We start from the raw sequence: 111738 nt of genomic DNA, 5'->3' as shown, positions 1-111738 counted from the left end.
TTCGAAAATGAGCGGGGTCACCCGGATCCCGCCGTCAGGCGCCACACTTTCCCGCTTGACTGACCAGCCGGACCGAATACCTTAAGGCCAAATACCGGCTCTGATCGCCGGGCGGCAAGTATGCCTCGTATGCCTCGCCCTTGCGGCGCTGGCTGCGGGGCATTTTCATTTCTGGGGTCCTGTTTGAAACGGCGCATCGAGATCGGCATCCTCTATTCCCGTTCGGGGAGCTATCAGCTCGTCTCCGATGCGTGCCGTATCGGCGCCATGCGGGCGATCGCCGACATCAATGCCGACCGTGGTTCAGGCATTGAACTGGTGCCGGTCGAGCGCGATCCGCAGAGCAATGCCGACCGCTACGCGACGCTGTGCGAGGACATTTTCAAGACCAGCAGCGCGCGCCATGTCGTCGGCTGCGTCACCTCCTGGAGCCGCAAGGAGACCATCCCTGTACTGGAGAAGGCCGGCGGCATGCTCTGGTACGCCTGCCCCTATGAAGGGTTCGAGGCCAACGAGCATGTCGTTTACATGCACGCCTGCCCCAACCAGCATCTGGTGCCGCTGATGGCGCATGTCGTGCCGCGCTTCGGCGCCAACGGCTTCCTGCTCGGCTCGAACTACATCTGGGGCTGGGAAATGAACCGCGTCGCGCGCGACCTGATCGCCGACGCCGGCGGCAAGGTGCTGGGCGAACGTTATCTGCGCATCGGCGAGACCGACGTGTCGCGCCTGATCGGGGAAATCCGGGCGACGCGGCCAAACTTCATCCTCAACAATCTGATCGGCACCTCGTCCTACGCCTTCCTGGCCGCCTACCGCGATCTGGGCCGTGAAGATTCCGCCTTCAGCCCGGAAAGCTGTCCGGTCATTTCCTGCAATCTCACCGAGGGCGAGTTGCCGGCGATCGGCGAGACGGGAAGAGGGCATCTGTCCGTCGGCCCGTATTTCGCGCCGCGGCCGGCCGCCTTCGCGTCTTCCTTCGAGGCCTCCGCCTATGCCTCGGTGCAGGTGATGGCTGACGTGCTTGCGCGCGATCCGGAGGCTGGTCCGGTGGAATTCTCGAAGATTTTCGCCGAACGGCGCTTTTCCACCCGGCTCGGACCGATCGCCATTGACGCTCATACCCAGCATGCGACGCTGCCGGTGATCATCGGCCGGATCGCCGACGGCTTCTTCGAAGTGGTGAGCCGCGAGGATGAGGTCGCTCCGGATCCCTATCTGTCGCGCTACGACCCCGCAAAAACATTTGGCCGTCCGCGCCTGCGGGTGGTGTCGTGACCAGAACGCCACGCATCCCCAATCTCGGCGGCGCCAGGGCTTTTATCCTGCATCGCCCGCATCCGACGGTGCAGGCGATCACAAGGCAATTGTCGGCGATCGGCCTGGTCACGTTGGATTGCTGGCCGGAACTGCCGCCCGAGGCGCTCGCCGCTGATTTCGTCTTCTTCGATGCCGATCTCGGCTTTGACGAGCAATTTCCGTGGAAAGCCGGCGAGGCGCCGATGCCGCTGGTGGCGCTGATCGGCTCGGAGGCGCCGGGCCGCATCGAATGGGCGCTGTCGCACAAGGCCGACGCACAACTCCTGAAGCCGGTCGGCACTGCCGGCGTCTACAGCGCGCTGCTGATCGCCAGGCAAAGTTTCGAGGCTCGAAAACATTTAGCCGGCGAAATTGCCGCGCTGCGCCAACGCGTCGCCGAGCGCCAGACCATCGTGCGCGCGGTGGCGGCGCTGTCGAAAGGCACGGACGACGAACGCGCCTATGCGCAGCTGCGCTCGCTGGCGATGAGCTGGCAGATCAGCGTCGAGGATGCCGCGCGCCGCATCGTGGCGATGACAAGCGAAGACGCAACGGAAGGCGGCGATGACCAGTCCCATCGCGCCTGATCTCGCGGCGCCCGCGCGCATGCCGGTCAAGCCGCGCGCAGGCGTCTGGCGCCGGCTGCTCAGGCGCCGTCTCGCAATGCTTGGACTGGTGATCGTTGCCATCGTCGTCACCGGCGCCGTGCTGGCGCCCTGGCTGACCGGCTACGATCCCAATGAGCAGATGTTCGACGGCCTGACCATAGAGGGTTCGCCGCTGCCGCCGGATGCCAAATTCCGGCTCGGCACCGACCTGCTCGGCCGCGACCTTCTGACCCGCATCCTCTATGGCGCCCGCACCTCGCTGATCATCGGCATCGTCGCCAATGGCGTGGCGCTGTTCATCGGCACCCTGGTCGGCGTCACCGCCGGCTACTTCCGTGGCTGGATCGGCGGCGCGCTGATGCGTTTCACCGATCTGATGATGGCGTTTCCGGCGCTGCTGCTGGCCATCTGCCTGGCGGCGGTGTTCCAGCCGAGCCTTTGGATCGTCGCCATGGTCATCGCGCTGGTCAACTGGGTGCAGACCGCGCGCGTCATCTACACCGAGACCTCTTCGCTCGCCGAGCGCGAGTTCATCGATGCCGAACGCACCATCGGCGCCGGCGCGCCGCGCATCCTGTTTCGCCACATCCTGCCGCATCTGCTGCCGACCATCATCGTCTGGGGTACGCTCGGCATCTCGACGACGGTGCTGCTCGAAGCGACGCTCTCCTTCCTCGGCATCGGCGTGCAGCCGCCGACGGCCTCTTGGGGCAACATCATCTTCGAGAACCAGACCTATTTCCAGGCCGCACCCTGGCTGGTGTTCTTCCCCGGTGCCGCGATCCTGGCGCTGGCGCTGGCCTTCAACCTGATCGGCGACGCGCTGCGCGACATCCTCGATCCGACGCAAAGGGGCCGGGCATGATCGCCTATCTCGGCCGCCGCCTCATCCAGTCGCTGCTCATCCTGCTCGGCGTCTCGCTGATCACCTTCGCGCTGCTTTATCTCCTGCCGGCCGATCCGGTGCGCCAGATCGCCGGCCGCAGCGCCACGCCGCAGACGGTCGAGAATATCCGCCAGCAGCTCGGCCTCGACCAGCCCTTCGTCGTCCAGTATTGGCGCTACCTGACGAAGCTCGTCAGCGGCGATCTCGGCCGCTCCTATATCCAGCGCTCCGAAGTCACCGAACTGATCGTCTCGCGGCTGCCGGCCAGTCTGCTGCTGATGGTCGGCGCCATCCTGTGCGAGCTGCTGATCGGCCTCTCCATGGGCCTGATCGCCGCCGTCAAGCGTGGTACGGCCACTGACCAGACGCTGATGGTCGCCTCCTTCGTCGGCGTCTCGGCGCCGCAATTCGTCGTCGGGCTTTTGCTGCTCTACGTCTTTGCGGTCAGGCTCAGCTGGTTTCCGATCGGCGGCTACGGCACCTGGCGCCATCTCGTGCTGCCGTCGCTCACCATGGGCATACTCGGCGCCGGCTGGTACGCCCGCATGATGCGCTCGTCGATGATCGACGTGCTGCGCCAGGATTATGTCCGCACGGCGCGTGCGAAAGGTCTGGCGCGGGGCGCCATCATTTTCCGCCATGCGCTGCCCAACGCCATTCTGCCGGTCATCGCCATGATCGGCATCGACATCGGCATCTTCATGGGCGGCATCGTCGTCGTCGAAAGCGTGTTCGGCTGGCCTGGCATTGGCCAGCTCGCCTGGCAAGCCATCCAGCGCGTCGACATCCCGATCATCATGGGCGTCACGCTGGTCTCGGCCTTCGCCATCGTGCTTGGCAATCTCTTGGCCGACATCATCGCGCCCTTCATCGACCCCCGCATCAAACTCAGATGAGCATCAAGCTCGGATGAAACCAAGAAAACAAACAGAGAAAGGGAACTCGAAATGAAGAAATTTCTGGCCTCCACCGTGGCGGCATCGGCGCTGGCGCTGATGCTCGGCATGGCAAGCGCCCGCGCCGAGGACACCATCGATCCCAACGCCAAGCAGGGCGGAGAGATCATCGCCACCTACAAGGACGACGTCACCACGCTCGACCCTGCCATCGGCTATGACTGGCAGAACTGGTCGATGATCAAGAGCCTGTTCGACGGGTTGATGGATTACGAGCCGGGTACGACCAAGCTGAAGCCGGACCTTGCCGAAAGCTACGAGATTTCGCCCGACGGCAAGACCTTCACCTTCAAGCTGCGCCACGGCGTCAAATTCCACAATGGCCGTGAGATGACGGCCGACGACGTGAAATATTCGCTCGACCGCGTCACCAACCCGAAGACGCAGAGCCCGGGCGCCGGCTTCTTCGGCTCGATCAAGGGCTATGACGATGTCGCGGCCGGCAAGGCGGACAGCCTCGCGGGTGTCACCGTCGTCGATCCCTACACCGTCAAGTTCGAACTAAGCCGGCCCGACGCCACCTTCCTGCATGTCATGGCCATCAACTTCTCGCATGTCGTGCCGAAGGAAGAGGTCGAGAAGTATGGCGCCGATTTCGGCAAGCACCCCATCGGCACCGGCGCCTTCAAGCTCGCCGAATGGACGCTCGGCCAGCGCATCGTCTTCGTGCGCAATCCGGACTATTGGCACAAGGGCCTGCCGCATTTGGACAAGATCACCTTCGAGGTCGGCCAGGAGCCGATCGTGGCGCTGCTGCGCCTGCAGAAGGGCGAGATCGACCTGCCCCTCGACGGCATTCCGCCGGCAAAATTCCAGGAGGTGATGTCCGATCCCGAACAAAAGGCGCGCGTCGTCGAGGGCGGCCAGCTGCACACCGGCTACATCACCATGAACACCACCATGGCGCCTTTCGACAATGTGAAGGTGCGCCAGGCCGTCAACATGGCGATCAACAAGGCGCGCATCATCCAGATCATCAATGGCCGTGCCGTGCCGGCCAACCAGCCGCTGCCACCGTCGATGCCGGCCTACGACAAGGAATACAAGGGCTATCCCTATGATGTCGCCAAGGCCAAGGCACTGCTTGCCGAGGCCGGCCATCCCGATGGCTTCGACACGCAATTGTTCGCCATGAACACCGACCCCAACCCGCGCATTGCCCAGGCGATCCAGCAGGACCTGGCGGCGATCGGCATCAAGGCCAGCATCCAGGCCCTGGCACAGGCCAACGTCATCGCCGCCGGCGGCGACAAGGCCGGCGCACCGATGATCTGGTCCGGCGGCATGGGCTGGATCGCGGATTTCCCCGATCCCTCGAACTTCTACGGTCCGATCCTTGGCTGCGCCGGCGCGGTGCCGGGCGGCTGGAACTGGTCGTGGTATTGCAACAAGGATCTCGATGCCAAGGCCGCCGAAGCCGACTCGATCGTTGATCCGGCGAAGTCCGATGAGCGCTATAAAATGTGGAGCGACATCTACGCCAAGATCATGGCGGACGCGCCCTGGGCGCCGGTCTTCAACGAGCAGCGCTTCACCATGAAATCCGCGCGCATGGGCGGCGCCGACAATCTCTATGTCGACCCGGTCCACGTTCCGATCAACTATGACAATGTGTACGTAAAAGATGTGCAATAACTGCGACTACACCATCCACGGGCGCCATCACCATTTCGGCTGGGACAATTCCTTTGCCCCGGTCGAGCGGGTGGCGCCCGGCTCGACCATCGAGTTCCAGTGCCTCGATTCCTCCGGCGGTCAGCTGAAAGCCGACAGCACGGTCGCCGACATCGCCAAGCTCGACTTCGCCGGGATCAATCCGGTGACCGGGCCGATCTTCGTCGAGGGCGCCGAGCCCGGTGACGCGCTGAAGGTGACGATCGAGCTGTTCAAACCGTCCGGCTTCGGCTGGACGGGGAACATCCCGGGGTTCGGCCTGCTCGCCGACGACTTCAAGGAGCCGGCGCTGAACGTCTGGAAGTATGACGCCGCCTCGCTCGAACCGGCGCTGTTCGGCAAAAACGCGCGTGTGCCGTTGAAACCCTTCGCCGGCACCATTGGCAATGCGCCGGCTGAGATGGGTCTTCACTCGGTCGTGCCGCCCCGGCGTGTCGGCGGCAATCTCGACATCCGCGATCTCGCCGCCGGCACCACGCTGTATCTGCCGGTGGAAGTTGCGGGCGCGCTGTTTTCTGTCGGCGACACCCATGCCGCGCAAGGCGACGGCGAGGTCTGCGGCACGGCGATCGAAAGCCCGATGGATGTCGTGCTCAAGCTCGACCTGGTCAAGGATGCCAGGCTGAAGACGCCACGCTTCAACACGCCGGGCCCGGTGACGCGCCATCTCGACGCCAAGGGCTATGAGGTGACAACCGGTATCGGGCCGGACCTGATGACGGGTGCGAAGGAAGCAGTTGCGCAGATGGTCGACCTGCTCGCCGGACGCTACCAGATAGACCCGGTCGAGGCCTATATGCTCGCCTCGGTCTGCGGTGATCTCAGGATCAGCGAGATCGTCGACATGCCGAACTGGGTGGTGTCGTTCTACTTCCCGCGCTGCGTGTTTGAATGAACGCAAGCGTCGACAAAAACTGGTCCGGGGCAACCGCCCCGGTGGCGGCCGGAGTGGTGCTCGACATCGCCAACCTATCCGTCAGCGTGCGCGGCGAGGATGGCGAGCGCGAGGTCGTGTCCAACCTGTCGCTGGCGCTGGCGCGCGGCGAGACGCTTTGCATTGCCGGCGAATCCGGCTCCGGCAAGTCGATGACGGCGCTGGCGATCATGCAATTGCTGCCGCAGCCTGCCGCCCGTATATCGTCAGGCACGATCCATCTGGGCAATACCGATCTGACCACTCTCGACGAGCGCCGGATGCGCCGTATTCGCGGGGACCGCGTCGCCATGATCTTCCAGGAGCCGATGACTTCGCTCAACCCGGTGCTGTCGATCGGCCGCCAGCTCACCGAATCCATCGAGGCGCATACCAGCCTGTCGCAAGCCGAGGCGCGCCAGCGTGCCATCGAGGCGCTGAAGGCGGTGCGTATTTCCGAAGCCGAAAGCCGGCTAAAGCAGTTTCCGCATGAATTGTCCGGCGGCATGCGCCAGCGGGTCATGATCGCCATGGCGCTGGCGCTCGAGCCCGACGTGCTGATCGCCGACGAGCCGACGACGGCGCTCGACGTCACCGTCCAGGGCGAGGTGCTGGAGCTGTTGCGCGACCTGCAGCGCCAGCACGGCACCAGCGTCATCCTCATCACCCACGACATGGGCGTGGTCGCAGAAATGGCCGATCGCGTTATCATCATGCGGCACGGCCGCATGGTCGAGGAAGGCAAAACGTCGGACATTTTTGCGCGGCCGCAGGCCGGCTACACACGCGAACTGCTGGCCGCCGTGCCACGCATCGGCAGTGGTGCCGGCCGGCAGAAATCCAGGGACGTCGAGACGGCGGCGCCGGTTCATGTCGCCGACGTCAAAGACCTGCATGTTCGCTTCGACCTGCGTGGGGGCGTTTTCGGCCGGGTCAACCGTCATGTCCATGCGGTCGAAGGCGTCAGCTTCTCGATCGCCCCCAACGAGACGCTGGCGCTGGTCGGCGAATCCGGCTGCGGCAAGTCAACCACCGCCAAGGCGCTGGCCGGGCTGGTGCCGTACAGTGGTGACATCGTCATTGGCGGGCGCAATCTGTCGGGCCTCGGCCGCGACGAACGCAAGGCGGTGCGCCGCGACGTGCAGATGATTTTCCAGGATCCCTTCGCCTCGCTCGACCCGCGCATGCGTGTCGGCGACCTTGTCGCCGAGCCGCTGGTCATCCACGGCATTGCCTCAAGGGAAGAGCGCAGGGAGCACGTGGCGGCGCTGTTCGAGCGCGTCGGCCTGTCGGCCGATCAGATGGAGCTCTATCCGCACGAATTCTCCGGTGGCCAGCGCCAGCGCGTCTGCATCGCCCGTGCGCTGGCACTGCGGCCGAAGCTGATCATCGCCGACGAAAGCGTGTCGGCGCTCGACGTTTCTGTGCAGGCGCGCGTGCTCGACCTGTTGAAGGAATTGCAGCGCGAATTCGGCGTCGCCTATCTCTTCATCTCGCATGACATGGCGGTGGTGGAGAATATCTCCGACCGCGTTGCCGTCATGTATCTCGGCCAGATCGTCGAGATGGGCACGCGCGACCAGGTGTTTTCCAACCCGCGCCATCCCTACACCAGGCGGCTGATCGAAGCCGTGCCGGTGCCGGACCCGGCGCAGCGCAGAAGCCGCTTCGCCCGCCTCGACCAGGAAATCCCGAGCGCCACCCGCAGGATCGGCGAGGCACCGCTGAAGCTGGCCCTTCAGGATGTCGGCAACGGCCACCTCGTCGCGGCCGGCAGCTGAGCGCGGAGCACCTCGCCAGCTCACACCGCCGGCGAACGGCTCTCCGGCAGCCTCGCAGGGAATTCGCCCAATTTGCTGAGCGAGTACAGGCTCTCCATCTCTTCGGCCGGGCGGCCGGGAAAGAGCTGGTCCCAGAGCTGTACGATGTGTTCGGCCATTCTCAGCTTGATCGCCGAATCCGTTGCGTATGTATCCAACACATGCTGATGGATCATCTGCCGTGTGCGCAGCAGCGCCTCCGAATGGGAGGTCGTGATGACTCTGGTCACGCTGTCCTCGTGCCGGCGGTGATGATTGAGCAATGCGGCCTCATAGGCGACGGAGCCGTTACGGATAGCCTCGAGGATAAAGTACCAGTCGCCGCCGGCCGGCAGCGACAAGACGCGCTCGACGAAATCCGGCGTGATGTCGAATTTCCGGAAGACCGCCGCACTCATGTTGATGACGGTGTTCTTGACGCCCAGCCCCTCGTTGACCTCCTGTTCCGCCGAAACCTGATAGCTGCGCTTCCATTTGAAACTGGAGAGATCGGCGAGGTACGGGCTGGACAGATAGTCGCCGACGGCCTCGCTTCGATCATTGATGATCTTCGAGGCGCAAAAGGCAAACTTCACGCTTGGGTCGCGAAACAAGGGCACGAGGGTTTCGAGGAAACCCGGGTCGGATATGTCGTCGGCTTCGGCGATCCAGATCAAATCGGCCCTTGCGAGCTCTATGCCCTTGAACCATTGGGGATAGGGCGCCCCGGAATTGCTTTCATTGACGATGACGCGGGTGCCATGGACGCCGGCGTAATAATCCAGGATCGACTGGCTATCGTCTGTCGAGGCGTCATCCAGGATGATGAGCTCGAAGTCCTGGAAGGACTGCCCCAGGATACTGTCCATACGCTCGTGTAGAAAGCGGGCGTAATTGTAGTTGGGCACGATGATCGAGACCGCGGGCGGCTTGCCTGCGACCTTCCGCATGGTCGACAGCAGCCGCGGAAAGACCCGATCGGTGGAAAAATGCCGCTGTGCCTTGGCGCTCGCTTGCCTGCCGAGCTTCGACCGCAACGGTTGGTCCCGGATCAGTTTCAGCGTGGCATCGGCCATAGCGACGGGATCAGCCCATTCGACGACGATGCCGGCATCGTCTTCGACGAAAGCCGGTGCCCCGCCGCTCCCTGCGAAGCAGATCACCGGCAACTCGGCGAATGCCGCCTCCAGCATGACACGGCCGAACGGCTCTTCGCGGGATGTCAGAAGAAACAGATCGGCACCACGCAGATGACCGCGCACATCCTCGACATCGCCCAGAAATGTGACCTTTTCGTTCAATCCGTCCGCCCGCAACCTGGCGAGTTGCTGAGACCACGTACCAAGAGCCTCATCCCGTTCCTGCTCGGGAAACGAGCCGAGCCAGTAGAAATGATAGTCTTCGACCCCGCGGGCTCGAAGAAGTCGGGCCACCTCGATAAAAAGGTCGGCGCCCTTGCGGAAGGGCATTCCGAGGCCGGATCCCACGATAATGATCTTGTCCGTTGGCCAGCCGGCCAGCCGGTGACGTTCAAGGCGCTGGATTTCCGTCCGACCGTGATCGGGGGGTTGCGGAACCGCGCTTGGAATGACGTCTATGGCGTTCGCTTCGACATTGTGGTCGGTCACCAGATAGTCCCGGACACTTGGGGAACACGCTATGAATCTCTGCGTGTGGGAAACGACGTCCCCCATGTCGTCCTTGGCGTATCGGGCGACGCTCGTTGCCAATTCCCTGGCGTGCGTCAGGATAGGACTGCCCAGTTCACCAAGCATCGCGTGCACGCGGCCGGTGGCCAGACTGTTGCAATAGATGAGGTCCGGCCTGCCGCCGAACCAGGCGGTTATGCGTGCCAGCCTTGCAGCGGTGGTCCCGGTCCTCGAAACCAGATCATCCAGAAGAACGGTATCGGCGATGCGTCGAAACTCTTCGAGCCGTTCACCGCCCGCCAGGCACAGCACCTTGATCTCCAGGTCTGTGTGCGCCTGGAGCCATTTGACGATGTCGAGCAACGACGCCTGCGCGCCACCGAGAACCGCATCGTGCGACACGAACAAGACGCTCCAGGACGGATCCCTGGGCAGTTTGCCGGCCGCTGCCGGAGCCGACAGGACGTGCCGCGTCTCCTGCAGATAGGCATAGCCGTAGCGGGCATCGGGCTCGAGATAGGCTCCCTCCGCCCACTCGTTCCAGGCATTGACGAAGATCAGCCGGCTGTCGAAATCGGCAAAACGATTGCATGTATCGACGACCGCGTTGGTGAGCCATTCTTTGTAGCGGGACGGCGATGCGTTCACCAGAATGTAGGCTGCCTCCATTCTCCGTGCGGTGTTATCCCAGGAGGGGCAAAGTCCGCGAAACAGCGTGTAAGGAACCCGCGGGTAGGCGCGGCTGCGATTGAGGAGCTCTGCCCAGTCGTAGATCTTTCCCCTGAAGTCGCTCTTGAGCGTTGGGATGCTGTCGTTGACCTCGGGGAATCTTCCAAGATTCGGTGGAAACTCGACGGCCGCGTCGAATCCGAATTCGGCGGGATCGCTCGTGTCGAACGACTGCGGATAGGCAAGAAAAATCTCACCGATGCCGGCTTCCCGGCAATAAGCTCTCCAGCGCTGCGCCGTTTCCATCGCTGACGGAAACAATCCGGGCCGGTAAATCATGAGGAGTGGCTTGCCGCCGACACGGATGTAGCGCCGGTCACGGAAATAGCCGGATACATGTTCGATGAAGGCCAGGTCGTCCTCGGGCGAGTGCGATTGCGCGATCAGCACCTCCTGGTCGCGCCCATCCCAACGGCGGCTCCAAGGCTCGTTTGCCCAATTGATACAGAAGCCCATCTCGTGCGCATCGTTTTCGACAAACTGGGCGATCGGCATCTCAAGGACGCGCTTGCCGTTGAACCAGTAGAAGTGGAAACAGAACCCCGAAATGCCATATTGCATGGCGATCTCGATCTGCTCCTTCTGGATGTCCTTCACCCGCAGGTCATAAAAGCCGAGGTCTCCCGGCAGCCGGGGCTGATAATGACCGTCGAACTGCGGCACCGCACGTGTCACATTTGCCCACTCCGTGAAGCCCTTGCCCCAAAAAGCATCATTTTCGGGGATCGGGTGGAACTGCGGCAGATAGAATGCAATCAGGCGCGCCCTCAAAGCGGCCGGCCGTTCCTCGCTGGATCGCGGCACATAGGTGGCGGGTCTCTCGATGTCGCCGGCATTTGTGCCTGGAGCACGTCGGGTGCTGCGCCCCTCAATCTTGCCGAAACGAATGTAGTGATCCAACGGATTCATCGACGCGACAGCCACGTCGGGATATTTCGCCAAGTAGTACTCGTTGTCGAAGTTCGGACTTGGATTCCGGGACTCGGCGACACCGTGCCTGATGTAGTGCAGGATCGGGTCTTTCCCGCTCCTGACTACATCCGGATTTTGAACCAGATACCACGACACATCGAACAGCCCGCTGGCTCGAATTCGTTGCCGGAGCCGAAATCTCTTCCATCGCCTTCTGCTGGTCAACGATCCTACGAAGATCAAAAATTCGGATCTATCCAATCGGGTCTGCCTCGCGGGAATCCGGCGTCGTGTCATCATCCCAGGCAACGCCGGAGATCTCTGTGCAGATCATTCCAAGCACACGCTCGAGGGCATGTTGCAATGTGCCGTCCTGTTGGCTTGCCTCTTCGGGGAAGACTGCCAAAGGCAGATCAAGCCGCATGAGGGGCTCCAGCGCGCTGCGGCGAACCCAGAACATCGTCCCGGCAAAGAAGTCGAGGCGAGAACTGGAGGGTTTACCCATTGTCTCCAGCAAATTGAGGACCATCGCCCTGTTCTCGCCCCACGCAGCCTTCTCCCCCTTCCATTCATTGGGCAACCGAAAGCGTCTGGATCCAATCATCTCGGTGTCGGGCGAACGCTCGAACTCGGCGATGATGCGGTCAACCACGTCACGGGATCCGATCAGGTCGAAGGCACTCGCCTGGCGCCAGATCTCACCGAGGACCATACGCGGCCCGCTCGGCCCCGACTTCTTGCCATGCAGCTTGCAGATGAGATCGAAGGGATCGAGCTTACCTTCGCGGAGCAGTTGGATGAACGGACCGACGTCGCGACCGCGATTGTCATAGACAAAGATCTCGGCATCCTGAAATTTCGCCTGAACGCGTTCCGCGAGTGCCGCGTCAGGCCGGGTCAGCGTGAGGACGAGGTGGAACGGACGATCGATCGCTTCCAGCAGCGCCTCGAATTCGGGCCAGAGATCTGCGTAGTGCAGGTGAAGCGCGACGGCGATCTTCGGCTCGGCGGTGGGCCGGCGTTCGGGAGCCTCGGCTGGTGGACCGTCGAAGTGCCTCGACAGGGACTTCTGCAGATTGTCGCTCGCGGTGCCAAAGCCCCAACCGTGAAGGCTCCCGAGAGCGCGAGCCAATTCGCGCCCTTCCGTTCCTGCAATGTGCAAGAGGGGCTGCAAGACGACACCTCGGCCAAGCGGGAGTTGAAATCGCTTGTGACGATGGCGCCGAGTCAACAGCGCGCCAATATCCCTGATTCTTAACGGTCGAACGCTCGCCGCAAGAATGTCACTTCTTTCAAATTGCAACACCAGACCGCCTTCGGTGCTTTCAAGCAGGTATGGAGTCCGTTGGATAGCCGGCACAAAGACGACCTTGTCCGGATGTCGTGCGAGCCGAACATTGAGCCGAAGAAACGGCATGCGCCTGTCCGTTGGCGAAAGCTCCACGATATAGCGCCCCGGCGCGTGGATGTGGATTTCGCTCCAGGCACTGCTTCGGTCGACGCCGCATGCCTCGCCTTTTCGCGGCTCGCGGGGCAGGACATCAGGCAGGGCAACTCGCGTGTCGGCAGCGTCAGGCGACATAGCCGCCGTTCCGATTCGCGCGCGATCGGTCAAGGATGCTGTCAAATATACCTATCAGTCGGCCCAAGGAATTGATCAGTCTGTTTCGATTAAGCGTCAGGCAATAGAAGCCTATTTTCGTCGAATAACGGAGTATGTCCACGGATGGGCTATAGGCGATGCCGTACTTTTTGCGCAAGTGGATCTCCGATCGCATCTTCGACCGATACCGGAAGATTCGCGACCGGGTTGATTGCGCAACCGAAGTGCCAATGTCGTGGACGGCATGCGCGCCACTGACAAGGATCATCGGCTCGTCACGCTGCAGCAGACGGTGTGAGAGGTCGTCATCTTCGAAATACAGAAAGATATCCTCATCAAACCCGCCCGTATCCAGGAAGAGCGTCCGTTTGATCATGAACACGCCGCCATTGACGAAGCGGACGCAACAATCTCCCCAGACCTGCCGAATACGTGTCGGCAGCGACACACCGGAAAGGCGATCGATTTCGCTCTGCTCGCGAAACCACAACCGCCCATCCACCGTGTTGGTGCGCGGCACGAAGACGCCGCAATTTGGGTAGCGTTCCGCCGCCTGCATAAGCGCATCGACGGCGTCTGTCTCAAGACGCACGTCAGGGTTGATGAACAGCAGATACTCCCCCGATGCCGCCGCCGCCCCGATGTTGCAGGCGTGCCCAAAGCCGAGATTTACAGCATTATCAATACGATGAACGGCAAAGCCGGATAGCGCGGCGGAAAGATCGTCGGTGCTTGCATTATCGACGCATACGATCTCCACCCCTGCGGGCAGGCGAGCAAGCGCACCACGCACGGTATGCGCGCTGTTATGCGTTACAGTAATAGCGGTTATCGACGTATTCATTGCCTAAGCCATCCTGATATCTCAGTTGGCTTCCCCGTGGAAGGCTAGCGGTCCATACGCAATCTAAGCGGTGCCACTCAGACGGTCGAGTCCATACTGTTGACTAATATAGGGGCAAACGGACACGGCGGCACAATAAGCCACTGATCGGCTCCAGACCGACCGGACGCGGTTGATCGTTCCGCGCAGGCGGCGGACCGACCTCATCCCCGCTGGTGCTCCGTCATCCTCGTGCTGCCCGGCGAGAACCACGCCTCCAGCAAGGGCAAGGCTCCTCGAGGGTCGCAACGGCCGCACATGAAGAGGTCGAGGGCTGCGTAGCCGGTCTCGGGCCAGGTGTGGATGCTGATATGCGATTCGGCGAGCAAGGCGACGCCGGTGATGCCGCCGCTCTCGCCGAAATTGTGCAGCATGACGCTCAGCACCGTGGCGCCGCAGGCCGCCGCCGCCTCGCGCAGCACGCGCTCGATCCCCTCGGCATCCCGCAGCCCGCGGCACTCCCAGAAATCGACGAGCAGATGCAGGCCGGGGGCAAAGGGCTGGGCCTGCTCGGTTTGGGCCTGATCGGTCACGCGGGTATCCATCAGGACCGCCCCGTCTCTTGCGCGAACAGCACCCGCTTCCAATTGGTGTCCTTGGTCTGCATGCGCCAGATGAAGGCATCGAGGATGTAGTGGGTGGCCTGGGGCAAGGCGAGCAGCGGCGCCAGCCAGATCAATGCGTCGGAAGAGCTGAGCGACGGCAGGGTCCCGAAGGCGCCGAAGAGGCTGCCATGCTCGCGCCAGACGAAGCCATCCCACAACCCCTCCTCCAGATAGGCGAGGCCGAAGAGGGCGGCCATGTAGACAGGCACGGCCCGCCAGGTGAAAAGATGGGCGATCCATGGCGCCAGGAAGGAACTGCGCCCGCCCTGCAGCCGCGCCTGGTTGCGGCCATAGCCCCAGATCAGCGCGATATAGGGGATGCCGTGGGCGATGATGTTGGTGCCGGTGAAGACGAGGTCGTTGTCAAACAGCACGATGCCGATGAACCAGGACGTCGCGGTGCCGACGAGCAGCAGATTGCGCGGCAGGTTGAAGCCGATGCCGCGGCGAAGCAGGGCGAACTCCTTGACGATGTAGGCGGCCAGGATGGCGCCATAGAAGAGGCCGGCGATGGTGGCGAGCAGCGGCAGGTCGAGGCGGATGAAATCGCCTTCGACGAACCAGGAGAATTGCCGCTGGTGGCAATGCCAATAGATCAGCGGATAGAGCGTGGCGCCGTAGATCGCCGCCTTGTCGATGCGGCGGAAAAGCGATGGCAAGCCGTGCTCCCGGCGGGCATAGATCATCATGAACCCGTATTGCTGGCGCACGAAGTGGAACACGGCGGCATAGGCAAGCACGCGCCAGAACACCAGGCTGCCGCACCAATAGAGCAGGCAGCCGCCCAGCCAGGCCAGCAGCGGCGTCAAGCCATAGAGCCAAGGGCGCGCGCGAAGCTCGGCGCGGTCGAGATAGGTGCGGAACAGGGTCGAATAGACATGCGCCACGTCGACCCCGACCACGAGCACCAGCCAGACCAAGGGCGACATATCGCTTGCCACGCCGCCGAACTGGGACCAGGCCAGGGCGGCCAGCGTCACCGCCAGCGCCGGCGCCAGGATGAAGCCGAGGTCGAAGCGGGCGGAGAATATCCAGGGTTGGGTCTTGAGGAGGGAATGCGCCATCACAGCACCGTCTCGAAGGGATGGCTGAGATAGGCCATGGCATTCTCGGCCGCACGCACCCCATGCGTATAGGCCTCCTCGAATATGGAGACGCCGCTCATGTCCGAATGGGCGGTGAAGACAGGCGGTTTCTGCGCGAGACTGGCGCGCCGCTGCGCGCCCCAGATGAAGCCCGGCACCGGCCGGATCATCGCATGGCCCCAAACCCAGACATCGACCCGCCGGACATGGCCTTCGAGCTCGGGGTGGACTGCGAGAAGCTCCTTGAGGAAGATGTCTTGCCAGGTTTGCAGGGGCCGCGCCAGGGCCTCCCGGCGGGCCTCCTCGGGCGGCAGGTGACTGAGCGGCCAGTAATAGGTCAGCACCGTCTTGGTGGGGCGCATCTGTGTGATCTGGTGGGTGGCCACGACATAGCCGAGCAGGGGGCTGTCGAAGACGACATTGTCCCAACTCAGGCCGGCGCCCGTGCCGCCCGGCAGGCTGTCGAGCGTGATGTTGGCCACCGCCCAGGGCGCATAGGAAAAGCCGGCGGCAAGGGCCGCATCCTTGATCAGCCGCGCCGTGACGAAATGCGGCGTCGCCAGCACCACGGCCTTCGCCTCGACGCGGAAGGTCTTGTCCTGCGCCGCGTCCCAGACATCGACCGCCACGCCCGTGCCTCCTGTTTCGACGGCAAAGGCCAGCGCCCTTGGCCGCACGCGCGGGCCGAGAACCGCGGCGAGGCGGCGCGCGAGATAGCCGTTGCCTTCGGGCCAGGTGACCAGCCCCTGCTCGTCGACATCGGCCGCCCTGCCGTTTCGGGAGGCGAAATAGTGGATGCCGGCCCAGGCCGAGACATCCCTCGACCGCGTGCCGTAGTCGTCGCGGCAGCAATAGTCGACATACCAGGCGAGCCCCGGCGAGCGATAGTTTTCGCGCTCCATCCACGCCGTCATGGCGATGGCGTCGAGTGCCATCAGGTCGGCGTCCTGCGAACTGAGGTCGAGCGGAATGGCAAAGGCGCGCTTGCCATCGCTGCCGACGCGCCGGCGAAAGTGGCGCATCGTGGCGAAGAAGCGGCTGGTCTCTGTCTCCTCTTGCGCGGTGAGGCCTATCGCCGGCACCAGGCCATCCTGCCAGCGCCCGTAGCGGTAGAGGCGTTCGGAAGGGTCGGCGCACAGCGCATATTCGTCGTAGACCGGCGCGCCGGTAGGGCCGTAGCCGGTGATGATGCCGAAATCCTCGAACAGTGCCCGCACCGCCTTGGCTTCCTGGGTCAGCAACGGCACGTAATGGGCGCCCCAGGGAAAGGCTGAGACGTCGTTCTTCCCGCTGGCAGCATTGCCGCCGGGAGCGGCTTCGAGATCGAGCAGCAGGAAATCATCATAACCGGCTCTGGCGAGACGATAGCCGGCGCCCAGGCCCGCGATGCCGCCGCCGACGATGACGACATCGGTCCGCAGGATCTGGCCCGGCGCGGCAAAGGTGCCGCCTCGCAGCCTGTGGCCGATGGCGGAGGAGGCGCCGACGAGTTCACCGGGCACCGCACCGCCCTCAACGCCGCTGGACAGCATACTTCCGGCCAGCAGCTCTCTGCCGGCCAACCCTGAACCGGCGAGGCCGAGCGAGGCGGCTGCAAGCGCCAGGAACTGCTTGCGGGTGATCCGGCTCATGGCGAGGCCACCCCCGCGCTCCGGCTTTCAATAGATGAGGTAATCGCCCCACTCCTCGTCGAAATAGCGCACCAGCGGCTGGTCATCGAGCCGCTGGATGGCGGTGGCGACATGCGCCATGTCGGGCGGAAACTGGAACATCGCCTTCATGGTCGGCAGGTCGAGGAAGCGCAGCCCCTCGGGCAGGTGCTCCGGCACCCGATAGGGCGAGAAGGAGCCGATGATGAAGCCCCATTCGCCGAAGGACGGCACGAAGAGATGATAGGCGGCGGTCTCGTAACCGGCCGCGGCAAGCGTGTTGTCGACGCACCAGAAGGATTTGCGCGCGATGAGCGGCGAGGTGCTCTGGATGACCACGATGCCGTCATCGTTCAGCGCCGATTTCAGCTGGCGGTAGAAGGTCAGCGAGTACAGCTTGCCGATCGAGAAATTGGAAGGGTCGGGCAGATCGATGATCACCGCATCGAAGCGCTGATCGGCCGGCTTCCGTTCCCGCAGCCAGAGAAAGGCGTCGGCATTGATCAGTGTCAATTTGGGCGAGGACAGGGCGCCGCCATTCAGCGCCGTCATCAACTCGTTGCTGGAGAACAGGCGCGTCATCGCGGGGTCAAGATCGACCATGGTCACGGCCTCGGCTGCCGGATATTTCAACACCTCCCGCAGCGCCAGGCCGTCGCCGCCGCCGATGATCAGCACCTTGCGTGGCGCCTTCAGCGCGCTCATCGCCGGATGCACCAGCGCCTCATGGTAGCGATATTCGTCCAGCGACGAGAATTGCAGGTTCGAATTGAGGAAGAGGCGGATGTCGCGCTGCTGGCGGGTGACCACAATGCGCTGGTACGGCGTGGATTGGGCGAAGATCACCGTGCCCGGATAGATGCTCGCCTCCGAGATAGACTGGATGCGTTCCGACCAGACGAAGCCTGCGATGAGCAGTGTCAGCACGGTGAAGGCCGCGGTCTTGTGCGCCCCTCGCCTGGGTATGATATCGGCCTTGATGGCATAGAGCATCCAGATCGCCACCATGGTGTTGAGGATGCCGAACAGGAAGGCCGAGCGGATCAGGCCGAGATGCGGCACCAGCACCAGCGGGAAGAGCAGCGAGGCGAAAAGCGCGCCGATATAGTCGAAGGTAAAGACCTTGGAGACCAGGTCCTTGAAGGCGAGCCGCCCCTCCAGGATGCGCAGCAGCAGGGGAATTTCGACGCCGACCAGGATGCCGATCACGCCGACCAGGACATAGAGCCAGAGGCGAAAGGAGGCGACCTGGTCGAACAGGATGAACAGCGCCGCGGCCGAGGAACCGCCTATCGCTCCGATCAAGAGCTCGATGCGGACGAAATAGGCGAGCAGGTTTCGGTCGATATAGCGCGAGAGCCAAGACCCAACGCCCATGGCGAAGAGATAGGCGCCAATGATGGTGGAGAACTGCGTGACGGAATCGCCGAGCAGGTAGCTCGCCAGCGTGCCGGCGATCAATTCGTAGACCAGCCCGCAGGTCGCGATGACGAAGGCCGAAAAGAGCAGCAGGATTTCCACGAAAGCGCCTTACGCCAACTCGCCCGGGAATCGCCTGTCAGCCATGAATGGCCGAGGCGATGATGAGGGCGATGCCGATCACCACCGACCCCAGGAAAATCGCCAGCGCCATGTTCTGCTTCTCGCAGATTTCTTTCCAGACCTGCACCTTCGGGGTCAAGAGGTCAAGCAAGACGAAGGCGATGACGAAGACGACGAGGCCCAGGCTCGAATAGACCAAAGAGGCAATGACGAGTTTCAAATCGATCAGGCCGGTCACATCCATTGAAAGCCCCCTATTTGTGATATTCGTTGACGCCGCGGTTGGCGGCCTGCTTGCCGTTGAACATCGCGGTCACGGCATAACCGTTGAAGTTGGCCGCCGACATGCCGAGCACGACCAGCATGGCATAGATCATCTGCAGCTTGCTCATCTCTTCCTCTCTCGCATCAATCGGCAACGCCGCCCTTTTCCCAGCGCGACTTCTCGAACATCGACCGCTTGACGAGGCCGAACGCCGGCACGACCAGCAGCAGCACCATGGCGATCAGGTAGTTCGACCAGACCGGCACGCCGTGCCGGACTGATATGACGACACGCTGCGCCGGTGACGGCGCCCTGGAGAACACGCCGGCATCGGGCTCGACCAGCAATTGATAGGTGCCCGGTGGAACCGGCGGCAGCAGCGAAGTCGTGTCATAGCCGCCCTCCTCCCAGCTGCCGTCGGAATCTTGTCCGCTGTAATGCTCCAGTGCCTGGAACACCGGATAGCCCTGGTTGGTGTCGGTGTTGACCAGCGCCATGTTGAGCTCAAGCCAGTCGTTGCTGAGGTACGAGGTGGTCTCGATCTCGACATTACCCTCCTTTTCCAATCGGAACGGCCTGGAGGACAGGGTCTTGCCCTTGTCGGCGGCGCTCAGATCGTAGGTTTGGAAACTGACGATCGCGTTTTCCGACATTGCCAGCGAGACGACTTGCAGCAGCGTGGCACCAACCACCGCCGCCATGATGACGTTGAAGGAAGCCTTGTAGGGATTGACCTGACTGACGCCCGCCGAGAAGGACGAGGGCACGCGCAGCGGCAGCTTGAAGGCGGCTGCGACGAGGCTTGCGTCGAGATATTCGCCCTCGGAGACGACGATCTCCTCGTCGTTTTTCTCCACCATCAGCCTGTAGGGCGGCGCGATATAGTCGGTTACGGCGGTGACGTCCGAGGTCGATGCCCGCCAGAAGAATTCGCCGGCAACGTAGGTTGTGCGGGCAAAGCCCTTGCCGAAGAACTGGTAGCTGCGCCCATTCGCATCGATCCAGCCCTGGTCGCCCGCGCCGGGGACGTCGCGGTTCAGCATCTTCACCAGGGTCCAGTGATCGTATTCCTCGGCGAGGAATCGATAGCCGTGATAGGGGTTGAACAGCAGGTATTCGGTCCACCGGAAGTCGCCGGGCCCATCGCTGCGCCGCATATAGCCGACGACTTCCCATTCTATATCCCCAAGCCGGGCACGCGCGCCGATCGGGATCTCGGCGTCCTGCATCGCCGATTGCGCCGTCTCGATGATGTCCAGATTTTCGTCGGCGACATCGATCACGGACGAACACTGGCTGCAGGTGGCTGATATCGACTGGCCGGCCGCGCGGAGCGTGACCGATCCGCCGCAATTCGGGCAGGCGAAGGTGCGCGGCTTGCCCGGCGCGCGCGGCGGCGGCGCCGGCGCGGCGGACGGCAGGATCGAAGGCTCGCCCATCACCACCCCTCCAGTGGTCGCAGATTGGTGAAGCGAAAGTCATCCCATTCCACATAACGGCCGACATAGGCATGGGCCTCGCGGCCATCATGATCGAGCGTCGCGAACTCGCCCTTCCTGCCGATGCAGTCGATCGCGACCGTCCGGCGGCCCTTGGGCGCGGCGAAGGGCAGTTCGCCCTCCGATCCCAGGCAGGTCGCCAGCTTGATGTCGACCGCGCGCAGCGTGACGCCGCCGAGCTCGACCACAAAGCCGGGTCTTGCCTCGGCGGCCTTGCCGCTTGTCAGCAGCGCCCGACAGTGGGCGAGGGTCGCCTCGACGTCGCGGGGCAGGGCGCCGTCCAGTTCGAAGCTGATGGAGAAGGACCCTTGCGCCTCACCGATCCAGCCACGCCGGCCGTCCGCCATCAGAAGGTGCCATTCGTTCCACAGCCCGTCGCGCCAGCCGATCTTCAGCCGCCCGATCAGCGTGAAGGACTGCTCCTCGAAATAGCCGCCGCTGCCCAGCTGCAACGGGCTCATGTCGTCCGGCAGGGCGGCCATCACGCCGATCGACTTCACGTCGACATCCGTGCGCACCACCATGGACTGGCAATAGGCGCAAACGGCATAGACCGACTGCGCCGATTGGAAAGTGACGTCCGCGCCGCAGGACGGACAGGCGAACTTGCGCATGAAAACCCTGAGTTGGCGGTTGGCTGCGCCGGCCCCCCGGCACCGCAAGGTTTGGAAAGCTGGGCTCGCTTCGGAGCCTATTTGATTCGCGACAGAAGTTCGGCCTTCTTGGCGTCGAATTCCTGCTGCGTCAGGATTCCCTTGGCGAGCAGGCCGCCGAGCTTTTCGAGCAGCTGGATCGGATCTTCGGCCGGTTGGGACGGCGCCGCCTGGGCCGGCGCTGCCGGAGCGGGGGCGTGGCCGAAACCCTGCGCCATGGTCTGGCCGATCGCCAGCCCTGCCCCGAGACCGGCTCCCGCCCCCGCCAAGCCGCCCGGATTCTCGGCGGCGATCGGGATCGATTCCGCGGTCTGGAACTGGACGTAGCGATTGAGGTCGCCCAGCATGTTCATCGAGCTCACCTTGTCGAGGACGCGTTGCAGCTCGTCGGGCAGCGACAGGCTCTGCACGTAGAAGCTCTTGACGTCGATGCCGTAGGCTCGCAGCGCCGGACCGATCGCCTCCGCCAGCTTCTGCGAGAATGCTTCCTGATTGGCCGCCATGTCGATGAAGGCGACGCTGCTCTGGCCAAGCGTGGTGGCGATGGCCATGAGGATGACACCGCGCAGCTGCCCTTCGATCATCTCGGAGGTGGATCGCTCGGCCGTGCCGACCAGGCGCGACCAGAACATCTCGACATCGCCGATGGCATAGGAATAGTTGCCGAAGGCGCGCAGGCGGATCGGGCCATATTCCTTGTCGCGGACTGTCAGCGGCTGTGTGGTACCCCATTTGCGGTCGATCTGGTCCTTGGTGTCGAAGAAATACACGTCCGACTTGTGCCAGACATTGGGAAACGAGAGGCCAGCACGCCCGGTTCGTCGGCAGTCCACTGGATGACGTCGATAAATTGTTTGGAAATAAAGTCCAGAATGCCCATGCCCGTTTGCTCCATTTCAACGGATCGAAACCCTGAGACAACCTCATCCAGCCCAGCACGGCTGGCAAACGGGGAAGACTAACTCAGGATCTCGAAGTGCCGCGACATCGGCCCTTTAGTAACCGGTCGCCCGGGTCGAACACAACCACTTTGTGAGATCGGCCCGTCCCGTGTTTGTTCAAGTCAAGCGGCCGATTTGGAGGCTTGAGGCGCAAACGCGAGGAGCAATCCACGATTGCGCCGATGATCCCGGTTGAGTGACTACGGATTCTGCTCGACACGCTTTTCGAGTTCGGCGGTGCGTGCGCTCAAATCGTCCAGTTCAAACCCTTGAGATGAAAGGAAGGCCGCCGATCCGTTGTCGGGATCGGCGGCAAGACGGTGCGTTTCCCGCAGATGATGTTTCAGCCAGGCGCGCTGCTCGCGCTGCAGCCGGGTGCGTTCGGCGCCATGCTCGCGATGCATCAGGGTGTTGTAAGCCGCGTTCAACCTGGCATCGAACTTGTCAATCTCGGCCTTCCCGCAATCCAGCATTTCCGAGGTGGCGCCGCCGGACCGGTCGATGCACGCTTTCATTTCGGCGTCGCTCTGTGCCATCGCGGGATGAGCCGCTGTCATGGCTGAAATTCCGAGAAGGCAGGCATATCGGTGCATGGGGGATTCCTTGATGAATGCGAATTAGGACATGTCGGTTTCGCCACGCCTTCTCGGATTGGGAGTGAGGGCGGGCCCACGATATGTTGGGCAGGGCGTGAGCGCGTCAAGGCTCGGGCCGGCCGCGCTCCAGCGAGTGCAAGAACCGGGCGTCACCGGCCGGCAATCGAGCGATTGCACTGTAAGGTGCTGAAATCCTTAACGTGATTTTCACCCGACTAGCCTAGCTACTTGCCCCTATGACGCACTCCATGCAGCCTGTTCAAGGGTCCGCCCCTCAGGGGCAGGGCGAATCCGTGGACGCTGGGATTCTCCGGGATCAGTTCGCCGATCTGCGGGCTTGTGTCTTCATTTCGATGCCTATCGGCACGGTGCTTTCGGCCCTGATCCTGGCCGTGCAGCTGCTTGCGGGCGGCGGGTTTGCGGCGGTGCTGTGGTTTGCGGCGGTCGCCACGATAAATGGCGCACGCATAGCGCTCGCTCTCTCCCAATCGGGCACAGAAGGCAACTGGCTGAAGCCGATCGGCGCGCGGCTTTCTTCCTATGGCATGCTGGCCCTGGCGTCGGGCGTCGCCTGGTCTTTCCTGGCGGTGCTGACCGACGGCTACACCACCCCCCAGGCGCCGATCTACCTGATCGTTCTGGCAGGCGCGACGGCCGGTTCGGTCACCTACGGCACATCATACGCCCCGGCCTCGATCAACTTCATGACGCTGCCGCTTTTGATCGCCATCGGCTGCCTCTTGGCGAAAGGCGGTATCGAAAATTACGTCCTGGCTTTCACGGTCCTGCTGTTTCTCGTAGGCATGATCAGAAGCGCACTTCTTGGACAGGCCCGCTTCCGGGAAACAAGCCGCCTCAAATACGAGGCGAAGGACTTCGCCACCCAGATGGAGCGAAACTCCAGGCGCGATCCGCTGACGAATTTGCTCAACAGGTACGGGCTCGAGCAGGCCATCCGCGAGCTCGGACTTGCCGACGGTCCGTTCGTGGCCATGCTGATCGACCTGGACGGCTTCAAATCCGTCAACGACACCTATGGTCACAATATCGGTGACGGCCTGCTGGTCAGGGTTGCGCGCAGAATAGAGGACCATGCGCCGCCAGGGGCGACCATTTCGCGCATCGGCGGCGACGAGTTCGTGTTGCTCTTTCCCGCCGGCAAATCCGTGCTTTCGACCGACCAACTGGCCTCCTCGATCATCGCGGCAATCGCAAATCCGGATCCGGCGTTGAATTCGGTGCGTGTCGGCGCTTCGGTCGGCATCTATGTGTCGGACAGACCGCAATTGACGCAGATGCTGCTGCGTGCGGACTTCGCGCTTTACGCGGCCAAGCGCAGTGGCAGGAATGAATACCGCCTCTTCGATGCCGGGCTCGACCGCGGGCTCGAACGCAAGCACTGCATCGAGCGCGATCTGCGCGGGGCGATCGAAACCGGCACGCTTTGCTCATGGTTCCAGCCTCTGGTGCGGCTGGACACCAATGCCGTCGTCGGCTTCGAGGCTCTGCTGCGCTGGCGACATCCGGTTCATGGCGCCATCTCCCCGCCCGAAATCGTCACCGCGGCGCGTGAAACCGGGCTGCTTTCCCTGCTGACGGAAACGGTGTTTCTCAACTGTTGCGCCATGATCGAAGAGCTGGTGAAAAACGGCCGTCAGCATGTCCGAGTCGCGATGAACCTGTCGCCGCGCGAGCTCGAGGCGGGCAATGTCGATGACATGATCCTCGACAGCCTCAAGACGAAGAATGTCCCGGTGGCGATGCTCGAGATCGAGATCACCGAAGAAGCGCCCGTCGATCGCGACAGGATCGACGAAAAGCTGGAGCACCTGGCGGATGCCGGCATATCCATTGTGCTGGATGATTTTGGCACCGGCTTTTCGACGCTGGTTTCGCTGAAGGACAGCCGGATCCGCAAGATCAAGATCGACAAGGACTTCGTTCGCGATCTCGCCAGCTCCGTGGAAGACCAGGCCCTGGTCAAGGCCGTCATCGATCTCGGACGAACGCTGGGAATAGAGGTGGTCGCCGAGGGCGTCGAAACCGACGCGGACCGCATGATCCTGCGGTCGCTCGACTGCATGATCGCGCAAGGCTTTCTCTTCTCGCCAGCCCTTCCCATGCATGATGCACTGGCCTTCGACGCAGCCCGCGTCAACAGCCCCGTCGCCGCCAAGGCCTTGTTCGATCCGGCGGCGGGCTTGCTGCGCAAATCTCAGACCGGCAACGCCGCTTAGCGAAGGCGGCGCCGGCCGGCTGCGGTCGACGTCTCCATCCAGGCACAGATTCTCAACCTGTTGAAGGACCGGCAGCAGGCGACATGCTGTTCATCGGCCACGATCTGCCGGTGGTAGGCCGCGACCGCATCGCCGTCATGAGGCAAGGCGAAATCTGCGCCGATGTGCAGATGTCTTGAGGTGGGCCGGAAGCGGACGGTCCGGTTCTGGGACGAACCAGCCAGAAAAGGTGCCATTCCGCTGGCGCCCCAACTTGGCCGCTAAATCGCGACTGCTCTAGCCAAGTGGCGAGGCAGCCACAGGGTGGACATTTCAGCCCACATGGAAAATGATCATGTTGCCATGCACAACACTGCAGTGCTCTGATCTCGACGAAAAGCCTGAGCGTAGAAGCGGATCAACCGACCTCCGGGTCCAGTGAGCGGGGACGCAAATGGACACCCCAGAGAATAGGCAATTGCATCGCGACGCGGGCGGTCGACCCCGTCGATCGGCCGGCTGGCTTGCCCGTGCCGCCGTGTCGGGGGCATTCCTGCTCGGCATGGCTTTCAGCAGCACTGCGTTTGCGCAGGACCAGCAGCTGCCCGTGGTGACGGCGGCCAAGCCGGTGGTCCGTGAAATCGTCGAAGACGACGAGTTCGTCGGGCGCTTCGAAGCGGTCGACCAGGTCGCCATCCGTTCGCGCGTCAGCGGCTATTTGGACAAGGTCAGCTTCCAGGACGGCGCACTGGTCAACAAGGGCGACCTGCTCTTCACCATCGACCAGCGTCCGTACCAGGCGGCTTTTGATGCCGCCAAATCGCAAGTGGACGTTGCCAAGAGTCTGCTCGAATTCTCCAAGATGCAGCTGGATCGCGCCGACGAACTCGCCAAGACCGGCAATATCTCAACCGCCACGGTCGACGACCGCCGGCGGGAATACCTTTCGGCGCAGGCGCAGATGCAGGGCGCGACGGCTGCGCTGACGGCAGCGAGCCTCAATCTGGAATTCACCGAGATCAAGGCACCCTTGTCCGGCCGCATCGACCGCCGGCTGGTGTCGGTCGGCAACCTCGTGCAGCCGGATTCCACCTTGCTGACGACCATCGTTACGCGCGACCCGATCGACTTCTATTTCGACGTCGATGAGCGCCTGTATTTCAGCTACGCCCGCGACGCGAAGGCGCGTGGGGGCACCATGCAGGAAGGCGCCGGCGGGCTCGATGTGGAGGTTCGTGTCGCCGACCGCGCGGAGGCGGTATTCAAGGGCAAGCTCGATTTTGCCGAGAACCGAATCGACAACGCGACCGGCACCATGCGGGTGCGTGCGAGGTTTCCCAACGCCGACGGCATTCTCCAGCCAGGCATGTTCGGGCGCATCAACGTGCCGGGGTCGCTGCCGCATAGCGGCGTGCTGGTGCCCGACGAGGCGATCGGCGCCGATCAGGATCGCCGCATCGTGTTCCTGGTGGATGAGGCGGGGATGGTGTCGGCGAAGCCCGTGCGCACCGGCCCGCTTCTCGACGGCTACCGGGTAATCCGCTCGGGCCTGACCGGCGGCGAGACGATCATCGTCAACGGGCTGATGCACGCCAGGCCCGGCACCAAGGTGAAGGTCGAGATGGTGGCGTTGCCGCCCAAGGTCGAGACCGCCGGGTTGCAGCAATGAGGTTCGCACATTTCTTCGTCGACCGCCCAATCTTCGCATCGGTCGTTTCGATCGTCCTGCTGATCCTCGGCGGGATTGCCTATACCCAGCTGCCGGTCGCGCAATATCCCGAGATTGCGCCGCCGACCATCGTCGTTCGCGCGCAGTATCCGGGCGCCGACGCCGAGACGGTCGCAGCGACGGTGGCGACGCCGATCGAGCAGGAGATCAATGGCGTCGAGGGTATGCTCTACATGTCGTCCTATTCGTCGGGCGACGGGGCGATGGCGCTGACCATCAGCTTCAAGCTGGGCACCGATCTCGACAAGGCGCAGGTGCTGGTGCAGAACCGCGTGTCGGTCGCCGAGCCGCGCCTGCCGGAAGAAGTCCGCCGCCTGGGCATCACCACGACCAAGAGCTCGCCCGACCTGATGATGGTCGTGCACATGCTGTCGCCCGACAATACCTACGACCAGCTCTACGTCTCGAACTACGCCCGCTCGCGGGTGCGCGACATACTGCTCAGACTTGACGGCGTCGGCGACCTCATCATCTTCGGCGAGCGCGAATATTCGCTGCGCATCTGGCTCGATCCGGAAAAACTGTCCGCCCTGGGGATGACCTCGGGCGATGTGGTGCAGGCGCTGCGCGACCAGAACGTCCAGGTGTCGGGCGGCTCGATCGGCGCGCCGCCGACCAATACTGGCACGGCGTTCCAGTACACGGTCACCACTCAAGGCCGCTTCAACGACGCACGCGACTTCCGATACGTGATCGTCAAATCGACTGACGACGGCCGCCTGATCTCGCTGCAGGACGTAGCGCGCATCGAGCTCGGCGCCAAGGATTACGTCACCAACTCCTATCTCAACGGCAAACCGGCAGTGGCGCTCGCCATCTTCCAGCGGCCGGGCACCAATGCGCTCGCCGCAGCCGCGGAGATCCAGGACAAGATGAAGGAGCTTTCCCGCGACTTCCCGAAGGGGTTGAGCTACGACATCGTCTACAATCCGACCGAGTTCGTCGCCGAGTCGATCCAGGAGGTCTACAAGACGATCCTCGAGGCGATGTTGCTGGTCATCATCGTCATCATCGTCTTCCTGCAATCGTGGCGCATGGCGATCGTGCCGATCGTGGCGATCCCGGTGTCGCTGATTGGCACGCTGGCGGTGCTGTACGCCGCCGGCTTCTCGCTCAACATGCTGACGCTGTTCGGCCTCGTTCTGGCGATCGGCATCGTCGTCGACGATGCGATCGTCGTGGTCGAGAACGTCGAGCGCAATATCGCCAGTGGGCTGGCGCCCAATCCGGCGTCGCACCTGACTATGAACGAAGTCGGAACGGCCATCATCGCGATCTCGCTGGTGCTGATAGCCGTGTTCGTACCGACAGCCTTCATCCCCGGCATTTCTGGGCAGTTCTATCTGCAGTTTGCGATCACCATCGCGGTGTCGACGGCGATCTCGGCATTCAATTCGCTGACGCTTTCGCCGGCGCTGGCCGCACTGCTGTTCAAGCCGCACCACTCCGCGGCGGCGCCGTCGCGCTTTTTCCTGGCGCGGTTCGGACGGGCGCTCGCCGACGGCTTCAATCGCGGCTTCGACAGGGTCGCGCACTGGTATTCGAGCATCATCCGCGTGCTGGTCGGCTCGCGGATAGCGATCACCGCCATGTTGGCCGTTTTCGCAGCCCTCATCTACGCCACGGTCTACATGGTGCAGACGGTGCCGCGCGGTTTCATTCCGTCGCTCGACCAGGGATATGCGATCGTCGTCGTCCAGTTGCCGGACGGCGCCTCGCTGTCGAGGACCGATGCGGTCATCCAGCAGGCGTCGCAGATCATCCAGAAAACGCCAGGCGTCGACTACGCAGTCGCCTTCGCCGGCTTCTCCGGCGCGACCTTCACCAACGCCAGCAACGCGGGCGTGATCTTCGCCAGGTTCAAGCCGTTTGACGAGCGGCTGAAGGCCGGCCAGTCGGCAACTAAGGTCATCGGCAATCTGTTCGGCAGCCTGCAAAGCATCAAGGAAGCCTTCATTATCGCACTGCCGCCGCCGCCGGTGCGTGGCGTCGGCAATGCCGGCGGTTTCAAACTGCAGATCCAGGAGCGCAACAGCGCCGACATGCGGCAGATCCTGGCGCTTGCCTATGAAATCGCCGGCAAGGCCAACAAGACGCCGGGGCTAACGGGCGTGTTCACCACGTTCTCCGCGTCGAGCCCGCAATTCTTCCTGGCGATCGATCGCGACAAGGCGCGCATCCTGAACGTGCCGATCCCCAACATCTTCGAGACGCTGTCGATCAATCTGGGCACCGCCTACGTCAACGACTTCAACGCTTTCGGGCGCGTCTACCAGGTGCGGGCGCAGGCCGACCAGGCGTTCCGCCTCGATCGCGCCGACATCTTGAAGCTGAAGGTGCGCTCGGCGACCGGCGCGCTGGTTCCGCTCGGCACGTTGATCGAGATCCGCGACGTCACCGGCCCGGCGCTGGTCCAGCGCTACAACATGTACGTCTCGGTGCCGCTGCAGGGCAACGCCGCCCCCGGCGTTTCCACGGGCGAGGCGCTGGCATTGATGGAAGGGATCACGGCAAAGACGCTGCCGGCCGGTACCTCCTATGAATGGACCGAGCTCGCCTATCAGGAGCGCAACACCGGCAATGCCGCTGTTTATATCTTCGGACTGTCGGTGCTGTTCGTGTTCCTGGCGCTGGCGGCGCAATATGAAAGCTGGGTGCTGCCGTTCGCCATTGTGCTGGTGGTACCGCTCGGCGTGCTCGCGGCGTTGCTCGGCGTGTCTTTCCGAGGGCTGGACAACAACATCCTCGTGCAGATCGGCCTCATCGTCCTGATCGGGCTTGCCGCCAAGAACGCGATCCTGATCGTCGAATTCGCGCGGCAGGCGCAGGAACGCGGCCTGTCGGCCGCCGAGGCTGCCGTCGAAGCCTGCCGGCTGAGGCTGCGGCCGATCCTGATGACCGCCTTCGCGTTCATCCTCGGCGTCGTGCCGCTGATGATCGCAACGGGCCCGGGCGCAGAAATGCGCCAGTCGCTCGGCACCGCGGTGTTCTCAGGCATGCTCGGCGTCACCTTCGTCGGCCTGTTCCTAACGCCGGTGTTCTACGTCACGCTCAGGTCGCTATTTTCGCGGCGCAAGCCCCGTTCCGAGGCCGAGCCTTCGGGGCCGGCAGAGGCGCCATCCGAGACGGCCGCCGAGTAGAGTTACGAATTCGCCGCGTCGGGCGCGGCCGGGCGGCGAGGCCAATACGATCTTCTATCTGGTCGACAAGGCGGGGCTTGAGGGTGGCTGAACGCGTCGTTCCAAGGATTGTTTTCGAGGCGTTCGAGCACTGCCTGCCGGTCAATGATCTTGTGCAGGCAGCCCCCACATGGCTCAGTCTGCCCCCTCACCCATAGCACCCGCGCTCCACAGCCAGCCGCCGCACCAGCGCCAGCACCGCGTCGATGCGAGCGGCTGGCCGCCATTCCCGACCGCACGACAAAGGAAAAATTCCAGGAGCTCGAGGTCGGCATCGACCTGCACCGCGTCATCGCCGAGATCAGCGGCAACGCCATGCTGCACGGCATGCTGTGCGGCATCCTCGACAAGTGCCAGCACTATGTCTGGACGGAACTCTTGTGGCTCGACGAATGGAAGATCGCCCGCGAAGAGCATGCCGAGATCGTCGAAGCGATCTGCGCCGGCGACGCCGCCCGCGCCGGCACCCTGGCCCGCGCCCATGTGCGCGGCTCGCGCGAAAACGTGCTGAGGCTGTTGCAGGCGAAGTCGGACTACCAGAGTTTTCTGGCGAAGGCGTCGTGAGGACCACCTGATGCTACTAATGCGGGCCGCGGGCCCGAGCATTTGCCTCAGCCAACACCGCGAGCGCCTGTTCGACATTCCGCGCCTGAGCATCGGTGCGCTCGATATACTTCACCATCAGCTTTCGCAGCACAGCGAGCTTTGCGGCGCGATATGCCGCACTCTTTTCGGGAGATGCGAAGGACATAGCCATGGCACGATCAGTGTGTTGTGGGATCGATGTGGCGGAGGCGAGAGCGCGCGTCAGCCACACGTCTTTGCTCGGATCTGATCCTGCAGCACAAGGCAATGCTGATGCCGACGCCCCGCTCCTCGTCCAGCATTTCATTCGCTCGCGTGAGAAAGAGTTCCGCACGCTTGACGCGCAGCCTGGCTCTCGCCAGTTCAAATTCCAGATGGTCGTACATTGTTCCGCACCTTTGAGGTCTGCGTCCCTTCAAGAGGAAAACCGCCGCCGGGCGGTTTGGTTCCCATTGATTGGCGCAGGCACCAAGCCGACAGAGCCTCAGCCCTTGAGCTCCTGGAGGCTGTTGCCGCCATCGACCACCAGAAGCGCGCCGTTGACATAGCTGGCGCCTGCCGAGGCGAGGAACACCACCACTTCGGCCACTTCATCGGGCCGGCCGGCCCGCCCCGGTGGCGTATGCAGGGCCGCTTTCAGCTCCATCTCGCTCGACGAGCCCGTTTCGATCCAGCCGGGCGCCACGGCGTTGACGGTTATGCCGCTCCTGGCCACTTCGAGCGCCAGCGTGCGCGTCAGGCCGACCATGCCGGCCTTGGCGGCGGAATAGGCTGATGTGCCCACGAAAGACACCAGCGGCCCGGTGACCGACGCCACATTGACGATGCGCCCATAGCCCGCTTCGATCATTGCCGGCAGGAACGCATGGGTAGCCAGAAACGCCGTCTTCAGGCTGACGTCTATGCCTTGATCCCAATCGGCTTCGGTCATGGCGACAAACGCCTTGTCGGCCGAGGGTGATGCCAACGAGCCCATGCCGGCATTGTTGACCAGGATGTCGACGGCGCCGATCTCAGCCCGCAGCCGCGCGACATCGGCGGCCTTGGTGAGATCGGCGACCACGGCCCTGGCATCGATGCCTTCAGCACGAAGCGCGGCGGCGCGGTCAAGTACGCGTGCACTGGCGCCGGTGAGGAACACGGCATGGCCGGCTTGGCTAAGCTGGCGGGCAATGGCGAAGCCGATGCCGTCGGCGGCTCCGGCACCGGTGATCAGGGCACGTTTGATGCCGGGAAGGGTCATGGTCGGATCTACTCCAAGGCTGTGCCTGCCGCACGCAAACGGACAGTATCGGCTGTATCAGCAGAACCATACAATCCATCAGGAGGTTGGCGCCGTACCGCGTGATGAACGCTACCGCTTGCACGTGCTGCTTTGTGCGGGCCCTCGCCCGGCTGCGAGGCTTATTCTTCCTTGTCGACGCGGTGGAACGGCACGGGCCACATCGCACGATCAGGCAGGAACATACGTCAGCCGGATCACGTCCTCGCCAATCCGATCGTGAGTCAGGAGGCGGAGCCGCGGCCGAGGTCCGGCGAAATATGGCTTGCCGTGACCAAGCACGACGGGGTGCAGGTAGATTCGATATTCATCGATCAGGCCAAGCTCTGTAAGGCTTTGCGCCAAGGTCGGACCAGCAACCTCGATCTCCCCGTCGCTCCTGGCCTTCAGATCCCGGATCGCGCCTTCGAGATTATCCTCAATCAGCCTGGCTTTGGGGCCAACCGACTTCAGCGAGCGCGAAACGACCCATTTCGACTGGTTCCGCCACGCCGCCGCGAAGGCCTGTTCCTCCGCACCCCATTCAGGATGGTCGTGGTCCCAATAACGCATGATCTCATACATTTGGCGACCGTACACGCTGCCCGCCTGCTTCTGAGCCTCCTCGATGAAGTGGCGGAAGAGCGTGGGGGGTGGCGCAAATGCCATATGGTCGACGTAGCCGTCCAGGGACTGGTTCATTCCGAACACGAGCTTGGCCACAACTTCCCCCTTTCCTCACACGGCACATCCGCGCGCTTCTGATTGCGTTATGCAATCAGTTTAGATGGACTGAACCTATCTCGCAATTGGTTTTTGGAGTGCGCATGAACGTCTCGCGATCAAGCTTCCTGACCGATCTGACTCTCCCGGCGATGAGGGATCGCTGGGCCGCGTTGCCGACGGAAACGTCCCAGACGCCGCAGCTACGAACGGTTCGACGATCGAATAGAATGAGCGGTTTCAAGAATTGGCGCGCCCGAAGAGATTCGAACGTGTGGCCTTCGCCTTCAGAAGGCTGAAGGCGCGGAAGATCGTGGGAGCAACGGGCAGGAGCGCTTGGCAGCGTAGGCGCGACCTATCTCCGATATTGCGAGCTACCTTCTGCGCCCGGCGGGACGGGCAACCTAACGTTCGCGAAACGGCTGCGGCGTCAAAGGAGGGTCGCGCTATGCCTGGGTCGAAGCCAGCCACGCCAGCGAAACACATTTTTTCTAGCCACGAACTGCGTGCGTTGGGCTGCCACAATAGCCCATCGTAGATCTCGAAGCTCGACACTCACAACTCAGTTCCCTGTCTCGGGTAGACACATCAGATCGCCTCAGTGGCGCACGATCGATGTGAGCTTCCAGGGATACGCCAGCGGCCGAGTCAATGTTCGAGCGCAGCGGCGCTAGCGTCGTGAGCATCGACCGCCGCCGGATCCCGGCTTTTGCGCAGTTCCTCCTTGAGTCGTCCTACCTCCCTTTCCAAGCATTCGATGCGATCGAGAGTATAGTCTAAGCTGGTATAATCCAGCGCCTGCAGGAAAGCGCCGGCGGCGGCGAGGACGCGGCGAAATGCACCCTGCTCCGGGAGCCTATGGTTCGCTGCGTCTGTCATCGAAAGCTCCTCATTGGCAAAAATGTACCCGGGGCCGTCGCCGCAACGCCTAGAATCGTTCGGTCCACGGCCGAAGGTCGATTTCGTGTGACCAAGCGTTTCTCGGCTGTGCAAGGATGTCGACATAGGTCTGGGCGATCGCGTCAGGATCTAGCGTGCTGTCGGGCGATCCACTCGGATCCGGTCGGCGCGATGAGCGGACACCGCCGTCGATGTTGAAGTGCGCGACATGTATTTCCTTCGGGCCCAGCTCTCTCGCCGCGCTCTGAGCGAGACCGCGCAATCCGAACTTGCCCATTGCGAAGGCCGCCGACTGCGCGAAACCTTTAACGCCCGCGCTCGCGCCGGTGAACAAGATCGCGCCGTGCCCTTTCGTCTCCATCCGCTTGGCAGCCTGCTGGGCAGCCAGAAATGCGCCGAACGCGGTAATGGACATTGCCTTCTCGACCGCGGCGGGATCGACGCTCGCGAGCGGACCTGCGACGCGCGAGCTGGCATTATAAATCACGATATCGGGCTCCCCGACCTGGCGCTCCATGTCTAGGAACAGCTGAACCATTGCGTCCGGTTGGGATGCGTCGACGGCGAAAACGGCAGCGGCAATCTCCTCCACAAGCGGCTGGAGCTTTTGAACGTCGCGAGCGGCGAGGCCGACCCGTACGCCGATCTTTGACAAGCGCCTCGCCAGGGAGGCGCTGATACCCGGCCCGGCGCCGATGATTAAGGCGCAGCGATAGGGAAAGTTTGCCATTCAGTACTCCCGGTTGATCGAATCCGTGGCGGCGCGCGCTCCTCAGAGTTGCGACTGCCCCCCGTCCACCGTTAGTTCGGCACCGGTCGTGAAGGTCGCATCGAACGCGAGGAAGAGGACGGCTTTGGCGACCTCCTCAGCTGTCCCCAGGCGCTTCATCGGATTGGCTTCGCTCATCTGTCCGACTATCTGGGCTGCCATATCCTTGTCGGGAAATGCGTTGTCCCATGTCGGCGTGTCGATCGGGCCAGGCGATACGGCGTTCACGCGAATTCCCCGGGAAAGCAGCTCAGCGGCGAACGTCCGAGCCAGAGATCGCAGTGCCGCCTTGGTCGCGCCAGCCGCGGCGAGCATCGGCATTCCCTTGGCATTGGAGATTGCGGTTGTGAAGACGACAGAGCCGCCACGAGAGATCAGCGGCGCGAACTTCTGCACCGTGAAAAAGGGACCTTTGGTGTTCACGCTAAAAACCTGGTCGTACATGTCCCCGGTTGTGTGTTCGAAGGGAGCGAAGAGGCCCGCGCCGGCGTTGACGAACAGGAAATCGACTGTGTCGAACTCGGCTCTCACTCGACCGGCGAGAGCGTCGATATCCGTCAGTGAGCTCGCGTCGCTCGAAACCACGAAAACACTCTCGCCAAGCGCCTTTTGCGCCGCGTCCAACCCGGCTTGGGAGCGACCGGTGATCAGCACGCGTGCGCCCCCATCGACGAGCAACTTCGCCGTCGCGAGCCCTATGCCGCTCGTGCCCCCAATGATGATGACCTTTTTGTCTCTGTACCGCTGCATGCGCGCTCTCCAGGCGACGCTGGCGGCGTCGCGTAATTTCTGAACTATTATGTACGGTATTGAGGCAGTGAGTTGCGGTCAAGAGATTTTAGAACAATTTGGTTCGTAATAATCTGACGCTGTAGGCGCAGGGCGCCTCCGTGCTTGCTTTCTGATCCTGGCCACTGGGATCGGCGCCCCGGCATGGCGCCGCGCTCAACAATTTTGGGGGAAGCTAGGCGGCACCAGTTCTGCCACTAGTATTTCTGTGACAGCTGTGTTGACGGTTCGGATGTCGATACCCCAAACCAAGTTACCGCAAGCGGACGCCGTCATCGGAAAACATGATCTCGACGCTCGGCTTGTCCTCGCGGGCTGTGGCGCGAGTGTGCGGATTCGAACCTGAGACGACTACCGTGGCCCCTCAGCCTTAAACAGCGGCTCACCGCGCCTTGTAATAAGTTGCCAAATACTGAGCCCAACGGCCACCTGCACAACCGGCAGGTAGAAGGCAACGATCAGCCATGATGTTCCGTTGACGTCACCTATTGTGCCGGCCCGGATCAGCGCAATAGTACCTGACCCCATATCCACGACAGTTTCGATGGCGAGCAGCCATATCAGGACGATTGAAAGCCGCAGACGCCAAGCCAGACAGAAAAGGATGATCAGCGCCAACGCCCACCCTAGAAGGTCACCGACGACAATCTGATCGCGTATATTATTGGCCATCTTCATGCCGGCGTCTTGCGAGGAATAGATCTCCAGGCACAGGGTCCGCCCCAGATGAACGCTGGTCAAAGCCATGAGGGCTTTGGCGCGGCCGACACTTCTTAATTTCGGCACAACAAACCATATCGCTAACGCAATAAACGCAACCATGTTTAGTGCTTGGGCGAGGTAAATGGCTATTTCTGCATTCATTTGCATGAATCTCCAATTGCGCTTTGGCGTAGAAGGCGCCGTTTAGGCTATGAGTTAGGTAAGTCAGCGCCCGAGATTCTGACGAGGGCCTGCCACGTGGCCTCTTGGTTGGCGCGATCGTGAAAGTGCGGCTGTCGCATCGCCACTAGTGGCCCGGTCATTTTCCCGGGCGCCGAGGCGAAGAATTGACCGGAGACGTCGGCTCCAAACTCCGACGCCTGGAGGTACCGACGGACAGCGGTCTCAGGGGTCTGAGACATGCTGGGAATAAGCTTAACCAGTGGAAGCATCAGCCACTTCAAAGCAGGGCCGGCGTTTCGCAGCCCCTTGGTGTCAGGTGTACTACCGGGTGAGACGGCGTAAACGGCCATGCCGTGGGGAAGTCGGCGCGACATCGCCGCAGCCCACCATGCGACGAACAGCTTCACGTCGGTGTGTGCTCGGTTCGGTTTGTACTTTAAGGTACGGCCCCGAAGAACGGCTTCGACTGCGGCACTTCGGTCGCCCTTGTACTGCTTGGTCGCAAGCGCCATTACGTCGGTGTAGCTGAACATGGGTACGTCCCCTCTGGCGGCTTCCGAGCCGGCGATAATGATCCGCGCGTTGGGACTCAGCAGGTTGGCGCGGAGCAAGCCGACAGCCAGTTGGTGGTGGCCGACCAGGGGGGCTTGAGTAACCTCGATGCCCGCTGCGGTGAGGACGCGCTTGCTGCCCCCGATCCACCCCGCATTGAGCAGCAGGAGGTCAATACTTTGCCCGCGACTGACGAGCCCTGCGAGCGCGAACTGAATGCTGGCCGGAGTATCCAGATCCAGCTCCAGGGGCGTAAAGACCTGCGTCTTAGTCTCCGCCGTGAGCCTAGCGGCTGCTTCCTCCGCCCGAGCGGGATTGCGCCCCGTGACAATGATCTCGCGCCAGCCCGCTTTGGCAAGCGCGCCAGCGGCCGCATAGCCCAGCCCGGAGGTGGCGCCGGTGACGAGCACGATCGAACTTTCCATGGGCCCCGACTTGGTGATGGGGAAACTCGCGCGACTACGGCTGCCCTAAGGCTGGCGCCGTCTTGCTAATTTCGTACCACGCAGTTATATATTCGAGGGATGGTCGCGGTCAATGGTTTTTGAACTGAATGATACAGAATGATGCTCGGTCGCGCGGTCGACCTCGCAGCTTCGATGAGAGGCAGGCGTTGGAGAAGGCGACCTTGGTGTTCCGGTCGAAGGGCTACGACGGCGTGACAATCGACGATCTTGTCACGGGAATGGGCGTGGGACGGCCAAGCCTCTATTCAATCTTCGGCGACAAGCGGACGATATTCATGCGCGCCCTTAGAGCTTACGCGGAAGAGAAGGGCGCTCTTGCCGCGAAGGCGCTCTTCTCGCCGCCCGCCCTTCGTGACTCGCTCACCGGCTTCCTGAGGCATGCCGTAGAAGTTGCTACCGAGGAAGAGTCGGCACCGGGGTGCCTGATGGTGTGCGTCGCGCCGCTTGTGAATGATGCCGAGGTCCGACAGTTCGCGCAGGACGTCGCTGCCGCCGCAGCGGCGCAAGTAGAGCGCCGCTTTCGCGATGCGATCAGCGCGGGCGAGCTCCCGTCTGATTTTCCTGCATCTATACGCGCAAGCCAGGTCATGGACCTTGGCCGCGGCCTCACGATGCGTGCGCAGATGGGTGCGCCGCGCAAGGTGCTGCTCAAAGACGCCGAGGAAGCGGCCGATTTGGTGCTCCTGTCGCGAGATGGAACCGCGGCGCCAGGACGCTAACTACGCTCGGGCGGACCTCGTAGACGGGTTGGTCGCCATGGAGTTCATCGCGGGAGGCCTTGCAGGCGGTGTTCTTGGAATGCTGCTCTCGACAAAGCTGTCCGCGCACAAGAACCTGCTCAACGGCGTCTTCAGCGTTCTGGTTCTTTTGGTCGCGGTCTATGTGATCTACCGTAACCGGACCTTCTGATGCATCGCGCACCCTAGCAGCGGCCCGACGACCCGCGCCGCCACTAGTATGCACGACATCCCGGGCAAGCCGCGCCTCTTCAGGGGAGACGCACCACCATTTCAATCTCGACCAGGATTTCTGGCTTGTAAAGTGCCTGGACGCCAATCGTCGTGACGCTGGGCATCGCGTCTCCGACCAGTTCACGTAGAGGGGCGACGGCCTGTCCGAACGCTTCGCTGGTGGCATTCACGACGTAGACGCGTAGCATGACAATGTCTTGCGCAGACGCCTCCAGTTCCTCGAGTGCGGCAGCGAGGCTGGCAACCGCAAGCTTTGCCTGGCCCGCGAGGTCTTCGGGCACGCCTTCACTGCCAGGTGTGGCTGCGATCTGGCCGGATAGGAAGGCGAGGCGGCCTGGTTCCGCGACACTGATGTGCGACCACCCGAGCGACGCCATATCCCACATCGTTTTCGGGTTGCGACGGCTCACCGACGCTGATCCGCGAGATGGAATGCGCGCGGTGACCTTGATCTCGAAGTCGAAACCCGCGAGCCAGTTTACACCGACAGCAGTCCAGTTCGGAAAGGGGGCTTCCGGAAACTTCTCCTTTTTCACCGCCATGACGGTGGCCATTTGCCTTTCCGGATCCGTATGGAACGACGTCACGTCGACTATGTCGTCAAATTCGCATCCTCCTGCTGCGAGCGTGGCTTCTAGATTGGCGAAGGCTAGGCGAACCTGAACTTCAAAATCGGGTTCCGGCGAACCATCGGGGCGGCTGCCTACCTGACCCGACACAAACAAAAGGTCGTCCGATCGCATGGCAGCGGAATATCCGTGCTGCTCGTAGAGAGCCTGTCGATTGGCTGGAAACACAGCTTCGCGCCTGGCCATATCATCGTCCTTTTCATGTAGGGGCGAACACGCCAGACCAGCTTCGCTGGACATTTCCGCCAAGCCAGCGTAGCCACATACGTGGCGTATGTGAAAGCACGGATGCGGACTGCCCGTCAACCCCATATACGCATCGTATGCGAAACAGGAGGCTTTTGCTTTGGCTGCAAAGCGTCGCGCCGAAACGATGGAGGAAAATCGCCTGAGGCTGATCGGGGCCGCGCGAAAGGCGTTTGCCGCATCGGGTTTTGCCGCGGCGTCGATGGACGATCTCACCGCGCAGGTCGGCCTCACCCGCGGCGCCCTCTACCATGGCTTCGGCGACAAGAAGGGACTGTTGGCTGCAGTCGTCGCCCAAGTCGATGGCGAGATGGCCGCGCGCGCGCATCAGGCGGGGGCAACCGCGGCAAATCCGTGGGAAAGGCTGCTGGCGGAAGGCGAGGCTTATATCGAGATGGCGCTCGACCATGAGGTCCAAAGGATCGTCCTGTTGGACGGGCCTGCCTTCTTGGGCGACCCTTCGAGGTGGCCCAGCCAGAATGCCTGCCTGACCGTCACGAAGCAGGCGCTCGCCGATTTGATCGCCGAGGGTATCATGAAGCCCGTCGACATCGAGGCGGCGTCACGTCTTCTAAGCGGCACGGCATTCAATGCCGCGCTATGGGTCGCCGCCAGCGACGAGCCGCACATCATCCTACCGAAGGCAATCGAGGCGTTCCGGTTGATGGCCGAAGGATTTCTGGCGAGTCGTGCCTGATCGTAATCAAACGGCTTATCTCTGACCTACCGTTCCGCGCGATAACGGTGCTTTCAGCAGAAATCAACGCAGTGAAGTCGGGTCTCCAGAGCTCTCGACTTCAGCCGTAGGCGCCAAGCGCCGATTCCGCCGCCCGATCTCGCAGCGAGTGAATTCATTTCGAGCATGCCGCAGGCGGCTCCGAGGAAATCCCCGCAATCTTGAATCGATCCGCCTCGAATCGTCGCCATTGGCGGCGCGACCAGATCTTTTGCGAGGTTATCTCTGAGGTTGTCTAGATCGGTGAGATGGCGCGCCCGAAGAGATTCGAACTCCTGACCCCCAGATTCGTAGTCTGGTGCTCTATCCAGCTGAGCTACGGGCGCGCATCAGGCCATGTTGTCAACGGCCCCACGATCCGATCCCAAGGACCGGCCGCGAATGTGTGCAGTTCCCTAACGACTGAATTTGCGAAAAGCAAGTCGATCCGGCAAAAGTTTTGTCGCGAGTGTGTCATCGCGTGATGATGGCCCCGATCCCAAGGCTTTGAAGCTGCCGGGGAGCCGGTCCGATTTCAGGCCGAGCGGGGGAAAATCCCGGCGAAGGTCATCGAACGCGTCAGGCCGGAAGGGTTAGTACCCGGAGGAAAACAGCGCCGAGGCCGTCACGCCGGGCGGCGCAGGCTGCCACGGGCCTGGTCGAGCCGCACCGGCTGGTCGGGAATGGTGACGGCGAAAGTGGTGCGCCCGCCAATCGACTCGACCAGTTCCACCGAGCCGCCATGCGCCCGGATCAGTTCATGCGCGATGGCCAGGCCAAGGCCGGTGCCGCCGCTGCGCGCCGAGCCGCGGAATGCCGCGAACAGGTTTTCGCGCGCCTTCGGCGGCAGGCCTGGGCCGGTGTCGGTGACGGCGATGCGGCTGACGCTGCCCATGCGCTCGGCCGAGACCGCCAGCCGCCGCACCACGGCGCTCTCGGTGTCGGCGGCCATTGCCTGCACCGAGTTGCGGCAAAGATTGGTGAGCACCCGGAACAATTGGTCGGAATCGGCGTCCACCTCGAAAGCCGCCTCGACGGCGTTGATGAACTCGATGCCCTCCTCGATGTCGAGCAGGCCGTGCACGTCCTCGACCAGCTGGCGCAGCCGCACCCGGCGGCGCGAAGGCGGCGGCTCCTGCGTGCGGCCATAGTGAAGCACGCCTTCGGAATAGGACACCGCACGATCGAGCGCGCGCAAAAGCTTCGGCGCGAAGGCCTGCACGGTCGGATCCTTGACCAGGCGCAGGCGGTCCGAAATCAGCTGCGCCGAGGCCAGGATGTTGCGCATGTCGTGGTTGATCTTCGAGACCGCCAGGCCGAGATCGGCAAGGTGCTTCTGCTCGGAGAGCATCTTTTGCAGCCGCTCCTGCATCTGCGACAGCTCGCGTTCGGCAACGCCGATCTCGTCGGAGCGGGCGGCGGGATGGATGATGCGCCCGGGGTCGTCGGGGGCTTCGGAGAAGGACAGCATCGAGCGCGTCATGGTGCGGATCGGCCCGATCATGATCAGGTCGATCGCGGCATAGACCAGCATGGCGGTGAACAGCGAGATCAGCAGCGAGACGAAGGCGACGTTGCGCGAATAGATGAGCATCGCCTTGCGCAGCGAGTAATCCGGCATGATCAGCTCGAATTCCTTGTCGCTGTCACCGACTGGCCCGAAAACGCGCAGCATCCGGTCGCCGCCGAAGAACAGCGTGTCGAGCGCGCCGGTCATGCCCTTGATCATGCCGACGCTGGCGAGGTCGATATGCTCGTCGACCTGCGGCGGCATGTCGGCCACCACCAGAAGCCGCGAGACGCCGCCATCGCGCACCGCGATCGCCTTGGCGCCGATCGCCATCAGCACGTCATTCTGGGCCGTGCGCGAAAGCGAGGTCGACTCGCCTTGCACCAGCACGATCGACACGGCCGCGGCCGTGCTCAGCCGCTCCTTGAGCCAGCTCAGCCGGTAGCTGGCGATCCAGGGCAGGAAGATGAGCACTTCGGCCAACAGCACGAAAACGATGGTGAGCAGCAGCAATTTCGTCGACAGGCCGCGCGACAAGGGTACGCTGCGGACGGCGGCTGGCGCCGTTCCGATCCCTTCCCCCGCTTGGCTGGCTTCGCTCATGCGACTCTGTTCTTCACAATCACTTGATCGGCCAAGATTAGGCGATTATGCCTTTTTTGCCAATTTCATCCTTTGGTCCGAACATTAAATTACCGTCATAAACCTGCGTCCGCGGCGCGACGACCCCGGATTGACTTCCAAAACCCTTCTTTCTATAAGCCCGCTCACGCTCGGGCCATTCGTCCCGGCGCGGTTTCGATCGCGCCAAAGCCGGCCCGGCAAAGCTCCTGTTACAAAGTGACAGAATCAAGAAGGGCCGCACCCCGCGGTATTAAAACAAATGAAGCGTACCTACCAACCGTCCAAACTCGTCCGCAAACGCCGGCACGGTTTCCGTGCCCGCATGGCCACCAAGGGTGGTCGTGGCGTCGTCGCAGCTCGCCGCAACCGCGGCCGCAAGCGGCTCAGCGCCTAAGCGAGACGAGATCGTTGCCCGCAACCGGCAAGCCAGTGGGGCAAAATCCCAAGCGGCTTCTGAAACGCGCGGAATTCCTGGCCGTCCGTCGTGGTGAAAAGCGACGCGGACGGTTTTTCCTCGTCGAGGTCCTTGACCGCGGCGATGGCGGCGTGCCGCGCGTCGGCTACACCGTCACCAAGAAGGTCGGCAACGCTGTTGTGCGCAACCGCGTCAGGCGGCGGCTTAAAGAAGCCGTCCGCGTCCATGCCGCAGATGACATGGTGCCCGGCAATGACTATGTCATCGTCGGGCGCGATGATGCGCTGCGCGCCCCGTTCGGCCAGTTGAAGGCCGAACTCTCCCGCCGACTTCGCGGAACACGATAGGCCAAGGGCTCTCGATGGAAAACAACCGGAACTTCTTCATCACCATCGCGCTGTCGGTGCTGATCCTGACCTTGTGGCAGGTTTTCTACATGAACCCGCGCGTCGAGCAGCAGCGCGAGGCGGCCAAGATCGAGCAGCAGCGTGTCGAAGAGCAGAAGAAGGCGGCCGAGGCGGCCAATCCGGGTGCTGGAACACCGGCCCCGGCGCCGGGCACCATCCCCAACGCGCCTGGCGGCGACACCGTCACCGCGGCCGGCCGCGACCAGGCGCTGGCGGCTTCGAAGCGCGTCAAGATCGACACGCCGAGCCTCGAGGGCTCGATCAACCTGACCGGCGCGCGTCTCGACGACCTCAAGCTCAAGCACTACACCGAGACCGTCGACAAGAATTCGCCCGAGATCGAACTGCTCAACCCGCAGGCCCTGCCGACCGGCTATTTCGCCGAGATCGGCTTCGTCGGCAACGACAAGACCGGCACGGTGCCGGGTGCCGAAACGCAGTGGAGCGTGGACGGCAATCCGACGCTGACCCCGTCGACGCCGGTGACGCTCACCTACACCAACGACAAGGGCCTGACCTTCAAGCGCATCTTCTCCGTCGACGCCAACTACATGTTCACGGTGTCGGACACGGTGCAGAATTCCGGCTCGAGCGCGGTTTCGCTGTTCAACTACGGCCGCGTCACGCGCTACGACAAGCCGGCCGTGGCCAGCACCTATGTGCTGCATGAGGGTCTGATCGGCGTTACCGGCACAGAGGGACTGGCCGAGTACAAATACGCCAAGATCGAATCCGAGAAGCAGGTCACGCCGGGCAAGTCGACCGATGGCTGGCTTGGCATCACCGACAAATACTGGGCCGTCACGCTCGTGCCGACCGAGAAGCAGCCTTTCCAGCCGCGCTACGCCTTCTTCGAGGATGGCCGTCACCGCTACCAGTCCGACTTTCTCACCGATGCGATCAATGTCGAGGCCGGCCAGTCCGCGACGGTCGAGACAGAGATCTTCGCCGGCGCCAAGGAAGTCGCCAAGATCAACGCCTATGAGACCGACCGTCACATTCGCCAGTTCAATCTGGTGATCGACTGGGGGTATTTCTATTTCATCACCAAGCCGATGTTCTGGCTGATCGACACGCTCTACAAATTCTTCGGCAATTTCGGCCTGGCGATCCTCGCCACCACCGTCATCGTCAAGGCCCTCTTCTTCCCGCTCGCCAACAAGTCCTATGCGTCGATGGCGAACATGAAGAAGGTGCAGCCCAAGATGCTCGAAATCCGCGAGAAATACGCGGACGACAAGATGAAGCAGCAGCAGGCGATGATGGAGCTGTACAAGACCGAGAAGATCAATCCGCTCGCCGGCTGCTGGCCGGTGGCGCTGCAGATCCCGGTCTTCTTCTCGCTCTACAAGGTGCTCTACATCACCATCGAGATGCGGCACGCGCCGTTCTTCGGCTGGATCCAGGATCTGGCCGCGCCCGATCCGACGTCGATCTTCAACCTGTTCGGCCTGGTTCCGATCACGCTGCCGCACATGCTGATGATTGGCGTGTGGCCCCTGATCATGGGCGTCACCATGTTCCTGCAGATGCGCATGAACCCGACGCCGCCGGATCCGACGCAGGCCGCGATCTTCACCTGGATGCCTGTTATCTTCACCTTCATGATGGCGGGCTTCCCGGCCGGCCTGGTCATCTACTGGGCCTGGAACAACACGCTGTCGATCCTGCAGCAGGGCGTGATCATGAAGCGCCAGGGCGCCAAGATCGAGCTGTGGGACAATCTGGTGGCCCTGTTCAAAAAGAAACCGTCACCGGCGGAATAGAACTCTCTCTTCGCGAAAAGCCCGGCTCGTCCGGGCTTTTTCTTTGGGCGGAATGTCGTTCACGTTCCCGTGATCAGCGAAACTAGCGCGCCGTCGGCGGCGTGACTGCTTGTGCATTTCCAAAGGCTATCAATTCCGATCAGCCCTCACCCGGAGGAAGACCACATGCGCTTGCCGTCATTCAGGACCATCGCCATTTCCGCCCTCGTCGCCGGCGTGGCGATTGCCGCCCCTGCCTATGCCAAGAACCCCAATGTCGGCGGCGCGCCGATGTACACCACCAAGAACATCGTCGAGAACGCCGTCAATTCGAAGGATCACACGACGCTTGTCGCCGCCGTCAAGGCCGCCGGCCTGGTCGACACGCTGCAGGGCGCCGGTCCGTTCACCGTTTTCGCGCCGACAAACGAGGCCTTCGCGGCACTGCCGGCCGGCACGGTCGACACGCTGCTCAAGCCCGAGAACAAGGACAAGCTCACCAAGGTGCTGACCGCGCATGTCGTGGCCGGCAAGATTTCAGGCGCCGAGATGATGAAGAAGGCCAAGGCTATGGGCGGCAAATACGAGATGAAGACCGTCTCTGGCGACACGCTCACCGCCGAGGTCAAGAAGGGCAAGCTCTACGTCATGGACGAGGCCGGCGGCGAGGCGAAGGTGACCATCGCCGACGTCAACCAGTCGAACGGCGTCATCCATGTCGTCAACAAGGTGCTGTTGCCGAAGTAACGACTTCCGGCGAAAGGGGGCAGTGGCAGCCGGTTGGGGCTTTCTCGGTCTGCCATCCCCGCCTCATGACGAGGTGCCATATTTCTTGGGGAAGTCGTTTTCGGCGAGGCCGGGGTCCTGTAAGTCCCTCACAGGGCCCCGGTTTCATTTTGCGTATCGTGAAGGCGGCTGGGGTTCAGCAGTCCAACCTCGACCGCTTCCGGCCTTCATTCCATCACGGCGCTGTGGTCGACCTTGGCCGGCGTGCCTGGCTTGCGCAGCAGAAGCACCAGCGGGATGGCGGCCAGCGACAGGATCATCATCAGCTTGAAATCGTCCATGTAGCTGATGACAGTCGCCTGCAGCGTCACCACGCCATCAAGTGCTGCGCGGCCGGCCGCGGTGTAGGGGCTCATCGCCTGCGCGATCGCCGGATTGCCGAACGCCTGGTTGAACGGCGTCACATAGGTGGCGATGTTGGCATGGTTGATCTGCACATTTTGCGTTAAGAGCGCGGTGACCACCGAGATGCCGACGCTGGAGCCGATGTTGCGCGACAGATTGTAGAGGCCGGTGCCTTCCGCGCGCCGCTCCGGCGCCAGCGTGGCGAAGGTGATGGTGGTCAGCGGCACGAACAGGAAGCCGAGCCCCGCGCCCTGGATGAAACCGGTGCTGATGATCGTCCATTGCGAGACGTCAGGGGTCCAGCCGGTCATGTCGTACATCGCCCAGGCGGTGATCGCGAGGCCGATGAACAGCAGCCATCGTGTATCCACCTTGCCGATCAGCCTGCCGACCAGGAACATGCACGCCATCGTGCCAAGGCCGCGCGGGCCCATGACGATGCCGGCCGTCACCACCGGATAGCCCATCAGCGTCTGCAGATAGGGTGTCATCAGCGCGAGCGAGGCGAGATAGGTGATGCCGATGATGAAGATGAAGATCATGCCGACGGCGAAATTCCGGTCCAGGAAGAGCCGCGGATTCACGAAGGTGTTCTTGGCGGTGAAGGTGTGGACGAGGAAGATGTAGAAGGCCGACGCGCAAATCAGCGCCTCGACGATGATCTCGGAGGACGAGAACCAGTTGAGCTGCTCGCCGCGATCGAGAAACATCTGCAGCGCCGCGATGGTGATGCTGAGCATGCCGAAACCCAGCCAGTCCAGCCTTGCCTTGATGTCCAGCTTGGTTTCCAGGACGAACAGGGACACGCCGGCGAAGGCCAGCGCGCCGATCGGCACGTTGATGTAGAACACCCAGCGCCAGGAGACATTCTCGGTCAGCCAGCCGCCGATGACCGGTCCCAGCACCGGGCCGACCATCACCGAAACGCCAAACAGGGCCATCGCCGAGCCGCGCTCTTCGACGCTGTAGATGTCGAGCAGGATGCTCTGCGACAGCGGCACCAGCGCTGCGCCGAACAGGCCTTGCAGCAGGCGGAAGCCGACGATCTGCGGCAGCGACTGCGCGAAGCCGCACAGCACCGAGGCGACCACGAAACCAGTGATCGAGGTCAACAGGATGCGTTTGCGGCCAAAACGGTTGGCAAGATAGCCCGAAGGCGGCGTCATCACCGCCGCCGCGACGATGTAGGAGGTCAGCACCCAGTTGATCTGGTCGGCACTGGCCGAAACACTGCCCTGGATGTAGGGCAGCGCCACATTGGCGATGGTCGTGTCCAGCGCCTGCATGATGACGGCCAGGATCACGCAGGCCGTGATGGCGCCGCGATTGGCGACCACCGGTGTGGCACCTGCCGCGGTCGCGCTGCTCATGATTTCTGTCCGAACCGGTTCAGGAGGTTGGTGACGAAGTCCGGCAGGCCGCGCGCATGGCCGGTCTCGACGTCGACCACCACGCTCATGCCGCCGCGCAGTGGCGGTTTGCCCTTGATATCATCGACCGTCACGCGCATCGGGATGCGCTGCACGACCTTGACCCAGTTGCCGGTGGTGTTCTGCGCCGGCAGCAGCGAGAAGCTCGACGACGAGGCCGGGCTGATCGAGGCAACCGTGCCGTGCCAGACGGCGCCCGGATAGGTGTCGACGCTGATCGTCGCCGTCTGTCCCGGCCGCACATAGGTCAGTTCGGTTTCCTTCGGCTCCGCCTCGATCCACAGATCGGTCGACGACACCAGGCTGAAGGCCGGCTGCGAAGCCGGCAGATACTTGCCCACCTGAAGCGCGTCGACATTGGTGACGACGCCGTCGAACGGCGCCTTGACGACGGAATCGCCGAGGTTGCGCTGCGCATCGTCGACGCCCGACTGGGCCTGCAGATAGAACGGGTTCTTCTCCACCGGCTGGTCGGCGTCGCCGCCCAACTGGGCAAGCGTGGCCTGCGCCTGCGACTTGGCGACGGCCACTTTCTGGCGCGCGGCGATGAGGTCGTGCTGGGCGCTGTCGAAAGACGCCTTGGAGGCGGTGGAGGTCTTGAGCAGGTCCTGCTGCCGCTGGAAGGCGGCTTCGTAATAGGGAATGTCGGCCTCAGCCTGTTCGATCTGCGCCAGCGACTGCTGGTAGCTCGCCTGCAGCGTCAGCACCTGATTGCGCACGGTCCCGAGCTGGGCCTGGGCGGCGGCAAGCGCGGTTTCGAAAGAGTCCGGCCGCAGGCGGAAGAGCACGTCGCCCTTCTTCACCGCCTGGTTCTCGTGCACGTCGATCTCCTGCACGGTGCCGGAGACGTCGGTGGACACGCCGAGCGACTGCGCCTGGATATAGGCATTGTCCGATGTCATCACCTGGCCGCCGGTGACGTAATAATAGCCGCCGACGACCAGCGCGACGGGAAGCAGGGCGAAAAGCACCGGCCGCGTCAGGCTGCGCTTCGGCTTGGCCGGGGCAGGAGGGGCAACGGTGACAGGGGCCGGCTGTGCACGCGGCTCCTTGGCCGGAGCTTCGAGCGCCGCCGGGGCTTCCAGTCCGTCATTGTCGATGACGACATTGCCACGCCGCTGTTCGCGTTCGCTGTCCAGCCGGATGACCTGGTCGCCGGTGCGACCCGTTGAAGGGTCGTCTTCGGCAGGCTTCTTGGGGGATGCTGATTCAGCCATGGACTTTCTCCCGGTCGACGGCCGGCTGGATGCAAGCCGCGAGCAGATTGGTTTTGATCAAGCTTAGGGTTTGCAGCAGATGCTGCTGTGTTTCAGGTGAGAGACCGGAAAAGGCCCCGTCTCGTGTTTTCCGGCCGTTGCCGCGCATGATCTCGAGCAGCGGGTGGGCCTGCGGGGTCAGGTAAAGCAGCCAGGCCCTGCGATCGGCGGGCTGGGGTCGGCGCAGCCCTGATGGCAGCGAACGCTGCTCAAATCTCTGTCGAAGCAGGCGCGCGACGTCGTGCAGCATGAAGCTGATATTGGGCGAGGAGGACATGGCAGGAGATCAGGATCTAGGGAACAAACTTTCGTGAGCATGCTTATTATCATCATGCACATAATCCTGCTGGACGGCGCGTGCAAGACGGATTAAGCCGCCTGGAACAAAAATCGCATGGGCCACGGCGCGGAAAAGCCGCCCTGGTGGCGAGCGTTTTCCGGCAAGGATTTCGACGATGAACTGGATCAGGATCGCAGCCGTGACGGCTCTCGTCGGATGCCCCGGCATCGCTGTTGCAAAGGAAGCGGTGAGCTGCGGCGGCGCCGCCATGCTGGGTGGCGCGCAGCTGAACTGCAGCCACGTCCAACCCGCGGCACCGGCGCAATTCTGCACGTTTAGCTGGGCTCTGCACACGATGGCGGGCGATCAGAAAATTGTCGAAGGCACCTTCCTGCTGCCGCCCGGAGCCTCGAATGTCACGATCTACCAGGGCAGCGGTTTCGACAGCGCTCTGTCCAATCCGATCGTGATCTGCCGCGGCAACAAATGAGCTTGTGCGCCAAGGAAGGCTCGCTCCTCAGCCGATTGGTGCTATAGGGCGGATCACGTTATTTTGACCAGGCGCTCCGGTTGCGGATGCGCCCGCTTGCCAATCCCGGACGAACCGACATGGACGGACCCAACCCCGACATCAAGCACCCGATCCCGATGCACACCCGCGTCGGCTTCCTGAAGCCGCTGGTGACGGAGCCGAACATCGAGATTGGCGACTTCACCTATTATGACGACCCGGAGGGGCCGGACAAATTCGCTGAAAAATGCGTTCTGCACCACTATCCCTTCATCGGCGACAAGCTCATCATCGGCAAGTTCTGCGCCATCGCCGAAGGCGCGCGCTTCATCATGAACGGCGCCAACCACGCAATGTCCGGCTTTTCGACCTATCCGTTCAACATTTTCGGCCATGGCTGGGAAAAGGGCTTTGACCCGGCGACATGGTCGAAGGAGGTGCGCGGCGACACGGTGGTCGGCAGCGATGTCTGGATCGGCATGGAGGCCGGTGATCCTGCCCGGTGTGGAAATCGGCCATGGCGCCATCATCGCCGCCAAATCGGTGGTGACGCATGATGTGCCGCCCTATGCCATTGTCGCCGGCAACGCGGCCAAGGTGGTGAAGATGCGTTTCGACGACAGGACGATCAGGCGGCTGCTGGCATTGGCATGGTGGCATTGGCCGGTGGACAAGATCGGCCGCAATCTCGACGCCATCAGGGGCGCCAATATCTCTCTTCTGGAGGCAGCAGCTTGAACGCTCTGAACAGTACTGTGATCAGCACCGACCTGTTCACGCGCGGGTGGATCTTCATCCGCGGCGTGCCGGCCATGAAATTCCTGCCGCCGGAAGGGCCGCCGGAAATCGCCTTTGCCGGCCGCTCCAATGTCGGCAAGTCGTCGCTGATCAACGCTCTGGTCAACCAGAAGGGGCTGGCGCGCACCTCCAACACGCCGGGGCGCACACAGGAACTCAACTATTTCGTGCCGGACGGTTTTTCGGGCGAGGGCGCCGACCTGCCGCCCATGGCGCTGGTCGACATGCCGGGCTACGGCTACGCCACCGCGCCCAAGGAGAAGGTCGACGAGTGGACCAAGCTGGTCTTCGACTATCTCAAGGGCCGGGTGACGCTGAAGCGGGTCTATGTGCTGATCGACGCCCGCCACGGCATCAAGGCCAAGGACGACGAGGTGCTGTCGCTGCTCGACAAGGCGGCGGTGTCCTACCAGATCGTGCTGACCAAGACCGACAAGATCAAGGTCGCCGGCGTGCCGCGGCTGATCGAGGAGACACTGGCCAAGATCAAGAAGCGCCCGGCGGCGTTTCCGTTCGTCCTGGCGACATCGTCGGAAAAGGGCGAGGGCATGGAGGAATTGCAGGCAGCGATCGTGCTTGCTGCCAATGGAGGCTAGGCCTTTGCCTCCAGGGCAATCATCTGGTGGCTTTCATCCTCGGCAAGCCTTTCGGTGCCGTAGTTTTTCAGGAACATGCCGACGCCCGATCTGACGATGTGATCGATTTCTTCCTGGCTCGGAGCCTTGGTGCGGTAGGCGAAGATGCACTGGCGGAAAAGGCCGGCCAGGCACAGTTCGGTGAATTGATAGGCGGCAAGATCGACATCGTCGATCTTGAGCAGGCCGCGTTCGATGGCGGCATTGAGGAATTCCACCATCTTGTCATGGCCGCGTTTGGGGCCGCGTTCGTAAAACCGCGCACCCATGTCGGGGATCCGGTCGGAGGCGCCGATCACCGTGCGCTGCGCCTGGATGACCCTGGCCGAAGTGATCTTCATCGACAGCACCTTGCCGAACTTCACCAGCGTCTGGCGCAGATCGTCGGCGCGGTCGAGCATGTCGTACATGTTCTTGAAGATGGTGCCGCGCTCTTCCTCGATCAGCGCTTCGAACAGCTCTTCCTTGTTGGCGAAATAGACGTAGATCGTGCCCTTCGACACGCCGGCCTCACGCGTGATGTCGTTCATCGAGGCGGCTTCAAAGCCCTTCTCGATGAAGACACGACGGGCGCCATCGATGATCTGGCTGCGCTTGACCGGATCCTGTCCGGCCGCCGGGCGTCCGCGCCGCAAACTGTCTAGCAAGTCATTGCATTTATCGGTTTCGACGTCAGGCGTTGTCTCGGCCATAAAAGTCACACCTCGAAAATAATTCGAACCAACCGGTTCGATTGCCCCTTGATATGGTCCTCTTTTCACGCTATGTCAACGGCCAGATCGAACCGAACGGTTCAGTATTATTACTTTAGAGAGATGTCATGTCCTCGAACGCACCCAACACCGCCGAAGTCCGCCCCTTCCCCAACGCCAAAGTCGCTCCGGCGACGGAAGTGCCAGAAATTCCCGTCCTGCCGGTCGCCCCGCCGCCGGCAGCCGAAGCTCCGGCCAAGAAGAAGCGCTCGGTGCGCTCTTTCCTGCTGCCGATCATCGGCCTTGCCCTGCTGAGCGGCGGCGCCTGGTACGGCTACGACTACTGGACCACCGGTCGTTTTATGATCTCGACCGACGACGCCTATGTCCAGGCCGACATGGCGTTCGTCTCGCCCAAGATTTCCGGCTATGTCGACCAGGTCAAGGTGAGCGAGAACCAACTGGTCAAGGCCGGCGACCCGCTGCTGACGATCGATGACGGCGACTACAAGATCGCCGTCGCCCAGGCCGAGGCGCAGATCGCTACGCTGGCCAAGACGCTCGACCGCATCGACGCGCAGACCAAGGCCGCGCAGGCCTCCCTGCAGCAGGCCCAGGCGCAGAAGGTTGCCGACCAGGCCGCGGCCGACAATGCCGGCCGTGCCCAGCAGCGCGCCGCGCAACTGCTCAAGACGCATGTCGGCACGCAGGCGCAGTTGGACGACGCCCAGACCGCGCTCGACCAGGCCAATGCCGCGTTGGTCGGCGCCGACGCCCAGATCGCCGCCGCGCAGGCCAATATCGGTGTGTTCGAGGCGCAGCGCGCCGAGTCGGCGAGCACGCTCGCCTCCTTGCAACTGAGCCGCGACAAGGCCGCGCGCGACCTGTCCTTCACCGTGCTGAAGGCGCCTTATGACGGCGTCGTCGGCAACCGTTCGGTCGAACAGGGCGACCTCGTCAGCCCCGGCCAGAAGCTCGCCGTCGTCGTGCCGATGGACAAGCTCTACATCGTCGCCAACTTCAAGGAGACCCAGCTTGCCCGGTTGGTTCCCGGCGAGAAGGTCAACATCTCGGTCGACGCCATTGACGGCCATCCCATCCAGGGCACCGTCTCGTCGCTCGCTCCGGCCTCAGGCGCGGTCTTCTCGCTGTTGCCGCCGGAGAATGCCACCGGCAACTTCACCAAGGTGGTGCAGCGCGTCCCGGTCCGCATCGACGTCCCGGCCGATGCCCTGAAGACCGGCAAGCTGCGCGCTGGCCTGAGCGTTGTCGTCAATGTTGACAGCCGCACCGCGCCTGCCGCCACGACCAACTAAGCGCTTTTCGGAGGGCGGCTCGGTGGCTGATTAAAGCACCAGGCCGCCCGGCCTGCCTCAAGGAGGCCCATGCAATGGCAACCGCAACCATCACCGCAGGAGCGCCGCCGGCAAGACCGGCAGTTCCCGACACCATTTCCACACGCCGCGTCATCGCCTTTCTGGCGATGGTCTTCGGCATGTTCATGGCGATCCTGGACATCCAGATCGTCTCGGCCTCGCTGGCCGAGATCCAGGCGGGCCTCAGCGCCAGCTCCGATGAAATTCCGTGGGTGCAGACAGCCTATCTGATCGCCGAAGTGGTGATGATCCCGCTGTCGGGCTTCCTCAGCCGCATGCTATCGACGCGCGTGCTGTTCACCATCGCCGCCGCCGGCTTCACCGCCGCCAGCGCGCTCGCCGCGACCGCCACCAACATCGACCAGATGATCGTCTACCGCGCCGTGCAAGGCTTCATCGGCGGCGGCATGATCCCGAGCGTCTTTGCCGCGGCCTTCACCATCTTCCCACCCTCGAAGCGCGCCATCGTCTCGCCGATGATCGGCCTGGTGGCGACGCTGGCGCCGACCATCGGCCCGACCGTCGGCGGCTATATCAGTCACGCCTTCTCATGGCATTGGCTGTTCCTGGTCAATGTCGTGCCCGGCATACTGGTGGCGACCGCGGCCTGGTCGCTGATCGATTTCGACAAGCCCAACCTCAAGCTGTTCAACAAGTTCGACTGGTGGGGCCTCGCCGGCATGGCGGCCTTCCTCGGCTGCATGGAATATGTGCTGGAGGAAGGCCCGAACAATGACTGGCTGCAGGACCAGGGCGTGTTCATCTGCGCCATCGTCATGACCATCGGCGCGGTGATCTTCTTCTGGCGCGTCTTCACCGCCGAGGAGCCGATCGTCGACCTGCGGGCCTTCAGCAACATCAACTTCGCCTTCGGCTCGCTGTTTTCCTTCGTCATCGGCATCGGCCTCTACGGCCTGACCTATCTCTATCCAGTCTTCCTCGGCCGCATCCGCGGTTACGATTCGATGATGATCGGCGAGGCGCTGTTCGTCAGCGGCCTGGCGATGTTCGTCACCGCGCCGATCTCCGGCATCCTGTCGAGCAAGATAGACTTGCGGCTGATGATGATGATCGGCTTCTTCGGCTTCGCCACCGGCACCTGGTGGATGACGCATCTGACCGCCGACTGGGATTTCTATGAGCTGCTCATCCCGCAGATCCTGCGCGGCTGTTCGATGATGCTGTGCATGGTGCCGATCAACAACATCGCGCTCGGCACCTTGCCGCCAGACCGGTTGAAGAATGCGTCCGGCCTGTTCAACCTTACCCGCAACCTCGGCGGCGCCGTCGGCCTTGCGCTCATCAACACCGTGCTGATCGACCGCAACGCCTTCCACTATGCGAGGCTCGCCGAGCATGTGCAGTGGGGCAGTGCCGCCGCGCAGACCAAGCTGCAGAACATGACGCTCAACTTCGAGCAGACCACGGGCCTCGACGCGGCCAGTGCGGCAATCTCCAAGCTGTCGGGCATGGTCCAGCAGCAGGCGGCGCTGCTGTCCTTCATGGACGTGTTCTACATGCTGACGGTGCTGTTCGCGACACTCGGCCTGTTCACTATGCTGATCAACAAGCCGGCCGCGCCCGGTGGTGGCGGGGGTGGCGGACACTGATACCAGACGTGGCAGCGGTTTCGGGAAGCTCCTCCAGTCCACGCCCGAAAAGCTCTGACCGCGCAAAAAAACTCCGGGCCGCAAGACCCGGAGTTTTTTGCATTTATAGCTGGTTCAGGCGCTCGCGGGCTTGAAGGTCAGCGCCACGCCGTTGATGCAATGGCGCAGGCCGGTCGGCGCCGGGCCGTCGTCGAAGACATGGCCGAGATGCCCGCCGCAACGGCGGCAATGCACCTCGGTGCGGGTCATGCCGAGCGAGCGGTCCTCGGTCTTGCCGATGCCGTTGGCGATCTCCTGCCAGAAGCTCGGCCAGCCGGTGCCGGAATCGAACTTCGTCTCCGAAGGATAGACCGGCAGATCGCAGCCCGCACAGGCGAAAATGCCCTTGCGGTGCTCGTTGAGCAGCGGGCTGGTGCCGGGATACTCCGTGCCTTGCTTGCGCAGCACGTCGAACGCGGCGGGCGACAGGATGGCTTTCCATTCGTCGTCCGTCTTGGTGATCTCGAATTTCTCGGCGGCCTGAGCCGCCTGCGGACTACCCATGCGTAGCATGGTTGCCGCGGCACCGACGACGCCGATGGCGGCGGCACCGCTCAAAAGAAAGTCGCGACGGTTCATGACCAGTTCCTCCGGTTGTTCTTTTTGCCAAACTATACTGCCACGCAGACGTCAAAAGCCAGTGACGGTGGCCCTCAACGACACTCCGCGCCGGTCCACGCTTGACCGTGGGCGGCGCGGAGCACGCGTGTCGTTTGCAGGTCGCGGGAGCGAGATCATGCAACCGACGGAGGGCTCTTGCTGCAGGTTCGTCGCGGCAAGCCCTTTGTTACATTCCAGGGCCGATCACATCTTCGGGAGCAAAACCTTGTCGATGACGTGGATGACGCCGTTGGACTGCTCGACATCGGCGATCGTCACATTGGCGACGTTGCCGTTCTCGTCGGTGACGGTGACCTTGCCGCCTTCGGCCTTTAGCGACAACTCGCAGCCGCCGACCGTCTTGACCTTATGCGTGCCGCCGTCAGCCTTGGCCATCGAGGCGACATCTGCCGCCATCGCCTTGGCGCCGATGACATGGCACGCCAGGATCTTGGTGAGCTTGTCCTTGTTCTCGGGCTTGAGCAGCGTGTCGACCGTGCCGGCCGGCAGTGCGGCGAAGGCCTCGTTGGTCGGCGCGAATACGGTGAACGGACCGGCGCCCTGCAGCGTCTCGACAAGGCCGGCCGCCTTGACGGCGGCGACCAGCGTCGTGTGGTCCTTCGAATTGACGGCGTTCTCGACGATGTTCTTCTGGGCATACATGGCGGCGCCGCCGACCATCGGGTTTTCGGCATAGGCAGCGGTGGCGAGTGCGGAAACGGCGATCGTACCGGCAAGCAAAAGGGTGACGTATCTACGCATGATGTTCAAACTCCTCGGGTTTCTCTTCCCATCTTTGGGAACGTGAGGAGATACGGAACACAAACGCGGGAGTTTCAGACTATTTTTGAATTTTTATTTTATTCGTCCGGGCGAAGAGATTTATCCGGCGTAACGGTCTGCCGGCTGACGTGGTTATTTAGACATGCGTGCCACAAGATAGATTTGGATTATTCTGGCGACGGCTTCGCCGTGAGGAGAATCCGGTCAGATGCCCTTCAGATCGCCCGCGGCAACCACCGGCCCGGTCGGCTGTCCGGTCGGCGAACCGCCTGAAGGCTCCAGACTGACAGCCAGCACCGCACCCTGCGCCAGCTTCTGCTGCGTGGCGGGTGAGACCCCGATATGCGCGGTCACGCCGGCCGGGATGACGCCCATCGAGACCGGGGCGTTCTTGCCCTCGATCATCCAAAGTTCAAAATCCTTGCCGGAAGCGAGCGTGCCGGAAACATGCGAAAGGCTGACCTCATGCCGCTCGGAATCATAGACGGCGAGATATTTTACATCGCTGCCGTCGGCGGCCAGCGAGGCGACAAGCCGCTCCTGCGGCTGTTCAGCCGGCCGGTTGACATAGGGCACGGCGACATAGAGAGCCAGAGCGGCAACAGCCGCGACGGCAAGGCCGCGCCAGAAGGCGAGGCTGGACCAAATTCCGGCGCTTGGTGCGGCAGAGGTTTGAGCGGTGCTCGAGAACAGGCGGCGGTCGATCGCCGGCTTCACCGAAGGCGGCGGCTCGATTTCCGCATAGGCAACGGCCAGCGGCGAGAAGTGCACTTCCCAGCCGTCAACGAGCCGCGCGAAATCGGCCTCGGTGTCGATGCGCCTGGATGCGATCTGCCGCTCTTCCACCGGCAGAACGCCGAGAACGTATTCGGCGGCGAGCAGGTCGTCGCCTCCACGTTCCGGTCCATTGTCCTCTGCCAGTGTCATCTTTCCAGACATTCTCTGAGTTTCATCAGGCTGCGGCGCAGCCAGGTACGCATCGTGTTCAGCGGCACGCCGTGGCGTTCCGCCAGTTCGGCATAACTTTCGCCCTTGAGATAAGCGCCCCGGACGGCCGCCGCCCGGTCCTTCTCCAGCTCTTCGAGACAATGATGGATGCGCTCGGATTCGTCGCCCGCCACCACCATCGCTTCAGGTCCCGGTGCCGGATCGGCCACGTCGAGCGCGGCATCGATATCGGCGGCAGGCTTGCGTCGCGCCCTGACGCGATCGATCGCGTGGTTGCGTGCGATTGCCACCAGCCAGGAGATCGGGCTCAGATCGGAGACAGCAAAACGATCCGCCTTCGTCCATATCTTGACGAAGACTTCCTGCAGCGCTTCTTCAGCATCTCCCCGGTCGTTCAATACACGAAGGCATACGCCGAAAAGTTTCGCGCTGGTCTGCCGGTAGAGCAGATCGAACGCTGCCCGATCCTTCATCGAAGTCCGGACGATCAGCTTGGTGATGTCCTGCGGCGTCATGCGGGTCAAATTAGGCGATTACGTTGTATTTGCAACGCCGGAAATATTCTGTGCACCTAAAGCCCCGGTGTCCAGGCGCAGGCTTGGATTGCCAAGGGAATCGCCGCTGGCTAGCTTGGCTGGAGTGGGGGAGCGCGCCATGTCGGTCGAACGGATCCTGTGGGAAGAAGACGCGACCGGCCTCGCCAGTCTGGTGCGCAAGGGCGAACTGTCGGCGATCGAGCTGACCGAAGCCGCGATCGCCCGCGCCGAGGCCACGCGGCCAGAAATCAATGCTACGGCCGAGCCGCTCTATGAAAGTGCGCGGGCGAGGGCCAAGACGATCGACCGCGCGCTGCCGCTGGCCGGCGTGCCCTTTGCCATCAAGGACCTCGGCATCGCCATCAAGGGTGTTCCGTCGCATGGCGGCAGCCGCATTCCGGCCTCGGTGCCCGACGTCAATTCGGTGATGACCGACCGCTACCTCGCCGCCGGACTGATTCCCATCGTCACCTCGACGTCGCCGGAACACGGGCTGCGGCTGATGACCGAATCAAAAGCCTTCGGCATCACCCGCAATCCCTGGAACACCGGCCACACCAGCGGCGGCTCCTCGGGTGGTTCGGCGGCACTGGTCGCCGCCGGCGTCGTGCCGGTGGCGCATGCCTCGGATGGCGGCGGCTCGATCCGCGTGCCTTCCGCCTGCACGGGCCTGGTCGGCCTCAAGACCTCGCGCGGCCGTATCCCGCTGACGCCGCTGGTCAGCGAGAGCTGGTACGGCATGGTGGTCGACCATGCCGTCACCCGCTCGGTGCGCGATTGCGCGCTGCTGCTCGACCTCACCCACGGTCCCGATCCTCTGTCGCCCTATGCAGCGCTGCCGCCAAAAGGCACGTTCGTCGCCGCCGCGGCGCGCGATCCGGGCAAGCTCAGCCTGGCCGTCTACCGCAAGTCGCCGCTTGGCCTGCCGATCTCGGCCGAGACGTTGAAAGCACTCGACACGGCTGTGGCGCTTGCGAGCGAGGGCGGCCACACCGTCGAGGAGATCGACCTGCCCTTCATCGGCCGCGATTTCCTGGCCGATTTCTGCAGGACGGTTGCATCAGCCGTCGCCGGCATGCTGCGGGCCGAAGCGCTGCGCGTCGGTCGTCCCGTTACCGGCGATGTCGAGCGCGCCACCCGGGTGCTCTGCCGGTTGGGCGAAATGCTCTCGGCGGGCGAGATCTATGCCGCCCTGCAGCGGCTGCATGCCGCCTCGCGGCGGATGATCGAGGAAACGGCGCAGTATGACGCCGTGCTGATGCCTGTCATCGCGCACCCGCCGCTCGCCTGCGGCGCCATGGATCCGAAAGGCGCCGACGAACTGATCGAAAACCTGCTAGACAAGCTTCACCTCACGCCCTTGCTCAAGCTGAAACCCTTGTTCGGCCAGCTGATGGACAAGAGCCTTTTGTTCACCCACTGGCCGGCGATCCACAATGTCAGCGGCCAGCCGTCGATCGCGCTGCCCGTCCACGTCACCGACGCCGGCCTGCCGCTCGGCATCCAGGCCGCCGGCCGCCCGGGCGATGAGGAGACGCTTTTGTCCTTCGCCGCGCAGATGGAGAAGCTCTCGGGCTGGCTCGGCCATAGGGCGCCCTTGATGGTTCCTTCGCGATGACGACGTCGTGAGAGGTTCGAATATGACAGCAATGCCATTTGCCCCCCGCGCCAATTCCCGCTAAGACGCCGCCGTCTTTACCTGATGCATGTCGCCCAAAAGTGCCCAGCGGTTTTGGGGCAACGACATGCATAAACTAAAAAGCCAGGGAACCGCCCGATGACGGACATCGCCGCCACCGCCGAAATGCAGGCCGCCCTGCTGTCGCGCGCTCTGCCCTACATGCAGCGCTACGAACACAAGACGGTCGTGGTGAAATATGGCGGCCATGCCATGGGTGATATCGAGCTCGGCAAGGCTTTCGCCCGCGACATCGCGCTGTTGAAACAATCCGGCGTCAACCCGATCGTCGTTCATGGCGGCGGGCCGCAGATCGGCGCCATGCTGACCAAGATGGGCATCGAATCCAAGTTCGAGGGCGGCTTGCGCGTCACCGACCAGAAGACGGTCGAGATCGTCGAGATGGTGCTCGCCGGTTCGATCAACAAGGAGATCGTCGCGCTGATCAACGCCGAGGGCGAATGGGCGATCGGCCTGTGCGGCAAGGACGGCAACATGGTCTTCGCCGAAAAGGCGCGCAAGACGATGATCGATCCCGATTCCAACATCGAGCGCGTGCTCGATCTCGGCTTCGTCGGCGAGCCGGTCGAGGTCGACCGCACGCTGCTCGACCTCCTGGCGCGCTCCGAGATGATCCCGGTGCTGGCGCCGGTGGCGCCCGGCCGCGACGGCCACACCTACAACATCAACGCCGACACGTTTGCAGGTGCCATTGCTGGCGCTTGCAAGGCCTCGCGCCTGCTGTTCCTCACAGATGTGCCCGGCGTGCTCGACAAGAACAAGAAGCTGATCGATGAGCTGACCGTCGCCGAGGCCAGGGCGCTGATCAAGGACGGCACGGTCTCGGGCGGCATGATACCCAAGGTCGAGACCTGCATCGAGGCGATCGAACGTGGCGTCGAAGGCGTCGTCATCCTCAATGGCAAGACGCCGCATGCGGTGCTGCTCGAGCTCTTCACCGAACACGGCGCCGGCACGCTGATCGTGCCCTGAGGGGAGCCTTCTCCGCTCTCGGCTCAGTCGGAAGGCGATGGCGCCTCAGCAGAAGGCCCTGAATTTGCGGAACCAGAGGTGGCGGTCTATCTGCGCTACCTCGCATCGAGTGCCGCTGCCCGGAATCCTATGAACAGGACGCGCGTGATCTCGACTGCGCCACCGTCAGGTCGATCAGCTTGACGATCGCCACGGGAACATTCTCGGCGACAAATGCACCGCGAAAAGGGTGCCAGATCTTCTTTGAACCATTGGGTTTCGTCGGCAACGTCGATCAGATCGACGTTGTTGAATGGCCATGTCAGCGAGAATATGTCCATACATCTTGGGGCTAGACTATTTGATAAAAAAGGAGAAAACTCGAAGTTTATCTGATGGGGGAGTCAGATGACAGAATCTGAAAAATCCAAATCTCGCGAAACCCAAGGGAAAACCCATGTCGCGCCAGCAGGTTTACTAGGCATTGTCTTGGGCGGCGGCCTCGCAGGAGCTGTCGCCGGCGCGCTTGCCTCAGTCTTTGTTGCAATAACGAACTACGCAAATCGAGACAGGGAACTTGACATAAAGATGGTGGAGATATCTCTGTCTATATTGAAGGGAGATCAAGACGATAGAAGTGTAAATGCGAGAACATTTGCTATAAAGGCTCTAAGTAAATACTCTGGAGTCCCAATTGATCAGAAGACAATCGAAGATTGGGCGCTGAACGGTACGTTGCCTTTCAATAAAGTTTCAATTTCTTCAGAGCAAATTCCAGCTCCCTATGTCAGCGGCTGGACCGATGAGGACACAAAGATACTCCAGGAGATAATAAAAAAACGCGCGGAGGCCCCTGTTGCGCCGGCGGGAAAGTGAAGCCAATCGCATGGCGTTCACGAGATACTCGAACGCGGCGTCGAAGGCGTCGTCATCCTCAACGGCAAGACGCCGCATGCGGTGCTGCTCGAACTCTTCACCGAACACGGCGCCGGCACGCTGATCGTGCCCTGAGGCGACGCGTGCGTCGCCCACAGCCGGCAGATCAGGCGGGCTGGGGGGATGCGCGCGATGACCTTTATCTCGAAGTCGAAGCCGGCCAGCCAGTTGACGCCCACCGCGGTCCAATTCGTATAGGGCGGTTTCCCGAACACTTTCAGCCGGACGGCGTCGATCGCCTGCCACTGCGCGGCGGGATCGGTGTGGAATGTGGTGACGTCGACAATGTCGTCGAACGTGCAGCCGGCGGCCTTCAGCACGGCCGCGAGATTGTCGAAGGCAAGCTGGACCTGCTTTTCGAAGACAGGCTCGGGTGAGCCGTCCTCGCGGCTGCCGACCTGGCCGGAAACGAACAAAAGGTCTCCCGAGCGGATCGCCGCCGAATAGCGGTTGATGTCATAGAGAGCCTGCCGGCCGGCGGGGAAGATCGCGTCGCGTTTGGTCATTTTCACTCCGTTCAAACAAAAGCAGGCCCGATCTCCCGGCGATCGCGACCCGCGCTCTACTGTCGGGGCAATTTACATACGCCCCGTATGTCGGATGTGGGTACATACGCTGCGTATGTCAATATGCATACGCCGCGTATTTTGTGAGATGGCCGAGAGCCGGTCAGGCGCCCGGCGAAATCGCGACGGCGGCTTCGGCCGGCTTGCGCGGCGGACGTGCGGCGATCATCGATTCCTCTTCCGCGTCCTGCGGCGCGCCCCAGAATTCGGCGAGCGTGGGCCCATCCTGCACCCTGATGTCGCGGGCGAGAAAGCCCCAAACCTCACGGAACCAGACCCGGCGGCCCATCTTCGTGTACCGGCGCATCGAATGCCGCTGCTCGGGGTCGGGGTGGAACAGGATGCGCGCCAGCGCCTTTGGCCGCGACTGCACGGCGAGTTCAATCAGCTTGACGCTGAAGAACAGCATCCACGGCTTCAGCCGCGTCATGTGCAATACCTGGTGCTTGTAGTCCCACAGCCGGGCATCCTTCTGGATGACCTTGCGGTCGCGCGCGATGCGGAAGAACGGCGTCCAGCGATGCGGCGTCACGTAAAGCGCCTGGATCTGGTCGGGATCATAGGCGATCAGCTGACGAAAGCCGCGCCACAGGTCGCGAAACCCTTCATCCTCGAAGCCGGCCACCCAGGTCGCCATCGACAATATGCCGTGCTTTCGCAACAGCCTGATCGCCTCGCGGTCGGATGACGTGCTGCCGCCCTTGCGGATCAGTTGCAGCGTCTGCTCATCAGTGTTTTCCATGCCGAGCAGCCAGCGGATCACACCGGCCTTGCGGTAGAGATGCAGGATGTCGGCATCGCGCACGATGTCGTCGGCGCGGGTCGAGCCGACGATCAGCACCGGCACGTTCTCGGCGATCAGCGCGTCGAGAAAGGCGCGCCACGCCTTCTTCGAAACCGTCGGGTTCTCGTCGGCGAGATTGATCAGCTCGACGCCGTGTTCGCGGTGCAGCCAGGCGATCTCCTGTGCGAATTTCCTGGGATCGCGATGCCGCCACCGGGTCCAGAAACCGCGCTGGCCGCAATAATTGCACAGATGGGGACAGCCGCGCGAAAACTGCATCACCACGGCGCGCTTGCCGCCCCAATAGCTGTAACGGCGGTGGTCGATCAGCTCCCAGCCGACGCGGTAGGCGTCGAGATCGGCTATCGTCATGGCTGGCTGCGTGGCGAAGGGGCGGCGCAGATCGTCGCGAAAGGCGATGCCGGCGACGCTTGCCGGCGGCTGATGCATTTCCAGCGCCTCGACCAGCGCCACCACGGTCGCCTCGCCCTCGCCGCGCACGATGAAGTCGAAGACGTCGGTCGCCGCCAATAGGTCGCGCCAGTGATAGGTCGGAAAAACGCCGCCATAGATGATGATGGTCGCCGGCTCACGCTCCTTGATCATTCTGGCGATGAGCAAGGCGGTCGGGTGCGCCGAGGTCGAGCCGGAATGGCCGATCAGGACGAAGTCCGGGACGTCATGCAGAGCGTCGCGCACCACATTGTCGAGCGGCATCGGCCCGAATTCGGCATCGACCAGCCGCACCTGATGACCGGCATCGATCAGCGGGCCGCCGATCGCCAGCAGGCCAAGCGGCGGCAGGTGGTCATCCGGCACCCGGCTGCCGATGGCGGTGTGCGGCGGATTGATCAGGACGATTTTCATGGCGGACCTCTTAGGCAGTTGGTCCGCGTATGCTGGTCGGCGATGTGGACGCCCGATTGGCCCGTTTCAGCAGTTTGCGTGCAGCTTTTCCGCAGGTACCGACGCCCGTTTCCACAGAGCTAGGGCTTTTGCGCAGCCCACTTTCGGAAGTTTTCAAGAAGCGAACGAAGGTGGAGTGGGCCGCCAGCGCCATGAAACACGTTTTCCTCCGTCCAGCAGGCCCACCAGTCGGTTTCGTGCTCGTAGTTGTGCGAGATCAGATCAAGGGTCCGCCCGTCGCAGTCTGTCCCTGCAAGGTCGATCTTTAAGGACCAGCCCGGGTTATCGATGGTGTTGATTGAAAGACCAAACTCGTGCTCCCAATCGCCATCGCATTGAGCTTCATACCAGCGGCCGAGCCAATCCAGAACATCCATCCAGCTAAGCTACCGGACCGGCTACAGCATAGGAAGAAGGCTTTCGAGCTGGCCGGGTCTGTCAAATACGTCGTCGCCTTCCTATGGTACCGAAGTGAAGCGATGTCACCGCCTGAGATGCGCGAGCGGCACGTGGCCGGGGCCCTTGATGTTCTGCAGCACCAGCTGCGTGTGGACGTCGCGCACGCCGTCGAGCCGCATCAGCCGGTGCATGACGAAGGCATTGAGCTCGTCGACCGACGGCACCATCACATGCAGCAGGAAGTCGTGGTCGCCGGTCATCGTCCAGCACGACGACACCTCGTCCATGCGCTGTACCGCGGCAATGAAGCTTTCCGGCGAGCCGTCGCTGTGGCTGACCAGGCGCACCTGGATGAACACCTCGACCATCAGCCCGACCGCGCGGCGGCTGATCACCGCGGCAAAGCCCTTGATGATGCCGGCATCCTGCAGCGCTTCGAAGCGTCGCGCGCATGGGGTCGTTGACAGGCCGATCTCTTGCGCCAGTTCGGAGACGGGCTTGCGCCCGTCGCGCTGCAGCACATCGAGCATCTTGATCTCGAAATCGTCGAATTGAGGCATTTTCACTCCTCCGATGCGGATTGTGAGTGAATATTATCCCGAATATCGCTGATGAACCATCATCAAAACCGAATTGCCTCGGCAGATCCGGTTACCCTCCGGGCATATCAGCCATTTCTGATTTGCGAGGAGAAAGACCATGACGACGATGAGTGTTGCCGAATATGCCCGCGACTGCGCGGCGCAGGGGTTGCGCGGCGACTATTCGGTCTGCCGTGCCGATTTCACCGTGGCGCAGGGCTATGACTACAGCGCCGAGGAACAGGCGGTGTGGCGCACTCTGTGCGACCGCCAGACCAAACTGACGCGCAAGCTCGCCCATCATTCCTATCTCGATGGTGTCGAAAAACTCGGCCTCATCGACCGCATTCCCGACTTCGACGAGGTCAGCGCCAAGCTGCGCAAGCTGACCGGTTGGGAGATCGTCGCCGTGCCGGGCCTCATTCCCGCCGCCCCCTTCTTCGACCATCTCGCCAACCGCCGCTTCCCGGTCACCAACTGGCTGCGCACCAGGCAGGAGCTCGACTACATCGTCGAGCCGGACATGTTCCACGATTTCTTCGGCCATGTGCCGGTGCTGTCGCAGCCGGTCTTCGCCGACTTCATGCAGATGTATGGCAAGAAGGCGGGCGACATCATCGCACTGGGTGGCGACGAGATGATCACCCGGCTCTACTGGTACACGGCAGAGTACGGCCTGATGCAGGAGGCCGGCCAGCCGTTGAAGGCCTTTGGCGCCGGCCTGATGTCGTCCTTCACCGAACTGCAGTTCGCCGTCGAGGGCAAGGACGCCCACCATGTGCCCTTCGACCTCGAAACGGTGATGCGCACCGGCTACGAGATCGACAAGTTCCAGCGCGCCTATTTCGTGCTGCCGTCCTTCGACGCCTTGCGCGATGCTTTCCAGACCGCTGATTTCGAGGCCATCGTCGCGCGCCGCAAGGGCCAGCCGGCACTCGACCCGGCGACGGTCTAAACAATTCCAGGAGAATTGTTTCCGCCCGGAACGACATGCATGAAACCCAAAGCGCGCCGCATAAATCCGTTTCGACGCGACGCGCTTTGGATGCTTGATCCCGCCGGGCTACTGCATGGCGGCTGGGTTCATCCACAGGAACTCCCAGACGTTGCCGTCGGGATCCTCGATGTGGCGGTTGAACATGAAGCCGAGGTCCTGCGCCGGGTTGGGATCGGCGCGGCCGCCGGCCGCCACGCCCTTCTCGATTGTGGCATTGACCTCGTCCTTGCTGCCGGCGGTGAGTGCGATCAGCATCTGGCTGTCGCGCCTGGCGTCGCCGATTTGGCGCGTTGTGAATTGGCCGTAATGCTGGTGCGTCAGCAGCATCACCCCGATCGAGTCGGAGAACATGATCGAGCTGGCCTGGTCGTTCGAGAACTGCGGATTGAGCGTGCCCCCGATCGCGAGATAGAAGTTGGTCGCCGCCTGCAGATCGCGCACCGGCAGATTTATGAAGATCATCCTGGTCATCGGTCTAAGCCTTGCCTTCGTTGACAGGTACTAGTCAGTCCAGTACCGTTTTCATGGCTAGCATGCGAGAACGGTACCGTCTAGTACTGGTTGGGAGGGCGCCATGAAAATCGACGGTGAGACCAGGTCGGCACGCAAGGATCGTGAGATCATCCAGGCGGCCACGGCGGCGTTCATCAGCAAGGGTTATGACGGGACCAGCATGGAGGAAATCGCCACCAAGGCGGGGGCTTCCAAGCAGACCGTCTACAAGCATTTCACCGACAAGGAGACGCTGTTCGGCGAAGTCGTTCTGTCAACCGCCGGCCAGGTCAACGACATCATCGAGTCCGTGACGACGCTGCTTTCCGAGGCGAAATTCATGGAAGGCGGCCTGCAGCAGCTTGCCCGGCGTCTGATAGCGGTTCTCATGGATGAAGAGTTGTTGAAGCTGCGGCGCTTGATCATCGCCAATGCGGATCGAATGCCGCAGCTTGGCCGCGGTTGGTACGAAAAAGGTTTTGAGCGCATGCTTGCCTCGACCGCGTCCTGCTTTCAAAAGCTCACCAGTCGAGGACTGATACAAACCAGCGATCCCTATCTGGCAGCCAGCCATCTTTTTGGAATGCTTCTTTGGATCCCCATGAACGAGGCCATGTTCACGGGAAGCAACCGGCGCTCCAAGGCCGAACTGGAACGGCACGCGGACGCCTCGGTGGAGGCGTTTCTTGTCATCTATGGGGTCAAGCCGAAATAGTCTCGGTCCCGCCGACATTCGCGGTAACGCCGCGAACATAACGGCGCCCTATCGCACTGGGGTGTCCGCCCCCTCGGCCTTCAGCCGCGCAAGCTGGGCGCGCTGCAGGTCGAGCGCGGCGTTGACGAAGCGTGATATGGTCGCGAGTTCGGCGTCGCTGAAGGTGGCGATCACCTTCTCGCCCTCCTTGGCGATGGCGCCGTAATAGCGCGCCGACAGTTCCCGCGTCGCTTCGGTCGCCTCGATCACCACCTTGCGCCGGTCCTCGAGACTGCGCGTGCGCGTCAGGTAGCCGCGCGCCTCCAGCCGGTCGATCAGCGCCGTCACCGCCGCCGGCGTCAGCCCGGTCGCGGTCGCAACCGCGCCCGCCGATTGCGGGCCGCCATAGAGCAGCCCGAGACAATGACGCTCGGCCATGTTCAGCCCGAGCCGCATCCCTACCGCTTCGTCATAGGCCTGCGTGGCGTCCTGCCATTGCATGATGGCAAGGCCGATCGCTGCCGTCATTTCGTCGCGGAGCCCGCTTGACGAATTTATTTCGATCATCTAACTATCAATCTGTCTAACATTTAGACCATTGCAGAAATATGCGACCACCGCCTGGACAAGGCAAGAGCCGGCCGCCGACAAGGAGTGAAAAATGAGCTTGATTCAACAACGCACCCCTCTCTCGCACGAGGATGAATTCAAATACGCCAAGCTGGCGATGGAATGGTATGGCTGGGGCTCTCCCATCGGCCTCGGCATCCTGCTCGTGGCGCTTGCCGCCGCGGCCGTGCTGGTGCGCATCGCCATCTACGGCTTTTAACGATGGCCGTCACCACCAACGAGGCCTTGCCGGTTGCCATCATTGGCGCCGGCGTTGCCGGGCTGGCCCTTGCCGTCATGCTTCGCCGGCAAGGGCTTGACGTCTGCCTGTTCGAGGCACGATCGCGCGAGACCTTGAGCGAAGGCGCCTTCCTCACCTTGGCGCCCAACGGCATCAATGCCTTGCGCGCGCTTGGGCTTGCCGAGCGCGTGAGCGCGCTGGGCATTCGCACGCTTGGCTTCGAGATCATGAACGCCGCCGGGCGCCGTCTCATCCATCTCGACGAGCGGCAGTCGATGCGCGAGGCCGGCGCCGAAAGCGTCACACTGCGGCGCGCGGACCTGCTCGGCGCGTTGCTGGATGAAGCGCTGGCACTTGGCGCCGACATCCGTTTTGGCTATGCGCTCGCCGACATCGAGGACCAGGCCGATTGTGTACGCCTTGCCTTCGGCAACGGTGCCACGGTCGATGCCGCGTGGCTGGCCGGTTGCGATGGTGTCTGGTCGCGCGTCCGCCGCGTCTGTTTCCCGGCCTCCCCGGATCCTGTCTATACCGGACTGACCGGCGTCGGCGGCGTGGCGGAACTGCCCTTTGTCGCGCCGACCGACGGCCTGATGCATATGGTGTTCGGCAAGAAAGCCTTCTTCGGTTACATGAAGCCGGATGACGGGCCGGTGTTGTGGTTCTCGTCCTTCCCGCTGGACGAGGATGCCGCCCTAGCGAGACCCGATCCCCTGCGTCTGGCGGCAACCGTTCGCCAGCTGCATGCCGGCGACCCCAGAACGATCCGCCAGATCGTCGACACCGTCACGCAAATTCCGCGCGCCTATCCCGTGTTCGACATGCTGCATCTGCCGCAATGGCACACCGGCCGAGTGATTCTACTGGGCGATGCCGCGCACGCCGTCTCGCCGCATTCCGGGCAGGGCGCGTCGATGGCCATCGAGGATGCCGTGGTGCTCACCGCGTGCCTGGATACGACACCGCTGCCGACGCAGGCTTTCGCCGCCTTTCAGGCGCTGCGCCAGGACCGCGTCGAGCACATCGTCAAGGTCAGCCGGCGCATCGGTTCGCAAAAACAGGTAAAAGGCCGCGTCGCCCTGTTCCTGCGCGACCTGATGCTACCCTTCTTCATCCGCTTCGGCTCGCGCACGACCCGCGCCATGACGCGTTACCGTGCCGACCTGGCGCCGCTCGAAAAACCATCGATCTGACCGGCAACCGCACCCGTCGCGGATATTCCCGGCCGCTCAGACAGCGACCACCTTACTCAGATGCTCTCCCAGCCGGCAGGCCAGCGCGGTGATCGTCGTCGTCGGGTTGGCTTGACCGGATGTGCAGAACACCGAGGAGCCGCCGACATAGAGATTATCCATGCCGTGCACCTTGCAGTTGGCGTCCACCACGCTCCTGGTGACGTCGGTGCCCATGCGCGTACCGCCCATGTGATGGTGGCCGGCGGTCTCCTCGTCGGTCGGATAATCCTCGCCATTGGCGATCCAATCCATCAGACGAACCCGGCCGAGATCCTTCTCGATCAGTGTCTTGCCGAACAGTTTTAGACCTTCGACAAGCGTGCGGCGTTCGAGTTCCGATTTCTTCCAGTGCAGCTCGATGCGTGGCACGCCGGCATGGTCGACATCGGTCTTGGACAGTTCGATCTGGTTGGACGCCAGCGGCGCCTGTTCCCAGGCGACGTAGAGCTGGGCCGCGCAGCGCAGGTTCTGGCTGAGCTGATAGGCGACCCATTCGGCCATGTCGGGCGCCGTGCAGGCGAGGTCCGCAATCACATGCTTGACGCCGGCATAGGGCGTCTCGATCAGCCTGATGCCGAAATTCATGATCTGCAGCCGCTCCATCGCGGCAAGCGTCGGCGAGAAGAAAGCCTCGTTGACGGCATCGACCTCGAACGCGCCGTAATCAGCCAGGATGGCATTGCCGCCCTCGAAGGTCGGGTGCTCCATCCAGTAGCGGCCAAGTGCCATGGCGTTCGGCACGACGCCGCCATTGGAGCGCTGGTTCGACCACAGAAGCAGCCGCGAATTCTCCAGCCCGCCGGTGCAGACGATGAAATAGTCGGCGCTGAACGAGCCGGCGTCCTGGCCGTTGGACCAAAGTTTGGCGCCGGTCACCCGTTTGCCGTCGCCGGCAAGCTCGGTCGCATAGGTGTTAAGCACGACGGCGATGTTCCGGCTCTTGTCGAGTTCGTCTGCGAATTTCTCGGCGAAGCGCACCGCCGGGCTCTTGATCAGCTGCACCCAGCGTATGTCGTCCGAGATCGGCACGTCGGGCCGAAAATCGGGAAGCTCCAGGATGTCGTGCACCTCGTGCAGATAGGGCTCGATGTCGGCGCGGCGGATCGGCCAACCAGTGTCGGGTGCCCAGGCCTTCGGTTCGAAATCCTGTTTGTCGAGCACTCGGCACCAGCCGGCCCAGTGGTTGGAGCTGCCGCCCATATAGCGCAGCCGGGTGATGTCGAGATCGAAATAGAAATCGCCGACCGTGGTGCCACGGTAGAAATCCTGCGACTCGTCGCTGAAGTCCCGCGAGCCGGCCTCGAGCACCACGACCGGGATGCCGGCGGCACCCAGCTTGCGGGCAATGGTGGTGCCAGCCGGGCCGGAACCGAGGATGCATACCCTGGGTTTGAAGTTGGCGGCGCGATACGCCTCATAGCTGTCGAAGATCATGCCAGGTCGCTCCGCTTCAGGATCCAGCCATTGACCTCGACGATCTCATTCGGGTCGCCATGGGATGGATCGACCCGGGAGGAACCGGCCCGTGATGGACCAGTATGGGCCGCGTCGGCCTCAGGCAGCTTGCGGAACAGGGACAGGGCAGGCAGGGCGATCAGCGCCTGCACGAGCGTGCGGCGCGACATTTTTTTGAAGAAACTCATGCCAGGTCTCTCGGATAGGGCTTCGATGCGCGCATGACATTCCCCGAACGGCACACGCCTCGTCACAGAGGCCAGTATCGTGCCAAGCCGGGCCTCGAAGCAGTGAAAAGCCGGCCAGGCGGCACAACCGAATGCAAACAGGGTTAGAAATTCCTTAACAGGCCGGGTGTATCGGACTGGCGGCTCACGCGGCCGCGGAAATGTCCGTATCGAGGATCGTCAGGTTGCGACCGCGATGCTTTGCCTGGTAGAGGCGCCGGTCCGCGGCGCGCATCAGTTCCGAGACGTTGACGTCCTCGCCGCAGACGGTGCCGCCGATGCTGACGGTCAGCGGAATGGTCCGTTCATCGACCGGCCGGAAGCGGATCAGCTCGACCTCGCGGCGAATGCGCTCGGCGACACGCTTGGCTTCCTGCTCGGTGGCCCCGACCAGGAACGCGCCGAACTCCTCGCCACCGATGCGGCCAAGCACGTCGCCGCTGCGCACACCGCGCTCGATGGCGCTGGCGATCAGCAGCAGCGCGTCGTCGCCGGTCAGGTGGCCGAAACTGTCATTGATCTTCTTGAAATGATCGGCGTCGATGATCAGCAGCGCGCCGCGGTCGGACTTGCGCCGCGAGCCGTCCAGCGCGGCAAAGAAACTTTCCCGGTTGAGCATGCCGGTCATGTCGTCGCGGCTCGCCTTCTCCGACAGGCGGCGGTGCGCCGCTGCAAGCTGGGCGTGCGCCCGGGCCAGTTCGCGGTGGGCGTTTTTCAACCTGTCGCTCTGCCAGAAGGTGCTGGCGCAGGCCACCCATGCAAGCACCAGCGGACAGAGGGTGGAGGTCAGCCAGATCGTCCGGTTGATCGGGAATCCCAGGGCCGGAACGATGATCAGCGTCAGGAGAAGAGAGGCGGCGACGGAGGCGAAAGCGATAGCGGCGGATTTCAGAATGATGCTGTTCATCGCGGGCTCCCCACAGGACTGTCTCTGTGCCAGCAAGCCCTGAAGGCCACCTTTCCCGGTTGCTTAAAATTTGAATTGTGCCGCCATTTCCGCCACTCAAAGCGCGCGAAAGTTGTGGATAAAGTCTCTTTCAGATTCCCCGTTTCATGCCATAAGGAGCGCATGACCACGCTGCCTGATCCCGCCCGCTTCGCCCATGTCACCGACTGGGTGTTCGACCTCGACAACACGCTCTATCCACATCATTCGAATCTGTTCTCGCAGATCGACGTCAAGATGACGGCCTATGTCGGGGAACTGCTGGCGCTGCCGCGCGAGGAGGCGCGCAAGCTGCAGAAGGAGCTTTATCTCGAATATGGCACGACGCTGAACGGGCTGATGACGCGCCACGGCATCGATCCCGACGATTTCCTCGAGAAGGTGCATGACATCGACTATTCCTGGCTGGTGCCCGACCCTGTTCTCGGCACCGCCATCCGCCAGCTTCCTGGCCGCAAGTTCATCTTCACCAATGGTGACCGCAGGCACGCCGAGCGCACCGCGCGCCAGCTCGGCATCCTCGATCATTTCGACGACATCTTCGATATCGTCGCCGCCGGCCTCAATCCCAAGCCCGCGCGCCAGACCTACGAGAAGTTCGCCGCGCTGCACGCCGTCACCGGCCACAATGCGGTGATGTTCGAGGACCTCGCCCGCAACCTGGAGGTGCCGAAGGCGCTGGGCATGACCACGGTTCTGGTGGTGCCGCGCAATTTCGAGCCGACCTTTGCCGAGATCTGGGAACGCGACCCCGCGCAGGAGGATGACGTCGATTTCGTCACCGACGATTTGGCGGGGTTTCTGACTGCGATTGTGGAGGGGGTAGAGGAATTGAAGAACTGAAGAGCTGAGGAATTGAAGAACTGGGGAACGGAGGAACGATCCGGCCCTCCTTTTTCCTCAATTCCCCAATTCCCCAGTTCCCGGCCTTACTCCCCTAATTTGTAGAACCGGCTGATAATCCCCCACGCCTCATCCGCGGTGTCGACGAAGTCGATGATGTCCTGGTCGCCGGGGCTGATCGTGCCTTGTTCTGCGAGGAAGTCGAGGTTGATCGCGCGCTTCCAGAACGACTTGCCGAACAGGATCACCGGTACGCGCTCCATGCGCCCGGTCTGGATCAGGGTCAGCGTCTCGAAGAACTCGTCCATCGTGCCGAAGCCGCCGGGAAACACTGCCACCGCCTTGGCGCGCATGACGAAGTGCATCTTGCGGATGGCGAAATAGTGGAAGTTGAAGCACAGCTCCGGTGTCACATAGGCGTTCGGCGCCTGTTCGTGCGGCAGCACGATGTTGAGCCCGATCGACGGCGCGCCGACATCGTCGGCGCCGCGATTTCCCGCTTCCATCACGCCCGGGCCGCCGCCGGTCACCACGACATATTCGCGGTAGTATGAGGCGGCCGACTGCTGCGAGCAGAGGCGGGCGAATTTGCGCGCCTCCTCGTAATATTTGCTGTTTTCCTCGAGGTTCTTCCTCTGCGTCTCGTTCTTGGCGGCCCAGGCTTCACCACCGGGTTCCGGCAGGCGCGCGCCGCCAAACAGGATTACCGTCGAACGGATACCGCGCTCGGCCAGGATCATCTCCGGCTTCAAGAGTTCGAGCTGCAGGCGCACCGCGCGCAATTCGCGCCGCGTCATGAAGTCGGGATCGTTCCAGGCAAGCCGGTAGGTCTCGGCCCGCGTCTGCGGCGTGTCCGGCACGCTTCTCGACCGCTCCAGATCCTCGTCCGAATGCGGCAGTGGCGTCCACCCCGCCTTTTCCATAGGTGTCATCAAATTACCCGTCCAAATTCCCTTGACTGCGCCGTCCCATGACGCAGGTGCGATTGACCCCCATTGAGCCTTAACATAAGCAGGTTCCGCAAACGTGTCCGGCGGTTTTGCGACAAGAACCTGCTGCATGCAAAGACCCAAGCAGGCGAAGCATGCCCGGGGTCGCGCGACTTTCGAAACAGGTTAAGGCGCAGCCCCTTAACAGCTTGGTAATGGAGCGAATTCATGTCGAAGCCCGATCTGGCGAGCCTCGAAAAGACCATCGAGAAGGCCTTCGAGGAACGCGACACGATTTCGACCGCGACCCGCGGCGAAACCCGCGATGCCATTCAGTCGGCGCTCGACCTGCTCGACCGCGGCACGGTGCGCGTCGCCGAGCGCCAGCCCGATGGCAAATGGCACGTCAACCAGTGGCTGAAGAAGGCGGTGCTGCTCTCCTTCCGGCTCAACCCGATGGAGATCATCAAGGGCGGCCCCGGCCAGGCCGTGTGGTGGGACAAAGTACCGTCGAAGTTCGATGGTTGGAGCGCCGTCGATTTCGAGAAGGCGGGCTTCCGCGCCGTGCCGTCATCGATCGTGCGCCGTTCCGCCTATGTCGCGCCGGGCGCCGTGCTGATGCCGTCCTTCGTCAATGTCGGCGCCTATGTCGATACCGGCACCATGGTCGACACCTGGGCCTCCGTCGGCTCCTGCGCCCAGATCGGCAAGAACGTGCACCTGTCGGGCGGCGTCGGCATCGGCGGCGTGCTGGAGCCGATGCAGGCCGGCCCAACCATCATCGAGGACAATTGCTTCATCGGCGCGCGTTCGGAAGTCGTCGAGGGCTGCATCGTGCGTGAGGGCTCGGTGCTCGGCATGGGCGTCTTCATCGGCCAGTCGACCAAGATCGTCGACCGCGCCTCCGGCGAGATCTTCTACGGCGAAGTGCCGCCCAACTCGGTGGTCGTCGCCGGCTCGCTGCCGGGCAAGCCTTTTCCGAACAACGAGCCTGGCCCCGGCCTCTACTGCGCCGTCATCGTCAAGCGCGTCGACGCCAAGACCCGGTCCAAGACCTCGATCAACGAATTGCTGCGCGATTGATCTTTCCGCTGGGCGGGCGCACCTTCCGCCGGCGCGACAATCCGTCGCGCTGGTTCAACATGGAGGGGTGACATGGACTGGAAATATCTGCTGACCAGCTATGAGGGTCGCATCAACCGCGCCAAATTCTGGGCTTGCGTGGGCGTCATTTTCGTCGGCGCGGTGATCGCGATGATCCTTGACAACATACTGGGCACGACATTCAACCAAATGCCTTACGGCTTTATCTATGTAATCTACTCGCTCGCCATGCTCTATTCGGTCTTCGCCGTCTACGCCAAGCGCTGGCATGATCGGGGCAAGTCCGGCTGGTGGAGCCTGATCATCCTGGTGCCCTTCATCGGCGCGATCTGGTTTCTGGTGGAATGCGGCATTCTCGAAGGCGCCAGGGGCGCCAATCAATACGGACGGGACCCGCTTGCCTGACAGTTCAAATCTCACCTGGCTTTTCTTCAAGACATCGGGCCGCGTCAGCCGCGCGGCCTATTTTCTTGGTGGCCTGCTCGTCGCCATCATCCAGGCCTTCCCGCTCTACCGCTTCACGCTGGTGCCGGAAGGCTCGGCCGAGAGCAATATGTGGTCGTTCATCTTCTTCATCGCCTTTATCGCCTCGCTATGGTCGAACATCGCGCTGGCGGTGAAACGCCTGCACGACCTCGACAAGCCGGGCATTGCCGCGCTGATCCTGTTCGTACCGGTCGTCTCGATCGTCGCCTTTCTTGTGTTGTGCCTGTTTCCAGGGCAGCCTGGGCCCAACCGTTATGGCCGGCGCACCAACGAGCCGGCGCAACCCTGAGGACCGATCGGACATGCGCTACCGCACGCTTGATCCGAAACTGATCATCGACACCGCCGAACGGCTGGAAGGCCGTGTCGCCGAGCGTTTTCCCAACGCCGGACTGCGCGGCGTCGCCGCCGAACTTGTGTCGCTGTCGCGCGATCTGGCCAAGGCGGCGAAAGGGCTCGAGGAACCGATCTGGTGGCTGCGCGGCCTCATCATCGCCGCCGTCCTCGCCGGCGCGTTGATCTTCCTGTTCGTCGGCACCATCCTGCCGCTCATTCACATCTCCCAGGCCGACGATGCGGTGCAATCGGTGCAAGGCATCGAAGCAACGATCAACATGATCATCCTTGCCGTGCTCGGCCTGCTGGCGCTGGTCCGCACCGAGGAGCGCATCAAGCGCAAGCGGGTGTTTCGTCAGCTGCACGGGCTGCGCTCGCTGATCCATGTCATCGACATGCACCAGTTGACCAAGGATCCGGCGGCGCTCTCGGCCAGTTTCAAGCCGACGGCGCATTCGCCGGCCCGCATCACCAATGCCGCCGATCTCGCGCGCTACCTCGACTATTGCTCCGAAATGCTGTCGATCACCGGCAAGATCGCCGCCCTGTTCGCGCAGTCGGTCAATGACGACGTCGTCATCGACGGCGTCAACGACATCGAGAACCTGGCGTCCAACCTGTCGCGCAAGATCTGGCAGAAGATCACGCTGATCGAGAACCATCCGGCGGCACAACCTGTTCCGGCGCCAGGCCCGGCGGGCCAAGCCGCGCCGCTTCCGCGGCGCGCACCAAAGCGGTAACGCTTTTCAAGAACGGCGCCGGCGTCCCCGTTCTCTGGGCAAGGCCGAGCACCGCCCCTTGCAGTTCGCCGATCTCGGTCGGCCGGCCGCGCTGCAGGTCGTCCCACATCGACGAGCGCGCCTCGGGGTCGATCGCCAGCATGCGCCGCGCGAGCCGTTTGAACAGCCAGTCCGGCAGCCGGAGCACCTTCGGCAGCAGCGCCGGCCGCAGCCCGGCGATACGCGCCGGCGCGATGCCGGAGGCCTTCATCGCCAGCAAGGCCTCGTCGATCTGGCCGGCCAGGATCAGCCGCCAGCGGCGATCGGCGAGTTCGCGCGCCAGCGGCAGGTCCGACAGCGCCACCAGCGCGTTGTTGAGGTTCATCAGAAGCTTGCCCCACAGCACGGCCCTCATGTCGCCATGCGTCTCGACCGCCAGCCCTTCGACATCAAGGATGCTGGCGACATCGAGAAGGCCGGCAAGGCCGCCGTCCTCGATCATCACCTTGCCCTCGCTGGCGCGGTGAACGCGCAGCGGCAGCTCGCCATCAGGCGATTGCACCACGTTGAACGGCACCATGCCGGCCAGCACGGTTTGCTGGCCAAGCCCGGCGCGCAGCCTGTCGGCATTGTCGACGCCGTTCTGCAGGCTGACCACCACCGCATCGGGGCGTGCATGAGCGTCGATCAACGCCGCCATCTCCTGCGTCGCGCCGCTCTTGACGGTGACCAGAATTACGTCCGCCTGCGGCAGAGCGCCGGCGGGATCGGCGGTTACCTCGAGCCCGTCCGGCTTGACCAGGCGATCGCGGCCTTCAAGGTCGCTGATGCGCAATCCGCCTTGCCGCAGCGCTGCCTCGATGCGCGGCCGGACCAGCAGCACAACCTGCCGCCCGCCAAGCGCCAGGCAGCCGCCGACATAACAGCCGATGCTGCCGGCACCGGCGATGACGATCCGTTTTTCCCCGTTTGCCATTTCTTACTCCCGCCCGGCCGGACTATACGACATGAAAACCATAATGTCGGCGCCATCGCCTGCCATTGGGCTGGCCCCCATGTCTGGCCGTGACAGGCCTTCCGCTTTCGACTATCGCTTTTGCCATGACGCTGCCGACCGATCCCGCCGCAAACCTCGCCACCCTCATCCGCTGTGCCTCGGTGACACCAGCCGAAGGCGGTGCGCTGAGCGCGCTGGAAACGATGCTGAAACCGCTCGGCTTCCTGGTCGACCGGCCAGTCTTTTCGGAAGACGGTACGCCCGATATCGAGAACCTCTATGCAAGGCGGTCCGGCAACGGCCCGCATCTGATGTTCGCCGGCCATACCGATGTCGTGCCGGTCGGCGACGAGGCCGCCTGGACGCACCCGCCCTTCGCCGCCGAGATCGCCAATGGCGAGATGTATGGCCGTGGCGCCGTCGACATGAAGGGCGGCATTGCCTGCTTCATTGCGGCGATAGCGCGCCATGTCGAGAGCAATGGCGGCCCCAAGGGCTCGGTCTCGCTGCTGATCACCGGCGATGAGGAAGGTCCGGCCATCAACGGCACCGTCAAGCTGCTCGAATGGGCCGCTTCCAGGGGCGAGAAATGGGATGCCTCGATCGTCGGCGAGCCGACCAATCCCGATGCGCTCGGCGACATGATCAAGATCGGCCGGCGCGGCTCGCTGTCCGGTTCGATCACGGTCAATGGCCGCCAGGGCCATGCCGCCTACCCGCAGCTTGCCGACAATCCGGTGCGCGGGCTGATCAACCTGGTCGACGCCTTGCTGCATCCCGTCTTCGATAAGGGAACCAAGGATTTCCAGCCGACCAATCTGGAGGTCACCTCCATCGATGTCGGCAACCCGGCCACCAATGTGATTCCGGCCAAGGCCACCGCGACCTTCAACATCCGCTTCAACGACACCTGGACGGCCGAGACCGTTCAGGCCGAAATCCACAACCGCCTCGACCAGGCGGCGAAGCGCAAGAAGTACCGGCCGGGCAAGAAGACGTCGGTCGACTACGACCTCGTCTGGCGCGACCGGCCAAGCCATGTCTTCTTGACCCGCGACGACAAGTTGGTCGACACGCTTGCCGGCTCGATCAAGGCGACGGTCGGCAAAAAACCGGCGCTGTCCACGTCGGGCGGCACGTCGGATGCGCGCTTCATCAAGGATTACTGCCCGGTGGTCGAGTTCGGCCTGGTCGGCAAGACTATGCATATGGTCGACGAGCGCGTCGCCCTTGCCGATCTCGAAACACTGACGCGGATCTATCAACGCTTCATCGAAGACTGGTTCGGGCAGGGCTGAGCAGCATGCTTTCGGCGGATGAAACCCAAGCTTCGCTGACCGGTGCCTGGCGGCTGATGCTCGGCAAGGTCGACGGCCTGCGCCTGCTCGACCTGTCGGCGGACGGCTTTTGGAATTCCTTCTTCGCCATTGTCGTTGCCGCGCCGGCGCTGATCGTCGGCTGGGTCGGCATCGCCAACGAGATCGGCGATCCCAACGCTTTCGTGGGCCGTTTCGGTATGCTGTTGCGCCTGGCAACGGTCGATATCGGCTCCTGGGTGCTGCCGCTGGTCGTGTTCGCCGTGGTCGCACCGCGCGCCGGCATCGGTGGCCGCTTCGTCCACTATGTCGTGGCCAGCAACTGGGCCTCCGCCATCACCGCCTGGCTGATGCTGCCCTCGGCGCTGATCAGGCTTTTCCTGTCGTCCGCGAGCCAGATATCGAGCATCGTGTCTCTGCTGCTGTTTGCCCTGTCGATGGCGCTGACCTGGCGTATGACCAACGCCACGATCGGCAAGGGCGCGGCGATCGGAACCGCCGTTTTCGTCGGCATGTTCATCGCTTCGCTGCTGGTGCTGTTTGGGCTGCAGATGCTGCTTGGCATCTCCGTGCCGGACGATATCGGGGCACAGAGCCTTTCGGGACCGTTCCCGGGGTAAAGCCTCCGGACTCTCTCCCGAATAGAGGACTCTATTCAGGGATAATCGACGCCAATGAGGAAAAGCCCGTCGGGCGGCGCCACCTGGCCGCAGGCGGCGCGGTCGCGCGCTTCGAGTGCTACCTTGAGATCGGCCTCGGTCCAGCCGCCATCGCCGACGCGCTTGAGCGAGCCGACCATGGAGCGCACTTGGTTGTGCAGGAAGGAACGGGCCAAGGCTCTCACTTCGATCATGTCGCCCGCCCGGCTCACATCGAGCCGCTCCAGTGTCCGGACCGGGCTGTTGGCCTGGCACTGCGTCGAGCGGAAGGTGGTGAAGTCATGCCGGCCGAGCAGGATTTTAGCCGCCTCGTGCATGGCGCCGGCGTCGAGCCGCTTCGGCACCCACCACACCTTGCCCTTTTCCAGGGCGGCGGGCGCGCGACGATTGAGGATGCGGTAGAGATAGTGGCGGCCTGTGGCCGAGAACCGCGCGTCGAAATCGTCCGGGACGATCGCCGCCTTCAGGATGGCGACATGCGCACCGGCTGCCTGCAGATGGGCGTTGATGGCATCGCGCACCTTGTCGCCAGGCCAAGCCTTGGCGAGGTCGGCATGCGCCACCTGGGCGGTCGCATGCACGCCAGCATCGGTACGGCCGGCGGCGCGCAGCCGCACCGCCTCGCCACAGAATTTCTCGATCGCCTGCTCGATCGCCTGCTGCACCGAAGGCTGGTCGGCCTGGTGCTGCCAGCCGGCAAACAGGCTGCCGTCATATTCGATGTCGAGGCGAAAACGCGGCATGCCGGCAGCTTATACGTTCTCGCCTACGCGGCGAGAGCGGTGAAGGCGGAGGCGTAGACCAGCTTGCCGGCCTCCGGAGCGTCGCCCCAGGCCAGCGCCTGCAGCGCTTCGCCTTGGTATTCGCTCTCGAACTTTTCGGCCCGTGCATGGCTGTAGCCGAAACGGCCGTAATAGGCTGGGTCGCCCAGCACCACTGCCAGTGTCTCGCCGGCATCCTTGAGGCGGATATGCGCCTCGCGGATCAGCGCGCCGCCAATGCCTGAGCCATGGAACGAAGGTTCCACCGCCAGCGGCGCCAGCGCCACGGCCGCGAGGCTCTTGCCGCCATTCTGGACGAACAGCCGCGAAAACAGGATATGGCCGACCACCTGGCCGTCTTCTTCCGCTACCAGTTCGACGACGGCGTCGCCGCCGGTCACCAGCGCGTCGACCAGCCCGGCCTCCGCCTGCTGGCCGAAGGCGTGTTCCTCGACGAGGCGAATGGCCTCGCGATCCCGCGGCGTCGCCGCGCGTATCGACATCATGCTCATGAGAACTTCATTCCTTTTACGATCTTGGCTCCGCGTAGGAATTCCGACGCGGCGGCGGGCTTTCCGCCCGCACGTTGAACTTCGACCAGCCTGACCGCGCCTGAACCGCAGGCGACCGTCAGCCGGTCATCGAGAATTCCTCCCGACTCGCCCAAATCTTCCGAAAGCGACGGGCCTTCGGAAAGCGTCGAACGAAGCAGTTTCAGCCGTTCCATGCGGCCGCCAATGTCAATTTCGGACCAGGCGCCGGGAAAGGGCGACAGGCCGCGAAGGTGGTTATGGACCTCGGCCGCAGGCCGCGTCCAGTCCACGCGCGTCTCGGATTTATCGATTTTTCTGGCGTAAGTCACCCCTTCCGCCGCTTGCGCGGTAAATGTCAGGGTGTTCTCTTCCAGCCGCGCCAGCGCTTCCACCATCAAGGCTGCACCGACGCGCATCAACCGATCATGCAGATCGCCGGCTGTCATATCGGGTTCGATGGCGCATTTTTCAAGCAATCCCACCGGGCCGGTGTCGAGACCCTCTTCCATGCGCATCACCATCATGCCGCTTTCCAGGTCTCCAGCCATGATGGCGCGCTGGATGGGGGCGGCACCGCGCCAGCGTGGCAGAAGCGACGCATGGCCGTTGATGCAGCCAAACCGGGGTGCGTCGAGAACAGCCTTCGGCAGCAGCAAACCATAGGCGACGACCACGGCGATATCGGCCTGCAAGGTGCCGAAAGCGGCCTGCTCGGCCTCGCCCTTGAGGGAGGTCGGTGTCCGCACCTCGATGCCCAGCCGCTCGGCCTCGCGCTGCACCGGCGAAGGCGTCAGTTCCAGTCCGCGCCGGCCAGCGGCGCGCGGCGGCTGGGTGTAGACGGCGGAAATCTCATGTCCGGCCTCGGCAATCGCGCGCAGCGTCGGCACCGAAAACTCAGGCGTGCCCATGAAGATGACGCGAAGGGGCATTTTTCTTCCGATTCCTGTTTCTTTCTGCGCACCGTGTGCCGGCTCACGCCCCCGCTTCAAACGGGTTTACCAGCTTCAGGTAAAGCCCGTCGAAATCGCGGACATTGCGCGTCGCAAGCGTCGCATCATGGGCGAGGCAGATCGCGGCGATCATAGCGTCGGAAAGACTGATAGGGCGCCCGATCCTTTCCCGTGCCGCACGCAGCCTGCCGGCAAGTCGAGGGATCGAACCCGAAAATTCCACGATACGGCCGGCGAACTGCTGCGAAATCAGCTGATCGAGCACGCGAACATAGCGGTCCGATCCGGTCTTGTTCAAGAACCGTTCGGCACCGAAAGATTGCTCCATGATGACTGGTCCGCACATATAGAGCGCGAGCAGATCCTGCTTTCGGAACCAGGCGGAGACATTCGAGTCGGGCACAGGCTTGCTGGCTTCGGAAACGACATTGGTATCGAGGACAATCACTCGAAACCCTCAACGGGACGACCGAAGTCGCGTTTCCTGTCCGCTTCGATGTCGTCCATCATCTCGGAAAATTCATCGCCAATTGCATTTTCGGCAGCGAACGCCGAACGAATAGCATCCCAGGCTGAAAGCCCTGGTCCCGGCTTGGCTTCTTTCTCCGCGACCATGCCTTTGCGCAAAAGATCGATGGCCTTGCTCGACAGACTTTGGCCGCCTTTGCGCGCCGCTTGTTCGATTTCGCGCTTCAAGGGCTCGGGAATGTCTCTGATCAGGATATCGCCCATAGCCATCTCCACGAATTGATATCACTGATATCATCTCGGCGACCTGTGATCAACAATAACTCCGATCCCTTCGCTGCAGTGACCTAGAGAGTTCGTTAACTCTATCACCAATAGTTTGGGCGCATAATTCGAGCACCTATCCCTAGGAGCCTCATATGCAGCGCGATCAAAAGCCTTTTGGGAAACGCAGAGCCCCCTTCGCCGAGTTCAAAACAGTTGAGGAACGATACGAGAAAGGCGAACTGTCGAGGCGAAGGGAAAGCAATTTCGCCGTCTACGTCACGCCTCTGGTAGCAGGGGCGATCATCATAGTTTTGATTTTCTCACCAGAGTCTCGTGCGCTCGCAATTGAAATCGGCGCGAAAGGAATCGAGATAGGCAAGGAATGGGTTCTGCGTGGGTTGCTGGAGTAAATGCTATCCCACCAGCTTGCCCGGTGCCTTGTCCTTGGCGAGCTTCTTGAATTTCTTCAACACCATGTCGCGCTTCAGCTTCGAGATGTGGTCGATGAACAGCACGCCGTTGAGATGGTCGATCTCGTGCTGCAGGCAGGTCGCCATCAGCCCCTCGGCCTCCATCTCCTGCAGCTTGCCGTCGCGGTCGAGATATTTCACCCGCACGGAAGCGGGGCGTTCGACCTCGGCGTAATAGTCGGGGATCGACAGGCAGCCTTCCTCGTAGACGGAGCGCGCCTCGGCGCTTTCCAGGATCTCCGGGTTGATGAAGACATGCGGCGCCGGCGTTTCGTCTTCCTTGGCCAGGTCGATCACCAGCATGCGCAGCGGCTCGCCGATCTGGATTGCCGCCAGCCCGATGCCGGGCGCGTCATACATGGTCGCCAGCATATCGTCGGCAAGTTTACGCAAGGGCGCGTCGACGCGCTCCACCGGCTTCGAAACCTGGCGCAGGATGGGATCGGGAAGGATAATGAGCGGCTTGATCGGCATGGCGTCCCACGTAAGACGTTCAGCGAAAAGCGTCAACCGGTGCACCTGAGCCTCGTTCACGTTTTGATCTGTGCCATCAGGCCGAATCGGCTATGCTGTCCACATGAATGATCTGAGCACCATCCTTTCCGAGCCCGTCGCACGACTTGGCGCCTCGACAATCACGCTTGGCCACGCGCTGGCTTTCGCCGTCTTGTTGTTTCTCGGCCTGTTCGTAGCGCTGGTCGTCGCGCTGTGGCGGTCGGCCAAGGCGCGCGCGGTCGCGGCCGCGGAAGCCGCCGACCATGCCCGCGACGCCGAGGCGCGGATGGCCGGCATCTTGCAAAGCCAGGCCGAGATGCAGGGCCGCATGGGGGCCATCGCCGAAGTGTTCGGCGCCCGCCAGGCAGAGCTGACGCAGTCGATTGGCCAACGCCTCGACGCCATGACCGGCCGCATCGGCCAGACGATGACCGAGCAGACCAAATCCACGCATGAGAGCCTGGCCAAACTGCAGGAGCGGCTGGCGATCATCGATGTCGCGCAAGGCAACATCCAGTCGCTTGCCGGCCAGGTCGTGCAGCTGCAGGCGATCCTCTCCAACAAGCAGACGCGCGGTGCCTTCGGCCAGTCGCGCATGGAGGCGATCGTCGCCGACGGCCTGCCGATGGGCGCATACGAATTCCAGGCGACATTGTCGAATGGCAGCCGGCCGGATTGCCTGGTGAAGATGCCGAACGGCGCGCCGTCGCTGGCCATCGATGCCAAGTTTCCGCTGGAAGCCTGGAACGCCATCCGCGCCGCCGATGGCGCCGACCTGCAGAAGGTCGCCTCGCAGGCCTTCCGCCGCGACATCGAGATACATGTCCGCGATATCTCGGAGAAATACCTGATCCAGGGCGAGACGCAGGACACCGCCTTCATGTTCGTGCCGTCGGAATCGGTGTTCGCCGAGATCCACGAAAATTTCGAGGCAATCGTCCACAAGGCGCACCGCGCCCGCGTCGTCATCGTCTCGCCGTCGCTGTTGATGCTGTCGATCCAGGTCATCCAGGCGATCCTCAAGGACGCCCGCATGCGCGAACAGGCGCATCTGATCCAGGGCGAGGTGATCCGGCTGATGGAGGATGTCGCGCGTGTCGACGAGCGCGTGCGCAAGCTGCAGGTGCATTTCGGCCAGTCGGCCAAGGACATCGACGATATTCTGGTCTCGACATCGAAGGTGACCAAGCGCGGCCAGAAGATCGAGGCGCTGGAGTTCGGCGCGCAGGCCGAAGGCGATGCCGCCCCGGACGCGGCGTCACGGGCACCGGCCGCCAAACTCGAGCCCGGCCCGCGCGTCGCCGATTCAAAGACCGGGCAGCTCAGGCTGCGGGTCGTCGAAGGCGACGACTGATCTAGGCGACGGCCACGATGACATGTGCCTGAATTTTGGCGGCAACCGCGCCGTTGCCATGCCTGGCCGCAATCGCGGATGCGGCATAATCCGTCGCGGCGTCTAGTTTGCCCGGATCCCGGGCCTCGATTTCGGTGCGAAGCACCGTTCCCTGGCAATAGGCAACCGCCGGAATGCGCGGCGAGGGCGCACGGCTCTGTTCGGCTCTCGTCTCGATCGCCACATCGGAGAAGCCGGCCTCCTCAAGGTCTCCGCGGATCAGCGCCGTATCGTGGTAGCCATGCGGCGTGCGGGCCAGAAAGCGCGGCGGATCGTTCGGGAAAATCCTGGCCAGCGCGTTGGTCACATCATCGGCAAACACATTCTCCCCGATGCGATCCCATACGTTGAACAAAAAATGTCCGCCGGGCTTCAGCACCCGCCTGGCCTCGCGGTAGGCGGAGGGGCGGCTGGGAAAGAACATCGCGCCGAACTGACAGCAAACGAGATCGAAGGCCGCGTCCTCAAACGGCAGCGCCATGGCATCGGCCTGGCGCCATTGGATGCGACTGTCGGGAGCCTGTCGCGAAGCGGCATAGTCGAGCATCGGCTGGTTGAGGTCGGTCACGACATAGCTTGCGTCAGGGGACAGTTTTGGCGCCAAGGCGCGGGTGACGACCCCGGTGCCGGCGGCGACTTCCAGAACAGCTTTGGGCGAGAAGGACGCCGCTCGCTGTGCGAGGTCCACGGCGAACGGCTCGAAAATCAGCGGCACCATGTAGCGGTCGTAGTTTTCCGGGATCGAGCCGGCAAACAGTTTGTCCGTTTCCAACATCGCTATCACCCGCCCTTTGATGGTGAGCGAGGCTAGCACATAATTGGTGGTTTGGGTCGCGTTCGACCGAGAGGCGGGTGCTACTGGTCTTCCACGATGCTTATGCCATCGAATTCCGGAAGCCAGTGCAAGGCCGACCGGTGCCACTTCTGTTGTGTCGGCACCAGATCCTCGCGTTGCCGCGCCGTGCCCACCCTGATCCCATAGACCTTCGGGCCGTCGCCGACCGAAGTGGCGTAAAGATGCGAACCGCACTCGCCGCAGAAGGCCTGGGCGCGCTTGGCGCCGCTCGATCCGGTCTTGATATAGATTTTTGGCGTGCCCCGGGTGATCCGGTAGTGATCCTCGGGCGCGGGAACGGTGACGCGAAAGGCCGTGCCGGTCAGCTGCTGGCAGTCCGTGCAGTGGCAGATGGAGGTCTTTGCCGGGTCGACCTCCGCCTCATAAGTGATGGCGCCGCAATGGCACCCGCCGTCGATCTTCATGGTCGTTCCTCCGAAATCCGTCGCCAATCTTAGCAAGGCAATGCGACGGGGCAACGGTGCAGTGCTGGTCCAGGATTAGCAATTCCAGGAAAAGTGTGAGCGGTTTTCCGTCCGGAATTGCGCAAAAAAGAGTTAGGATGCGGTTTCGATCAGCTTGCGCCGCTGCTCCCAGGTGCCCGTGGTCTGCGGCTTGACGAACAGCCGCGTGATTTCCGGCATCTCCCTCTTCAGCCGTGCCTCGATGCGTTCGACGCAGGCTTCGATCTCCGGCGCCGCCAGATGGTCCTCGAATTCGATGCTGAGGCCGGCAACGATCTCTTGCGGTCCCAAGTGGACGGTCAGGACGCCGTTCGCCCGCTGCACCGCCGGATCCTGCTGGGCGATCGCCAGCACTTTTCTCTGCACCTCGGGCGAGGCCGGTTCGCCAATCAGCAGGCCTTTGCTTTCACGGGCGAGGAAAATCGCCGTGGCGCCGAGGATGAACGCGATGCCGATCGAGGCGGCGCCGTCGAGCTCCGGCATCTCCAGCAGCTCCGCCGCCAGTATGCCGGCAAAGGCGACGATCAGGCCGAGAAGCGCGGCACTGTCCTCGAACAGCACGGTATAGACGCTCGGGTCCTTGCTCGACTGCACCGCCTGCAGCCAGCCCTGCGTGCCTTTCTCTCGGCGGAACTCCTTCAGCGCCACCATCCAGGAGCTGCCTTCGAACAGGAAGGACAGGCCCAGAACGACATAGTTCACCTTGACGTTGGCGACAGGCTCCGGCGCCATGATGTGGACGATGCCCTCGTAGAACGACACGCCGGCGCCGAGCGCGAAAACCAGCAGCGCGACGATGAAGCTCCAGAAATAGAGTTCGCGGCCATGGCCGAGCGGATGCGTGCGGTCGGCCGGGCGCGCGGCACGATGCATGCCGTAAAGCAGCAGCCCGCCATTGCCGGTATCGACCAGCGAATGCACGCCTTCCGACAGCATCGCCGAGCTGCCGGTGAAGAAGGCGGCGGCGAATTTGGTCAGAGCGATCGCCAGATTGCCGGCGAGCGCCGCATAGATGACCGTTTTGGAGCCGCCATGCCCGGCCATGCAGTGTTGTCCCCTTCAAGGCATAAAGTTGTAGCGGCGCAGCCGCCGAAGCTCCACAGCCATCACAACGCGCCAATCGCCGGGTCGTTCAAAGTCTTCGAATGGGCCGGGACGCTATTCGACGATCTCGTCGGTCCAGACCTTGAAGCTGGCGAGCGTGCCCGGGCCGAAAATATGGGTCAGCGGCACATCCGCAGCGTCACGGCCTGAGGCGATCAGGATGCGGCCGATGCGCGGTGCATTGTTGCGCGGGTCGAAGACGTGCCAGCGGCCGCCGAGATAGACCTCCATCCAGGCAGCGAAATCCATGCTCGACCATGGCTTCGGCATGCCGATATCGCTGATGTAACCGGTGCAGTAGCGCGTCGGGATGTTGAGCGCCCGACAGAAGGTGACGGCGAGATGCGCGAAATCGCGGCACACGCCGCTCTGCTCGCGATAGGTTTCCGCCGCGGTGCGCGTCGGCCTTGCGTTGCCGTAATTGAAGACGATGTGGTTGTGAACGAAATCGCACACCGCTTGCACGCGCGGTATCCCGAGCGGCGTATGGCCGAACAGCCGCCACGCTTCGCTGGCCAAAAGGTCGCTCTCGCAAAACCGGCTGGGCAGCAGGAACAGCAGCGTTTCCGCCGGCAGGTCGCGCACCTCGTGCTGCCAGGCCATCAGCTCGCCCATTTCGAAGGTGCCGGGGGCGCGGATCACCGCATCCGTGCCGAAGGTGAACCGGCCGGGCGGAGCCACGAAGCGGTTGCACCAATTGCCGAAACTGTCGCGATAGCTTTCGATCGGCACCGGCGGGTTCGAAGTCAGGAAATCCGGGCGCTCGAGATCGGAGGCGCGGGAATAGTGGACATTGAGCATCGCGATGAGCGGCGTTTCCTGCGGGAAGTCGAAACTCATCTCGCAGCCGATGTGGATCCGCATTGTCGTCCTGACGGCCTGCCCGACGATCACCCGGCGAATGCGCGGGTCGATGCTGCAGTGCGAAGATGAACATGACACGGACGGCCATGGTTTACGAGCAAATTAGAAACCGGTTGAAAGCAGCCAGACCGAGGCTACGACAGGCGCGCTGCCCCCTTGCGGCAAAGCGTTTCTCTTGTTTCACTTCACGCCCCGCAACTGGAGGAACGAATCATGGCTAAAGGTGCGATGAAGGCAGGCAAGGAAGCCCGCAAGCCGAAGAAGGATGCCAAGAAGCCGGCACCCGCTCCCGCCCTGAAGGCACCGCCGGTCAAGGCGATGCGCATCAAGGAAAAGTAGGCCTCGGCAAGTCAGGTGCGGCAAAATCCCACCGGCGGCGTCAGACAATGCCGCCGGGTTGATCGGGCGTTTGGACACGCCTATGTTCCTGGCGCGGGGACGACCCCGCGCTTCCCCCGAAAATTCGGTCGGGACGACCCGCCACAATGATCAGCATCTGAGGATCGGATCCTGTCTCCGGCGCGATGCTGGATGGAGCGTTCCCGATGTCTTGGATTCTTCTGTTTTTCGCCGGCCTGTTCGAGATCGGCTGGGCGATCGGTCTCAAATACACAGATGGTTTCTCGAAACTGGTGCCGACGGTCCTCACCGTCGCCTCGATGATCGTCAGCCTTACACTACTCGGCCTGGCTTTGAAGGCGCTTCCCGTCGGCACTGCCTATGCGGTCTGGACCGGCATCGGCACCGTCGGCACGGCGCTGCTCGGCATTTGGCTGCTCGGCGAGCCCGCCACCGCGATCCGGCTCGCCTGCATCGCGCTGATCGTCTGCGGTATCATGGGGTTAAAGTTCGCGGCCTGAATGCGTCCAAGCGTCCGCGCGCTCGAACTTGGCCCGAGGGCGCGGCCGCTGGCACGACCTGCCTCAGAGGCTCAACGCGTTGTTTTCACGCAAACGCCTTCAGGGCCGCTGCAAGGCGACCCTGATTCCAAATTTCGAAGCTTGGCCGCTAAGGCGTTAGCGGGCTGAGAAGCCTGGGGGCGTCCTGCCGGTGCGCTGCTTGCGCGCCGCATAGCGTGCGTCGCGTTTCGCCTTGCGTTCGGCTTCGTCAGCCAGCAAACGGGCGATGCGCTCGGTCTCTTCGGCTTCCTTGATCTTCGCTTCAGCCAGTGCCGCCTCTTCGGCCGCAATGCGTGCCGCTTCGGCCGCTGCCTCGCGCTCGGCCTTCTCGACCGCCTCGCGTGCCAGCTTCTCCTGCTTCAGCCTTGCCTTCTCGGCTTCGCGGATTTCGCGGGCCTCGAGGATCGCCTTGCGTTCGGCCTGTCGCGCCAGCACTGCGGGATCGTCTGCCGCCGGCTTTGACTTGAAGCGCTCCAGAAGCGCCTTCTTTGCCTCGTTCGCGGCATTGCGCCGCTCGAAAATGTCTTTTTCCCTGTAGATAGCCAAGTCCACTTCCCTGAAGTCAATTCGCGAGGCTTACATACGCGCGAATGCCGAGAGTTCAAGCGCCAAAACGGTATGCCAGCCATGAAATTCCGTGATGTTGCAGCCGGGAGACGCCTTTCCACCCAAACCGACATGCACTGTTCACCGTCCGCCTCTCTGGCGGCGAGGCGATACGGTCGCTACGTCTAGTGACAAAACCCAACACCAGGATGACATCACATGGAACTCGGTCTCTACACTTTTGCCGACGTCAGCCCGCAGCCCGGCCCCGGCGCCATCGGCCCACATGAGCGCTTGCGCAACCTGATCGAGGAGGTCGAACTGGCCGATCAGGTCGGTCTCGACGTCTTTGGTCTGGGCGAACATCACCGGCCCGATTATGCCGCTTCCGCGCCGGTCGTGGCGCTGGCCGCGGCCGCCGAGCGTTCCAAACGTATTAAGCTGACCAGCGCGGTCACCGTGCTCTCCTCGGACGATCCGGTGCGCGTCTTCCAGCAGTTCGCCACGCTCGATCTCCTGTCGGGTGGCCGTGCCGAGATCATGGCCGGCCGCGGTTCGTTCATCGAATCCTTCCCGCTGTTCGGCTACAATCTCGAGGACTATGACGAGCTCTTCGCCGAGAAGCTCGACCTGCTGCTTGCCATTCGCGATCAGGTGAAGGTCACTTGGTCCGGCAATCTGCGTGCACCGATCAACGACCGCGGCGTCTATCCCCGACCCTTCCAGGACAGGCTGCCGGTCTGGATCGCCATTGGCGGGACGCCACAGTCCGCCGCCCGCGCGGGCGCGCTCGGCTTGCCGCTGGCGCTTGCCATCATCGGCGGCGAGCCGGCGCGCTTCGCGCCGCTGTTCGACCTTTACCGCGAGGCCGCCAAACGCGCCGGCAGTGACCCGGCGGGTCTCGCCACCAGCATCAACGTGCATGGCTTCATTGCCGAGACGACCGAACAGGCGGCCGACGACTTCTACGGCCCGCAGGCCGAAGTGATGAACCGCATCGGTCGCGAGCGCGGCTGGGGCCCGACATCGCGGGCGCATTTCGACCAGTCGCGTGGTCCGAACGGCGCGCTGTTCGTCGGCGGTCCGGAGCAGGTGGCGGAAAAGATCGTCGCCCAGCACAGGATTTTCAACAATGACCGCTTCCTGCTGCAGATGGCGATCGGCACCATGCCGCACGCCAAGATCATGAAGGCGATCGAACTCTACGGCACCAAAGTGGCGCCGATCGTGCGCAAGGAGACGGCGAAATCCGCGCCGGCTGTGGCCGCTGCGCCTGCTGCTTGAACCAGATGAGACAACGGCATGCCTGCGCGGCTGGGCCTGCTGGCTAACGGAACCTTGAGGCCACGCCAGCGTTTTCGATCGGCGGATTGCGCCGATTGCGGTGCGCCGTCGAGGGACCATGATGAAAACCGAACCCGACGCGTTGGCCGCAGGCGTTGCCGAAGCGGCCGAATCGCGCGCCGTGGCGCGAGCCGATACCCATCTGATGCGCTCGCTGCTGGTCGGTATTTTCATCTTCATGACTGTCTATGCGCTCTACTTCGCCCGCGCCTTCTTCATGCCGGTCATGCTGGCTTTCCTGCTCGCGCTGACATTGACGCCGATCGTGCGGCTGCTGCGCAAGCGCGGCATTCCCGAAGTGGTTTCGGCGACCCTGCTGGTATTGCTGTCGATCGCCCTCTTTGCCAGTGCCGGCTACCTGCTCAGTGGTCCGGTCATCGATCTCCTCAACAACACCTCGTCGATCGGCCAGCAGCTCACCGAGCGGCTGGCGCAATTGCGGCGTCCGCTGGAAAGGATCATGCAGATCTCGCATCAGGTCGAACAGATGACCGAGACCTCGCAGGAGCCGGGCATCCAGAAAGTCGCGGTCGCCCAGTCCGGCATCCTGTCGTCGGCCGCCAGCAATATCCTGTCGGCGGGGACAAGCCTCACCATCATCTTCGTGCTGTCGCTGTTCCTGCTCTCCTCGGGCACGATGTTCTACGAGAAGATCATCCAGTCCTTTGCCAGCCTCAGCGAGAAGAAGCGGGCGCTGCGCGTCGTCTATGACGTCGAGCGTGAAATCTCGCACTATCTGCTCACCGTCACCATCATCAATGCCGGTCTCGGCACCGTCATCGGCCTTGGCCTGTGGGCGCTCGGCATGCCCAACCCGCTGGTCTGGGGCGTCGCCGCCGCCCTATTCAACTTCCTGCCCTATGTCGGCGCGTTGCTGACCATCGTGCTGGTCGCGGTGATGGCGCTGATCAGCTTCGACACCATTTCCTACGCACTGCTGGCGCCGGCCTTCGTGCTGTTGTGCGATGTCGTCGAAGGCCAGTTCGTGACCCCGATGGTGGTCGGCAGGCGCCTGGAGATCAACGCCGTGGCGATCTTCATCGCCATCGCTTTCTGGTCGTGGCTATGGGGTTTCGTCGGCGCGCTGATGGCGGTGCCGCTGCTGGTCGTCATAAAAGTGTTCTGCGACCATTTCGAGGGGCTTGGCCATGTCGGCAATTTCCTCGCCGCGCAGCAAACCGCCGTGGTGGAAGACGAACCCGTCGAGGAGAACAACAAGGCCGCCGCGTAGCCAACTCGCTGTGTTTGCGGCGCCCGGACCGAATGCCTATATCCGGCCGGACAATGGCCGGTGCCCCTTCCCGATGAACGACGTTTCCTTCGACCTCGACGCCTATCTCGCTCGCATCGGTTACGCCGGTCCGCGGGACGCATCGCTGGATACGCTTAAGGCGCTGCATTTCCTGCATCCGCAGGCGATCCCCTTCGAGAACATCGATTCGTTTCTTGGCCAGCCCGTTCGGCTCGACATTGCTTCGCTGCAGGACAAGATCGTCCTTGGCGGGCGTGGCGGCTATTGCTTCGAGCACAATTTGCTCCTCATGCACGCGCTGAAGGCGCTTGGTTTCGAGGTCGGCGGCCTGGCCGCGCGTGTGCTTTGGGGCCATGGCGAGGACGCCATCACCGCGCGAAGCCACATGCTGCTGCGGATCGAGTTCCATGGCCGAACCTATATCGCCGATGTCGGCTTCGGCGGCCTGACCCTGACCGCGCCGCTGCTGCTCGAGCCGGGCCTCGAACAGGCGACACCGCACGAGACCTTCCGCATCGTCGAGGCCGGCGATCACTTCCGCCTGCAGGCCGCCATCAGCGGCGACTGGCGCTCGCTCTACCGCTTCGACCTGCAGCCGCAATATGAGGTCGATTATTCCATCGCCAACTACTTCCTGTCGACCAGCCCGACATCACATTTCCTAGGCACTGTCATCGCGGCGCGCGCCGCGCCCGACCGGCGTTACGCGTTGCGCGGCAACCGCCTGTCGATCCATCACCTTGGCGGCCGCACCGAGCAGACAGAGATAGCCACCGCCGCCGAACTCGCCGACACGCTGGAAGCCCAGCTCGGCATCATCATTCCCGACCGCACGGCTTTCGAGGCCAAAGTGCGTGAGAAAAAGATCGTGGAGACCAACGCATGACCGAACTGTCCGTTCTCGACCTGTCGCCGATCGTCGAGGGCAGCAACGCCTCGCAGTCGCTGGCCAACTCGCTCGATCTCGCCCGCCGTGCCGAACAGCTGGGCTACAAGCGCTACTGGCTGGCCGAGCATCACAACATGCCGGGCATCGCGAGCGCCGCCACATCGGTCGTCATCGCCCATGTCGCCGGCGGCACCAAAACCATTCGCGTCGGCGCCGGCGGCATCATGCTGCCCAACCATGCGCCACTGGTCATCGCAGAGCAGTTCGGCACGCTGGCCGCCCTGTTTCCCGGCCGCATCGATCTGGGCTTGGGCCGGGCTCCCGGCACCGACATGAACACCGCGCGCGCCTTGCGCCGCAACCTCGAGGCCGGCGCCGACAATTTCCCGCAGGATGTCGTCGAGCTGATGGGCTATTTCCTCCCCGCCGAGGAAGGCCAGCGCTTGCGCGCCGTGCCGGGCGAGGGCCAGAGCGTGCCGATCTGGATACTCGGCTCCAGCCTCTATGGCGCGCAGCTCGCCGCCATGCTCGGCCTACCCTATGCCTTCGCCTCGCATTTCGCGCCGGCCGAACTCGATCACGCGCTGGACATCTACCGCTCGCGTTTCCAGCCGTCGGAACAGCTCGACAAGCCGCATGTCATGCTCGGCCTCAACGTTTTCGCCGCGCCCACCGATGCCGAGGCGCGGCTGCTGTTCACCTCGCTGCAGCAGGCCTTCGTCAATCTGCGCACCGGTCGGCCGGGAAGACTGCCGCCGCCGGTCGAGAACTATGACCGCGATCTCGACCCGATGGCCAAGACCATGCTCGGCCAGGCCTTGTCCTGCGCCGTCGTCGGCTCTCCCGAGACGGTCCGCCAGGGCATCGACGCCTTCGTGCGCCGCACCGGCGCCGACGAGCTGATGGTCACCGCGCAGATCTTCGATCATGCGGCGCGGGTGCGGTCGTTCGAGATCCTGGCTGACGCTCACAAATCGCTGTCGCAGGCGGCCTGACATTTATCCGCCAGGTGCTTTTGCCTGCAGCGATGCTCTGCTAAGTGCGGCGCATCCCCAGGCAAGAGCGAGCCTTCCCGTGACACATGATCTTGACGCCCGCACGCAGTCTGCCATCGATCTGGCGCGACGCGCCGGCGAACTCGGCCTCGAATATTTCCGCGATCTGGAAAGCCTGGCCATCGAGAGCAAGGGCCATCAGGACCTGGTCTCGCAAGCCGACCGTGAGGTCGAGCTGTTCATCCGCGCGGCGATCGCCAAGGACTATCCGCAAGACGGCATTGTCGGCGAGGAGCATGCCTCGGTTGCCGGCTCGACCGGCTATGCCTGGGTCATCGACCCCATCGACGGCACCGCCAATTTCGTGCGCGGCATTCCGGCCTGGTGTGTGGTGATCGCTTGCGCAAAGGACGGGGAGACGGTCGTCGGCGTCATCCACGAACCGTCGACCGGCGAGACCTTTCACGGCAGGCTCGGCGGCGGCGCCTTCGTCAACGGCAGGCCGATCAAGGCAAGTGCCGCGACCAGCCTGGAAGAAGGCTCGGTGGGGACCGGATTCTCGAACCGGGCCGAGGCCGAGAACATCGCCGTGCTGATCAAGAAGATCCTCGCCGAAGGCGGCGTCTTCTTCCGCAATGCGTCCGGCGCCCTGATGTTGGCCTATGTCGCCTCGGGCCGGCTGCTTGGCTATGTCGAGGAACACATGAATGCCTGGGACTGCCTGGCCGGCATGCTGCTGATCGAGGAGGCCGGCGGTACCGTTCTGAAGGCGGATCCCAGGACGGTGCTGCAGAGCGGGACGCAAGTCATCACGGGCGGCAAGGGCGTCTTTTCGAAGCTGCAGGCGCTTTGTTCCGGGGTGTTCGCGGTTTAAGCGCTCACGCTCTGCGCGATTGCCCCCAGCGGCCGGCACGAATTGCGGATCACCAATCGGCCCTACGCCAGCTTGGCCAGCAGCTTCATGAAGGTGGCGATCTCCTTGGCCGAGAGCGGCGCCAGCGTTTCCCTGGTGATCTCGCGCGCCAGCGGGATCAGGCGTTCGATGGCGTCGCGGCCTTCGGCGGTCAGATTGACCAGCAGCCGCCTTTTGTCGACCTCATGCTTGGAAAGCTCGACCAGGCCGCGCGCCTTCAGCCGGTCGATAACACCTTTCACCGTCGCGGCATCCATCGCGATCAGCGTGCCGAGCTGGTTCTGCGAGGTCTCGCCGACATCGCGCAGCTTGGCGAGCGCGGCGAATTGCGGCGGCGTCAGGTCGCCGATATGCGCGGCGAAGATCGAGACATGGCGCTGGTGCGCCTTGCGCAGGATGAAGCCGACCTGCTCCTGCAGGAGGTAATCCTGCTCCTCGGGCTCCTCGGCCTCGACCAGCTTGAGCTCCCCGCCGCTCACCGCAGCCCGTCCCAGGCCTTGATGTCGGCTGCCGCCAACCCGCCCATGCGGTTGTGAACCCGCGGCCCGCAGGTCATGGCGAGGCAAAACAGGATCTCGTCCGGGCGCGGACCGTCGCTGATGCCGACTTCCATGGCGTCGAAATGGCTGCGCACATAGGCGGCGTTGATGTGGCCGAGCGGCACGTCGAGCTTCGAGCCGAAGGCGCCGACTTTCTTGGCCGACGGCACGATCGCCTTGGCGTCGCCGAGCCGCTCGCGCATGGCGTAGCCGCCGGGCACATGCCAGAGCGCGCCATGCTCCAGCTCGCCCGCCGTGCCGACGATGGCGCCCTTGCCGTAGCCATCGATCTGCTTGACGTCGCCGCCCAAGGCGGCGATCAGCCTGTCGGAAAGCAGCAGGCCAAGTGGCTTCAGATCGTCCATGGCGCTCTGCAGATCCTCGACATAGCGCCCGGCGAACGGGTTCTTGACCACGGCCATGGCCGCCGCGCGCCGGCGCGGCACTTGCGCCACCGGCCCGCCCTCATGAAAGATCTCTTCGCTCAGCACCGCGATCTTGCGGATCGGAAACTCAGGCATGGGCAACGTCCTCCCTCGGATTTTTGTTGGGCGCGGCAAGCGCAACCGAGCCACTGATGCGGGCCTCACCGCCAAGAAACAGCGCCGATCCGGCAATCAGCCCGCGCCGGCGAAAATCTTCGGCGACGGCAAGGCCATTGTCCAGCGCCCGCGCCACCTCGCCAGGCGCAAGCGTCCCGACGCCCTGCGTCACCAGCCGCGCGCCGAGGTCGCTGTCGGGCGAAAGTTCACGTGCGGGAATGCGCTTGATGGCGGGATTGCCGGGCAGGTCCACCGCATTGGCAATCAGCGTCGCCGCCGCATCGGCCTCGGCGCCGGTCCGCGCCAGCACGGTGACGGCGTCGGCAATGCCAAGCGAGAAGGAACGGCCACGCCAGCCGCTGGTGGCGACGCCGCGAACGCCATCTTCCGCGCGGATCGTGATCCGGTCGGCCATGCCATTGCCGGTGCCGGCGACCGCCAGGCCCATCGATCGGCCCTTGCCGATGTGAAGGGCGCTGTCGCCGCCATTGTTGACATAGGCGCGCTCGAGCTTGCGGCCGGCAAGCAATGCGGCGAGCATTTCGTCGGCTACCGATCCCGCAACGGCCGCCATCGGTGTGATGAAACATTCCGCCAGCGGCATGACGGCCGCTTCCATGCGGCGCGCTGTCGGCCCGTCGAAGGCGCGCGGCGCCAGGAAAAATGCCGGGAGCCGCAATTCGGGAAGCTCTCTGACCAGCTCGATCAGGATCGTCTGGAACCGTGCGATGGCTTGCTCATAGGCCAGGCGGCATTCCCGCGCCTCGCCGAAGGCCTCGACGATCAGGTCGATCGGCCCATGGTTGAGATGCAGCCGCTTGCCGTCCTGCAGCCAATGCGCCTGCGGGCCGTCCATCGTCAGGCTCCGTTCGACAGGGCGCGCCGCAATTGCGCTAGCGGCGGCCAGGGATTGTCGGACGGCGCGCCGGTGCCGCGGCGCGGGTTGAGGTATTCGCCACCCTTGGCGACGATATCCTCGACACTGCGGATCTCGGCCTCGTAGCCGCCCAGCCTCACATAGTCGTCGCGGCGCAGAGTGAATTCGATCGGCGCCACCAGCGCCGGTGTCGGCACATAGCCGAAGGCGCCTTCCGGCACGCGCGTCACGTCGACCATCAGCGTGATGCCGCCGCCCGGCCAGACATAGACCGGCGCGCCGCCGACCGTCACATAGGTCTTCAGGCCCTGCACCGACCGGGTGAGATTGACCGGGTTTTCGGTGACGCCGGCGCGCAGCGAACCACCGGCACCGCCGATAAACAGCACCGTGCACAAAGCCGGCTCGCAATTGTCCTCGATCAGATTGACCGACTTCTGCAGCCGCTCCGGAAATGGCTTTTCGACCGGCTTCAATTCGTCGTCGAGTTCGTAGTAGGCGAACTGCTCGCCGGTGGTCGAAACCATCAGCAGCGACAGGCCCGGCCGCGCGCCCTTCTTGGCGTTCCATTCCCCGAGGATCGACAGCGGGTCGGAAATCGAGGTGCCGCCCCAGCCGAGGCCGGGCTCGGAGACCTTGAAATAGCGGCCCGGCGTCGAGCGGCGGCCAATGATTTTGATCCCCGTATCCTGCCAACCCAGCACCTTGCCGGCCTGATGCTCGGAGACGACGCCGGTGATATGGTCGTCGACCACCACCACCTCGTCGACCAGCCCGCGCCATTGCGTGGCGAACATGCCGATCGTGGCCGAGCCGCAGCCAACGCGCATGCGGTGCTCCTGCTTGCCGTCGATGACAGGTGGTTTTCCGGCTTCGACGATGATGGTGGCGCCGCCGTCTATGGTCAGTTCCACCGGCTTGCGGTTGCACAGATTGAGCAGCGCGTCGCAGGTGGCGCGGCCTTCCGCCTTGGAGCCGCCGGTCAAATGATGCACGCCGCCCAGCGACAGCATCTGCGAACCATACTCGCCCGTGGTGACATGGCCGATCGCCTCGCCCTGCGAGCGCACGACAGCCGTTTCGGGTCCAAGATGACGGTCGGTGTCGATCTTCACCTTGACGCCGCAATACGAAAAAATGCCTTCGGTGACGACGGTGACGAGATCGACGCCCTCGACTTCCTGGCTGACGATGAACGGCGCCGGTTTGTAGTCCGGATAAGTGGTGCCGGCGCCTATTGCCGTGACGAAGCGGCGCCCGGTGTTGACCAGTTCGCCATCCCATGCCTCACCTTCGGCAACGAAAGGCACGATTGCCGCGCCGGTTTCTGCCGCATGGTCGAGAATGGTCAGCGGATCCATGCGCACGATCCGGCCGCCGGAATTGCCATAGCGGTCGCAGGCGCCGGTGCGGCCATCGGCGATGTAGCACATGACCGGGCAGGCATCGCAGCGGATCTTCTCCGCCACCTGCTTCTCGCCGGGATCATGGGTCTCGAAACGCTCGGCAAGCTCGCTCATGCGCGTGCCTCCTTTTCGCGGATACCATCTTTTTCACGGATGCCAGCGCGGATACGCGTCGGCGTCGCCGGAACCTTGGTGACCAGCACGCCGGTGGCGTGGCGGATGGCGTTGAGGATCGCCGGCGCCGTCGGGATCAGCACATGCTCGCCCAGCCCCTTCGCGCCGAACGGCCCCTCGGGATCGGGAACCTCGACCAGAATGGTCTCGATCGGCGGCACGTCGCCTATGGTCGGGATGAGATAATCGTGCAAATTCTCGGTGCGGCCGGGAATGTACTCTTCCATCAGCGCCATGCCGATGCCTTGGGCGATGCCGCCCTCGATCTGGCCCTCGACCAGCAGCGGGTTGATCGCCTTGCCGACATCATGCGCGGCGGTGATTTTCAGCAGCTTCACCGTGCCAAGCTTGAGATCGACCTCGAGTTCGGCGATCTGCGCGCCGTAGCCATAGAGGGCATAGGGCTTGCCCTGGCCCTTGGCGTCGAGCGGCAGTGTCGGCGGGTCATAGGTCTCCTCGGCACGGAAGACGAAGCCGTCGGCGTCCACATCGAGCGTAGCGAGATCGATGCGGCGGATGGCCTCGCCCTCGCGGATGACAATCGCCGCGCCGTCAAGTTGCAGAGACGCCTTTTCGGAGACATTGGCAAAACGCAGGATCTTGTCGCGCAAGGCGCGGCCGGCTTTTTCGGCCGCCTTGCCGGTCACAAAAGTCTGGCGCGAGGCGGACGTCTTGCCGGCATCGGGGCTGATCGCCGTATCGGCGCTCTTCAGCCGGAATTTTTCCAGCGGCAGGCCAAGCGCGTCGGCGCAGATCTGGGTGATGACGGTGTTGGAGCCCTGGCCGATATCGACGGCGCCCTGGTGCAGGATGACGTCACCCGAAGCCACGATGCCGACGCGGATGGTCGACGGGTTCGGCAGCGAAGTGTTGCCGCAGCCATACCAGCAGGACGCCACGCCAACGCCACGCTTTTTGTCCACATGAGCACTGTTGAAAGCATCCACGTCAGCCGTCGCACGCGCCCAATGCGGCCGCAACGCCTCGAGGCATTCGGCAATACCGACGCCGGACTCCAGCCTCTGCCCGGTAACCGTTTCGGAGCCGTTCCGAAGGCAGTTTCTCAGGCGAAAATCGAGCCGGTCGATGCCGAGTTTGCCGGCCAGCTCATCATAGAGCGTCTCCTGCATGATCGTCGCTTGCGGCACGCCGAAGCCACGGAAGGCACCGGAGATCGGCCCATGCGTGTGGATGGCGCGGCCCTCGGCGCGGTAGTTCGGTGTCGCATAAGGGCCGGAGGCATGCACCGGCACGCGGTTGGCCACGGTCGGCCCCCAGCTAGCATAGGCGCCGGTGTTGAAATCGCCGGCAAAGATCATGCCGGTGACATGGCCTTCGGCATCCGCGCCGATGGTCGCCTTCATCTCGGCCGGATGGCGCTTGGTGGTCGACATCATCGATTCGTTGCGGGTGTAGGTGAGCGCCGCCGCCCGGCCGGTCTTGAGCGCCACAAGGCCTATCAGCGGCTGCAGCGAAACGTCGAGTTTCGAGCCGAAACCACCGCCGGTCGCCGTCGGCACAATGCGCACCTTGTCGACGGGCAGGCCGAGTACTTTCGCGGTGTCGTCGCGGTCCATATAGGGCGCCTGGGTGCAGGCGACGACGACCAGCGTGTCGCCGTCCAGATAGGCATAGCCGGCTTCCGGCTCGATATAGGCGTGCTCGACATAGGACGTGTCGATCGCGCCGGTCACCGTCACGGCTGCATTGGCAAGGGCCGCCTCGGGATCGCCGCGCTCGACGAAGCCCTTGGTCAATAAATTGGCTGGGCGGTTGCCGTGGATCAGGGCAGCGCCGCTGGCCTGCGCGTCGGCGGGTTGGAGAAAGTGCGGCAGTTCGGTCCAGCGGATCGGGAAATCCGACAAATCGAGATCGAGGATCGCCTCGCGCTCGCCGGCAACCAGCGCCACCGCCTCGCCGCGAAGCCGCGCAAATCCCTCGGCCAGCGCCGGCTGGTCGGCGAATGGACCGATCACGCCAAAACAGTTTTTGCCCGGAATGTCGGCCGCGGTGAAGACACCAACGACGCCGGGATGCGCTTTGGCCCAGCCGTCGAGATCGCCGAAGGCGAAGCTGGCGTGATAATGCGGCGAACGGACCACCAGCACGGCAAGCGCATCGGCCGGGAAGGAATCGCTGCCGAATTTCTCAGCCCCGGTCACCTTTGGCAGGCCGTCGAGCCTGACGGGCGACGCGCCGATCGCATGACCGGACTGAGGCAGGCGGAAATCGAGACCTGCCACTTGCGAGGAAGCCTCCATCACCGCCGCGATGATCTTCCGGTAGCCGGTACAGCGACACAAAATACCGCCCAGCGCATCCTGCACCTCGGTCTCGGTCGGTCTGGATTTCGTATCCAGCAGCGCTGTTGCCGCGACCAGCAGCGCCGGCGTGCAGATGCCGCATTGCGCCGCGCCATGGGCGAGGAAAGAGGCCTGCAGCGCTGACAGCCGGCCATTGGCGAGCCCCTCCACTGTTGTCACCGAAGCACCGGCGGCCGAGGCCGCAGGCATCAGGCAAGCGCAGACCGGATCGCCGTCGACCAGCACCGTACAGGCGCCGCAATCACCGGCGTCGCAGCCAACCTTGGTGCCGGTGAGCCGCAACTCGTCACGCAGCACCTGGGACAGCCGGCGCAGCGGCGGCACGTTGATCGAGACGGCGGCGCCATTGACCGCGAAGGCAATGTCTGTTCGTTCAAAGCCGAGGCCAGGCGGGACCCTACCCAGTTCGAGCTGAGCTTCATCCACTTCAGGCAGAACCTGGTTCATGTCAGGCTGAGCTTGTCTCATGCCGCCGCCACCATATGATCGTTTGTCGGTCCGGCCGCCGTCAGCACGGCCCGCGCGACGATCTCGCGCACGGCATCCAGCCGATACTCAGCGCTGCCACGCACATCGGCGATCGGCGACAGTTCCGTCATCGGCGCGGACTGGATCGCATCGGCGAACCCATGATCGGCCGGCAACCCGCGTATCGCGGCCTCGACGCCGGCAAGCCGCTTGGCGACAGCCGAACATGATCCCACGGCAATCGCCGCTTCAATGACAGTGCCGTTCTCCACGACCAGACGCGCCGCCACCATGGCAATGGAAATGACGAGGTAGCGCCGTGCGCCGAGCTTGACGAAGGCGGACGTGCCGCTGGCGGCAGGCTTCGGCACGCGGATGGCTGTGACCATTTCGCCAGGCTGCATGGCCGTGCGGCGGTTGCCGAGAATGAAATCCGGCAAAGGCAGATGGCGCGTCGTCGTTGCCGAACGCAGCTCGACCTCGGCGTCAAGCACGAGCAGGCCAGGCACGCCATCGGCGGCCGGTGAGGCGTTGCAGAGATTGCCGGCGACGGAAGCGACGTTCTGGATTTGCGGTGAACCGACCTCGCGCGCGACCTGTTTCAGCGCGTCGAAGGCTGGCGGCAAGGGATGGCGGATGATGTCTGTCCACGTCGTGCGCGCGCCGATGACAAAATGGTCATCCGTCTCGGCGATGCCGCGCAGCGCCGCGAGGCCGTTGATGTCGAGGACATTGTCGCGGAACGGCTTCGCGCCTTGCGCCGGATAGAAATCCGTACCGCCGGCAAGAACGCGCCACGCGCCCTCGCCAAGCAGCGCGAGCGCCTCGTCGACTGTGGTGGGTTTCGCGTAACGGATCACGCTTTGCCTTCCCAGAGAGTGGGCCTTCCCCGAAATGGCCCTCCCGGGGCGTTTACCCCAGGCATGATCTTGCCGGTTCGCAAAACCGGAAATTCATTCGTATGCAAATGATATCAAGCCGGGTGAAATTGTCAAAGCCAGAGTTTGGGCTGTCGTGCTTACCGGGATGCAGGCAACAAGATTGTTACGCCATCGGAGGTTGACGCGGCCGGCCATCTGGTCAAGTTTCTGCCTCCGGTCGCGTCAGCGGCATCTTTCTACTGGAGCCTGAGCCCAACGCAGAGAAGAAGGAGGCCCAATGGCCGACGAAGCGCTTGTTGTCATCGACCTGCAGAACGATTTTTGCCCGGGCGGCGCGTTGGCCGTGACCGGCGGCGACGAGATCGTGCCGCTGGTCAATGATATGATCCGGCACGCCGACCATGTCGTGCTGACGCAGGACTGGCACCCTGCCGGCCATTCCAGCTTTGCCTCCAGCCATCCGGGCGCACAGCCTTTCACCATGATCGAAATGCCCTATGGCCAGCAGACTTTATGGCCGGACCATTGCATCCAGGGCAGCCTCGGCTCGGATTTCCATTCCGGCCTTGCCTGGACCAAGGCCGAACTCGTCATCCGCAAGGGATTTCGCCCGGCAATAGACAGCTATTCGGCCTTCTTCGAGAACGACCACACGACGCCGACCGGCCTCGGTGGCTACCTCAGGGAGCGCGGCATCGACGCCATCACCCTGGTCGGCCTGGCGACCGATTTCTGTGTCGGCTTTTCGGCGCTGGATGCCGTCAGCCAGGGTTTCAAAACCACCGTCCGGCTCGATGCCTGCCGTGGCATCGACCTCAACGGCTCGCTTGATGCCATGCTGCGGCGCATGCGCGACGCCGGCGTGACGCTTGAAGACCATCTGTCGGACTGAACCGACGGTGGGGCATCAGGGGGGCTTTTCGCGGATCAGCGCAGGCATCATGGCGGCTGCGGCGATCGCCTTCGCCATGCTGTTTCCGGGGGCAGCCTTCGCGGCTGATGAACACGCCCTGCCCGGCGCCTCGATGTCGCTGTGGTGGGCGCTGCCCTTCGCCGGCTTGCTGTTGTCGATCGCCACCGGCCCGCTGCTGTTTCCCCATGTCTGGGAGCATCATTACGGCAAGATCGCAGCCCTTTGGGCCGCGTTTGTGGTCGTGCCGCTGGCGGTCGCCTTCGGCATCCCTTCGGCGACCGAGGCGGTGCTGCATGCGCTGCTCACCGAATACATGTCCTTCATCATCCTGCTGTTCGCGCTGTTCACCATTTCGGGCGGCATCCTGGTCGCCGGCAACATCCACGGCACGCCGCTGGTCAATGCCGGGCTGCTGCTGGTCGGCGCGTTGCTCGCCTCGGTCATCGGCACGACGGGCGCCTCAATGATCCTGATCCGGCCGATCATCCGCGCCAATGACAACAGGCCGTTCAACGCCCATGTCGTCGTCTTCTTCATCTTCCTGGTGTCCAACATTGGTGGCTCGCTGACGCCGCTCGGCGACCCGCCGCTGTTCGTCGGCTTCCTGCGCGGCGTCGATTTCTTCTGGACGACCGCAAACCTCTACCGGGAGACGCTGTTCGTCGGCGGTGTGGTGCTGGCGGTGTTCCTGGCGATCGACATCATCCTGCACCGGCGCGAGGCCGGAGCGCCGAAGATCAAGGACCCGACGCCGGATTCGAAGGTTCGCATCCGCGGCCTGCCCAACGTTCCGCTGCTGGCCGGCGTCATCGCCGTCATCCTGCTGTCGGCGACGTGGAAACCTGACGTCACCTTCTCCATTCAAGGCGTGACGCTGGAACTGCAGAACCTGGTGCGCGACGCCATCATCCTCGTGCTCGCCTTCGTGTCGTTGGCGGTTTCGCGCCGGGAATACCGCGCGGCGAACGGCTTCAACTGGGGTCCGATCGCGGAGGTGGCAAAATTGTTTGCCGGCATCTTCATCTGCATCGTGCCGGTCATCGCCATTTTGAGGGCCGGCCACGAGGGCGCGCTGGCGCCGCTGGTCGCGCTCGTCACCTCGGCACAAGGCACACCCAACGATCTCGCCTATTTCTGGCTGACCGGAGCGCTGTCGTCCTTCCTCGACAACGCGCCGACCTATCTGGTGTTCTTCGAGCTTGCCGGCGGCGACCCGCACCACCTGATGACCGAATTCGCCTCGACATTGGCGGCGATCTCGGCCGGCGCCGTGTTCATGGGCGCCAACACCTATATCGGCAATGCGCCCAACTTCATGGTCTATGCCATCGCCCGGCAGCGCGGCGTCGAGATGCCCGGTTTCTTCGGCTATATGGCGTGGTCGGGAGCGGTGCTGATCCCGACCTTTTTGGCGGCGGGCTTTCTTTTCTTTAGCTGAGGCGGCGCGGAGCCTTACCTCCCCCTTGTGGGGAGGTCGGACCGCAGGTCCGGGTGGGGGTCTGGCGCCGCACCCCCACCCGGCTGCTTTGCAGCCACCCTCCCCACAAGGGGGAGGGTAATCCTCATCCCACCCCCACATACCGCCGCACCGCCGATGGGTCGGCGCGCAGTTCCTCGACATTCACCGTCTCGCGATTGCGGCCATTTTCGATGAAGCATACGCGGTCGGCGACAGACAGCACGGCATCGACCCGCTGTTCGACCAGGATGGTCGAGACACCCATGTCGCGCAGCTTCGACACCGTCTCGCGGATCTTTGCGATCATCGGCGGCATCAGCCCTTCGGTCGGCTCGTCGAGCAGCAGCACTTGCGGTTCGAGGCAGAGCGCGCGCGCCATCGCCAGCATCTGCTGCTCACCGCCGGACAAGGTGCCCGAACGTTGCCGCAGCCGCTGACGCAGCAGCGGAAAGAGGTCGAGGACGTTTTCGCGCACGGCCTTGCCCTTGCCGCGTGCCATCAGCCCGATCTCGATGTTTTCGGCCACCGTCATCTCGGCGAATAGCCGCCTGCCTTGCGGCACATAGGCGACGCCGGCCTTCGGCACTTCGTGCGCCGGCAGGCCGGTCAATTCCTTGCCGGCGAGTTTGATCGAGCCGGCGCTTGAAGGAACCAGGCCCATGATCGCCTTTAGTGTCGTCGTCTTGCCGGCGCCGTTGCGGCCGAACAGGCACAGCACCTCGCCCTCGTTCAGCACGAGGTCGAGCCCGTAAAGCACCTGGACCTCGCCGTAGAAGCAGTCGAGTCCGGCGATCCGCAATGCTTCCGCCTTGCCCGTCTCGGCCTTGCTTGTCTCACTCATGGGGCGGTCCCCAGATAGGCTTCCTGCACCGCCGCGTTGTCGCGGATGGCCTCGGGCGTGCCTTCGGCCAGGATCTTGCCGGCATTGAAGACGGTGATGCGGTCGGCGAGCTGCATGACGACAGGCATGTTGTGTTCGATCAGAAGCACGGTGGCGCTGCTGGTGATGTCACACACAAGCGTGATGAAATTGTCGATCTCAGAGTCGGCCAGCCCTTGCGTCGGTTCGTCGAGGATCAGCAGGCGTGGCTTCAGTGCCAGGCCCATCGCCACCTCCAGCAGGCGCTGGTGGCCATAGGACAACTGCCCGGCCGGCATATGGGCGCGGTCGGCCAGGCCCGTGCGTTCGAGCGCCGACATGACGCCGGCACGCACCGCGCCTTTCGATCGGCCATCGCTCAGCGTGCGCTGCACCGGCAGCGCGACATTGTCATAGGCACTGAGATTGGCGAAGACGCTGGTGATCTGGAACGTGTAGGCAATGCCCTGGCGCACCCTGACATAGGCCGGCTGGCCGGTGATGTCGGCGCCGTCGAAGACGATCGCCCCCGAAGATGGCTGGATGCGGCCGCTGACCAGGCTGACGAAGGTGGTTTTCCCTGCCCCGTTGGGGCCGATGACAGCGCGGATCTCGCCCGGCATCAAGGTGAAGTCGACGTTGTCGACGGCGCGCAGGCCGCCGAAATGGCGCGACAGGCCCTTGGTGGTCAAAAGCGGCGTCATGGCAACCACCCGAGCCAGCGCTGGCGGATGGTGCCGAGAATGCCTTTGGGGAAAAACAAAACCAGCAGGATGAGCGCGATGCCGACGATCAGGAGATAGGCCGAGGTGTAGCCGCTGGTGACGTCGATGACATAGTACATGAAGACCGTGCCGATCAGCGGCCCGAGCGTTGTGGCGGCACCGCCGAGCAAGACCCAGAGCAGGGGCAGGATCGAGTACTGGACTGAGGCGAAGCTTGAGCCGACATAGCCAAACAGCAGCGCGTAGGCGGCACCCGAGGCCGCACAGATCGTACCGGAGACGACAACGGCGATGAGCTTGTTGGTGAAGGTGTCGTAGCCCAGCATCTTCGTCCGCTCTTCGTTCTCGCGGATGGCGACCAGCACGCGGCCATAGCGGGAGCGGACGACGGCCAGCGTGACCAGAAGCACGAGCGAGAACAGCGCCAGCGCGCTCATGTAGCGCACCGTCGGATTGGTGAGGTCGAGCGAGGTCGCGCCGAAAGTGAGGACGCGCGCCGGCTGCGGCACGACCTGGCCCTGATCGCCGCCGGTCCATGTCGCGAAATAGAGGATCAAGAGATAGAACACCTGCGCGAACATCATGGTGACGATCATGAAGGCGACACCCGTGGTGCGTAGCGCCAGCAGGCCGATCGCCAACGCCAGCACCGCGCCGCAGGCAATCCCGCCGAGGAAGGCCAGTGGCACGTTCCAGCCGAGCTGGATGATGGCAAGGCCGGCGCCGTAAAGCCCGGCGCCGAAGAACATGGCATGGCCGAGGCTGAGCAGGCCGACATAGCCGAACAGCATGTTGTAGCCCATGGCGAACACCGCCAGCACCATGATGCGGGCAAGCAGGCCGTGATAATAGTCCGGCAACACGAAGCTCAGCATGAAGAGCAGGGCGATGACGCCGAGATGCAGCGAATAAGCCTTTGCCGGCGAAGCTTCGCTCATCGCGACGCCGTCCCGAACAGGCCTTGCGGCCGGAACACCAGCACCATGGCGACCAGCAGCGTGGCGATGATCTTGGCCAAGGTCGGCGAGAAGAACATCGAGATGATGCCGTCGGAGAGGCCGATCAGCACGGCGGCGACGACAGTGCCGCGCAGCGAGCCGAGGCCGCCGATGATGACGACGATGAAGGACAAGAGCAGCGGATCCTGCCCCATCAGATAATGCGCCTGGCTGATCGGCACGATCAGCACCGCGGCAATCGCCGCCAGCATCGCGCCAAGCGCGAAGACGCCCCCATAGACTCGGCCGACCGCGATGCCGAAGGCCTGCGCCGTCTCGCTGTCATATTGCGTGGCGCGCATGACGAGGCCGATCCTGGTGCGCGTCAGCACCAGCCATGTCACGATCAAGAGAAGCGCGGAAGCCGCAATGATCGACAGTTTATAGCCGGAATAGCCGAACCACGGCAAAAGGATGCGGTAGTTGAACGGTGGCTCCACGGGCCGCGCCTCGGGGCCATAGAAGCTCAGTGCCAGTTGCTGGATGATGTAGAGCATTCCGATCGTGGCAACGATGGTGGCTTCCGGATTGTAGTTGAGCCGGCGCAGCACCAGCCGCTCGGCGACCAGCGCGATCGCGCCGACGATCAGCGGCGCGATTACCAGCGCCGCCAGGAAGCCGAGCGCCGGATGGCCCGATATCGCCGTCGAGATCGCCCAGGCGAGCACCGCGCCCAACATGAAGAACTCGCCATGCGCGACATTGACCACCCGCATCACACCGAACACCAGCGACAGCCCGAGTGCGGTCAGCGCAAGCACGGCTGATGTGACAAGGCCTTCGAGGGCGGCGAGGAGGAGGTGGGGACCGAAGTGCATGGTCTAAACGCAGGCAGGTGCCAAGCGCACCCCCCTCTGGCCTGCCGGCCATCTCCCCCTCAAGGGGGGAGATTGGCAGTTTCTGCGAAGGCGCCCACCCCCCAACCTTGGGGATTGGCGAAACCCAAGACGACATCCGATCTCCCCCCTTGAGGGGGAGATGTCCGGCAGGACAGAGGGGGGTGCCTTGGCGCTCACGCTTGCCAGATGGCTAAACCTAAAGCGCCTGCGTCGTATAATCCCCCTCGGCCTCGTAGAGCCCATCCTCGATCTTGGTCTTGTGCACGACCTTGAGCTTGCCGCCTTCGACCTTGGAGATGTTCTGGATGCCGAAGCACTGGTGGATCTTGCCGTTGAAGGTTTTCGCGCCTTGCGGATGCTCCGGGCCTTCGGCGAAGGCGGTCAGTGCCTCGGTCGCCTCGACCAGCTTGGCGCGGTCCTCCGGTCCCTTGTAGCCGGCGTCTTCCATGGCCTTCTTGACGACGTAGAGCGTTTCCCAGCAGCCGAACATGTGCGCGGCGGTGGAGACGTCCTTGGGGTCGCCGACGGCCGCGCCATTGTCGTCGATGCCGACAGCGGTGCGATAGGCCTTTTGCGCGGCGCTATCATCGGGCTGGGCGTAGCGCGGCGAGCCTTCCCAGAAATGGCTGCCGTCCAAGAATTCCAGGCCGGGGCTGTTGATGTCGGTGGCCTCAAGCGAATCGATGAAGCCGAACAGCTGTGGCCGGTTTGAACCGTAGAACTCGCCGAGCTCCTTGACGAAGGTGAGCACCGCCGGACCGACCATGACATGGTAGATCACCTCGGTCTCCGGCGGGATCTGCGGGAAATATTTGGTGAAGGAGGATTCCGTCGGCGGGATGGCGATCTGCGCGATGACGTCGGCGCCTTGCGCCTTCAGCGCCGGCGGCAGGTAGTCGCGGTGGTCGTAGCCGAAGGCGAAATCCGGGAAGATCTGCGTCACCTTCTTGCCGGCATTGGCCGCGATCCATGGCGCCATCGACTGGATCTGGCTCTTAACGTCGGTGATGCCGGGCTGGAAGACATAGCGGTTGAGCTTGGTCGAGGCGACGTGGTGGCCTTCGCTGACGACGAAATAGGGGATCTTGTTTTCGCCGGCGGCGGGCGCCGAGCCGATCACGACATGCGAGAACAGCGTGCCGTAGACGATGTCGGTCTTGTGCTGGGTGGCGAACTTGCCGACCACTTCGGCACCACGGCCGGGATCGGTGCCGTCATCCTCGATGATGACCTCGACTTGACGGCCATTGATGCCGCCGGCGGCGTTGATCGCCTTGACCGCGGCAGCGGTGGTCTTCTCGTACCAGCGGCCATAGGCGGCACCGATACCGGTGCGGTGCGACTGGAAGCCGATCTTGATCGGCGCCGAACTCTGCGCCTGGGAATAGCGGACGAAACCAGGCGCCACGGCAAGGCCGGCGCCCGCGGCCAGGCCCTTCAGCGCGGTGCGGCGGGTGAGGCCAGTCTTGGAGGCGAAGGCAGTCTTGGAGAGGTCGAAAAATCCGTTCTTGTCAGCCATGTTCGTTCCCCTGTTTTTTCAGTCTTGACCAACGATAAGGCGGCTTCGGCCCCCTCGCTCGGAGGAGGCGGAAAATTGCATGTGTACAAACTAAATCACCAAAGCCTTGATGTGGCAAGCGAGCTTTCCCCAACGACATCGGGGCCGCCCTTTTCTCATCCGACGGTCGGTGTGGCAAGCAGCCAGAGGCCGAAGACCGTGTAGGCAATCATCAGCAGGGTGAGCGGAGACTGGCTGAGTGCGGCGCGGGCAGGCTGCGGATGCAGGCGCCAGGCGAAGCCATGGGCGACCAGCACGGCGAGCACATGGCCCAGGATGATGGCGCCGGCCTGGATGTTCCATAGCCACCAGGCCGACTCCGCCCCGGCGACGATGCCGGCCTCGACCTGGATGTCGGCGGTACCGAACAGGTCCCAGCCCAGCGCGAACGGGTCGGACAGGGAGGCAAGCGCATATTGGCCGTCGACCAGCAACGCCGTGAGATAATGCGCGATATGATAGGCAAGTGCGATCGGCACGATCGACCAGACCAGCAGGCCGGCCGCTTGTCCGAGCGGCTGATCGCTGCCGGCCAAACGCTGGCCGAGCCAGACCGCGAAAAGGAACACGGCTGCCAGCAGAACGAATGTCAAAACGAGCCCGAAAGTGCCGCTGCCGATCACCGCCGTGCGGCCCGGGAATTCGAGCGGATTGACGCCGAACAGGCCGAACCAGAAGAATGTTTTAGACAGGCCGTCGAAGGACACCGAGGAGAGGGCCAGCAGCAGGAAGGCAATCCCACTGGGCGGCAGCGGCTCCGCCGCCAGCAGCTTGGCGCCTGGCCAGCATAGCGCAAGCCGGCCCTTCCCGTCGCGCTCGACAGGCGCAAAACGCGCCACCATCGAGAAGAACAGCGTCAGGAACTCGCCGCTGCGGCTCCAGCCTCGATAACCGAAGGCCAGCACGGCCAGGAAAGAGAACAGCCAATAGAGGCCGGCGGCATAGGTGAGCCGTGCCGGATCGTCGGGCGCCGGATCGATCAGTTCGAACCAGGCAAAGGCGAAGAACAGGATGACGGCCGGCCAGCAGCCGAGCCATCGGGGGAGGCGCCATGGTTCCGCATCGCTTGTACTGAGCAGACGCGAGACGAGGCGCCACGGCCCATACCAGGGGTTGAGCCACGACCAGAGGTCGCCGAAGACGCCTTGCAGCAAGGTGACGCCGGCCCACAGCAGCGTCCAGATCACCAGCGGCAGTGGGTTGGAGAGCGGGTCGCGGCTGCCGAACAAGCCGGCGGCAACGAGAATTGCAAAGCCGGCAAAGGAGATCAGGCTGATGGCCGTGCGGGAGCTGTCGCCGAGGGTGAACAGCGGCAGGCGCCGGCGCCAGAAACGGTCGAGGGAAGCCGCCGGCAGCAGCGCCAGCACGAGGAAGCTGATGGCCACGGCGAATGCGCCGCCGATCAGGTAGTAGCCGGTCGGCAGGAGCAGGACGTGGCCACGGTCGGAGGCGTGCGCGAAGGCGGGGGTGGGGAGGGCGAGCGCAGCGGCGATGCTTACAGGCAGAAGTCCCGAAGGAAGGCGCTCTACGAGGCCCCCCTCTGTCCTGCCGGACATCTCCCCCTCAAGGGGGGAGATCATGCTGTCATCTTCGGAAGGGAGCCTCTGTCGCTGAGGACTGGCGCCTGCTCGGACAGCCTGGCGCCCTTCCTCTCCCCCGTCGATCGGGGGAGAGGTGTCGAGCGCAGCTCGACGGAGTGGGGGGCGACCCTGGCGCGGGTCGCGCGTGGTTCTCTTTCCCATGTCCGGTGGGGCGGTTGCCAGGTGGTTCCCCCACTCCGTCGCCGCTTCGCGGCGCCACCTCTCCCCCCTCCGGAGGGAGAGGAAAGGAGCCTCTGCCGGGTACTGTAGCCCCCTCGTGGGGGAGATGTCCGGCAGGACAGAGGGGGGCGCCAAGGAACTCGACCTGTCCAAGAAACCCGCCGATCCCGTCACACCTTGACCAGTTGCTCCACACGATCCTTTTGCCCGAATATCCGAAGATACCGCTCGATCTCTTCCTCGTCCCCCGTCGCCTTGGCCGGATTGTCGGAGAGCTTCACCGCCGGCCGGCCATTGGCTTCCGTGACCTTGCAGACCAGCGATATGGCATCGAGGCTGTTGGTTTCGATCGGTGCGCAGCCTTCGAAATCATTGGTGAGGTTGGTGCCCCAGCCGAACGACATGCGCACCTTGCCCTTGAAGTGGCGATAGGTTTCCTCGATGGTTTCCACCTCGAGACCGTCGGAGAAGATCAGCAGCTTCTGCTTGGGGTCCTTGCCCTTCTCGCGCCACCAGGACAGGATCTTCTCGCCGCCCTCAATCGGCGGCGCGCTGTCGGGGCGGAAGCCGGTCCAGTCGGCCACCCAGTCCGGCGCGTCGCGCAGGAAAGAGGCGGTGCCGAAGGCGTCGGGCAGCACGATCAAAAGGTTGCCGCCATAGTAGCGCTGCCAGTCCTGCAGCACCTTGTAGGGGGCCTGTTTCAGCTCCTTCTCCGAAGTGGCCAGTGCCGCAAACACCATCGGCAGTTCATGCGCGTTGGTGCCGAGCGCTTCGAGGTCGTTGTCCATGGCCAGCAGCACGTTGGAGGTACCGGTGAAGGCCTCGCCGATGCCTTCCTTCAGCGCCTCGACGCACCAGCGCTGCCACAGGAAGGAATGGCGCCGGCGTGTGCCGAAGTCGGAAATGCGGATGCCGGGCAGCGCCTTCAACCGCTCGGTCTTGGCCCACATCTTGGCCTTGGCGCGGGCATAGAGCACATCGAGCGCGAAGGGGCCGAAGGCGCGCATGGCCGCGCGGGATCGCAGTTCGTTGATGATGGCGAGCGCCGGGATCTCCCACAGCGTGGTGTACATCCAGGGACCGGGGAAGGTCAGTTCGTACTGGCCGTCGCGCTTGGACAGTTCGTAGTCCGGCAGCCGGAAACCTTCCAGCCAGGCCAAAAATTCCGGTTCGAAGATCTGCTTGCGGCCGTAGAAATTGTTGCCGCCCAGCCAGATCATCTCCTTTTTCGAGAAGCGCAAGGTGCGGGCATGGTCGAGCTGTTCGCGCAGTTCGCCCTCATCGATCTCGTCGGAAAGGCGCACCGAGGTGGTGCGGTTGATCAGCGAGAAGGTGGCATCGACCTTGGGGTACATGCCCCAGATCATCTGCAGCATCAAAAGCTTGTAGAAATCCGTGTCGAGCAAGCTGCGCACGATCGGATCGAGCTTCCAGGTGTGGTTGTAGACGCGCCGCGCAATATCGGTCTTAGCCATGTTTCAACACCGCCTTCGCTGCCTGCCGTCCACAATCGCGACAGGCCTCATAGCATCGAATTGGCCGGAACGCTTCCCGCTTTCAGGCTGGCCCGACAAAAAGAACGGCCTGCGCATGGCCAGGAGTGGCCAGCCTCAGCCCGCGGTCTTCGCGCCGATGACCTTGAGTTGCGGGCGCTTGCGGCGGCTGATGATGCGGCCGGCGACCGGAGCGTCGGCGCGGCCGTCATCCCCGGCCTTCTCGGCGAACAGCCAGTCGATGAACACCTGCACGATCGGCGTCGTGCGCATTTCATTGCGGCAGACGACGTAGAAATCGTCGACCGCCGGCACCGAAAGGCTGAACGGCGCGACCAGCATGCCTCTGGCCAGCAGCGCGCTTGCCGTTACGGAATCGCCCAGCGCCACGCCATGGCCGTGCACCGCGGCCTCCGTCGCCATGCGCGCGTCGCCCAGATGATGGCGGCGGCCGCGCTCGAGGTCCAGCGCATCGGCGGCCGCCAGCCAGGTATGCCATTCGCGACCATCGTCGCCATGCAGGAAGACATGGTCGGCAAGGTCCCTGACGCTGCGGATCGGCCGGTTGTTGATCAAGGTCGGGCTGACCACGGGAAACAGCTCCAGCCCCGACCATTTGCGCATCCAGCAATCGGCCCAGCTGCCATCGCCATAGTGCACGCAGACATCGATATGCGGCGCGCGGA

At 63.3% G+C, this 111738-nt stretch carries 114 protein-coding genes, 1 tRNA gene and 4 pseudogenes (2 of these 119 cut by a window edge); 50 read left to right on the top strand and 69 right to left on the bottom strand.

What is annotated here, in order from left to right:
* The 8 genes from rtcR to JN279_RS03445 all read left to right on the top strand — a co-directional run.
* Window positions 1–11 carry the 3' end of an RNA repair transcriptional activator RtcR gene (rtcR, locus tag JN279_RS03480; protein WP_202351987.1) on the top strand. 1588 nt of this gene lie to the left of the window's left edge, so 11 of the gene's 1599 nt are visible here — the last part of the coding sequence; the start codon falls outside the window, past its left edge; it ends in the stop codon at window positions 9–11.
* A 172-nt stretch (window positions 12–183) separates the two neighbouring features.
* Complete coding sequence (locus JN279_RS03475) at window positions 184–1278, top strand: transporter substrate-binding protein (RefSeq protein ID WP_096452329.1); 1095 nt, start codon at window positions 184–186, stop codon at window positions 1276–1278.
* A complete protein-coding gene (locus tag JN279_RS03470) occupies window positions 1275–1886 on the top strand; it encodes an ANTAR domain-containing response regulator (protein ID WP_096452331.1) in 612 nt (203 codons plus the stop codon). The genes JN279_RS03475 and JN279_RS03470 overlap by 4 nt, the downstream gene beginning before the upstream one ends.
* Complete coding sequence (locus JN279_RS03465) at window positions 1864–2772, top strand: ABC transporter permease (RefSeq protein WP_446720393.1); 909 nt, start codon at window positions 1864–1866, stop codon at window positions 2770–2772. The genes JN279_RS03470 and JN279_RS03465 overlap by 23 nt, the downstream gene beginning before the upstream one ends.
* Window positions 2769–3689, top strand: a complete 921-nt coding sequence (locus JN279_RS03460; protein ID WP_096452336.1) for an ABC transporter permease — start codon at window positions 2769–2771, stop codon at window positions 3687–3689. The genes JN279_RS03465 and JN279_RS03460 overlap by 4 nt, the downstream gene beginning before the upstream one ends.
* A gap of 51 nt (window positions 3690–3740) precedes the next feature.
* On the top strand, window positions 3741–5384 hold the full coding sequence (locus tag JN279_RS03455) for an ABC transporter substrate-binding protein (protein ID WP_096452338.1): 1644 nt from the start codon (window positions 3741–3743) through the stop codon (window positions 5382–5384).
* Window positions 5374–6318, top strand: coding sequence for an acetamidase/formamidase family protein (locus JN279_RS03450; RefSeq protein WP_202351986.1), 945 nt, complete (start codon window positions 5374–5376; stop codon window positions 6316–6318). Before JN279_RS03455 ends, JN279_RS03450 begins: the two co-directional genes overlap by 11 nt.
* Window positions 6315–8117, top strand: coding sequence for an ABC transporter ATP-binding protein (locus JN279_RS03445; RefSeq protein ID WP_096452342.1), 1803 nt, complete (start codon window positions 6315–6317; stop codon window positions 8115–8117). The genes JN279_RS03450 and JN279_RS03445 overlap by 4 nt, the downstream gene beginning before the upstream one ends.
* A 20-nt stretch (window positions 8118–8137) precedes the next feature.
* On the opposite strand, the gene JN279_RS03440 is transcribed toward JN279_RS03445, so the two are convergent.
* The 13 genes from JN279_RS03440 to JN279_RS03380 all read right to left on the bottom strand — a co-directional run bounded on the left by JN279_RS03440 (window position 8138) and on the right by JN279_RS03380 (window position 22743).
* Window positions 8138–11725 (bottom strand): glycoside hydrolase family 99-like domain-containing protein, encoded by a 3588-nt coding sequence (locus JN279_RS03440; protein WP_096452344.1) that lies wholly within the window; start codon window positions 11723–11725, stop codon window positions 8138–8140.
* The gene (locus tag JN279_RS03435; RefSeq protein WP_096452346.1) at window positions 11679–13007 is read right to left on the bottom strand and encodes a rhamnan synthesis F family protein; all 1329 of its coding nucleotides are present in this window, start codon (window positions 13005–13007) and stop codon (window positions 11679–11681) included. The genes JN279_RS03440 and JN279_RS03435 overlap by 47 nt, the downstream gene beginning before the upstream one ends.
* A complete protein-coding gene (locus JN279_RS03430) occupies window positions 12997–13872 on the bottom strand; it encodes a glycosyltransferase family 2 protein (RefSeq protein ID WP_096452348.1) in 876 nt (291 codons plus the stop codon). Before JN279_RS03430 ends, JN279_RS03435 begins: the two co-directional genes overlap by 11 nt.
* Before the next feature lie 203 nt (window positions 13873–14075).
* Window positions 14076–14456, bottom strand: a complete 381-nt coding sequence (gene speD / locus JN279_RS03425) for an adenosylmethionine decarboxylase (RefSeq protein ID WP_096452350.1) — start codon at window positions 14454–14456, stop codon at window positions 14076–14078.
* Window positions 14456–15580: a hypothetical protein gene (locus JN279_RS03420; RefSeq protein WP_202351985.1), complete on the bottom strand. Its 1125-nt coding sequence runs from the start codon at window positions 15578–15580 to the stop codon at window positions 14456–14458. The genes speD and JN279_RS03420 overlap by 1 nt, the downstream gene beginning before the upstream one ends.
* Window positions 15580–17232: an FAD-dependent oxidoreductase gene (locus JN279_RS03415; protein WP_096452352.1), complete on the bottom strand. Its 1653-nt coding sequence runs from the start codon at window positions 17230–17232 to the stop codon at window positions 15580–15582. Before JN279_RS03415 ends, JN279_RS03420 begins: the two co-directional genes overlap by 1 nt.
* A gap of 27 nt (window positions 17233–17259) precedes the next feature.
* A complete protein-coding gene (locus tag JN279_RS03410; protein ID WP_096452354.1) occupies window positions 17260–18771 on the bottom strand; it encodes a polyamine aminopropyltransferase in 1512 nt (503 codons plus the stop codon).
* 37 nt (window positions 18772–18808) lie between these two features.
* Window positions 18809–19036: a DUF350 domain-containing protein gene (locus JN279_RS03405; protein ID WP_202351984.1), complete on the bottom strand. Its 228-nt coding sequence runs from the start codon at window positions 19034–19036 to the stop codon at window positions 18809–18811.
* 10 nt (window positions 19037–19046) lie between these two features.
* Window positions 19047–19184: a hypothetical protein gene (locus JN279_RS03400; protein ID WP_202351983.1), complete on the bottom strand. Its 138-nt coding sequence runs from the start codon at window positions 19182–19184 to the stop codon at window positions 19047–19049.
* 16 nt (window positions 19185–19200) lie between these two features.
* On the bottom strand, window positions 19201–20496 hold the full coding sequence (locus JN279_RS03395) for a DUF4178 domain-containing protein (RefSeq protein WP_096452356.1): 1296 nt from the start codon (window positions 20494–20496) through the stop codon (window positions 19201–19203).
* Window positions 20496–21170 (bottom strand): DUF4178 domain-containing protein, encoded by a 675-nt coding sequence (locus JN279_RS03390; protein ID WP_096452358.1) that lies wholly within the window; start codon window positions 21168–21170, stop codon window positions 20496–20498. The genes JN279_RS03395 and JN279_RS03390 overlap by 1 nt, the downstream gene beginning before the upstream one ends.
* A 77-nt stretch (window positions 21171–21247) precedes the next feature.
* Window positions 21248–22042, bottom strand: coding sequence for an SPFH domain-containing protein (locus JN279_RS03385; RefSeq protein ID WP_202351982.1), 795 nt, complete (start codon window positions 22040–22042; stop codon window positions 21248–21250).
* Window positions 22043–22350: 308 nt separating this feature from the next.
* Window positions 22351–22743: a lysozyme inhibitor LprI family protein gene (locus JN279_RS03380; RefSeq protein WP_096452362.1), complete on the bottom strand. Its 393-nt coding sequence runs from the start codon at window positions 22741–22743 to the stop codon at window positions 22351–22353.
* Between the two features lie 296 nt (window positions 22744–23039).
* Here JN279_RS03380 and JN279_RS03375 point away from each other — a divergent pair, with 296 nt between their 5' ends.
* The 4 genes from JN279_RS03375 (at window position 23040) to JN279_RS03360 (ending at window position 30434) form a co-directional block, all read left to right on the top strand.
* Window positions 23040–24983: a putative bifunctional diguanylate cyclase/phosphodiesterase gene (locus JN279_RS03375; protein WP_244734391.1), complete on the top strand. Its 1944-nt coding sequence runs from the start codon at window positions 23040–23042 to the stop codon at window positions 24981–24983.
* Between the two features lie 541 nt (window positions 24984–25524).
* On the top strand, window positions 25525–26631 hold the full coding sequence (locus JN279_RS03370; RefSeq protein ID WP_202353631.1) for an efflux RND transporter periplasmic adaptor subunit: 1107 nt from the start codon (window positions 25525–25527) through the stop codon (window positions 26629–26631).
* Window positions 26628–29831, top strand: coding sequence for an efflux RND transporter permease subunit (locus tag JN279_RS03365; protein WP_096452368.1), 3204 nt, complete (start codon window positions 26628–26630; stop codon window positions 29829–29831). The genes JN279_RS03370 and JN279_RS03365 overlap by 4 nt, the downstream gene beginning before the upstream one ends.
* A gap of 150 nt (window positions 29832–29981) precedes the next feature.
* Entirely contained in the window at window positions 29982–30434 is a 453-nt protein-coding gene (locus JN279_RS03360) for a FadR/GntR family transcriptional regulator (RefSeq protein WP_244734389.1), read from the top strand.
* Window positions 30435–30634: 200 nt separating this feature from the next.
* On the opposite strand, the gene JN279_RS03355 is transcribed toward JN279_RS03360, so the two are convergent.
* From JN279_RS03355 to JN279_RS03320, 8 genes are all read right to left on the bottom strand, one after another.
* Window positions 30635–30841, bottom strand: coding sequence for a hypothetical protein (locus JN279_RS03355; protein ID WP_096452370.1), 207 nt, complete (start codon window positions 30839–30841; stop codon window positions 30635–30637).
* A gap of 98 nt (window positions 30842–30939) precedes the next feature.
* Window positions 30940–31698, bottom strand: a complete 759-nt coding sequence (locus JN279_RS03350; protein ID WP_096452372.1) for an SDR family oxidoreductase — start codon at window positions 31696–31698, stop codon at window positions 30940–30942.
* Window positions 31699–31908: 210 nt separating this feature from the next.
* Window positions 31909–32439 (bottom strand): dihydrofolate reductase family protein, encoded by a 531-nt coding sequence (locus tag JN279_RS03345; protein ID WP_096452374.1) that lies wholly within the window; start codon window positions 32437–32439, stop codon window positions 31909–31911.
* Between the two features lie 648 nt (window positions 32440–33087).
* Window positions 33088–33318 (bottom strand): hypothetical protein, encoded by a 231-nt coding sequence (locus JN279_RS03340; RefSeq protein ID WP_096452376.1) that lies wholly within the window; start codon window positions 33316–33318, stop codon window positions 33088–33090.
* Between the two features lie 49 nt (window positions 33319–33367).
* Complete coding sequence (locus JN279_RS03335) at window positions 33368–34069, bottom strand: SDR family NAD(P)-dependent oxidoreductase (RefSeq protein WP_096452378.1); 702 nt, start codon at window positions 34067–34069, stop codon at window positions 33368–33370.
* A gap of 42 nt (window positions 34070–34111) precedes the next feature.
* Complete coding sequence (locus tag JN279_RS03330; RefSeq protein ID WP_096452380.1) at window positions 34112–34858, bottom strand: SDR family oxidoreductase; 747 nt, start codon at window positions 34856–34858, stop codon at window positions 34112–34114.
* A gap of 390 nt (window positions 34859–35248) precedes the next feature.
* Window positions 35249–35761: a hypothetical protein gene (locus JN279_RS03325; RefSeq protein ID WP_202351981.1), complete on the bottom strand. Its 513-nt coding sequence runs from the start codon at window positions 35759–35761 to the stop codon at window positions 35249–35251.
* A gap of 47 nt (window positions 35762–35808) precedes the next feature.
* A complete protein-coding gene (locus JN279_RS03320; RefSeq protein ID WP_096452384.1) occupies window positions 35809–36759 on the bottom strand; it encodes an SDR family NAD(P)-dependent oxidoreductase in 951 nt (316 codons plus the stop codon).
* A gap of 188 nt (window positions 36760–36947) precedes the next feature.
* Between JN279_RS03320 and JN279_RS03315 the strand changes: the two genes are divergently transcribed.
* Both JN279_RS03315 and JN279_RS03310 read left to right on the top strand, forming a co-directional pair.
* A complete protein-coding gene (locus JN279_RS03315; RefSeq protein ID WP_244734387.1) occupies window positions 36948–37520 on the top strand; it encodes a TetR/AcrR family transcriptional regulator in 573 nt (190 codons plus the stop codon).
* 37 nt (window positions 37521–37557) lie between these two features.
* Complete coding sequence (locus JN279_RS03310; protein WP_202351980.1) at window positions 37558–37710, top strand: hypothetical protein; 153 nt, start codon at window positions 37558–37560, stop codon at window positions 37708–37710.
* Between the two features lie 79 nt (window positions 37711–37789).
* Here the strand turns inward: JN279_RS03310 and JN279_RS38120 are convergent, their stop codons facing one another.
* Window positions 37790–38149, bottom strand: coding sequence for a RidA family protein (locus JN279_RS38120; RefSeq protein ID WP_244734688.1), 360 nt, complete (start codon window positions 38147–38149; stop codon window positions 37790–37792).
* Window positions 38150–38200: 51 nt separating this feature from the next.
* Window positions 38201–38587 (bottom strand): annotated as a pseudogene (locus tag JN279_RS38115) (RidA family protein); the annotation flags it as partial.
* A 187-nt stretch (window positions 38588–38774) separates the two neighbouring features.
* Between JN279_RS38115 and JN279_RS03300 the strand changes: the two are divergent.
* The gene (locus tag JN279_RS03300; RefSeq protein WP_096458245.1) at window positions 38775–39344 is read left to right on the top strand and encodes a TetR/AcrR family transcriptional regulator; all 570 of its coding nucleotides are present in this window, start codon (window positions 38775–38777) and stop codon (window positions 39342–39344) included.
* Window positions 39345–39632: 288 nt separating this feature from the next.
* Here the strand turns inward: JN279_RS03300 and JN279_RS03295 are convergent.
* Window positions 39633–39709: transfer RNA gene (locus JN279_RS03295), tRNA-Arg, on the bottom strand.
* 278 nt (window positions 39710–39987) lie between these two features.
* Window positions 39988–41475 (bottom strand): ATP-binding protein, encoded by a 1488-nt coding sequence (locus JN279_RS03290; protein WP_096452390.1) that lies wholly within the window; start codon window positions 41473–41475, stop codon window positions 39988–39990.
* 280 nt (window positions 41476–41755) lie between these two features.
* Between JN279_RS03290 and rpmH the strand changes: the two genes are divergently transcribed.
* The 4 genes from rpmH to JN279_RS03270 all read left to right on the top strand — a co-directional run bounded on the left by rpmH (window position 41756) and on the right by JN279_RS03270 (window position 44810).
* Window positions 41756–41890 (top strand): 50S ribosomal protein L34, encoded by a 135-nt coding sequence (gene rpmH, locus JN279_RS03285; protein WP_008833937.1) that lies wholly within the window; start codon window positions 41756–41758, stop codon window positions 41888–41890.
* Window positions 41891–41904: 14 nt separating this feature from the next.
* Window positions 41905–42258, top strand: a complete 354-nt coding sequence (rnpA, locus tag JN279_RS03280) for a ribonuclease P protein component (RefSeq protein ID WP_027040889.1) — start codon at window positions 41905–41907, stop codon at window positions 42256–42258.
* A 14-nt stretch (window positions 42259–42272) separates the two neighbouring features.
* A complete protein-coding gene (yidC, locus tag JN279_RS03275; protein ID WP_202351979.1) occupies window positions 42273–44084 on the top strand; it encodes a membrane protein insertase YidC in 1812 nt (603 codons plus the stop codon).
* Window positions 44085–44249: 165 nt separating this feature from the next.
* The gene (locus JN279_RS03270) at window positions 44250–44810 is read left to right on the top strand and encodes a fasciclin domain-containing protein (RefSeq protein WP_202351978.1); all 561 of its coding nucleotides are present in this window, start codon (window positions 44250–44252) and stop codon (window positions 44808–44810) included.
* 206 nt (window positions 44811–45016) lie between these two features.
* Here the strand turns inward: JN279_RS03270 and JN279_RS03265 are convergent, their stop codons facing one another.
* Genes JN279_RS03265 through JN279_RS03255 form a run of 3 tightly spaced genes read right to left on the bottom strand, consistent with a single transcriptional unit; the run spans window position 45017 to window position 48157 of the window.
* Window positions 45017–46564 (bottom strand): DHA2 family efflux MFS transporter permease subunit, encoded by a 1548-nt coding sequence (locus JN279_RS03265; RefSeq protein WP_202351977.1) that lies wholly within the window; start codon window positions 46562–46564, stop codon window positions 45017–45019.
* Entirely contained in the window at window positions 46561–47841 is a 1281-nt protein-coding gene (locus tag JN279_RS03260; protein ID WP_202351976.1) for an HlyD family secretion protein, read from the bottom strand. The genes JN279_RS03265 and JN279_RS03260 overlap by 4 nt, the downstream gene beginning before the upstream one ends.
* Window positions 47834–48157: a hypothetical protein gene (locus JN279_RS03255; protein WP_202351975.1), complete on the bottom strand. Its 324-nt coding sequence runs from the start codon at window positions 48155–48157 to the stop codon at window positions 47834–47836. Before JN279_RS03255 ends, JN279_RS03260 begins: the two co-directional genes overlap by 8 nt.
* Before the next feature lie 202 nt (window positions 48158–48359).
* Here JN279_RS03255 and JN279_RS03250 point away from each other — a divergent pair, with 202 nt between their 5' ends.
* The 3 genes and pseudogenes from JN279_RS03250 to yihA all read left to right on the top strand — a co-directional run bounded on the left by JN279_RS03250 (window position 48360) and on the right by yihA (window position 50065).
* Complete coding sequence (locus tag JN279_RS03250) at window positions 48360–48650, top strand: hypothetical protein (protein WP_244734385.1); 291 nt, start codon at window positions 48360–48362, stop codon at window positions 48648–48650.
* A gap of 119 nt (window positions 48651–48769) precedes the next feature.
* Window positions 48770–49409: pseudogene (locus JN279_RS03245) on the top strand (CatB-related O-acetyltransferase).
* Window positions 49406–50065 (top strand): ribosome biogenesis GTP-binding protein YihA/YsxC, encoded by a 660-nt coding sequence (gene yihA / locus JN279_RS03240; protein ID WP_096452406.1) that lies wholly within the window; start codon window positions 49406–49408, stop codon window positions 50063–50065. The pseudogene JN279_RS03245 and the gene yihA overlap by 4 nt, the downstream one beginning before the upstream one ends.
* On the opposite strand, the gene JN279_RS03235 is transcribed toward yihA, so the two are convergent.
* Complete coding sequence (locus JN279_RS03235; protein ID WP_202351974.1) at window positions 50062–50796, bottom strand: TetR/AcrR family transcriptional regulator; 735 nt, start codon at window positions 50794–50796, stop codon at window positions 50062–50064. The genes yihA and JN279_RS03235 overlap by 4 nt on opposite strands.
* 128 nt (window positions 50797–50924) lie before the next feature.
* Here JN279_RS03235 and JN279_RS03230 point away from each other — a divergent pair, with 128 nt between their 5' ends.
* Entirely contained in the window at window positions 50925–52112 is a 1188-nt protein-coding gene (locus JN279_RS03230) for an HlyD family secretion protein (RefSeq protein WP_202351973.1), read from the top strand.
* A 74-nt stretch (window positions 52113–52186) separates the two neighbouring features.
* Window positions 52187–53782 carry a DHA2 family efflux MFS transporter permease subunit gene (locus tag JN279_RS03225; protein WP_096452412.1) on the top strand — a complete coding sequence of 532 codons (1596 nt, stop codon included), beginning with the start codon at window positions 52187–52189 and terminating at the stop codon, window positions 53780–53782.
* Window positions 53783–53896: 114 nt separating this feature from the next.
* Here JN279_RS03225 and msrB read toward each other — a convergent pair whose 3' ends face one another.
* The 4 genes from msrB to JN279_RS03205 form a co-directional block, all read right to left on the bottom strand.
* Window positions 53897–54400 (bottom strand): peptide-methionine (R)-S-oxide reductase MsrB, encoded by a 504-nt coding sequence (gene msrB, locus JN279_RS03220; protein ID WP_202351972.1) that lies wholly within the window; start codon window positions 54398–54400, stop codon window positions 53897–53899.
* Between the two features lie 225 nt (window positions 54401–54625).
* Window positions 54626–55183 carry a fasciclin domain-containing protein gene (locus JN279_RS03215; protein WP_096458251.1) on the bottom strand — a complete coding sequence of 186 codons (558 nt, stop codon included), beginning with the start codon at window positions 55181–55183 and terminating at the stop codon, window positions 54626–54628.
* A gap of 225 nt (window positions 55184–55408) precedes the next feature.
* Window positions 55409–56131 carry an anti-sigma factor gene (locus tag JN279_RS03210; RefSeq protein WP_096452416.1) on the bottom strand — a complete coding sequence of 241 codons (723 nt, stop codon included), beginning with the start codon at window positions 56129–56131 and terminating at the stop codon, window positions 55409–55411.
* Window positions 56128–56667 carry a sigma-70 family RNA polymerase sigma factor gene (locus JN279_RS03205; RefSeq protein WP_095203779.1) on the bottom strand — a complete coding sequence of 180 codons (540 nt, stop codon included), beginning with the start codon at window positions 56665–56667 and terminating at the stop codon, window positions 56128–56130. The genes JN279_RS03210 and JN279_RS03205 overlap by 4 nt, the downstream gene beginning before the upstream one ends.
* 139 nt (window positions 56668–56806) lie before the next feature.
* Between JN279_RS03205 and JN279_RS03200 the strand changes: the two genes are divergently transcribed.
* The 4 genes and pseudogenes from JN279_RS03200 to JN279_RS03185 all read left to right on the top strand — a co-directional run.
* Window positions 56807–58306, top strand: coding sequence for an amidase (locus tag JN279_RS03200; RefSeq protein ID WP_202351971.1), 1500 nt, complete (start codon window positions 56807–56809; stop codon window positions 58304–58306).
* 159 nt (window positions 58307–58465) lie between these two features.
* Complete coding sequence (gene argB, locus JN279_RS03195) at window positions 58466–59359, top strand: acetylglutamate kinase (protein ID WP_038651183.1); 894 nt, start codon at window positions 58466–58468, stop codon at window positions 59357–59359.
* A gap of 387 nt (window positions 59360–59746) precedes the next feature.
* Window positions 59747–60214: a hypothetical protein gene (locus JN279_RS03190; RefSeq protein ID WP_202351970.1), complete on the top strand. Its 468-nt coding sequence runs from the start codon at window positions 59747–59749 to the stop codon at window positions 60212–60214.
* Between the two features lie 21 nt (window positions 60215–60235).
* A pseudogene (locus tag JN279_RS03185) lies at window positions 60236–60349 on the top strand (acetylglutamate kinase); the annotation flags it as partial.
* A gap of 38 nt (window positions 60350–60387) precedes the next feature.
* On the opposite strand, the pseudogene JN279_RS03180 reads toward JN279_RS03185, so the two are convergent.
* From JN279_RS03180 to JN279_RS03165, 4 genes and pseudogenes are all read right to left on the bottom strand, one after another.
* Window positions 60388–60780 (bottom strand): annotated as a pseudogene (locus JN279_RS03180) (RidA family protein); the annotation flags it as partial.
* 163 nt (window positions 60781–60943) lie between these two features.
* Window positions 60944–62491: a magnesium-protoporphyrin IX monomethyl ester anaerobic oxidative cyclase gene (gene bchE / locus JN279_RS03175; protein WP_202351969.1), complete on the bottom strand. Its 1548-nt coding sequence runs from the start codon at window positions 62489–62491 to the stop codon at window positions 60944–60946.
* A 119-nt stretch (window positions 62492–62610) separates the two neighbouring features.
* Window positions 62611–62907, bottom strand: coding sequence for an immunity 53 family protein (locus tag JN279_RS03170; RefSeq protein ID WP_096452426.1), 297 nt, complete (start codon window positions 62905–62907; stop codon window positions 62611–62613).
* Between the two features lie 105 nt (window positions 62908–63012).
* A complete protein-coding gene (locus tag JN279_RS03165; protein ID WP_023810775.1) occupies window positions 63013–63489 on the bottom strand; it encodes an Lrp/AsnC family transcriptional regulator in 477 nt (158 codons plus the stop codon).
* Between the two features lie 139 nt (window positions 63490–63628).
* Here JN279_RS03165 and phhA point away from each other — a divergent pair, with 139 nt between their 5' ends.
* Window positions 63629–64465 (top strand): phenylalanine 4-monooxygenase, encoded by an 837-nt coding sequence (phhA, locus tag JN279_RS03160; protein WP_202351968.1) that lies wholly within the window; start codon window positions 63629–63631, stop codon window positions 64463–64465.
* 108 nt (window positions 64466–64573) lie between these two features.
* Here phhA and JN279_RS03155 read toward each other — a convergent pair whose 3' ends face one another.
* Window positions 64574–64978, bottom strand: a complete 405-nt coding sequence (locus JN279_RS03155) for a VOC family protein (protein WP_096452430.1) — start codon at window positions 64976–64978, stop codon at window positions 64574–64576.
* 103 nt (window positions 64979–65081) lie between these two features.
* Here JN279_RS03155 and JN279_RS03150 point away from each other — a divergent pair, with 103 nt between their 5' ends.
* On the top strand, window positions 65082–65714 hold the full coding sequence (locus tag JN279_RS03150) for a TetR/AcrR family transcriptional regulator (protein ID WP_096452432.1): 633 nt from the start codon (window positions 65082–65084) through the stop codon (window positions 65712–65714).
* A gap of 48 nt (window positions 65715–65762) precedes the next feature.
* Here the strand turns inward: JN279_RS03150 and JN279_RS03145 are convergent, their stop codons facing one another.
* Window positions 65763–66260, bottom strand: coding sequence for a MarR family winged helix-turn-helix transcriptional regulator (locus tag JN279_RS03145; protein ID WP_096452434.1), 498 nt, complete (start codon window positions 66258–66260; stop codon window positions 65763–65765).
* 94 nt (window positions 66261–66354) lie between these two features.
* Between JN279_RS03145 and JN279_RS03140 the strand changes: the two genes are divergently transcribed.
* Both JN279_RS03140 and JN279_RS03135 read left to right on the top strand, forming a co-directional pair.
* Complete coding sequence (locus JN279_RS03140; RefSeq protein WP_171892201.1) at window positions 66355–66522, top strand: hypothetical protein; 168 nt, start codon at window positions 66355–66357, stop codon at window positions 66520–66522.
* Window positions 66523–66524: 2 nt separating this feature from the next.
* Entirely contained in the window at window positions 66525–67736 is a 1212-nt protein-coding gene (locus JN279_RS03135; protein WP_202351967.1) for an FAD-dependent oxidoreductase, read from the top strand.
* 36 nt (window positions 67737–67772) lie between these two features.
* Here JN279_RS03135 and JN279_RS03130 read toward each other — a convergent pair whose 3' ends face one another.
* From JN279_RS03130 to JN279_RS03120, 3 genes are all read right to left on the bottom strand, one after another.
* Window positions 67773–69212 (bottom strand): GMC oxidoreductase, encoded by a 1440-nt coding sequence (locus tag JN279_RS03130; protein WP_202351966.1) that lies wholly within the window; start codon window positions 69210–69212, stop codon window positions 67773–67775.
* On the bottom strand, window positions 69209–69421 hold the full coding sequence (locus JN279_RS03125) for a hypothetical protein (protein WP_202351965.1): 213 nt from the start codon (window positions 69419–69421) through the stop codon (window positions 69209–69211). The genes JN279_RS03130 and JN279_RS03125 overlap by 4 nt, the downstream gene beginning before the upstream one ends.
* A gap of 184 nt (window positions 69422–69605) precedes the next feature.
* Window positions 69606–70367, bottom strand: coding sequence for a GGDEF domain-containing protein (locus JN279_RS03120; RefSeq protein WP_095203769.1), 762 nt, complete (start codon window positions 70365–70367; stop codon window positions 69606–69608).
* A 162-nt stretch (window positions 70368–70529) separates the two neighbouring features.
* On the opposite strand from JN279_RS03120, the gene JN279_RS03115 reads away from it, so the two are divergent.
* Window positions 70530–71249, top strand: coding sequence for a pyrimidine 5'-nucleotidase (locus JN279_RS03115; RefSeq protein ID WP_096452442.1), 720 nt, complete (start codon window positions 70530–70532; stop codon window positions 71247–71249).
* An 86-nt stretch (window positions 71250–71335) separates the two neighbouring features.
* Here the strand turns inward: JN279_RS03115 and JN279_RS03110 are convergent, their stop codons facing one another.
* Window positions 71336–72181, bottom strand: coding sequence for an LOG family protein (locus tag JN279_RS03110; RefSeq protein ID WP_096452444.1), 846 nt, complete (start codon window positions 72179–72181; stop codon window positions 71336–71338).
* Between the two features lie 225 nt (window positions 72182–72406).
* On the opposite strand from JN279_RS03110, the gene dapD reads away from it, so the two are divergent.
* The 4 genes from dapD (at window position 72407) to JN279_RS03090 (ending at window position 74844) form a co-directional block, all read left to right on the top strand.
* Window positions 72407–73261: a 2,3,4,5-tetrahydropyridine-2,6-dicarboxylate N-succinyltransferase gene (gene dapD, locus JN279_RS03105; RefSeq protein ID WP_096452446.1), complete on the top strand. Its 855-nt coding sequence runs from the start codon at window positions 72407–72409 to the stop codon at window positions 73259–73261.
* Between the two features lie 72 nt (window positions 73262–73333).
* Complete coding sequence (locus JN279_RS03100; protein ID WP_202351964.1) at window positions 73334–73687, top strand: DUF805 domain-containing protein; 354 nt, start codon at window positions 73334–73336, stop codon at window positions 73685–73687.
* Complete coding sequence (locus JN279_RS03095; protein ID WP_010912753.1) at window positions 73680–74057, top strand: DUF805 domain-containing protein; 378 nt, start codon at window positions 73680–73682, stop codon at window positions 74055–74057. Before JN279_RS03100 ends, JN279_RS03095 begins: the two co-directional genes overlap by 8 nt.
* A gap of 13 nt (window positions 74058–74070) precedes the next feature.
* Window positions 74071–74844, top strand: a complete 774-nt coding sequence (locus tag JN279_RS03090; RefSeq protein ID WP_202351963.1) for a hypothetical protein — start codon at window positions 74071–74073, stop codon at window positions 74842–74844.
* On the opposite strand, the gene JN279_RS03085 is transcribed toward JN279_RS03090, so the two are convergent.
* Window positions 74747–75799 carry a 2-dehydropantoate 2-reductase gene (locus JN279_RS03085; RefSeq protein WP_202351962.1) on the bottom strand — a complete coding sequence of 351 codons (1053 nt, stop codon included), beginning with the start codon at window positions 75797–75799 and terminating at the stop codon, window positions 74747–74749. The genes JN279_RS03090 and JN279_RS03085 overlap by 98 nt on opposite strands.
* Window positions 75800–75924: 125 nt before the next feature.
* Between JN279_RS03085 and dapE the strand changes: the two genes are divergently transcribed.
* On the top strand, window positions 75925–77118 hold the full coding sequence (gene dapE / locus JN279_RS03080) for a succinyl-diaminopimelate desuccinylase (RefSeq protein WP_202351961.1): 1194 nt from the start codon (window positions 75925–75927) through the stop codon (window positions 77116–77118).
* A gap of 5 nt (window positions 77119–77123) precedes the next feature.
* Entirely contained in the window at window positions 77124–77756 is a 633-nt protein-coding gene (locus JN279_RS03075; RefSeq protein WP_202351960.1) for a transporter, read from the top strand.
* A gap of 35 nt (window positions 77757–77791) precedes the next feature.
* Here JN279_RS03075 and truA read toward each other — a convergent pair whose 3' ends face one another.
* From truA to JN279_RS03050, 5 genes are read right to left on the bottom strand one after another with little or no spacing between them, the layout of a single operon-like run.
* Entirely contained in the window at window positions 77792–78538 is a 747-nt protein-coding gene (gene truA, locus JN279_RS03070; RefSeq protein WP_202351959.1) for a tRNA pseudouridine(38-40) synthase TruA, read from the bottom strand.
* Window positions 78539–78561: 23 nt separating this feature from the next.
* The gene (locus tag JN279_RS03065; protein WP_202351958.1) at window positions 78562–79068 is read right to left on the bottom strand and encodes a GNAT family N-acetyltransferase; all 507 of its coding nucleotides are present in this window, start codon (window positions 79066–79068) and stop codon (window positions 78562–78564) included.
* The gene (gene fmt / locus JN279_RS03060; RefSeq protein WP_202351957.1) at window positions 79065–80018 is read right to left on the bottom strand and encodes a methionyl-tRNA formyltransferase; all 954 of its coding nucleotides are present in this window, start codon (window positions 80016–80018) and stop codon (window positions 79065–79067) included. The genes JN279_RS03065 and fmt overlap by 4 nt, the downstream gene beginning before the upstream one ends.
* A 43-nt stretch (window positions 80019–80061) precedes the next feature.
* Window positions 80062–80487, bottom strand: a complete 426-nt coding sequence (locus tag JN279_RS03055; protein ID WP_096452464.1) for a type II toxin-antitoxin system VapC family toxin — start codon at window positions 80485–80487, stop codon at window positions 80062–80064.
* Window positions 80484–80771: a plasmid stabilization protein gene (locus JN279_RS03050; protein ID WP_202351956.1), complete on the bottom strand. Its 288-nt coding sequence runs from the start codon at window positions 80769–80771 to the stop codon at window positions 80484–80486. The genes JN279_RS03055 and JN279_RS03050 overlap by 4 nt, the downstream gene beginning before the upstream one ends.
* A gap of 155 nt (window positions 80772–80926) precedes the next feature.
* Here JN279_RS03050 and JN279_RS03045 point away from each other — a divergent pair, with 155 nt between their 5' ends.
* Complete coding sequence (locus tag JN279_RS03045) at window positions 80927–81184, top strand: hypothetical protein (protein ID WP_096452468.1); 258 nt, start codon at window positions 80927–80929, stop codon at window positions 81182–81184.
* Between the two features lie 3 nt (window positions 81185–81187).
* Here JN279_RS03045 and def read toward each other — a convergent pair whose 3' ends face one another.
* Window positions 81188–81718 carry a peptide deformylase gene (def, locus tag JN279_RS03040; RefSeq protein ID WP_096452470.1) on the bottom strand — a complete coding sequence of 177 codons (531 nt, stop codon included), beginning with the start codon at window positions 81716–81718 and terminating at the stop codon, window positions 81188–81190.
* A gap of 103 nt (window positions 81719–81821) precedes the next feature.
* Here def and JN279_RS03035 point away from each other — a divergent pair, with 103 nt between their 5' ends.
* Window positions 81822–83093 (top strand): DNA recombination protein RmuC, encoded by a 1272-nt coding sequence (locus JN279_RS03035; RefSeq protein ID WP_096452472.1) that lies wholly within the window; start codon window positions 81822–81824, stop codon window positions 83091–83093.
* Between the two features lies 1 nt (window position 83094).
* Here the strand turns inward: JN279_RS03035 and JN279_RS03030 are convergent, their stop codons facing one another.
* From JN279_RS03030 to JN279_RS03015, 4 genes are all read right to left on the bottom strand, one after another.
* Window positions 83095–83907 (bottom strand): class I SAM-dependent methyltransferase, encoded by an 813-nt coding sequence (locus JN279_RS03030; protein ID WP_096452474.1) that lies wholly within the window; start codon window positions 83905–83907, stop codon window positions 83095–83097.
* An 80-nt stretch (window positions 83908–83987) separates the two neighbouring features.
* On the bottom strand, window positions 83988–84392 hold the full coding sequence (locus JN279_RS03025) for a GFA family protein (RefSeq protein WP_096452476.1): 405 nt from the start codon (window positions 84390–84392) through the stop codon (window positions 83988–83990).
* 132 nt (window positions 84393–84524) lie between these two features.
* Window positions 84525–85475 (bottom strand): cation diffusion facilitator family transporter, encoded by a 951-nt coding sequence (locus JN279_RS03020; protein ID WP_096452478.1) that lies wholly within the window; start codon window positions 85473–85475, stop codon window positions 84525–84527.
* A 114-nt stretch (window positions 85476–85589) separates the two neighbouring features.
* Window positions 85590–86399, bottom strand: a complete 810-nt coding sequence (locus tag JN279_RS03015; protein ID WP_096458257.1) for a transglutaminase-like domain-containing protein — start codon at window positions 86397–86399, stop codon at window positions 85590–85592.
* A 213-nt stretch (window positions 86400–86612) separates the two neighbouring features.
* Here JN279_RS03015 and JN279_RS38650 point away from each other — a divergent pair, with 213 nt between their 5' ends.
* Together JN279_RS38650 and sugE are read left to right on the top strand one after the other, a co-directional pair.
* A complete protein-coding gene (locus JN279_RS38650) occupies window positions 86613–86738 on the top strand; it encodes a hypothetical protein (RefSeq protein ID WP_013891842.1) in 126 nt (41 codons plus the stop codon).
* Between the two features lie 206 nt (window positions 86739–86944).
* On the top strand, window positions 86945–87259 hold the full coding sequence (gene sugE / locus JN279_RS03010) for a quaternary ammonium compound efflux SMR transporter SugE (protein ID WP_064990686.1): 315 nt from the start codon (window positions 86945–86947) through the stop codon (window positions 87257–87259).
* Between the two features lie 156 nt (window positions 87260–87415).
* On the opposite strand, the gene JN279_RS03005 is transcribed toward sugE, so the two are convergent.
* Window positions 87416–87844, bottom strand: a complete 429-nt coding sequence (locus JN279_RS03005; RefSeq protein WP_064990121.1) for a DUF6481 family protein — start codon at window positions 87842–87844, stop codon at window positions 87416–87418.
* Between the two features lie 219 nt (window positions 87845–88063).
* Here JN279_RS03005 and JN279_RS03000 point away from each other — a divergent pair, with 219 nt between their 5' ends.
* The 5 genes from JN279_RS03000 (at window position 88064) to JN279_RS02980 (ending at window position 93198) form a co-directional block, all read left to right on the top strand.
* Complete coding sequence (locus JN279_RS03000) at window positions 88064–89128, top strand: LLM class flavin-dependent oxidoreductase (protein WP_096452480.1); 1065 nt, start codon at window positions 88064–88066, stop codon at window positions 89126–89128.
* Window positions 89129–89249: 121 nt separating this feature from the next.
* Window positions 89250–90419: an AI-2E family transporter gene (locus JN279_RS02995; RefSeq protein ID WP_096458260.1), complete on the top strand. Its 1170-nt coding sequence runs from the start codon at window positions 89250–89252 to the stop codon at window positions 90417–90419.
* Between the two features lie 73 nt (window positions 90420–90492).
* Window positions 90493–91326: an arylamine N-acetyltransferase family protein gene (locus JN279_RS02990; protein WP_096458262.1), complete on the top strand. Its 834-nt coding sequence runs from the start codon at window positions 90493–90495 to the stop codon at window positions 91324–91326.
* The gene (locus tag JN279_RS02985; RefSeq protein ID WP_096452482.1) at window positions 91323–92324 is read left to right on the top strand and encodes an LLM class flavin-dependent oxidoreductase; all 1002 of its coding nucleotides are present in this window, start codon (window positions 91323–91325) and stop codon (window positions 92322–92324) included. The genes JN279_RS02990 and JN279_RS02985 overlap by 4 nt, the downstream gene beginning before the upstream one ends.
* Before the next feature lie 79 nt (window positions 92325–92403).
* On the top strand, window positions 92404–93198 hold the full coding sequence (locus tag JN279_RS02980; RefSeq protein ID WP_202351955.1) for an inositol monophosphatase family protein: 795 nt from the start codon (window positions 92404–92406) through the stop codon (window positions 93196–93198).
* A gap of 62 nt (window positions 93199–93260) precedes the next feature.
* On the opposite strand, the gene JN279_RS02975 is transcribed toward JN279_RS02980, so the two are convergent.
* Genes JN279_RS02975 through JN279_RS02950 form a run of 6 tightly spaced genes read right to left on the bottom strand, consistent with a single transcriptional unit; the run spans window position 93261 to window position 100427 of the window.
* Complete coding sequence (locus JN279_RS02975) at window positions 93261–93716, bottom strand: MarR family winged helix-turn-helix transcriptional regulator (RefSeq protein WP_096452488.1); 456 nt, start codon at window positions 93714–93716, stop codon at window positions 93261–93263.
* Window positions 93713–94297, bottom strand: coding sequence for an amino acid synthesis family protein (locus tag JN279_RS02970; protein ID WP_202351954.1), 585 nt, complete (start codon window positions 94295–94297; stop codon window positions 93713–93715). The genes JN279_RS02975 and JN279_RS02970 overlap by 4 nt, the downstream gene beginning before the upstream one ends.
* Window positions 94290–95174 carry a UPF0280 family protein gene (locus tag JN279_RS02965; RefSeq protein ID WP_202351953.1) on the bottom strand — a complete coding sequence of 295 codons (885 nt, stop codon included), beginning with the start codon at window positions 95172–95174 and terminating at the stop codon, window positions 94290–94292. The genes JN279_RS02970 and JN279_RS02965 overlap by 8 nt, the downstream gene beginning before the upstream one ends.
* Window positions 95175–95176: 2 nt before the next feature.
* The gene (locus tag JN279_RS02960) at window positions 95177–96715 is read right to left on the bottom strand and encodes a 6-hydroxynicotinate reductase (protein ID WP_202351952.1); all 1539 of its coding nucleotides are present in this window, start codon (window positions 96713–96715) and stop codon (window positions 95177–95179) included.
* Window positions 96712–99546 carry a molybdopterin-dependent oxidoreductase gene (locus JN279_RS02955; RefSeq protein ID WP_202353630.1) on the bottom strand — a complete coding sequence of 945 codons (2835 nt, stop codon included), beginning with the start codon at window positions 99544–99546 and terminating at the stop codon, window positions 96712–96714. The genes JN279_RS02960 and JN279_RS02955 overlap by 4 nt, the downstream gene beginning before the upstream one ends.
* Before the next feature lie 17 nt (window positions 99547–99563).
* Complete coding sequence (locus JN279_RS02950; RefSeq protein WP_202351951.1) at window positions 99564–100427, bottom strand: FAD binding domain-containing protein; 864 nt, start codon at window positions 100425–100427, stop codon at window positions 99564–99566.
* Between the two features lie 298 nt (window positions 100428–100725).
* On the opposite strand from JN279_RS02950, the gene pncA reads away from it, so the two are divergent.
* Both pncA and JN279_RS02940 read left to right on the top strand, forming a co-directional pair.
* Window positions 100726–101340: a bifunctional nicotinamidase/pyrazinamidase gene (pncA, locus tag JN279_RS02945; RefSeq protein WP_202351950.1), complete on the top strand. Its 615-nt coding sequence runs from the start codon at window positions 100726–100728 to the stop codon at window positions 101338–101340.
* Window positions 101341–101389: 49 nt separating this feature from the next.
* Complete coding sequence (locus JN279_RS02940) at window positions 101390–102799, top strand: sodium:proton antiporter (RefSeq protein WP_202351949.1); 1410 nt, start codon at window positions 101390–101392, stop codon at window positions 102797–102799.
* A 124-nt stretch (window positions 102800–102923) separates the two neighbouring features.
* Here the strand turns inward: JN279_RS02940 and JN279_RS02935 are convergent, their stop codons facing one another.
* The 8 genes from JN279_RS02935 to gcvA form a co-directional block, all read right to left on the bottom strand.
* Complete coding sequence (locus tag JN279_RS02935) at window positions 102924–103661, bottom strand: ABC transporter ATP-binding protein (RefSeq protein WP_202351948.1); 738 nt, start codon at window positions 103659–103661, stop codon at window positions 102924–102926.
* The gene (locus tag JN279_RS02930; RefSeq protein WP_202351947.1) at window positions 103658–104383 is read right to left on the bottom strand and encodes an ABC transporter ATP-binding protein; all 726 of its coding nucleotides are present in this window, start codon (window positions 104381–104383) and stop codon (window positions 103658–103660) included. Before JN279_RS02930 ends, JN279_RS02935 begins: the two co-directional genes overlap by 4 nt.
* Window positions 104380–105342 (bottom strand): branched-chain amino acid ABC transporter permease, encoded by a 963-nt coding sequence (locus JN279_RS02925; RefSeq protein WP_202351946.1) that lies wholly within the window; start codon window positions 105340–105342, stop codon window positions 104380–104382. Before JN279_RS02925 ends, JN279_RS02930 begins: the two co-directional genes overlap by 4 nt.
* Window positions 105339–106220 carry a branched-chain amino acid ABC transporter permease gene (locus JN279_RS02920; protein WP_202351945.1) on the bottom strand — a complete coding sequence of 294 codons (882 nt, stop codon included), beginning with the start codon at window positions 106218–106220 and terminating at the stop codon, window positions 105339–105341. Before JN279_RS02920 ends, JN279_RS02925 begins: the two co-directional genes overlap by 4 nt.
* Window positions 106221–106437: 217 nt before the next feature.
* A complete protein-coding gene (locus JN279_RS02915) occupies window positions 106438–107760 on the bottom strand; it encodes an ABC transporter substrate-binding protein (protein WP_096452506.1) in 1323 nt (440 codons plus the stop codon).
* Between the two features lie 155 nt (window positions 107761–107915).
* Window positions 107916–109355: a hypothetical protein gene (locus tag JN279_RS02910; RefSeq protein WP_202353629.1), complete on the bottom strand. Its 1440-nt coding sequence runs from the start codon at window positions 109353–109355 to the stop codon at window positions 107916–107918.
* A 374-nt stretch (window positions 109356–109729) separates the two neighbouring features.
* A complete protein-coding gene (pncB, locus tag JN279_RS02905) occupies window positions 109730–111034 on the bottom strand; it encodes a nicotinate phosphoribosyltransferase (protein ID WP_096452508.1) in 1305 nt (434 codons plus the stop codon).
* A 135-nt stretch (window positions 111035–111169) separates the two neighbouring features.
* Window positions 111170–111738, bottom strand: partial view of a transcriptional regulator GcvA gene (gcvA, locus tag JN279_RS02900; RefSeq protein ID WP_202351944.1) — the 3' portion only. Its footprint extends 406 nt past the window's final position; only the last 569 of its 975 coding nucleotides appear in the window; its start codon lies beyond the right edge, outside the window; it ends in the stop codon at window positions 111170–111172.

This window comes from Mesorhizobium sp. 113-1-2 (assembly GCF_016756475.1).
Lineage (GTDB): Bacteria > Pseudomonadota > Alphaproteobacteria > Rhizobiales > Rhizobiaceae > Mesorhizobium > Mesorhizobium loti_C.
This window is presented reverse-complemented; position numbering and strand designations above follow the sequence as displayed.

Coding starts and splice junctions, on each gene's coding strand:
- JN279_RS02930 (WP_202351947.1), bottom strand. CDS start 104,383: ATGACGCCGCTTTTGACCACCAAGGGCCTGTCGCGCCATTTCGGCGGC.
- argB (WP_038651183.1), top strand. CDS start 58,466: ATGACGGACATCGCCGCCACCGCCGAAATGCAGGCCGCCCTGCTGTCG.
- JN279_RS02935 (WP_202351948.1), bottom strand. CDS start 103,661: ATGAGTGAGACAAGCAAGGCCGAGACGGGCAAGGCGGAAGCATTGCGG.
- yidC (WP_202351979.1), top strand. CDS start 42,273: ATGGAAAACAACCGGAACTTCTTCATCACCATCGCGCTGTCGGTGCTG.
- JN279_RS03310 (WP_202351980.1), top strand. CDS start 37,558: ATGGAGTTCATCGCGGGAGGCCTTGCAGGCGGTGTTCTTGGAATGCTG.
- JN279_RS03120 (WP_095203769.1), bottom strand. CDS start 70,367: ATGAACAGCATCATTCTGAAATCCGCCGCTATCGCTTTCGCCTCCGTC.
- JN279_RS03420 (WP_202351985.1), bottom strand. CDS start 15,580: ATGGCGCATTCCCTCCTCAAGACCCAACCCTGGATATTCTCCGCCCGC.
- JN279_RS03170 (WP_096452426.1), bottom strand. CDS start 62,907: ATGGATGTTCTGGATTGGCTCGGCCGCTGGTATGAAGCTCAATGCGAT.
- JN279_RS03210 (WP_096452416.1), bottom strand. CDS start 56,131: ATGACACTGGCAGAGGACAATGGACCGGAACGTGGAGGCGACGACCTG.
- JN279_RS03030 (WP_096452474.1), bottom strand. CDS start 83,907: ATGTTGGAAACGGACAAACTGTTTGCCGGCTCGATCCCGGAAAACTAC.
- JN279_RS03455 (WP_096452338.1), top strand. CDS start 3,741: ATGAAGAAATTTCTGGCCTCCACCGTGGCGGCATCGGCGCTGGCGCTG.
- JN279_RS03230 (WP_202351973.1), top strand. CDS start 50,925: ATGTCCTCGAACGCACCCAACACCGCCGAAGTCCGCCCCTTCCCCAAC.
- JN279_RS03215 (WP_096458251.1), bottom strand. CDS start 55,183: ATGCGTAGATACGTCACCCTTTTGCTTGCCGGTACGATCGCCGTTTCC.
- phhA (WP_202351968.1), top strand. CDS start 63,629: ATGACGACGATGAGTGTTGCCGAATATGCCCGCGACTGCGCGGCGCAG.
- JN279_RS02910 (WP_202353629.1), bottom strand. CDS start 109,355: ATGTCCGGCAGGACAGAGGGGGGCCTCGTAGAGCGCCTTCCTTCGGGA.
- JN279_RS03190 (WP_202351970.1), top strand. CDS start 59,747: ATGACAGAATCTGAAAAATCCAAATCTCGCGAAACCCAAGGGAAAACC.
- JN279_RS03390 (WP_096452358.1), bottom strand. CDS start 21,170: ATGCGCAAGTTCGCCTGTCCGTCCTGCGGCGCGGACGTCACTTTCCAA.
- JN279_RS03335 (WP_096452378.1), bottom strand. CDS start 34,069: ATGGCAAACTTTCCCTATCGCTGCGCCTTAATCATCGGCGCCGGGCCG.
- JN279_RS03270 (WP_202351978.1), top strand. CDS start 44,250: ATGCGCTTGCCGTCATTCAGGACCATCGCCATTTCCGCCCTCGTCGCC.
- JN279_RS03200 (WP_202351971.1), top strand. CDS start 56,807: ATGTCGGTCGAACGGATCCTGTGGGAAGAAGACGCGACCGGCCTCGCC.
- JN279_RS03350 (WP_096452372.1), bottom strand. CDS start 31,698: ATGACCCTTCCCGGCATCAAACGTGCCCTGATCACCGGTGCCGGAGCC.
- JN279_RS03450 (WP_202351986.1), top strand. CDS start 5,374: ATGTGCAATAACTGCGACTACACCATCCACGGGCGCCATCACCATTTC.
- JN279_RS03205 (WP_095203779.1), bottom strand. CDS start 56,667: ATGACGCCGCAGGACATCACCAAGCTGATCGTCCGGACTTCGATGAAG.
- fmt (WP_202351957.1), bottom strand. CDS start 80,018: ATGCCCCTTCGCGTCATCTTCATGGGCACGCCTGAGTTTTCGGTGCCG.
- JN279_RS03440 (WP_096452344.1), bottom strand. CDS start 11,725: ATGATGACACGACGCCGGATTCCCGCGAGGCAGACCCGATTGGATAGA.
- JN279_RS03020 (WP_096452478.1), bottom strand. CDS start 85,475: ATGGCCGGGCATGGCGGCTCCAAAACGGTCATCTATGCGGCGCTCGCC.
- JN279_RS38650 (WP_013891842.1), top strand. CDS start 86,613: ATGGCTAAAGGTGCGATGAAGGCAGGCAAGGAAGCCCGCAAGCCGAAG.
- JN279_RS03255 (WP_202351975.1), bottom strand. CDS start 48,157: ATGTCCTCCTCGCCCAATATCAGCTTCATGCTGCACGACGTCGCGCGC.
- rpmH (WP_008833937.1), top strand. CDS start 41,756: ATGAAGCGTACCTACCAACCGTCCAAACTCGTCCGCAAACGCCGGCAC.
- JN279_RS03140 (WP_171892201.1), top strand. CDS start 66,355: ATGAGCTTGATTCAACAACGCACCCCTCTCTCGCACGAGGATGAATTC.
- JN279_RS03235 (WP_202351974.1), bottom strand. CDS start 50,796: ATGGCCGAGACAACGCCTGACGTCGAAACCGATAAATGCAATGACTTG.
- JN279_RS03135 (WP_202351967.1), top strand. CDS start 66,525: ATGGCCGTCACCACCAACGAGGCCTTGCCGGTTGCCATCATTGGCGCC.
- JN279_RS03465 (WP_446720393.1), top strand. CDS start 1,864: ATGACCAGTCCCATCGCGCCTGATCTCGCGGCGCCCGCGCGCATGCCG.
- dapE (WP_202351961.1), top strand. CDS start 75,925: ATGACGCTGCCGACCGATCCCGCCGCAAACCTCGCCACCCTCATCCGC.
- JN279_RS03415 (WP_096452352.1), bottom strand. CDS start 17,232: ATGAGCCGGATCACCCGCAAGCAGTTCCTGGCGCTTGCAGCCGCCTCG.
- JN279_RS03330 (WP_096452380.1), bottom strand. CDS start 34,858: ATGCAGCGGTACAGAGACAAAAAGGTCATCATCATTGGGGGCACGAGC.
- bchE (WP_202351969.1), bottom strand. CDS start 62,491: ATGAAAATCGTCCTGATCAATCCGCCGCACACCGCCATCGGCAGCCGG.
- JN279_RS03085 (WP_202351962.1), bottom strand. CDS start 75,799: ATGGCAAACGGGGAAAAACGGATCGTCATCGCCGGTGCCGGCAGCATC.
- speD (WP_096452350.1), bottom strand. CDS start 14,456: ATGGATACCCGCGTGACCGATCAGGCCCAAACCGAGCAGGCCCAGCCC.
- dapD (WP_096452446.1), top strand. CDS start 72,407: ATGTCGAAGCCCGATCTGGCGAGCCTCGAAAAGACCATCGAGAAGGCC.
- JN279_RS03355 (WP_096452370.1), bottom strand. CDS start 30,841: ATGTACGACCATCTGGAATTTGAACTGGCGAGAGCCAGGCTGCGCGTC.
- JN279_RS03125 (WP_202351965.1), bottom strand. CDS start 69,421: ATGAGTTTCTTCAAAAAAATGTCGCGCCGCACGCTCGTGCAGGCGCTG.
- JN279_RS03065 (WP_202351958.1), bottom strand. CDS start 79,068: ATGAGCATGATGTCGATACGCGCGGCGACGCCGCGGGATCGCGAGGCC.
- JN279_RS03150 (WP_096452432.1), top strand. CDS start 65,082: ATGAAAATCGACGGTGAGACCAGGTCGGCACGCAAGGATCGTGAGATC.
- JN279_RS03145 (WP_096452434.1), bottom strand. CDS start 66,260: ATGATCGAAATAAATTCGTCAAGCGGGCTCCGCGACGAAATGACGGCA.
- JN279_RS02970 (WP_202351954.1), bottom strand. CDS start 94,297: ATGCCTGAGTTTCCGATCCGCAAGATCGCGGTGCTGAGCGAAGAGATC.
- JN279_RS03370 (WP_202353631.1), top strand. CDS start 25,525: ATGGCTTTCAGCAGCACTGCGTTTGCGCAGGACCAGCAGCTGCCCGTG.
- JN279_RS03090 (WP_202351963.1), top strand. CDS start 74,071: ATGCGCTACCGCACGCTTGATCCGAAACTGATCATCGACACCGCCGAA.
- JN279_RS03300 (WP_096458245.1), top strand. CDS start 38,775: ATGGAGGAAAATCGCCTGAGGCTGATCGGGGCCGCGCGAAAGGCGTTT.
- JN279_RS02915 (WP_096452506.1), bottom strand. CDS start 107,760: ATGGCTGACAAGAACGGATTTTTCGACCTCTCCAAGACTGCCTTCGCC.
- JN279_RS02940 (WP_202351949.1), top strand. CDS start 101,390: ATGGCGGCTGCGGCGATCGCCTTCGCCATGCTGTTTCCGGGGGCAGCC.
- JN279_RS03445 (WP_096452342.1), top strand. CDS start 6,315: ATGAACGCAAGCGTCGACAAAAACTGGTCCGGGGCAACCGCCCCGGTG.
- JN279_RS03430 (WP_096452348.1), bottom strand. CDS start 13,872: ATGAATACGTCGATAACCGCTATTACTGTAACGCATAACAGCGCGCAT.
- JN279_RS03365 (WP_096452368.1), top strand. CDS start 26,628: ATGAGGTTCGCACATTTCTTCGTCGACCGCCCAATCTTCGCATCGGTC.
- JN279_RS03395 (WP_096452356.1), bottom strand. CDS start 20,496: ATGGGCGAGCCTTCGATCCTGCCGTCCGCCGCGCCGGCGCCGCCGCCG.
- JN279_RS03015 (WP_096458257.1), bottom strand. CDS start 86,399: ATGCGGATCCACATCGGCTGCGAGATGAGTTTCGACTTCCCGCAGGAA.
- JN279_RS03130 (WP_202351966.1), bottom strand. CDS start 69,212: ATGATCTTCGACAGCTATGAGGCGTATCGCGCCGCCAACTTCAAACCC.
- JN279_RS02985 (WP_096452482.1), top strand. CDS start 91,323: ATGACCGAACTGTCCGTTCTCGACCTGTCGCCGATCGTCGAGGGCAGC.
- truA (WP_202351959.1), bottom strand. CDS start 78,538: ATGCCGCGTTTTCGCCTCGACATCGAATATGACGGCAGCCTGTTTGCC.
- def (WP_096452470.1), bottom strand. CDS start 81,718: ATGCCGATCAAGCCGCTCATTATCCTTCCCGATCCCATCCTGCGCCAG.
- JN279_RS03155 (WP_096452430.1), bottom strand. CDS start 64,978: ATGACCAGGATGATCTTCATAAATCTGCCGGTGCGCGATCTGCAGGCG.
- JN279_RS02995 (WP_096458260.1), top strand. CDS start 89,250: ATGAAAACCGAACCCGACGCGTTGGCCGCAGGCGTTGCCGAAGCGGCC.
- JN279_RS02925 (WP_202351946.1), bottom strand. CDS start 105,342: ATGAGCGAAGCTTCGCCGGCAAAGGCTTATTCGCTGCATCTCGGCGTC.
- sugE (WP_064990686.1), top strand. CDS start 86,945: ATGTCTTGGATTCTTCTGTTTTTCGCCGGCCTGTTCGAGATCGGCTGG.
- JN279_RS03290 (WP_096452390.1), bottom strand. CDS start 41,475: ATGAGCGAAGCCAGCCAAGCGGGGGAAGGGATCGGAACGGCGCCAGCC.
- JN279_RS03260 (WP_202351976.1), bottom strand. CDS start 47,841: ATGGCTGAATCAGCATCCCCCAAGAAGCCTGCCGAAGACGACCCTTCA.
- JN279_RS03035 (WP_096452472.1), top strand. CDS start 81,822: ATGAATGATCTGAGCACCATCCTTTCCGAGCCCGTCGCACGACTTGGC.
- JN279_RS03225 (WP_096452412.1), top strand. CDS start 52,187: ATGGCAACCGCAACCATCACCGCAGGAGCGCCGCCGGCAAGACCGGCA.
- JN279_RS03460 (WP_096452336.1), top strand. CDS start 2,769: ATGATCGCCTATCTCGGCCGCCGCCTCATCCAGTCGCTGCTCATCCTG.
- JN279_RS03000 (WP_096452480.1), top strand. CDS start 88,064: ATGGAACTCGGTCTCTACACTTTTGCCGACGTCAGCCCGCAGCCCGGC.
- JN279_RS03025 (WP_096452476.1), bottom strand. CDS start 84,392: ATGAAGATCGACGGCGGGTGCCATTGCGGCGCCATCACTTATGAGGCG.
- JN279_RS03165 (WP_023810775.1), bottom strand. CDS start 63,489: ATGCCTCAATTCGACGATTTCGAGATCAAGATGCTCGATGTGCTGCAG.
- JN279_RS03400 (WP_202351983.1), bottom strand. CDS start 19,184: ATGAGCAAGCTGCAGATGATCTATGCCATGCTGGTCGTGCTCGGCATG.
- msrB (WP_202351972.1), bottom strand. CDS start 54,400: ATGAACCGTCGCGACTTTCTTTTGAGCGGTGCCGCCGCCATCGGCGTC.
- JN279_RS03380 (WP_096452362.1), bottom strand. CDS start 22,743: ATGCACCGATATGCCTGCCTTCTCGGAATTTCAGCCATGACAGCGGCT.
- pncB (WP_096452508.1), bottom strand. CDS start 111,034: ATGGCTAAGACCGATATTGCGCGGCGCGTCTACAACCACACCTGGAAG.
- JN279_RS38120 (WP_244734688.1), bottom strand. CDS start 38,149: ATGGCGTCGCTCGGGTGGTCGCACATCAGTGTCGCGGAACCAGGCCGC.
- JN279_RS03320 (WP_096452384.1), bottom strand. CDS start 36,759: ATGGAAAGTTCGATCGTGCTCGTCACCGGCGCCACCTCCGGGCTGGGC.
- JN279_RS03100 (WP_202351964.1), top strand. CDS start 73,334: ATGGACTGGAAATATCTGCTGACCAGCTATGAGGGTCGCATCAACCGC.
- JN279_RS03265 (WP_202351977.1), bottom strand. CDS start 46,564: ATGAGCAGCGCGACCGCGGCAGGTGCCACACCGGTGGTCGCCAATCGC.
- JN279_RS03110 (WP_096452444.1), bottom strand. CDS start 72,181: ATGACACCTATGGAAAAGGCGGGGTGGACGCCACTGCCGCATTCGGAC.
- JN279_RS03325 (WP_202351981.1), bottom strand. CDS start 35,761: ATGAATGCAGAAATAGCCATTTACCTCGCCCAAGCACTAAACATGGTT.
- JN279_RS03050 (WP_202351956.1), bottom strand. CDS start 80,771: ATGGGCGATATCCTGATCAGAGACATTCCCGAGCCCTTGAAGCGCGAA.
- JN279_RS02965 (WP_202351953.1), bottom strand. CDS start 95,174: ATGGACGGCCCGCAGGCGCATTGGCTGCAGGACGGCAAGCGGCTGCAT.
- JN279_RS03435 (WP_096452346.1), bottom strand. CDS start 13,007: ATGTCGCCTGACGCTGCCGACACGCGAGTTGCCCTGCCTGATGTCCTG.
- JN279_RS02990 (WP_096458262.1), top strand. CDS start 90,493: ATGAACGACGTTTCCTTCGACCTCGACGCCTATCTCGCTCGCATCGGT.
- JN279_RS02920 (WP_202351945.1), bottom strand. CDS start 106,220: ATGCACTTCGGTCCCCACCTCCTCCTCGCCGCCCTCGAAGGCCTTGTC.
- JN279_RS02960 (WP_202351952.1), bottom strand. CDS start 96,715: ATGAGCGAGCTTGCCGAGCGTTTCGAGACCCATGATCCCGGCGAGAAG.
- JN279_RS03075 (WP_202351960.1), top strand. CDS start 77,124: ATGCTTTCGGCGGATGAAACCCAAGCTTCGCTGACCGGTGCCTGGCGG.
- JN279_RS03115 (WP_096452442.1), top strand. CDS start 70,530: ATGACCACGCTGCCTGATCCCGCCCGCTTCGCCCATGTCACCGACTGG.
- JN279_RS03405 (WP_202351984.1), bottom strand. CDS start 19,036: ATGGATGTGACCGGCCTGATCGATTTGAAACTCGTCATTGCCTCTTTG.
- JN279_RS03045 (WP_096452468.1), top strand. CDS start 80,927: ATGCAGCGCGATCAAAAGCCTTTTGGGAAACGCAGAGCCCCCTTCGCC.
- JN279_RS03340 (WP_096452376.1), bottom strand. CDS start 33,318: ATGACAGACGCAGCGAACCATAGGCTCCCGGAGCAGGGTGCATTTCGC.
- JN279_RS02955 (WP_202353630.1), bottom strand. CDS start 99,546: ATGAACCAGGTTCTGCCTGAAGTGGATGAAGCTCAGCTCGAACTGGGT.
- pncA (WP_202351950.1), top strand. CDS start 100,726: ATGGCCGACGAAGCGCTTGTTGTCATCGACCTGCAGAACGATTTTTGC.